The following is a 110,124-nucleotide window of genomic DNA, read 5'->3' as shown; positions in this document are numbered from 1 at the left end:
GTCGACACCGGGTACACCGTGCCCATCGCGCAGGCGCATCGGCTGCCCGCCGCGTATCGCCACGACGAGTCCGGCACCTTGGTGGAGATCGAACCCGCCGCAGGCGGGTTCTCCGTCGCCCCGGCCCCGTTCGACCTCAGCCATTCGGAGCTCGTGTCGACGGCATCCGACTACGCCGCGTTCGCACGGATGCTGGCAGCCGGCGGCATCCACGACGGGAGGATCGTCATCGATGCGGAGCTTCTCGACCTGATGCGCACGGATCAGGTGCCGGCCGCGGCGAAGGCGGAGGACAGCTTCTTCCCCGGGTTCTGGAACGGCACCGGCTGGGGCTTCGGCGTCGCCGTCGTGACAGAGGGCGAGCACGCCGGACGCTACGGCTGGTCCGGCGGCCAGGGCACCGATTTCCACATCGACCCGGACGGCACCTTCCAGATCGTGCTCACCCAGGTCGAGATGGGCGAGGCGATCATGGAGCTGTTCGCAGACACTGTTTGACGAAGACAGGGTGGGCAGGGTCTCCCCCGCCCACCCCGCATCCCGGGTCGCCCTGATTACTTCTTGAAGGCGTCCTTGATGTTCTCGCCGGCCTGCTTCACGTCGGACTTGGCCTGGTCGGCCTTGCCCTCGGCGACGAGCTTGTCGTTGTCGGTCACGTTGCCGATCGCTTCCTTCGCCTTGCCGGCGATGTCCTGAGCGGCGTTCTTGATCTTGTCATCGAGTCCCATGGGGAGCTCCTTTCCTGTGGTGATCATGACGTCGGGATGATCCCCCGACGCCTTATCGACGTGCCGCGCAGCGACCGACGATAAGTCTCTGGGTGGGCGCGAACCTCTCTGTCAGGAGAGTCGACGCTGATCGTGCGCGAGGCGCGCACGCAGTCCGGTGTGGATCGACAAGTAGGTCTCCGTCTCGCGTCCGGTCAGGGCGGCGAGGTTGGTGAGCAGGCGGTCGAGGTGATCGACGACCTCGCGGGGGTCGGTGTTCTGCCGCGGCGTCACGGCCACGTGCAGCACCGGACGCTGACGGATGTCGTTGGCCGTGACCTGCGTCGAGAGGATCTCGTCCCGTGTCGCCAGCGAGTTCTTCACGGCATCCGACACGAAGGACTCGGTGACCGTGACCCGACCGAGGGGATTCTGCGCACCCGACGAACGGAAGACGGTCTTCGAGCGGCGACCCGCGATGCTGGTCAGCGCCAGGATCAGCAGCACGACGACGACGAGGATCGCGGCGACGACGCCGACGGCGACCCATGAGAGGTTGCCGCCCGCGATGGCGGACGCCGCGATCGCCTGGTCGAGCCAGGAGCGCGTGTCCTCTCCCGCCGACGTCCAGATGTCGGTCGCAGTGGGCCAGCTCATGATGGCGATGCCGACCGCCCCGAGCCCGAGGAACAGCAGCCCGATGATCAGGAGCAGCGTGCGGTTGAGAGCGCGATTCGTGGTGTTCACAGCTCGTCCTCCTTGGTGTCAGGGCGGTCGATCCGTACCCGTGTTCGGACGCTCCGGGTCAGTCGGTACGTCTCCAGCTCGAGCTCGGCCGCCGACTGCACCATGCTCTTGTCGAGCGGGATGCCGGCGCCGGGGCGCACGGTGACGTCGACGCTGCGGTGGGCGACCCCGACGGTGATGTTCTCGCGTGCGAGTCCCGTCTCCTCCGACAGGTGCTGCGCCAGGGCGCTGGCGATCACGCCGTTGTCGACGACGACCGCACGGTCGCCCGCGTCGAGGGTGTGCTTCGACAGGCGCCCCGGGGTGACGGCGAGCCACACGAAGATCACGCCGAGGAGAACGAGGACCGCGCTCCCGGCGATCACGAGGCCGGCCGGCTGAGCGGTCGGAAGGCCGATCAGCCATCCTCCTGCGGCGGCGGGCCCCAGGAGGAGCGCGGGCTGGGCGGCGAGACTCAGCACGATCTCCAGCCCGATGTAGACGAGCGCCAGGATCAGCAGGATGACGGCGACGAAGGTCGCGACGGTGCGCGGCGAGTGCGTCTCGCGTCGGACGACGCGGCGCAGGACCGGGGTGCTCATCGCACTCGTCTCCTTTCGGGGATGGCGGCACCGGTGATGGTGAGGTTGATGCGGGTGACCTGACGGCCGAGGATGCCGGAGAGCCGCTGCTGCAGCTGCTCCTGCAGCTGACGTGCCCGGTCGAGGACCGGCGGACTCTGGGAGATCGCGGCGGTGTCGTCGAGATCGGGCACGGGAAGCGGCGTCGCGATGCGGACGGCGATGCCTCCGGGGTGTTCGGCGACATCGACCTTCACGTCACCGCGGGGCACGCCGATCAGGGTTGCGGACGCCTGCTCGGTGACCGTGCGGTACACGCGCTCTCTCACGTCGATGCGGCCCGGGACGGTGTCCCCTCCGGTGGCGACCCCCGCGGGGCCGCCACCGGGGGCGATGTGCTGGTCGACGCGCATCAGGAGGTGCGCCGCCCTGTGAAGGCGTCGGCGAGCCCGCGAACGTCGATCTTGCCGGAGGCGATCCGGCCGACGATCGCGCCGATGCCGGCGAACAGGGCCATGAGGAGGAATCCCCAGAACCCGAACAGCAGCGCCGCGAGAGCGAGGAGGGCGCCGATCAGGGCGCCGGTGACGGTGGGACTCATGAGACGCGCGACTCCTCGTTCTCCTGGTTGTCGGTTCCGGGCACGTGCACGTCGTTGACCTCGACGTTGACCTCGACGACCTCGAGGCCGACCAGTCGACTGATGGCTCCGGCGACGGCGGCGCGCACGTTGCCCGCGACCTCCTGGATGGGGGCGGGGTACTCGACGACGATGGTCAGGTCTGCGGCGGCCTGGGTCTCGCCGACCTCGACCTTGACGCCCTGGGCGAGGTCGGTCGCGTTGATCACGTCGCGGATCGCACCGAAAGCGCGTGCTCCGCCGCCGCCGAGCGCGAACACACCCGGGACCTCACGGGCGGCGATGCCGGCGACCTTGGCGACCACGCCGTCGGCGATGACCGTCTTGCCTGCGGCATCCGAGTCCGCGGGGATCCGGGACGTCGAGAAGCTCGAGGACCGGTCCACGCGGGAGGCGGAAGCGGGCTTCGACGCGGTCGCGGTCTGGGCCAGCTCCTTCTCGGCGGGAGCGGCGGGGGTGTTCTGGTCCTGGTTTGCCATGACGGGTCCTATCTCGATCTGAAGACCGGTCGCCCGCCCCTCTGGGGCTTCGACCGGGAGCGAGATCCTCGCTCACAGGTAAGACGGACACACCTGTCGATTCGTCACGAAATGTTCTGAACCTTTCGACCCCCGTGCCGTTTCCTCGGATGCTGCGCTGGATCGACCCACGACTTGACACTGCACCGAGGTGCAGGCTCGACGATGAGGGCATGACCGAATCGACGACGCTCCGCGTGATCCGCATCTCCGCCCTCTACGACCTGGTGATCACCGCCGGTTTCGCCCTGCCATGGACGGCGGTCCTCGTCTTCGGTGGTCTGGCGCAGGCTCATGAAGCGCTCGGACTCACGGGCATCACGCCCTCGCCGGATGACGTCTTCACCGTCATGTTCGCGAACCTCATGGGTTCGATCGTGGTGGTCTGGGCCGTGTTCCGGATCCTCCGGCCCACGATCGCCGCCGGCGTCGCCGACACCACCGCGCGCCTGCTGTTCTCGGTGGGGATGGCGACCGCCCTCCTGAACGGGGCCACCGCCTTGACCGGAGTCCTGCTCGCCCTCGAACTCGCTTGGGCTGTCGTCCAGGGCGGCGCCGTCCTCGCGCATCGGCGCCGGGCGACGGCATCCGTTTAGAGTGTGCTCGTGATGATCAGCGAGCTCGCAGCGCAAGCGGGCGTGAAGGTATCGACCATCCGATTCTACGAACGCGCAGGCCTGCTGCCGGCGGTGAAGCGCGCGGCGAACGGCTACCGCGAGTACGACCTAGACGACGCGCGCCACGTCCGTTTCCTGCGGCGCGGGCAGGAGCTGGGGTTCGCCCTCACGGAGCTCAGCGCGTTCGCCGCCCTCACCGGTGGAGCGGTCCCGGCATCGATCGTCACCGAGCAGGCGCTGTCGAAGGTCGATGACATCGATCGACGCATCGCCGACCTCCAGCGCACCCGGGCCGCGCTACTGGTGATCGCCGAGCGCCCCGTCATCGATGCGGACGCCGCCTGTCCGGTGGTCGAAGCGCTCGGCGGGTCGCTCCCCGCAGCTCTGCCGTCGACCCGGTCTCTGTGAGACGGGGCCGGAACTCCGCGCTGGCCGCGCCCCATCCGTCCCGCGGTCCGCGACGAACAGGAGGTATGCGCCTCCTCCGATCGTTCGCTTCCGTCGTCGCCGTCGCCCTGGGGCTCACCGCCTGCAGCGCGACGCCCGCGCCGGATGTGTCGCCGACGCCCGGGAGCGGGCCGCTCGTCTCGTTCTACGGAGATTCGTACACGCTCGGGACCGGCGCCAGCGACCCGTCTTTGCGCTGGTCGACGATCATCAGCGAGGGCCGCGGGTGGCGCGAGTTCAACCCGAGCGTGAACGGACTCGGCTTCGTCAACCACCGCTCGGACTTCGACGAAGACGACCTTCCCGAGCAGATCATCGAGTCCGAGCCCGACATCGTCTTCGTCACGATGGGCCTGAACGACAACTTCAGCTATGCCCAGCGCGCCGACCTCATCCGCAAGACGATCACCACCGACCTCACCCGGATCCGCGACGCACTGCCCTCGGCACGGATCATCGTCGTCGAGCCCTTCTGGTACACCGAAAGACGACCGGAATCCGTGGAGACCATCATCGCCTGGGTCCGGGCCGCCGCCGCCGAGATCGACGCGGACTGGATACCGGGCGCGAGTCGCTGGCTCGACGGTCATTACGCCGGCTCGGAGGACAGCTGGATGGCGTCCGACGGCCAGCATCCCTCCAACGTGGGCTACCAGCACATGGCAGAGCAGATGGATGCTGCGCTGACGCAGCTCGATCCGGCGCTGTGATCACGCCGGCTTCGCGGCCAGCGGCTCGAGGCGGGCGATCTCCTCGTCCGACAGCGGAGCACCGTCGAGAGCGCGCAGGGAGTCCTCCAGCTGGCGGACGCTCGACGCACCGATCAGCGCGCTGGTGACCGCCGGGTCGCGCAGCACCCACTGGATCGCCAGCTGAGCGAGGGTCTGGCCGCGCGACGAGGCGATCTCATTCAAGGCCTTCGCCCGATCGAGGTACGCCTCCGAGATGTTCGACTCGGTCATCCATCGTCCGGTCGCCGCACGGGAGTCGCTCGGGATGCCCTTCAGGTAGCGATCCGTGAGCAGTCCCTGATCCAGCGGGGAGAAGGCGATCGCGCCCGTGCCGAGCTCGGTCAGGGTGTCGAGCAGACCCAGCTCCTCGATGCGGCGGTCGAACATGTTGTACCGCGGCTGGTGGATCGTCAGGGGAACACCCTCGACGCGGAGTGCCGCCGCAGCAGCCCGCGTCTCCTCCGGCGTGTAGTAGTTCGAGATGCCGGCGTACAACGCCTTCCCCTGCCGGACGGCGGTGGCGAGCGCACCCATGGTCTCCTCGATGGGCGTCTCGGGGTCGGGCCGGTGGGAGTAGTAGATGTCGACGTACTCGAGACCGAGGCGCTGCAGGGACTGATCGAGCGACGCGACCATGGTCTTGCGCGAGCCCCATTCGCCGAACGGCCCGTCCCACATCTGGTAGCCCGCCTTCGTCGAGATGATGAGCTCATCGCGGTAGGGCTGGAAGTCGAGCTGGTGGATGCGACCGTAGTTCTGCTCGGCGCTGCCGGCCGGCGGACCGTAGTTGTTGGCCAGGTCGAAGTGGAAGACGCCCAGATCGAAGGCGCGGCGCAGGATCGCGCGCTGCGTCTCGAACGTGCGGTCCTCGCCGAAGTTGTTCCACAGGCCCAACGAGACGCGCGGCAGGATCAGTCCGCTCCGCCCGGATCGGGCCGTCGTGATCGAGTCGTACCTGGTCGGCTCAGCGGTGTACGTCATCGTCCTGCTTTCTGGGGGAAGGATTCGAGTCCACTATTCCAGCCTCAGCGCGCGGCGAGCGCGAGGGCCATCCGATCGACGGCCTGCTCGATGATCGGGCGGGGCGTCGCGAAGACGAAGCGCATGAATCCGATGCCGGCCGTGCCGGTGGCGGATCCGTCGGTGAGGGCGACGCCGGCCTTCTCGCGGAAGAACTCGGCCGGCTGCGCGCCGAGGTCGAGCGCTCTCGCGTCGAGCCAGCCGATGTACGTCCCCTCGGGTGCGCGGTAGGAGATCTCCGGGATGCGCGCGGCCAGCGCCTCGCCGAGGAACCGGCGATTGCCGTCGAGGTAGCCCTTGACGTCGGCGAGCCAGGCGCGGTCGTCGCGGTAGGCGGCGGTGTTCGCGATGACGCCGAGGTTGCTCGCGCCGTGCGAGGCCATCATCCCGATCGGCTCCCAGACTGCGCGGTCGGCGTCGTTGCTCAGGATGATCTGCGCCGTCTTCAGGCCCGGGAGGTTCCAGGCCTTGGAGGCAGACGTCGCGGTGACGGTGTGAGCGGCGGCGGCATCCGAGATCGAGGCGTAGGGGATGTGAGACGCCGGGGCGTAGACGAGCGGCGCATGGATCTCGTCGGAGAACACCCGCCCGCCGTGACGCTCGACGACCTCGCTGACGGCGAGCAGCTCCTCGCGCGTGAAGACGCGACCGACCGGGTTGTACGGGTTGCAGAGGATCAGCAGGCCGGCCCCGGCACGGAACGCCGCGTCGATGCCGTCGAGATCGAGCGTGTAGCGCCCATCGGTCACCGTCATCGGCACCTGGATGACCTCGCGCCCTGCCGCGGGCGGCACCGAGAGGAACGGCATGTAGGCGGGCGTCGGAACGATGATCGGAGAGCCGGGGCGCGAGAAGTGCTCCATCGCGAGCTCGAGGCCCTGGATCACGTCGGCGATCGGGTGGACGTCGGATGCCGGCACAGCCCAGCCGTACATGTCACGCAGCCAATCCGACGTGGCCTCCGACATCTCGTCGGAGAGGGCGGTCGGAAGGTATCCGAAGATGCCCTGGTCGACGGCCGTGTGCAGTGCACGGGAGATGCCGGGTGCGACCCCGAAGTCCATCTCGGCGACGAAGGCGCCCACCGCGTCGGGGAACATCGACCACTTCAGCCCGCCGATGCGACGAAGATGCTCGACCTCGATGGCGTCGAAGGCGGAGGCGAGAGACATGGGGCTCCTGTCGTTGCGCTGGCGGGGGTGCGTGCTCCCTCCATCTTCGCCCGGTTCTCAGGGGGTGGGCTCGGCTGCGATCATCTCGTCGTACCCCTCGACGTACGTCGGGTAGTCGAGATCTCCGAGCAGAGACAGCAGCAGCGACCCGTCGTGCACGAGCCCGGTCGCCTCGGCCGACGGGTCGCCCGGCGGCGCGTCGACGCCGAGCCGGAACGCGATGTGCGCGACGACGTCTCCCAATGGCGCCGGCGCCTGATCGACCGCGTGGACCAGGGCGGGCGGCTCCGGCATCCGCAGGAGCAGATCGAGTGCGCGTACCAGATCCACCTCGTGGATGCGGTTCGTACGGCGGCGGTGGTTCACGGGCTTGTGCTCGCGCACCTGACGGAGCAGGAACCCTCGGCCCGGGCCGTAGATCCCGCTCGGCCGCACGACCACCGCCGAGAACAGCTCGATCGCCGCGCGCTCCCCGTCGTACAGACCTCGGGAGCGATCGGATGCCGGCACGGGCTCGTCCTGCTCGGTGATCGGGTGATCGGATGCCGTCGCCTCGAAGACCCCCGTCGACGAGACGAACACGGTGCGATCGGGAAGGGAGGGCAGAGCGTCGCGGAGGTGGGTCAGGGCGATGCGGTACCCGTCGACGCCTCCCGGCGGCGGAAGCGTCACGACCATCGCGTCGACCGCAGGCAGAGGCTCGGTCAGCGGGACCGACAGATCCGCGCGGATGCCGGTGACGCCCTCCGGCAGGTCGTCGTCACTGCGCCGCAGCGCGAACACCTCACTGCCGTCGGCGACGAGCCGGTGAGCGAGACCCCGCCCGAGCTTGCCGAATCCGACGAGGAGCGTGCGGCGGGGAGGCGCGAGGCGGGCGGAGGAGTTCATCGCTTCAATCTGTCACACGATCGCGGACCCCCGACGTCGCCGCCGCGATCGCGCAGGCCATCTCGAGTTCCATCCCGCCGGCGCCCCGGCGCTAGACGAGTTCGCGTGAGTCCGTAGTTCCACCGATGTGCACGCCTCCCGGTCGGAGAAGACTGACGGTCGGACCGCTCCCGCACGCGCGCGGGGTGGGCACGACCGAGAGGAACAGACCATGAAGAACATCAAGAAGCGCGCCGCCGGCGCCGGGGCCGTCGTCGCACTCGCGGCCGCGCTCCTCCTCGTACCCGCTGGAGCCGCCAACGCGGCGAACAGCTACGTGTACCAGGGCTCCTGCGGCGCGGGTTGCTTCAAGTACAGCAACGGCGCCCAGAGCGCCTACATGGACAGGTGGATGGGAATGACCTTCCACCTGACCAGTCAGGTGCCGTACTAGGGGAGTCGCCGCTCCAGCACCTGGCCGGGCCACGCGTTGGGCTCCTCGCCCACGGCGAAGGTCCCCGCCCGGGTGTACCCGCAGGCTTCGTAGAACCGCACGAGGTCGCCGGACCCTCCGGCGTAGCAGTCGACTCGAAGCAGGTCGACGCCCTTCGCGGCCGCGCGCTCGTCCGCGAGGGCGAGCAGCCGGCGTCCGACGCCCTTCGCCCGTGGATCCCGCGAGCCGATCAGCACCCGGACATAGAGCTCCGGCTCGACGGCAGCCGGGACGTAGTCGACGGCGTCGCCGAGCGCGATCAGCCCGCAGACTCCGATCTCCGGATGCTCGACCACCCAGCTGTCGTCGCCGGAGCACCACTCCTCGGCCCGCGCCTCCCAGCGGGGCGTGCCCGAGACCGGCTCGGTGCCCCACTGGCCGGTGTTGCCGATCGAGACGAACCAGGCGATCGCCTCGTCGAACAGACGCAGCACGGCGGCGGCATCCTCCGGCGCAGCCCGGCGGAGCGGCAGATCAGTGACAGCAGAAGTCATCTCTCGATCCTAGGAAGGTCTGCGCGCACCCTGGGCCCGGAGCCTACTGGCTGTGGTCCGCGACGCTCTTGAACCCGCGCAACCGCAGGCTGTTGCCGACGACGAAGACGCTGGAGAGCGCCATCGCCGCGCCCGCGAGCATCGGGTTCAGCATCCCGAGGGCCGCGACGGGGATCGCCGCGACGTTGTAGGCGAAGGCCCAGAACAGGTTGGTCTTGATGGTTCCGAGCGTCTTGCGAGACAACCGGATCGCATCGACCGCGCTGCGCAGATCGCCGCGCACCAGGGTGATGTCGGATGCTTCGATCGCGACATCCGCTCCTGTGCCCATCGCCAGACCGAGGTCGGCCTGCGCGAGCGCCGGGGCGTCGTTGACGCCGTCGCCGATCATCGCGACGACCTTGCCCTCGCTCTGAAGGCGGCGGACGACGTCGACCTTGTCCGCAGGCAGCACCTCGGCGATGACCTCGTCGATCCCGACCTCGGTGGCGATCTGCCGTGCGACCGCCTCGTTGTCTCCGGTGAGCAGGACCGGGGTCAGACCGATCGCCTTGAACTGCGCGATCGCCTCGGCACTCGTCGGCTTGACCGTGTCGGCCACGATGAGGATGCCGCGCGCCTGGCCGTCCCAGCCCACGGCGACGACCGTCTTGCCTTCGCTCTCCGCGCGCGCCTTCGTGGATGCCAGCTCGTGACTCAGCTTCAGCGACCACTCGGCCAACAGGGACTCGCGGCCCACCAGCACCGCGTGCCCGTCCACGACGCCCTGCACGCCCTTGCCCTCGATGTTCGCGAAGTCCTCCGGGGCGGCGAGCGCACCGACTTCCTGCGTCGCGCCCTTGGCGATGGCCTGCGCGATGGGGTGCTCCGAGGCATCCTCCAGCGCGCCGGCCAACCGCAGCAGGTCCGCGCGGTCCACACCCGGCTCGACGACGACATCCACCAGGGTCATCTTCCCGCTGGTGACGGTGCCGGTCTTGTCGAGCACGACCGTGTCGACCATGCGCGTGGATTCCAGCACCTCCGGACCCTTGATGAGGATGCCCATCTGCGCGCCGCGACCGGTGCCGACCAGCAGCGCCGTCGGCGTCGCCAGCCCCAGGGCGCACGGGCACGCGATCACGAGCACGGCGACTGCTGCCGTGAACGCCGCCGTCACCGGGAAGCCGGCTCCCAACCAGCCCCCGAGTGCCGCGACGGCGATAACGATCACGATCGGCACGAAGACCCCGGAGATCCGGTCGGCGAGGCGCTGCACCTCGGCCTTGCCGGTCTGCGCGTCTTCGACGAGCCGGGCCATCTGCGCCAGCTGCGTGTCGGATCCGATCCGCGTCGCCCGCACCACGAGTCGTCCCCCGACGTTCGTGGTGGCACCGGTCACCGCATCCCCCGAGGCGACCTCGACGGGGACGGACTCCCCGGTGAGCATGGAGGCGTCGACCGCCGACGTGCCGGAGACCACGACCCCGTCCGTGGCGATCTTCTCGCCCGGACGCACGATGAACTCATCGCCCACGCGGAGGTCCTCCACGGGGATCTTGCCCTCGATCCCGTCGCGAACGATCGAGACCTCCTTGGCGCCGAGCTCGAGCAGCGCCCGCAGAGCGGCCCCGGCCTGCTTCTTCGAGCGCTTCTCGAAGTAGCGCCCGGCGAGGATGAACATCGTCACGCCCGCGCCGACCTCGAGGTAGATGTTCGCCGCACCGTCGGACGGCGCCAGCGCGAACTCGAACGGATGCGTCATCCCCGGCGTGCCCGCCGTGCCGAAGAACAGCGCATACAGCGACCAGAGGAACGCGGCCGAGGTGCCCATCGAGATGAGCGTGTCCATCGTGGCCGCACCGTGCCGAAGGTTCATCCAGGCCGCCCGGTGGAACGGCCACGCCGCCCAGACGATCACCGGTGCGGCGAGCGCGAGCGACGCCCACTGCCAGTACGTGAACTGCAGAGCGGGGATCATCGCCATCGCGATCACCGGAACGGTGAGGATGATCGATCCGATCAGCCGATTGCGCAGCGAACGCAGCTCCGGGTCCGCCTCGTCGGCGTCACCGGTCTTCTTCTTGTCGCCCTTCGGCGCGGGCAGGACGGCCGTGTACCCGGTCTTCTCCACCTCGGCGATCAGTGCCGCGGGGTCGTACCCCTCCGGCACCGTGACCTTCGCCTTCTCGGTCGCGTAGTTGACCGTCGCCGTGACGCCGTCGAGCTTGTTGAGCTTCTTCTCGATCCGCATCGCGCACGAGGCGCACGTCATCCCGCCGATCTCCAACTCGACGCCGGCGCCGGCGGTCTGGGGGGCTGTCGTGCTCATGAGTGGTCTCCGTGTGCCGCGTCGACGACGAACTCGGCCGTGTGCACCACGCCGTCGACCTGGAAGTCCAAGTACAGCAGGTAGTGTCCGGCGGTCGGGGCTTCGGCGAAGAACACGATCTCCGGTCCCGACGTGTCGCCGGCCTCGGGCTCGTCCCCCTCGGCGTGCACGTGCAGGAAGGCGAGATCGCCCTCGCGCAGAGCCACGAGGTGACCGAAAGCCCCCAGGTAGGGCTCCAACGTCGTGACGGGTTCGCCGTCACGCGAGATGGTGATGGCCAGTTCACTCGCAGACCCTGCCACCACGTCTCCTTCGAGGGAGACGGTGAAGCCGTCGACCTCGGAGGCCACGCTCGGCTGCGTCTCGACCGGAACGAACTCGCCCGCCACCTGCACGGTGCGCGAGAGGGTCAGGTTCGCCGCGTCCGCGCCGCCCGGCGTGAAGTCGGCGAACACGCGGTACGTTCCCGCCGCCTCCCACTCCCACGGCAGCGACCATGTGCCCGTCGCCTCATCGAGCAGCGGGTGCACATGCTGGAAACCGCTCCCGTCCGAGCGCGCGACGATCAGGTGCAGATCCTTGTCGTGAGCCGTCGTGTAGTCGGTCACCGCCTCGCCGGCGGCATCCTGGATCTGGAAGCGGAGCTCACCGGCCTCGCCCACGGTCGTCGGCGCTTCGATCGGCGACAGGACGTACCCGTCGATGCTGAGCGCCAGACCCTTCAGCGCAGTGGCGACGGATGCCGATGCGGATGCCGTCTCCCCGGACTCGTGTCCCTCGTCATGCCCGTTCATTTCGCTTCCCTTCTGCCATCCGGCGACCACGTCGTCGGGAACCACCGCTGCGGCGATGCCGAAGGCTCCGCCGAAAGCGACGATCAGTCCGAGCCCGTACAGGGCGAGACGTGCGCCGGTCTTCATGACGCGCGTACCGCCGAGTAGCCGGCCTCCTTGACCGCCGCGAGAATCTGCGCGTCGTCGATCGCGTCCGAGGCGGTGACCTCCAGCAGCCCGGTCTTCGCACTCACCTGAATGCCTTCGACTCCGGCGACCTGTCCGACCTCTTCGCGCACCGACATCTCGCAGTGCCCGCACGTCATGCCCGTCACCTGGTACTCGTTCGTCGCCATGTCATCCTCTTCTCGTCTTGGGATACCCCTGCTGGGTATTTGTTCCAACCGTATACCCCACCCGGGTATTCCGCTACTCTGAACGTAATACCCCCCTGGGGTATTACCGCATCTCGCCCGGACCGCCGGGCCACCCTTCAGGAGGAATCACCATGTCCCACCCACCCATAACGCCGGCGAAGCGCTGGCTCGGCCTCGTGCTGATCGCCATGGCGCAGTTCGTCGTCATCATGGACACCTCGATCATCGGCGTCGCTCTTCCCGACATCCAACGGGAGCTCGGCTTCACCCCCGAGTCGTTGTCGTGGGTCTTCAACGCCTACGTGGTCGCCTTCGGCGGCCTGCTCCTGCTCGGCGGTCGCCTCGCCGACGTCTTCGGCGCCCGCAAGATCTTCGTGCTCGGCTGGATCGTCCTGATCGCCGGGTCGATCCTCGCCGGCGCCGCCGGCACTGTCGGACTCGAGATCACCGGCCGCGCCATCCAGGGGGCCGGCTCCGCACTCATCGCCCCCGCCGCGCTGACCCTGCTGATGATGCTCTTCGGCGGCACCTCCGACCTGCCGAAGGCGTTCGCGGTGTACGGCGCTGCGGCCCCGATCGGTGGGACGGCCGGGGTCTTCCTCGGCGGCGTGCTCACCGAGTACGTGAGCTGGCCGTGGGTGTTCTACGTCACCGTCCCGATCGCGCTGTTCGTGCTCGCCTTCACGGCCACGTCGCTCCCCCGGACCGTCCGCAAGGCATCGGGATCGATCGACATCGTCGGCGCGATCACCGTCACCGGCGGACTCGCCGCGGTCGTCTACGCGGTGGTCAACGCGCCGGAGGTCGGCTGGCTCACCTGGTCCACCCTGGGCCTGCTGAGCGGAGGCCTCGTCCTGCTGGTGATCTTCTTCCTCGTCCAGGCGCGGAGCCGCAACCCGCTTCTTCGGCTCGGGCTGCTGCGCACTCCGCTGCTCGGAGCGGCCAACGGCGCACAGCTCCTGCTGGGCGCGGCGTGGGTCTCGATGTGGTTCTTCCTGAACCTCTACCTCCAGCAGGTGCTGGGCGCGAGCGCCTTCGCCGCCGGCGCCGCACTCCTCCCGATGACCGGCCTCGTCGTGCTCGTCATGGTCGCTCTCGCACCACGGCTGCAGGGGAGGTTCGGTGCGAAGGCGCTGATCGTCAGCGGTCTTCTCCTCCTGGCGGCGGGGCTCGCCTGGCTCGCCTTCGTCCGACCGGACGGCAACTACGTCGTCGATGTCCTGCCCGCCTCGCTCGTGGCCGCCCTCGGCATGTCGCTGGCCTTCGTCCCCTCGCTCGGCACGGCCATCAACGCCGCACCGCCGGCGGAGACGGGCGTGGCCTCGGGGCTCGTGAGCACCAGCTACCAGATCGGTTCCGCACTCGGCCTCGCCGGCCTCACGGCCGTCGTCTCCGGAATCTCCGGCACGGATCCTTCTCGCGTGGAACTGACCCAGGGATACTCCGCGGCATTCATCGGCGCCGCGATCCTCGCCCTGGTCGGGGCGTTGGTCACCGCGATCGCGATGAGAACGCCGCGGGTGTCCACGCACACGACAGCGCACTCCGTCCCGGCCTGACGGCCGGGACGATCGACGGGCTGGTCCCGCGTCAGATGCGACGCGGGCCCGGCCCGTCGACGCCCAGCGCGTCCTCGGGGTTCAGCAGCCGGCAGGCCTTGAGCGAGAGACAGCCGCAGCCGATGCAGCCGGTGAGCTCGCGTTGCAGATGGTCGAGCTGAGTGCGGCGCACTTCGAGCTGCGCACGCCAGAGCTGGGCGACCCGTCGCCAGTCGCGCTGCGAGGGCGGATCGTCGAGCGGCAGGCTCTGGAAGACCTCCTGCACGTCGCTGAGCGGGATGCCGAGCCGTTTCGCGACCACGATCAGCGAGATCCGCCGCAGCATGTGCCGGCGGTATCGACGCTGATTCCCCGGGGTGCGCGTCGACGCGATCAGGCCGAGCTGCTCGTAGAAGTGGAGAGCGGATGCCGGCACTCCGGTGCGCTGCGTCACCTCGCCGATCGCCAGCAGATCATCGGGTTCCAGAGACATCTCGACCCTCCTCTTGACCTCAAGCTTACTTGAGGTCATAGCGTGACGAAAGGTCGCCGGCAGTCGGCGCCGCGGAGGCCGTCAGCCTCCCCCGATGCCGTGAAGGAACGATCGATGACGCAGACCCCGCAGAAGACCGCAGCCGGCGGCACCTGGCGCGAACTCCTGGGCAGCCGCTACGCCCCCGTCGCCTCCGTGCTCGCCGGAGGCGTGCTGCTCGAAGCCAGCAACGTCTATCTGACGACCAGCCTCCTCCCCACGATCGTCGGCGAGATCGGCGGCGCCGAGTTCTACGCGTGGACCATGATGACCTTTCTGCTGGCCTCGGTGGTCAGCTCGATGCTGGTGAGCAGGATCCTCACGCAGCAGGGCGCCGTGCGGGCCTACCTGCTGGCGTTGGGACTGTTCGCGCTCGGCTCGCTGCTGTGCGCCGCGAGCCCGTGGATGTCGGCATTGCTCTTCGGCCGTGCGGTGCAGGGTCTCGGCGGTGGGCTGCTCGCCGGCCTCGGCTACGCCCTCATCCAGCGGGCACTGCCCGAACGCCTGTGGGCACGAGGCGCCGCCCTGGTCTCGGCCATGTGGGGCGTCGGCAACATCGTCGGCCCCGTGGTCGGCGGTGTCTTCGCCCAGCTGGATGCCTGGCGCGTGACGTTCGTCGGACTCGCGGTGGTGTCCGCACTCATCGGCATCGTCGTGGTCCGCGCGCTTCCGCGCACCGCACGGGGCCGGTCGAGCGAGTCGCTCCCCTGGCTCTCGCTCATCCTCCTGTCCGGCGGTGTCGCCGCCGTCGGGATCGCGAGCGTGGTCCCGGCGGGTCTCGGCACGGCGATCGCGCTGGTCGTCGGCGTGGCGCTGGGCATCTGGTTCCTGCGCCAGGAGAAGCGCGGCAGCCGCGGCATCCTCCCCCGCGTGACGTTCGCGCACGGCTCCTCGCTCGGATGGGTGTACCTCACGGTCGCCGTGCTCGCGTTCGCGATCGGCACCGAGGCGTTCATCCCGCTGTTCGGCCAGGAGATCGGCGGGCTGGCACCGTTCGTGGCCGGACTCCTCGGAGCAGCCCTCTCGCTCGGATGGTCGATCACCCAGGTGTTCACCGCCAATGCCTCCGGCATCCGCTCGCGCCGGGCGCTGATCACCCTGGGCCCGCTCGTCGTCGCCCTCGGCCTCGCCGCGTACGGCCTGCTGCAGCACGAGGGCCCGTCGGTGCTCGTCATCGCGCTGTGGTTCACGACTCTCTTCATCGCCGGAGCGGGCATCGGCTTGGGCTTCCCGCACCTGACGGTCGCGGCGCTCGGCAGCACCTCGGGCGAGGAGGAGGGCGCCAAGGCTGCCGCGGCGGTGAACACCGTGTTCATCATCGCCAGCGCGTTCAGCGCGGCGATGGCCGGAGTGCTCGTCAACCTGGCCATGCCCGACATCGTCGGATCGGCCCGCCTGCTCATGCTGGTGTTCGCCGGCGTCACGGTCATCGGGGTCTTCATCGCGCGCGGCGCCAGCTGGGGCATCGGACTGAGGTCCGACGACGAGCAGCCGACCGACACGACCGCACATTGAAGGGGAAGGACGTCATGACGATGAACAGCCAGGTCACCGTGATCGGCCTCGGGAACATGGGGTCGGCGATCGCACGAACGTTCCTCGACCGCGGATACCGCACGACCGTCTGGAACCGGACGGCGAGCAAGGCCGAGCCCCTGGCGGCGGCGGGAGCCTCGGTGGCGGAGACCGCGGCGGATGCCGTGGCCGCGAGTCCGCTCGTCGTCATCTGCCTGCTCGATAGCCCTGCCGTCGAGGCCGTGCAGGAGACGATCGCGGATGCTGTCGCCGGCCGCGCCCTCGTGAACGTCACCAGCGGCTCGCCCGCTCAGGCGCGGATCAACGCGGACTGGGCGCACGCGCAGGGGGCGACGTACATCGACGGCGGGCTCATGGGAGACCCGCCGTACATGGGGACGCCGACCATGATGCTCTCGTTCAGCGGCGACCCGGACGCCTGGAAGGCACAGCGGTCTACGCTCGAGGCGCTCGGAACCGTCGCATACTACGGCGAGGACCCTGGGCTGGCCGGCGTGGAGTTCCTGGCGCAGGTGGCAGTCGGCTACGAGTTCCTCATCGGGCTCCTGCACGCCTTCGACCTCGTGCGCGCGGAAGGCGTCGACGTCGCGGCCTTCGCGGAGAGAGTCGCCGGCACGATCGGCGGATACGCACCGCTAGTGAACGCCTTCGGCACCGCCGTCGCGAGCGGCGAGTACGGACCCGATCTCGGCTCTCTCGACGTGCAGGCCGCTCTGATGGACGACCTGATCAGCCACCGGGAGACCCTCGGCGTCGACGCGGTCCGCATGCGCGAGGTCAAGAGGCTGATGGACCGGCGCATCGCCGACGGCCACGGCGACCAGGGCTTCTCGAGCCTGTTCGAGGTGCTCGGAGAAGAGAGAGCGGAGTGAATCGCGCCAGCCGTGTCGATGCGCTCAGCGCGTGGCACCGGAGCCGCCGTACCGTGCGACGAGGGCGCTGCCGATGGACGCGAGATGTTCGCGAACACCGGAGGGCTCGATGATGTCGAGCCATTCGACCAGTCCGGCGAGAAGTCCTGCGAGTCCGTATTCGCCGGGCCCGCGGATCACGACGGAGATGCGTCCGTCGGCGTCGGCTCCTCGGATCTCGAGGTTGTCGCCGACGGCGACTCTGAGATAGTCGAGACCCTCGGGCTCGCAGGTCGCGAGGATCTCGACGGGCGACGACCGCCTGACGTCGATGTCGGCCGCGATCTCCTGCCAGCTTCCGGAGAGATCGACGCCGTCGGGGATGATGACGGCTGCTTCGGTCACCACGGCGGACGAGACCCGATCCATCCGGAAGGTGCGCCGACCGGTCTCCGTATACGCGACGAGGTACCAGGATGAGCCCTTGGCGACGATGCCCAGCGGGTGGACGATTCTGTCGGATGCCGCTCCGGAGCTGTCGACGTAGCCGAGTCGCACCTGCACGCCGCGGATCGCGGCATCCTGCAGGTCGTCGAGGAATGGAGGGCGCGGCCGCTCGGTGCGCGGAGACCCCCACGGCTGGGAGTCCAGGATCAATGACGACGCCGCGGCCTCGGCCTCGTCCCGGAACGACTCCGGAAGGGCGCGCACGAGCTTGCGGAGCGCAGACCTCACGGCCGGAGTCGCCGTCGAGGCCGGGCCGGCGACGAGGAACAGGGCGCGGGTCTCGCTCGCGGTGAGCCCGGAGAGATCGGTGCGGCCGCCGCCGAGGAGCCGCCAGCCGCCGGCTCGGCCCTGGATCGAGTAGACCGGAACGCCGCTCTGACCCAGCGCGTCGAGGTCGCGACGCGCGGTGCGCTCCGAGACCTCGAGCTCGGCGGCGACCTCGGCGGCCGTCACCTGCTCGCGCCGCTGGAGCATGAGGAGGATGGCCACGAGTCGGTCACTTCGCATAGGGACGACTTTTCCAGATGAACCGGTCATCAGGTGACCTGTTTACCTCCCTAGCGTGAAGAACATGAACACACTCACTCCCTCCCTCTCCTTCCCTCAACCGACCCTGATCGCCGTCAACGGCGTGACCCTCGAGGTCTTCGAAGCCGGCCGCGAGAACGCCGGCCGACCCATCGTGCTGTGCCACGGCTGGCCGGACCTCGCCTTCACCTGGCGGTACCAGGTGCCCGCGCTGGTCGCCGCGGGCTACCACGTGATCGCTCCGAACCAGCGCGGCTTCGGAAACTCCTCGCGCCCGAGCGAGGTCACCGCCTACGACGTCGCGCAGCTGGCCGGCGATCTCGTGGCCCTGCTCGACCACTACGGCTACGAGGACGCGACCTTCGTCGGTCACGACTGGGGCGCGATGGTCGTGTGGAGCCTCACCGTGCTGCACCCGACCAGGGTGAACAAGGTGATCTGCCTGAGCCTGCCCTACCCCGCGCGCGGTGAGCGGCCGTGGCTCGAATTCATGGAGGAGGTGCTCGGCAGCGACTACTACTTCGTCCACTTCAACCGGCAGCCCGGCGTCGCCGACGCCGTGCTCGACGCGAACACGGAGCGATTCCTCCGCAACCTGTACCGCCGGAACGAGCCGCTCCAGGCTCCACAGCCCGGGAACGCGATGATCGAACTCGCGCTGACCGACTCGCCTCACGGAGAACCCCTGTTGAGCGCAGACGAGCTCGCCGTCTACGTCGCCGCCTTCGAGAAGACCGGGTTCACGGGCGGCATCAACTGGTACCGCAACTTCGACCGCGACTGGCATCTGCTCGGGGACGTCGATCCGATCATCCACCAGCCCGCGCTCATGATCTCCGGCGATCGCGACCCTGTGGCGCCGTCACCGAACCTCGCGGAGTTCGTGCCGAACGTCGAGGAGGTGCACCTCGACAGCGGCCACTGGATTCAGCAGGAGCAGGCGGAGGCGACCAACCGCGTCATCCTCGACTGGCTGTCGCGCGGAGCCTCCTAGGCTGTCCCCATGACCCCCGAACCGACGGATGCCGCATCGCGACGCGTCGTCTTCCGCCGGTTCGGGGGGCCCGAGGTGCTGGAGATCGAGCGCCGTGCGGTGCCTCGCTCCGCACCGGGCGAGGTCCTGGTGCGGGTCGCCGCGGCCGGCGTGAACCCCGTGGACTGGAAGCTGTTCAGCGGCGAGCCGATGCACGACCCGTACGAGCGGAGTCTGCCGTCGGGCAACGGCTACGACTTCTCCGGCACGATCGAAGCGCTCGGCGATGACGTGAGCGGGTGGCGCGTCGGCGAGCGGGTCTTCGGCGGTCTGCGATACGAGGCGCAGGCCGACCACCTGGTGATCGACCCCGACCTGCTCGTCCGCGTGCCCGAGGGACTCTCGCTCCTCGTCGCGGGAGCACTCAACGTCGTCGGGCGCACCGCCGTCGCGAGCGTGGAGTCACAGCGGATCGGCGAGGGCGACGTCGTGCTCGTGAGCGGTGCGACCGGCGGTGTCGGCATCCTCACCGCGCAGCTCTGCGTCCTGCGCGGTGCGCGGGCGCTCGGGACGGCCAGCACCCGCAACCACCCGCTGCTGCAACGGCTCGGCATCCACCCCCTCGCCTACGGCGACGACCTCACCGAGGCGATGCGCGCGGCGGCGCCCGACGGGCTCACCGTGGTGCTCGACACCGTCGGCCACGGGACCGTCGACCTCACCCTCTCGCTGGGCGTCCCCGCGGATCGGATCAACACCATCGCCGACTGCGAGGCGCGATCCCGTCATCCGGTCCGCGGCGTCGGCGGGGCGGAAGCCGGCGGGCCGGAGCTCGCGATGATCGCGCAGCTCCTCGCCGACGGCAGGATCGAGCTTCCGATCGACTCCGTGCATCCGCTCGAAGATGTGCGTGCCGCGTATGCGCGATCGATCGAAGGCCACGCGACCGGCAAGATCGTGATCACGACAGCGCCGGTCGCGGAGGCCGACGAGATCGACTGACCTCTGCCTCAGTCGACCAGCGCCCCGGCGGAGAGGTTGACCACGGTCCCGGTGATGGATCCTGCACGATCCGACGCGAGGAAAGCGGCCATCTCCGCGACCTCCGAGAGAGTGGGCAGGCGCTTCAGAAGCGTCCCCTGCGCGAGCTCTTCGGTGAGGAAGCCCTGGACCGAGCGCCCGCCTGCCGCGGCGAACTGTTCGAACAGGGCTCCGGTGTAGGACCCCGCGGCCGGAGCATCGATGATCGCGTGCGGGCGGATGCCGACGACCCGGATGTTGCTCGCCGCCAGCTCGGCCGCGAGCAGGCGCGAGAACGCCTCCTTGCCGGCCGCGCTGACGCCGTGCCCGAGGATCCCAGGCGCCGTGAGCTTCGCACCCGGCTCGGACAGCGTGAGGATGACGCCAGGGCGTTCATGCCCCATGTGCGGCGCGACGGCCTTGCTGGTGATGAACAGCATCCGCAGGAAGCCGTCGATCGGCTGCAGGAAGGCCTCCACCGAGAGATCAGCCAAGCCCGTGCCCTGATCGTGCGGAACACTCACCGCATTCATGACGATGTCGATGCCCCCTTCGGTCGACGCGACCTGAGCGGCGTGCCGCTCGACCGCCTGCTGATCGTGCACGTCGAGCTGAGCGGTCGCGACCGTACCGCCCTCGGCCGCGATGCCCTGTGCCACGGCGTCGAGCCTCGCCGGCGTCCTCCCGGCGAGGAACACCCGGGCGCCCTCGCGGGCGAACACTCGCGCGGTGGCGGCGCCGATGGCTCCGGCGCCGTAGATCACGGCGGTCCTGTCGGTGAGCAGCTGATCATTCATGGGCGTGCCTTCCTGTCCGGTGTTGTTTCGCTGATTCATGCGCTGGTGGGGAGTCATCGACGGCCGTTGCCGACGATCTCGATGTCGCCCTGTCCTGTGCGTGCGCGGATCGCGCTGTCACTGTCGGGGTCGACGTCCACATCGATCCGCTCGTCTCCGGCGCCCGCCTCCGCGGTCACGTCGTACGATCCGTCGGGCAGACCGATCTCGATGCGACCGGAGCTGACGGTGGCGTCGATGCTGTCGGGAACGCTCGCGAAGTCGAGCGAGACCTCCCCGGAGGCGACATCGACGACAGCCTCCGACAAGCCGCTCACACCGGCCAGTTCGACGTCGCCGCTCGCGATCCGAAGGTTCACCGTCCCGACCTCGATGTCGCGCGCGGTGAGCGAGCCGCCGCCGATCTCGATCTCGAGGTCGAAGCCGTCCGGGATGGTGATGTCGTAGGAGACCTCGCAGCCGGAGTTGAACTGCCCGCTGCAGTCGGCCTCGATGACGATGCCGTCGGCGCCGGAGGTCTCCCGGATGGTCGGCTCGGTGATGCCTCGTCGCGTCGTCCGATCGACGATGATCTCCGTTCCTGTGCCGTGGCGCAGGACCACATCACCGCTGGAGACGTCCAGCCGCAGGTGCTGCTGCTCGATCGGCAGTCGGATCTGGTCGTGCGTCGTGGACACCGCCGGCAGGACGGTGACCAGGGTCAGGCCGGCCGCGACGAGCACGATCGCCCCGAGGGCGCCGAGAAGCACCATCCGACGGCGACGTTTCGGTGCGACGGTGAGACCGATGCGGTCGGTGGCGACCGGGCGGGGTTCTCCGCGCCCGGCCCGCACGGTGAGTGCGAGCCCGACGACGATGATCGCGAGCGCGACGACCTCGGTCGGCCGGGATTCGACGACCCGTGCGACGCCCATGAGCGAGGCGCCGGCGACGAGCATCCACCCCGGGAGTCGCCGGGGGTTCGGGCGGAGGATCAGGAGGACCCCGAAGACGGCGAGTCCGGTGAACAGCAGTGCAGGGCCCACCGTGTAGAAGATCAGATCCATCGGTGCGGCACTCCGGATCGTGTCGAACATGCGGTCGACGGCTTCGGCGTCGCCGCCGCCGAGGTGGACGACGACGAAGTCGATGACGAACTGGCCGGCCAGCGCCAACGCGCCGGCCGAGGTCAGCACGAGCGCTGTCCGGCTCGGCCAGGTCGGATGCCGGTCGACGAACAGACTGTGCAGTGCGACGCCTGTCGGCAGCATCGCGAGGCTTCCGGCGAGGAAGAACAGATGCGACAGGGTCCAGAACCCGGGCAGGATCATGAGCACCACGCCCGCAAGAAGCAGGAACGGACCGATGATCATGGCGGCGGCGCGCACGGCGCCGACCGGCTCACGACGGGGTCGATGTGGTGGTGGGCGAGTGATTCGATGACATGACGACTCCTCTGCTGGATGCGGGACACCGCTCACACTGCTCGCCCACGGAGCCCGGCGGATCGCCGGTGCGACCGATTTCGGATCTCCCTCGCGCGAGTGAGGACGGCCGGCGGCTGCGGGAGTAGCGTCGGTCACAGGCGCGATCCGAGGAGGAGTCGATGTCCGACGTTTCTGCGATACGGCGTGCGCTGCACGGATGGTCGGCGCGCCTGCGCAGCCTTCCCCCCGCCGGAGCGGATGCCGCACTCACGGTGCTGGCATTGGCCGGACAGGTCACCCCGTTCCTGACCACCACCCGCGGGGATGGCAGGCCCTGGACCGCCGCCGAGTTCCTGCCGGTCCTGCTCGTCTCGCTTCCCGTCCTGGGGCGCCGGCATGCGCCGATCACCTGTCTGCTCATCTCCGCGGCGGGGATCGGCGTGTACGCGATCGTCGGCGGTGACGGGCCGGAGCAGCCGATCTGGTACGGCGCGCTCATGCTCATGTACGCGGTGGCCGAGCGGGCACCGCAGCGGCAGCGCCGGCTGACCCTCGTCCTGGCGGCGGCCGGGATCACGATCATCGGCGGCGTCTTCGGATCGCTCGCCGTCGGGATCCGGGAGGCGATCCTGTGGGGAGCGGCGTACGCATTGGGCCGAAGTGCGAAACTCCACCGGGAGAACACGACGATGCTCGAGGAACGGGCGGCACGGGCAGCGCGCGAGCGTGCGGTGGAGGCCGAGCGGGCAGCCGAGCGGGAGCGCGCCAGGATCGCCAGGGATATGCACGACATCCTCGCCCACGCGGTCAGCCTGATGGTCGTGCAGGCGGAGGCCGGAGCGGCAGCCGGAGCTGCTGTTCCCGGGCGCAGCGAGGCCATCTTCGACGCGATCGCCGAGGCGGGCCGCGATGCGATGGGTCAGCTGCGAAGAACGCTGGGCCTGCTCGCGGAGCCCGACCTCGCTCGGACTCCGCAGCCGACTCTCGCCCGGCTCCCCGATCTCGTCGCCGGCGTCGGCCTGCACGGAACCCTCCAGTCCAGCGGCATCCCCCGCGCGCTGCCACCCGACGTGGAGGTCGCGGTCTATCGGATCGTCCAGGAGGCGCTCACCAACGTGATCAAGCACGCCGATGCCGAGAATGTCGCGGTCGCGCTGCGCTGGGACGACTCCGAGCTGATCGTCTCGGTGGTGGACGACGGCAAGCGCGCCACGACCCCCGGCGCGGACAGCGGGAGCGGGGCCGGCCTGATCGGCATCCGGGAACGTGCCGCCGCGTGCGGTGGGTCGGCGCGATCCGGCCCTCGTGTCGGAGCGAGCGGGTTCGAGGTCACGGCTCGGATACCCGCTTCATGAGCATTCGAGTGGTCGTGGCCGATGACCAGGAGCTGGTCAGGACGGGCTTCGTGATGATCCTCGACGCCCAGCCCGACATCGACGTCGTCGGCGAGGCGAGCGACGGGTTGCAGGCGATCGCCGCCGCCCAGGTGCACCGGCCCGACGTGATGCTGATGGATATCCGGATGCCGCAGCTCGACGGGATCGCGGCGACGAAGACCATCTGCGCCGCCACGGCGACCCGGGTGATCATGCTCACCACCTTCGACCAGGACGACTACGTCTTCGACGCACTGCGCTCCGGCGCGAGCGGCTACCTGCTCAAGGATCTGCGCCGCGACGACCTCGTGCAGGCCGTCCGGGTGGTCGCGGCGGGCGACGCCCTGATCGCTCCGGCGGTGACACGACGACTCATCGAGGCGGCAGTGCGCAGGCAGCCTCTTCCCGGCATTCCTGCCCGGTACCGCGAGGTGCTGACCGCTCGAGAGCTCGAGACCCTCGTCCTGTTGGGGCGCGCCCTGTCGAACGCGGAGATGGCCGCCGAACTCGTGGTGAGCGAGCACACGGTCAAGACGCACGTCAGCAACGTCCTGACCAAACTCCATCTGCGCGACCGCGCACAGGCGGCGATCAGTGCGTACGAGATGGGACTGATCGTTCCCGGCGCGCAGGACGATCGGCCGCCGGGCGGGATCAGCCCGTCGTCGTCGTGACGAGCGCCGGAAGCGCGACGCCGTGCAGCGCGTCGACCACCGGAGCGAGCTCCGGCTGGGTGGCCGCCTCGTCCAGCGCGCGGCGGAGCGTGGCGTCGTGGATCGGGTGGGCTCGTTCGTAGAGCTCACGACCGGATGCCGTCAGCTCGGTGTAGATGCCGCGGCGGTCGTCGGCGCACAGCACGCGCGTGAGGAGAGCGCGGTCCTCCAGGCGGTTCACGAGCCGGGTCGTGGCGCTGGGACTCAGCGCGGTCGCCCTGGCGAGCTGCTGCATGCGCATGTGCCAGCCGTCCTGACGCTCCAGCGCGTCGAGCACGGTGTACTCCACGACCGAGAGACCGACGGCGTCACCCAGGGCGCGCTCCAGCTCGGCTTCGATCAGACCGTGCAGAGCGGCCAGTGTCCGCCACCCCTGGGCGCGCACTTCGACGGCGTCGTCCGCGATTCCCATCAGCACTCCTCAAGTAGTTGCTTGCGCTTTATAGTTGCGTGTGCAACGATTGTGCTTCGACGCGCAATATCCGGCGTCTGCAATCAAATCACTTTATCAGGAGAATCGTCATGCCCGCAGGACTGATCGCACTCGCCATCGGGGCGTTCGGCATCGGACTCACCGAGTTCGTCATCATGGGACTGCTGCCGGAGGTCGCCGCCGACTACGGTGTCACCGAATCCGCGGCCGGCTGGCTCATCTCCGGCTATGCGCTGGCCGTCGTCGTGGGCGCTCTGCTTCTGACCGCCGCGACCACGCGCCTGCCCCGCAAGCCCGTGCTGCTGGGGCTGCTCGTTCTCTTCATCCTCGGCAACACCCTCACGGCGCTCGCTCCCGACTACGGCACCGCCATGACCGGCCGGATCATCGCCGCCCTCTGCCACGGCGCGTTCTTCGGCATCGGCTCTGTCGTCGCGGCCGGCCTGGTGGCCCCGGAGAAGAAGGCCGGTGCGATCGCGATCATGTTCACCGGCCTCACCGCGGCGAACGTCTTCGGCGTGCCGTTCGGCACGTTCATCGGGCAGGAGTTCGGCTGGCGTTCGACCTTCTGGGTGATCTCCGCCATCGGCGTGCTGGCGTTCATCGGCATCGCGGCGCTCGTACCGGCCCTGCCGCGGCCCGATCAGAGCATCAGCCTCCGCCAGGAGCTGCGGGCCTTCCGGTCCGGCCAGGTCTGGTTCTCGCTGGTGGTCACGATCCTCGCCTTCGGCGGCATGTTCGGGGCGTTCACCTACATCGCCTACACGCTCACCGAGGTCAGCGGATTCGCGTCCTCCGCCGTGCCCTGGCTGCTGGTGCTCTTCGGCGGCGGCCTCGTGCTCGGCAACTGGCTGGGCGGCCGCCTCGCCGACCGGGCCATCGACCGTACGCTCATCGTCTTCATCGCGGCACTGGTCGTCGTGCTCGCCTTCTTCGCCCTCTTCGCGCAGTCCGGGATCGCGACCGTCTTCGCCCTGTTCCTGATGGGCGGCTTCGGGTTCGGCACGGTGCCCGGTCTGCAGAGCAGGGTCATGCACTACGCCGGCGGTGCGCCGACGCTCGCCTCCGGCGCCAACATCGGCGCGTTCAACGTCGGCAACGCGCTGGGCGCGTGGGCCGGCGGCGTGGGGATCTCCGCCGGGCTCGGCTACACCTCGCCGATCTGGCTCGGCGCGATCATCACCGGCGCCGCGCTGGTGGTCATCGTGATCGCCGCTGCACGCGCGCGCATTCCCGCGACGTCGGACGCGCAGGCCCCGGTCACCGCCGTCGTGCGCTGATCCGAGCGGCGCTCAGCCGGTCGTCGTCGCGACGATGACCGGCGTCATCGCGGCCATCAGCGCCGCAGCGATCGCCGTGTTCACCGCCTTCGTGACGGCGTCGCCCGCTGCCGAGCCCGAGACGAGCTGCTCGATGCGCTTCTTCAGCTGACCCGCTGATGCCCCGGCCGCCTCGTTCTTCAGGATCGGATGCGCCGCGTTCATCCCCTGCAGGATCGCGAGGATCGTGACGTCCGCCTGAGTGGGCGCGGCCGAACCGGACAGCACGGCGGCGAGCCGGGAGCGGATCAGCATCTCGGGCCCGGGATCCGATTCGGGCGTGCGCAGCGAACCCCATCCGAAGAAGCCGCGCTCTCCGCGCACGAGCACACCCTGGACGACGAGCGACTCGATGACGTGGTCGAGCGGGTCGAGCTTCGACCGCATCAGGAGCGACTGCAGGCGCTTGCCGCTCAGCGGCTCGAGACGGACGAGGGTGGCGTCGAGCACCGGATTCCCGGTCGGCTCGGCCGAGACGACCTGCACGGCGGGATTCTTCTCCTCCGTCACCACGACGCGACCCTGCACGGAGAGGTCGACGATGACCGCGGCGATCGCACCGAACAGGCGGTGCACGCTCGCGGCGCTCTCGACGCGTCCGTCCGGCCGGGTCAGCAGCAGGTGGAGTTCCTCGACGATCAGCATGGCTTCACGCTACGGAAGGCGGATGCCGACGGCATCCCCCGCACGACGGATTTCCCTCGGAGGATACGGCCGCACGCAGAAGCGCCGCGCCCTCCGGAGAGGACGCGGCGCTTCGGAGCCGGGAGTTACTCGCCGGCGATCTTCTTGGCGTCATCCGCGTTGAGCACGCGGAACAGGATCGCAGCGATCACCGCACCGACGACCGGAGCGACGATGTAGAGCCACAGCGAGCTCCACGCGAAGTAGCCGCCCACCGAGAGGCCGAGGGCCACGGCCGGGTTGAAGCCGCCGCCCGAGATCGAGCCGACGGTCGCCGCGCCGACGAACACCGTGGCGCCGATCGCGAGACCGTAGAACGAGTTGCCGTCGGTGCCCTTGGCGGTGGCGGTGTTGAGCACGACCCAGACGAGGATCAGCGTGAACAGCGCCTCGACGAGGAAGGCCGGGCCGATCTCGATGACGACCGCCTTGCCGCCGCTCGGCCACACGGCCAGGCTGGCGAGGGCGGCCAGCGCGCCGCCGACGAACTGGGCGATGAGGTAGGCGATGAAGTCGACGACGCTGAGGCCGCCGCGCAGGAAGACACCGACCGAGACGGCCGGGTTCAGGTGCGCGCCCGAGATGTGGCCCGTCGAGTAGACGAGGACCATGAGGGTGAAGCCGATCGCGAGCGGTGTCAGCGGGCTTTCGCTGTTCACCGCGGCGATGATGGCGAGGACGAAGAGGAAGGTCGCGAGGCCTTCGGCGAGCGCCTTCCGTGCGGTACCGGTCATGAGAGAACCCGTTTCTTGTGTCAGGTCGTGAAGCGATCCCCTCGATCGCCCCTGCCGGAGGCCGGCGGACCGTCCTTCGTGCGACGACAATTTATCGGCGATCCTGCAGTGGATCGCCGCGCCGCGCGGCATGTCTGTGAGAATGCTGAGTGCGTGACACCGGCATATCTGTCAACCCCGTCGCGGCGATCCGCCGTCGGCCCTAGCTTTCGAGGATGACCACCGAGACCGCGACCGGCGCCGAGGCTCCCACTCGCCTCCGCAGAGCCATCACCGGACCGCTGCTCTTCGCCTTCATCCTGGGCGACGTCCTCGGAGCGGGGATCTACGCGCTCATGGGCGTGCTCTCCGAGAAGGTGGGTGGGATGCTCTGGGCGCCTCTGCTGCTCGCGCTTCTGCTCGCGCTGCTCACGGCCGGCTCCTACGCGGAGCTCGTGACCAAGTATCCGAGGGCCGGCGGATCGGCGGTCTTCGCCGAGCGGGCCTTCCGCAGTCCGCTCGTCTCCTTCCTCGTGGGGTTCAGCATGCTGGCGGCCGGCGTGACCAGCGCCGCCGGGCTCGCCATCGCGTTCGCCGGCGACTACTTCCGCACGTTCATCGATCTGCCGACGATTCCCGTCGCCATCGCGTTCCTCGCTGTGGTCGCGCTCCTCAACGCCCGCGGCATCCGGGAATCCCTGGGCGCCAACCTCGTCATGACCGCGATCGAGCTCAGCGGACTGGTGATCGTGATCGCCGTCGTCGCGGTCTTCGTCGGCGGGGGCGGCGGCGACGTGTCGCGCATCACCGAGACGCCCGAGGGAACGAGCGTGGGCATGGCCGTCCTCGCCGGCGCCGTGATCGCGTACTACTCCTTCGTCGGGTTCGAGACCTCGGCCAACATGATCGAAGAGGTGAAGAACCCGCGGCGCACGTATCCCCGCGCCCTGTTCGCTGCGCTCTTCACGGCGGGCGGGGTCTACGTGCTGGTGGGGCTGGCGAGCTCGATCGCGCTGCCGGCGGCGGATCTGCAGGAGTCCAGCGGACCGCTCCTCGCCGTGGTCGAGGCGACCGGCGTCAGCATTCCCTCCTGGCTGTTCAGTCTGATCGCGCTCATCGCGGTCGCGAACGGCGCCCTCCTGACGATGATCATGGTCAGCCGCCTGACCTACGGCATGGCCGAGCAGAACCTGCTTCCTGCCGCGCTGGGCCGCGTGCTGCCGAACCGGAAGACCCCGTGGGTCGCCATCCTCACCACAACTCTCGTGGCGATGGGGCTCACCCTGGTCGGCGACCTGGCGACGCTCGCCGAGACCGTCGTGCTGCTGCTCCTGTTCGTCTTCCTCAGCGTGAACGTGTCGGTGCTGGTGCTGAGGCGGGACCGCGTCGAGCAGGACCACTTCCGCGTGTGGACCTTCGTGCCGGTGCTGGGGATCGGCTCCTGCATCCTGCTCCTCACGCAGCAGCGCCCCGTCGTGTGGCTGTTCGGCGCGATCCTGATCGCGGTCGGAGTGGCGCTGTACCTGCTGGCGAGGTGGGGCCGGAAGCGCACCGAGAGCCGGAAGACCGATGACGACCGCAACCCCGAGGAGAGTCATGAGCACGCCTGATCACGCATCCGCAGACGACGAGACCTTCGAGGAGAAGCGCCACGATCAGCTGACGGCGGCACCCGATGCCACCGAAGCCGACACCGCGCCGCGCATCGAGGTGAGCGAGCACGACGGCAACACCCGCATCGACATCGCTCCGGACGCACCGGTCCGCCCCGGGCCCGGGCCGGGCGTGGAGACCGACGACGCGTCTTCGTAAGGGCGCCGCTCAGGCGCTGCTCGCCCCGATCCGCGTCTTCGTGTCGGTGATCGTGGCGAAACCGCGCGCGGAGAGGATGCTCTCGGTGCGGCGCATGATGTCGTCACCCGACACGGCGGCGAGCGCACCGTGGGACGGGATGGCGGAGGTCGTCGTGGCATCCGTGACGAACTCGACCTCGAAGCCGAGGTCGGCGGCGACGCGCGCCGTCGTCTCGCAGCACTGCTCGGTGCGGATGCCGCAGATCACGACCCGGCGGATGCCGGCACCCTGCAGCCGCTCCTGGAGATCGGTCGACGTGAAGGCGTTGATCGTGGTCTTCGTGACGGCCGCTTCGTCGTCTGCCGGGGCGAGCTCACCGATCACGCGCACGAACCCGAGCGCGGGGTCGAACACTCCCCCGGTCCCGGGCTCGGAGTGGGTGATCCACACGACCGGGTCGCCGACCGTCCTGGCGTGATCGACGAGAAGCGCGATGTTGTCGAGCACCGCGGGGTTCGCGGTGGCCGCCCAGTCGTCGGGACGCTGGCGGAAGGACTCCTGCGCGTCGATCACGAGCAGAGCGGTGTCGGAGGATGCGGTCATCCGTTCAGCTTGGGCCCGCCGTCTGCGCCCCCACAAGACGCGGAACGGTCAGCAACGGGAGGGATCCCGCCACTCCCCGCTCACGACCCGGCGTCCGGCTCGCGCCCGAGGCGGGTGATCATGTCGAGGAAGACCCCGCGTTCCTCCGCGGTCAGCGGCGCCAGGAACTCGGTCTGCGCCTGCTCGACGACGGCGTCGAGGCGCAGGAGCTCGTCGCGCCCTCGCGCGGTGAGGGAGACGAGATTCTGCCGCCGGTCGGTCGGGTGCGCAGCGCGCATGATGAGCGCGTCCTTCTCCAGAGCGCTCAGCGCGACCGAGACATCGCTGCGGTCGAGACCCGTCACGCGCCCGAGCTCGGCTTGACTCACGGCACCCGCTTCGTCGAGCGCCGCGAGCAGACGGTAGTGATACGCCCGCGCTCCCGCATCGGCGAACAGCTCCTGCAGAAGGGAGTAGGCACGCAGGTGCGCGCGGCTGACCTGCCACGTCGCCCGGCCGTCGAGACGTTCCATGCCCCCACCCTACTCGTTGGCCTTACCCACGATCTGATATCGTTGGCCAGACCAACTAAAAGGAGAAGACCATGCTCGCTTTCAGCACACAGCTCATCGGACAGACGGAGAAGGCCTTGAATGCGCTCCTGCGCACGGTTCTGCTCGACCGACGGCTCTCCGAGCGTGAATGGGTCGCGCTGCGCCTCACCTCGCAGTTCGAGGGCCCCGGCACTCTCGTCGAGACCATCAGGGACAGCGCGCATTTCACCGACGCTGCCGACCTCCTGTCCGGCCTCGAGGCGCGCGGCCTGGTCGTCGACGAGGCGCTCAGCCCGGCGGGAGCCGACCTGGTCGCCGAGATCAGCCGCGAGATCGGAGCCCTGACCGAGCCCATCTGGGCGAGCATCGCCCCCGCCGACGCCGAGGCCGCGGCACGCGCACTCGACAGCGTGCTCACGCAGACCAGGGCGCTCCTTCGCGGCTAGAGCCAGCCCTTGCGCTTGAAGACCGCGTACAGGCCGACGCCCATGGCGAGCATCAGACCGATCGCCATCGGATAGCCGAGCACCCAGTGCAGCTCGGGCATGTGGTCGAAGTTCATCCCGTAGATGGTGCCGACCAGCGTCGGGGCGAACAGGATCGCGGCCCATCCGGAGATCTTCTTGACCTCATCGTTCTGGCGGATGCTCAGCTCGGTCATCCGCCGCATCTCCTCGTTCTGCCGGCGCGCCACGATGGTCGACTCGACCGTGAGGGCGTTGTCCAGCACCGTGCGGAACGTTGTCGCGCGATCCGTGACGCGCAGCGTGTGGTCGAGGACGTCGCGCAGATACTTCTGCAGCTCCTCGCTCACCCGGTACTTGTCCGACCCGCGCAGCAGGGCCTCCAGCATCCCCGAGAGCGGCTGCGTCGCTCGCTGGAAGTCGATGACCTCGCGGCCGAGGTCGTAGATGCGCTGTGTGGCGTCCACGTCCTCCTCGAACAGCTGACTCTCGATCTCGTCGATGTCGTTCTCGAGCCCGGCCAGCACCGGCGCGTACTCGTCGACCACCTCGTCGAGGATGGCGTAGAGCACCGCCTCCGGCCCGTGGCCGAGCAGCGTCGGATCGTCTTCCAATCGCCGGCGGACCCGCCCGAGATCGGGCGACTCGGCGTGCCGGATGGTCACCACGAAGTCCGGGCCGACGAGGACGTGCACCTCGCCGAACTCGACCTCCTCCGACGCATCGAGGTAGCGCGCCGGTCGCAGGACCATGAACAGCACGTCGCCATAGCGCTCCAGCTTCGACCGCTGGTGTCCGGCGAGCGCGTCCTCGACGACGAGCGCATGGATGCCGAACTCATCGGCGACCGCGCGGAGCTCCGCCTCACTGGGGCGGTACAGCCCGATCCAGCTCATCCCGCCGCGCTCGCGCATGCGCTCGAACGTCTCGCTGAGACTCTGCGGATTCTCGGTGCGGACGCCGTTCACGTAGATCGCGTTGTCGATGATCGCCATCGTCGCCGTCCTCCCTCTGCCGGATCAGCCCCGGATCACTCCACGGGCGGTTCGACGCAGACGAGCGCGGCGTCGAGGATGGCCTGGTGGTACTGCCCGGCCGTGAACGGCAGTCCGAACTCCGGTGCGGTCTCGCCGGAGGCCGCCGGCGCCTTGGAGGCGATCGCTGCGAGCTCCCACGAGAGGTACTGCGCGAACGTCGCGCCCGCCGTGGAGTCGTTCAGCACGACCGCCACCGTGAAGCCGGTCGTCGGGTCCGAGTAGGCGGCCGTCGCGTACCCGGGGGTCCAGCCGTGCTGGCCGACCATCGAGCCGACGAGGTAGGCGCCGCCCGTGGCCTGGTACCAGGACGCGGCGTCGGCAGCGACCGGGAGCGGAGCACCGAAGCGGTTCGGCTTGTCCTTGTCCTTGCGGAGCACCTGCGCCGCCTCGGCCTGCGCGTAGCGGCCGAGGTCGGTGATCGTCGAGACGACGCCGGAGTCCGTGAAACCGGCGCTGGACGAGAGCGCGGTGATGTCGACCGGTGCCGCGCAGGTGTATCCACCCGTGACGCCGTTGATGAAGTGCCCGTTCATCGACGGCGGGTCTGCCTTGACGCCGGGCAGCGACGTGTCAGGAAGGCCGAGGGGCTCGGTGACGTACTCCGCGATCAGCTCGGAGGCGGTCATCCCGGAGGCGCGCTCGAGCGCCATGCCGAGCAGCAGATATCCCGAGTCCGAATCGCGGTAGGTCGTGTGCGCGGCGACGCGGGTGATGCCCAGGCCGTAGCCCGCGAGCTCCAGAGGCGCCCACACGCGCTCGGGGGTGTTCAGCCAGGCGTTCTTCGCGACCGCCTCGGACGACCCGGCGCCGCTGGTGCCGTTGCAGAGGTCGAGGAGAGTGATGTCCTGCATGTCGGCGACGCCCGACACGTACTTCGGGACCTTCGCGTCGAGCTCGACGGTCCCCTCGTCGACGAGGGCGTAGAGCACATCGCAGGTCATCAGACGCGTCACGTCGGCGATGCGGAAGGACATGTCGGTGTCGACGGGCGTCGCGCCGTCACGATCCTGCGTGCCGGTCGCCGTGACCCAGGTGCCGCTCCAGGGGACCCACACCCCGACGATGGCCCCGGAGGCACCGGACGCCGCGACCGCACTGTCGACCGCTTCCTGCATGGCGGCGACCGTGTCGTCCGGCAGTGCGCCGTCGACCTGAGCGGGTGGCGTGTACGTGAAAGTCTCACCGGAGGAACAGCCGGTGAGGACCAGACCGATCACGGCCGCAGTGGCCGCGACGGCGCGCCACCGGCGCGACGAGAGATGCTGCATGGAAAGTACCCCCGAAGACGTGTCTCCCGAGTCTAGAACGCGGATGCTGAATTTCTGCACCGGCACCCGCTGCGCCGAGCGCCTCTAAGGTGTGAATGTGCCCCACGCCTTCGATGCCGATGTGATCTCCGCCGTCCTCCGCCACATGAACGGCGACCACACCGATGACAACCTCCTCATCGCGCGCGCCTTCGCCGCACCGGCCGATGCCCCGATCACGGATGCCGTGATGGTCGGCTTCGACGGCGACGGCGGAGTGTGGGAGATCACGCGGAACGCCACGGTCTCCGAGCTCCGCGTGCCGTGGCCGGGCGGCTCGATCGACGACCGGCCGGCCGTCCGCCGCGAGGTCGTCGCGCTCTACGACGCCGCCTGCGCACGTCTCGGAGTCGAGCCGCGCCCGCACGCCTGAGCCGCATCTCGCACTTCCGCATCAGGTTAGGTAAGCCTTACACTGGTCGCATGCCCGAGATCCTCTCCTTCTCCGCCGCCCTGCGCGAACGCTCCTCCGGGTCGCATTCCCGCAGCGAGGGCGCCGGCTTCATGTCCGACCTGCTGAAGGGCGAGGGCTCGCGCGAGGACTACATCTCGCTGGTCTCGCAGCACTACTTCATCTACGAGGCGCTCGAGGCAGCCGGCGAGCGGATGCGCCAGGACCCCGTGGCATCCGTCTTCCTCAGCGACAAGCTGACCCGCCTGCCCGCTCTCGAGGCCGACCTCGCCTTCCTGCTCGGGGCCGACTGGCTCGCGCGCATCACGCCACTGCCGACCACCCAGCGCTACGTCGAGCGCATCCGTCAGGTCGGCGCGACCTGGGCCGGCGGCTTCGTCGCCCACCACTACACGCGGTACCTCGGCGATCTGTCCGGCGGCATCTTCATCGGCCGTGTGATGGCCCGGCGCTTCGGGTTCGAGACCAACGGCATCGGCTTCTACCTGTTCGACGACATCGCCGACCCGTCTGCCTTCAAGGACGTCTACCGAGAGCAGCTCGACGCCGCCCCGTGGGACCAGGCGGAGCGCGAGCGCGTGATCGACGAGGTCCTCCTCGCCTACCGCTTCAACACCGAGCTCTTCGAAGACCTCGACCGCGCCCGCGTCGCGGCCTGACGATACGCGACCGCTCGGACGCTTCGACAAGCTCAGCGACCCAGGAGGCTGGGTCCCTGAGCTTGTCGAAGGGACGAAACGCCGCGTCACCCCTTCGGCAGCTCCGGCGTCGACTTCGCGAGCCACGCCTCGCGCATGAACCGCCGCACGTCCTCGTCGACGCGGATGTCGGTGGGGCGCAGCGCGCGCGACAGGTACAGACCCTCCAGAGACGTCAGCCGACTGAGGGCGACATACGTCTGGCCGGGGGCGAACGCCCCGGAGCCCAGGTCGATGATCGCGCGCTCGTACGTCTTCCCCTGCGACTTGTGGATCGTCACGGCCCAGGCCAGGCGCAGCGGGAACTGCGTGAACTCGGCCACCACGTCGCGGGAGAGCTTCTTGGTGCTCTGGTCGTAGGCGTAGCGGAAGCGTTCCCAGACCGCCGGCTCGACGTCGACCTCCTCGCCGTCGATGTCGACGCGCACCGCGCTCCCGAGGATGCGGATCACGGTGCCGATCGTGCCGTTCACCCAGCGGGGCGGCTCGCCCGACATCGCGGTGTCGTTGCGCAGGAACATGACCTGCGCGCCGACCTTGAGCTTCAGCTCCGACTCCGCCGGCAGCGACGCCTCGCCCCGCCCGAAGTCGCCGCTGACCTCGGCCCGCGCCGTCTGCTCCTTGCCGGGCAGGGCGTTCAAGTGCTGGCTGTTGATCTTGTTCACGATGTCGTTGCGGGTCGCGAGCGTGATCATCGGCACCTCGCCGGGCTCGGGGTCCGGCGGCGTGCGGGCTCCCTGGGCGTTGAGCACCCCGGCGATCTCGGCCGTCACCCGCCCGTACCGCACCGCGTTCAGCATCGCCTTGAATCCGTCGTCGGACTGCCGGTGGATGTTCACCAGCTCGCGCACGTGCAGCTCGGCCCGCGTGTCGACGGCGAAGAGGCCGTCCTGATCGGAGGAGCCGTAGCCGTGCGACTCGGCCCGCGTGCCGGAACCGGTCCAGGGCCCCGCCCACACCTTCGCATCGAAGAACCAGAACGACCGGTAGTGATCCTGCACGTAGCGGGCCTCGTCGCCGCGCGGCGGCACCGGAGCCAGCTGGTACGGATCGCCGAACATCACCACCTGCACTCCGCCGAAGGGCTCGCCGCGCCGACCGCGCGCCTGCCGCAGCGAGCGGTCGATGGCATCCATCAGATCGGCGTTGACCATGGAGATCTCGTCGATCACCAGGGTCTCGATCGCATTGAGGATGCGACGGGTCGCGTCGTTCTGGTCGATGTCGGCGTCGCCGATGAGCCCGATCGGCAGGCGGAAGAGGGAGTGGATGGTCTGCCCCTCCACGTTCAGCGCCGCGACCCCGGTCGGAGCGCAGATCGCGATCTGCTTCTTCGTGTTCCAGGCGAAGTGCTGCAGGAGCGTCGACTTGCCGGTGCCGGCGCGCCCGGTGATGAAGACGTGCTCGCCGGTGTCCTCGACGAGCCGGAACAGCTCTTGCTGCTCCTCGGACAGGGCGGGAAGGGACACGGTACTCACAGGGGCAGCAGACGGACACGGGGCGCCCACCCATGCTACGTCCCGGCATCCGCCCGCAGTCGCCGACGCTCGGCGTCGTCCCAGGACGCCCTCCTAGACTGACGCCATGCAGCAGGTCGCGACCACGGGGGCCCGGCGCGCCCGTCTCGGTGCCGACCTGGCGATGCTCGCGCTCGTGGGCGTCTTGCTCCTCGCCGCGATCGGCGCCGGCGCCGCCACGCTCTACCAGCAGTTCTACGGACCGTCGGCGTTCGTGACCCGCTATCTCGACCTCCTCGCCGCCGGCCGTGCCGCAGACGCCCTGCGGATCCCCGGCGTGGCCGTCGACCGCGAGACGCTGGACGCGGCAGGCATCGATGCCGCGGCATCCGAGGCCATGCTCCGTCACGCCGCGCTCGCCCCGCTGACCGACGTCGAGATCGAGTCGGAGGAGCCCGCCGACGGCAAGACGGCCGTGACCGTCAGCTACAAGGCCGGCGGCCACGCCGGAACCACCACGTTCCTCGTCGAACAGGACGGCTGGGCCGGAGTCACCCCCGACTGGCGCTTCACCACCAGCCCGCTGGCGGTCGTCGACCTCACGGTGCTCGGGGCCGACCGTTTCGCCGTGAACGGCTTCGAGGTCGATCGCCGCCAGGTGTCAGCCGCCGGGGCGGAGGCTGCCGCGGCCGATCCCCTGCCGCTGCTCGTGTTCACGCCCGGCCTGTACTCCGTCACGGTCGACACCCCCATCGCGCAGGCGTCCGGCACCGGGGTCCTCGCCGACACTCCCCTGGCCATCACGCCGCTCGAGGTGCAGACGACTCCGACCGAGGAGTTCATCGGCGTCGTGCAGCAGCGCGTCGAGGAGTTCCTCACCGAGTGCACGACTCAGGAGGTGCTGATGCCGGCCGCATGCCCGTTCGGCCTCGAGGTCAGGAACCGCATCGCCTCCCCGCCGAAGTGGTCGATCAGCACCCAGCCGCAGGTCACTGTCGCACCCGACGGCGGCAACTGGCAGATCCCGACGACGGATGCCGTCGCCCACGTCGAGGTCGAGATCCAGTCCCTGTTCGACGGCTCCGTCGAGCCGGTGTCCGAAGACGTGCCGTTCCAGGTCAACGGCACGATCACCATCCTGCCGGACGGAACCGCGTCGATCCGGGTCGGATCCCCCGACGACACCGTCCCCGACTGATCCGTCCGTCTAGCGGCGCTCGTGCTCCGCGGCGCGCCGGTCCCGCTCGGCGAGCGCCGCGAGCTTGGCGTTGTACTCCGCCAGCTCGGCGTCGCCGGTGCGATCCGCGTTCCGGTCGGTCCGACGCTGCAGCTTCGTGTCGTTGCGGCTCCACTGGATCGCGACCGTGATCGCCAGGATCAGGGTCGGGATCTCGCCGATCGACCAGGCGATGCCGCCGCCGACGTACTGGTCCGCCATCGGGTCTGCACCCCAGGCGCGGCCCATCGACCCGAACCAGTCGGCGACCATGAGGCCGTCCTGCATCATGATCGCGATGCCGAAGAACGCGTGCATGGCCATGATGGCGATGAGGGTGATGAGGCGTCCGGGGTACGGCAGGCGGTACGGCACGGGGTCGGCGCCGATCAGGCTCATCACGAACAGGTAGCCCGACATCAGGAAGTGGATGACCATCCACTCGTGACCGAGATGCTCGTACATCGACCAGCGCACGAGATCGGTGAAGTAGAACGCCCACAGCGACAGGATGAAGATGGCCGCCGCGACGAACGGATGCGTGAGAACGCGGGCGACGGGCGAATGCACGGCCCACATGATCCACTCGCGGCCGCCGCGGGTGCCGTCGTCGCGCTTGTGGACGGCACGCAGCGCGAGGGTGATCGGGGCCCCGGTCACGAGCAGCAGCGGGATCGCCATCGACAGCATCATGTGCCCGAGCATGTGCACGCTGAACAGGTACTCCTGGTACGCGTTGATCGGCCCGCCGGTCACCCAGACGAGCAGCAGCATCCCGAGGATCCAGAACACGGTGCGGTAGATCGGCCAACGATCGCCGCGACGGTGCAGGCGGATCACGCCGGCGAGGTAGAGGAAGAGTCCGAACCCGGCGGCGACGAGCCAGAGCACGTCGATGTTCCATGCCGTGAACCAGCGCTCGAGGGTGAGCTCCGGCGGGAGCGTCGCGCCGGTCAGGATCTCGGCGGGCGTCTGGGCGAACGCGGCGGTCTCGCCGGTCGGCGGGGGCGTGCGAGCGAGCGCTGCCGCGGCGCCGGAGGCGAGCCCCATCAGGGCGACCTCGCCGAGCACCAGCATCCAGAACCAGCGGGTGGCGCGTTCCCCGGAGAGCTTCGGGATGAGCCGGGTGCGGTACCAGGCACCGAGCAGGCCCATGCCGACGAGCAGGGCGACCTTCGCGAGGACGATCGCGCCGTACGGGGTGGCCCAGAGCGCGTCCCAGCTGCCGACCGCGACGATCGACCGAGTGACGCCCGACACCGCGACGACCGCGAAGGCCGCTATCGCGAGCGACGAGTATCGCGCCACCAGTCGCGGGGTGTCGACGTCGGTGCGTCCGCGCAGGAGCACGAGCAGCAGCAGTCCGCCAAGCCAGACGGCCGCGGCGATCATGTGCAGCAGGATCGAGTTCACCGCGATGTTGTGGCCGGCGAGATCTCCCGCGTGCCCCTGCGTCGCGAGCGGAAGGAAGGATGCCGCGGCGAGGAGAGCCGTGATGAGCGTGGGTGTCCACGTGCGCCAGGCGAACGCGAGGACCGTGATGACGGCGCCGAAGATCGTGGTGATGAGCCAGGACTGGCCGAGGGGCAGGTCGAGCAGGAACCGGCCGAGCTGCGTGCCGAACTCGCGCTCGATGCTGAGCTTCGGGTTGAACGCCGCCATGAACGCGAGGAAACCGGCGAGCCCGGACGCGACCGTGAAGATCGCGGCCCCGACCGATGCGATGTTCAGCGCCGCGTCGAAAGCCTTCTCGCCGGCGCGCAGCGCGAACAGGGCGAGCACGAGGGAGCCGAGCATCGCGGCGCCGGCGATGTTCATGACCAGCCTCGCGATCGGAGTGCCCCACAGCACGAAGGGTCCAGGGTCCTGCAGGAGCGGAGGCTTGGCGCCTCCTCCGAGGGCGAGCGCGATCACGGTCGCGACGACCGCCGCGACGAGGAGGATCGCGATCCCGGCGAGTCGATACGCCGAGGACCGGGTGGTCGTCTCGGCGCGGGAAGTCACCCCACCAGCCTAAGCCGCGGCATCCGTGCCGGCTGACCGTCCGGGAACGCCGAAGGCCGCCATCCCGCGAGGGACGGCGGCCTTCGTGAAGGTGCGTCGAATTACTTGACGGCAGCCTTGAGCTTGGAGCCAGCGGTCACCTTGACGCGCTTGCCGGCCGGGATCTTGATCTCGGCGCCGGTCTGCGGGTTGCGGCCCGTGCGGGCAGCCGTGTCGACCTGCTCGAACGAGATCCAGCCCGGGATCGAGACCTTGCTGCCCTTGGCAACGGCGTCGGAGACCGTGGCGAACAGCGAGTCGAGGACACCGGAGACGGTGGCCTGGCTCTGGCCCGTGGCGCTTGCGATGCTCGCGACGAGCTCGGTCTTGGTGATGGACTTGTCAGCCATGTCACTCCTCCAGCGACGAGATCCCGTCGCATCGTTGTGGGTTCGGAGCGGATGCTCCTGGTCTTGCGACCGCCTCGAATGTATCAACGACCGCCCGCATTTCCGCGTCATTTCGCGGGTTTTGGGCAATTACTGGGCGTGTCGCACCACTTTGGTCACTCCAGTCACAGGTTTCAGGCCGTTTCAGGTCCGGTGGGCGTCGATCACGGAACGCGCGGTGCGCTCGAAAGCCGGCGTCACGCGGTCATCGCCGTCGAGGTATCCGCCCACGAGGGCCGCGTCCCGCAGCAGGACGAGGGATGCCGCGACGTCGGCCGGCCGGTCGAGACCCGCCGCTTCGGCGACGGCCTGCAGGGTCGCACGGAACCACTCGCGGTGCTCGCCGATGAGCTGCCGCACGGCGCCGGCGGCATCCGGATACTCGGCGGCCGCATTGATGAACGGGCAGCCGCGCGTGTGGCGGTGGCGGATGTCGGCGGCGATGCCGTCGATCACCGCGGTCAGCAGGTCGTCGGGGGCAGCGCCGGTTGAGCCGGCAGCAGCGAACAGCTCCCGGAGCATCGTGTCCTCGTTCGCGAGGTACGCGAGCACGAGGTTCTCCTTGCCGCCGAACTGCTTGTAGAGGGTGGCGCGCGTCACCGCGGCCTCCTCGATCACGCGATCCACGCCCACCGCGTGGATGCCCTCCTCGTAGAAGAGCCGGGTGGCGGCGTCGATCAATCGTGCGCGGGCGGGACTGGGGCGCTTCGTGGTGGTGGTCATGATCTCTCTCCTCTCATCGTCGCATCCGATCCCCGCATCCGGTCCTCGTATCCGGTCCTCGAGAAGAAATTCGGAAAAGGAGTTGCGGTAGATAGAACGTTCGGTCTACTATCACTATACGGCAGCCGCACAGGGCGGGGCCCGACAAGGAGAAGGCATCATGAACAGCACCGACATCACCAGCACCGGCAAGGCACCGATCGTCCTGATCCACGGGCTGTGGATGACGCCGAAGAGCTGGGACACCTGGGCCGAGCGCTTCCGGGCGAAGGGGCACGAGGTCGTCGTTCCCGGGTGGCCCGGTATCGACGACCGCACGGTCGAGGACATCCGCCGGAACCCGGAGGCCCTCAAGGGCATCGGCCTGAAGCAGATCGCCGACCACTACGAGCGCATCATCCGCGCCCTCCCGGTCAAGCCGATCATCATGGGCCACTCGTTCGGCGGTGTGATCACCCAGATGCTCGCCGATCGCGGACTCGGTGTCGCCTACGTGGGCGTCGCGCCGGGACAGACGGCCGGCGTCACGGCACTCCCCCTCTCCACCCTCTGGACCGGCACGCCGATCCTCGCGAACCCGTTCGGCCGCAACGGCGCCAAGCCGCTGTCCAAGCGCCACTTCCACTTCACCTTCGGCAACGACCTTCCCCGCGCAGCATCCGATCTGCTCTGGGAGGACTACGCGGTGAACTCCTACAACCGGGTCTTCTTCGAGGGCGTCACCTCCGTGCTGAACGAGAAGGGCGGCGTGACCCGCGTCGACTACGCCCGCACCGACCGTGCACCGCTGCTGCTGATCGCCGGCGAGATCGACCACGTCGTGCCGCCGGCCATCGTCCGCGCGATCGAGAAGAAGTACCGCTCCACCGGCAGCCCTGCGATCGTCGAGCGCAAGGAGTACGCCGGACGGACGCACCGCCTGGTCAGCCAGGACGGCTGGGAAGAGATCGCCGACGAGGCCCTCGCCTGGGCGGTGTCGCACGCGGCCCAGCCGACGGCATCCGTCGCCTGATGCCGGGGCGCTGCGCGTCGGGCAACCCCGCCCGGACGCACGAAAAGGGGCGAGGATCCGAAGATCCTCGCCCCTTTCGAGTACTGGTGCTTACCAGCTGGACTTGGTCACGCCGGGCAGCTCGCCACGGTGTGCCATGTCACGGAAGCGGACACGCGAGATGCCGAACTTCGTGAGGACACCGCGGGGGCGGCCGTCGATGACGTCGCGCGAACGCACGCGAGCCGGCGACGCGTTGCGCGGCAGCTTCTGCAGGCCGACGCGTGCGGCCTCGCGGGCCTCGTCGGTGGCGTTCGGGTCGACCAGGGTCTTCTTCAGCTCGGCGCGACGCTCGGCGTAGCGCTCGACGATGACCTTGCGCTGCTCGTTGCGAGCGATCTTGCTCTTCTTAGCCATTGATCAACGCTCCTCTCGGAATTCGACGTGCTTGCGGACGACCGGGTCGTACTTCTTCAGCACGAGGCGGTCGGGGGTGTTGCGGCGGTTCTTCTTCGTCACGTACGTGTAACCCGTACCTGCCGTCGAACGCAGCTTGATGATCGGACGGACGTCCTGAGCCTTCTTGGCCATTAGAGCTTCACACCCTTCGCCTGGAGGTCCTTGACGACGTTCTCGATGCCGCGGACGTCGATCACCTTGATGCCCTTGGCGGACACGTTGAGCGTGATCTTACGACCGAGCGAGGGGACGAAATACGTCTTCTTCTGCACGTTCGGGTCGAAGCGGCGCTTCGTCCGGCGGTGCGAGTGCGAGACGTTGTGACCGAAACCGGGAACAGCTCCGGTCACCTGGCACACTGCTGCCATGATGGTGACTCCTTCTCTACCGTGAGGCCGACGGCCCCACCCAAGATCCCTTGTCTGCACGCCTCGGGCCCTTCGACTCCTTCGACAAGCTCAGGAACCGAGAAAACCCAGCAGGCACGCGAACTGCGCACAGGAGTGTGCGCAGACAAAGAGTCAGTCTAGCACGCCGGAAGCAGCCGCCTGCGCCCCGCGACCCCAGCGGAACGCCGACACGGTCGGGTCGCCCTCGAGCCAGAAGCGCCAGGGGAAAGCGTCCGTTCCGGCAACGCCGGCGACGCCGACTCGGGGACCGCGCGCGAAGCCGCCCACAGGCTCTCCGAGCCACAGCTCCGCCCTGGCGCCGTGAAGCTCTTCGCCGGTGATCGCATCGATCCCGTCGTGCACCGGATGCCGAAGGCCCACGGCCTGACCGAGTCGACCAGGGCCGCGCGCGAGATCGCGCAGCGCCGTGCGGCCGAGCGGCAGTGTCGCACCACGGCGTCGGGCCGCGGCATCCGTTCCGAAGACGACCTCGCCCGCCCGGAGCAGCACGCCGTCTCCCTGACCCTCGGGGCCGCAGACGACGTTGACGCACGAGTGGATGCCGTGGCTCAGGTACACGTACAGATGTCCGGGCTCTCCCCACATCGTGGCGTTCCGCGCCGTGCGGCCCATGCGCGCGTGCGAGCCGGGGTCGGGCAGCGCCCCCGTTCCCTGCCCGTGGTACGCCTCGACCTCGGTGATGCGCAGGCGCACCTCGACGGGAGCGGCGTCGGTGGCGACGCCCTGAGGGACGACGACCGTGCGCAACTCCGCACCGAGAAGACGAGGTGCGACCTCGACCGCCGAGCCGCTCAGCTCCGCACGCGTGGCGCGACGCCGCCCATCGTGTTCCGCCACCTCAGAACCGAGAGTCCATCTCAGAAGCGAGGGGCCGTCTGGCACCAGGACGCGTCGAAGCCGGTGAGGGCGACGAGCTCCTTGCCCGACTCCATGTCGATCAGGTGCGTCTCGACGTTCTCCGGCAGCGGCAGCAGCATGCCGTCGTAGGGGTTGTTCGCCATGTCGGAGGCGAGGGCCACGGCGGCGTACTGACCGCTCGGAGACGCACAGGCCTGGAGGATCCTGTCGGACGAGCCGACCTCGACCAGCGGCGTCGCCTTTCCGTCCTCGTCCACGCGGATGACCGCCTGCCCCACGGGGATCCCGTTCGCGTCACGCTGGACGACGTGACGGAGAGTACCGCCGGGGAAAGGAGTGATCGAGGTCGCCGTGCCGTAGTCGGGATCGGATGCCGCCAGCGGCGCCTCCGACCCGTCGGCGAGGTTGATCTCCACCACGGATCCGTCGACGCGCTCCACGATCGCGGTGTACGTTCCGCGGGAGATCCCCTGGATCGTGGATGCCAGTCCCAGCGACTGCACTCCCGCGTCGGTCGAGCGGTCGACGAGCGAGAGCGCTCCGTCGAAGTCGATGAACAGGACGGCGGAGCTGTCGGGGACGAACTGCCAGACGAAGACGCTCGCCTCCTCGCCGCCGACCTCGATGATCTGCGGCTCCTCGTCACCGCTCAGCGGCTGCGTGACGAGCACGCTGGCGCGGCCCTCGGTGTCGCTGAGCTCGCGGTCCGAGTAGCTGTAGCCGACGAGTCCGCCCCGCTCGGACACCTGGATCGCCCCGACGTACCCGACGCCGGGGAGCTTCAGCTCGCGCTCGTTCTTTCCATCGCGGTCCATCACCAGCAGCCGAGATCCCTCGTCTTCGGCGACGGAGACGACCAGCTTCGTCGACGTCGCCCGGAAGTCGTTGATCTCGGCGTGCGAGAACACCGGAACCGCGTTCTCGCCGCTGAGGTCGGTACGGAAGATGGTGTCGTCACCGGAGGCGTCGCGCCGGAGCAGGAAGATGTTCGAGGCCGGAGTGGAGAACGTCGTGCTCAGCTCGGTCGACGGCCCTCCTCCCCTCCCCACGACATCGGCGACGCGTACCGTGTACTTCGTCGACTCGTCGAGCGGCACGGTGAAGCGGATGCCGACCCCTCGGCCCGAAGCGTCGACCGTGAAGGGCACCGCGGGCTCGACCGTGACCTGTTCGGGGTCGATGTCGGCGAGCGCCTGGTTCGCCGTGAGGATGACCCGACTGCCCGAGGCCTCGATCGCCTGCGCCGGATCGACCTGCACCTCGGAGATGCGCGGTCCCTGCAGGAGACTGACGATGCCGAAGCCGGTTCCGACCAGCACCAGGACGCCGAGCACGGCGCCGAGTGCGACGAGGAAGCGACGAGGGGACCCCGCGGGCTTCCGGGGGGACGACGTTCCGGTGTCGGACGACACGCCAGATGTCGGACGTTCCGTGGCATCCGGTCCGACATCTGGCGTGTCGGCCCCCAGAACGGGTCGTGGGGCAGCGTCCGGGGCGACCGGCGTCAGACCGGCCAGCACCGACTCAGGGGCGACGGGAACCGCGGAAACCGCATCCGCGTCGACATCTTCCCGAGCAGTCGCCTCGACATCTTCCCGAGCGGCGGCCTCGAAGGCCGCCATCTTCCGGGCAGCGGCTTCCTGCTCCGCAATCTCACGGTCGCCTGCCTGGCGGACAGCAGCCTCACGGGCCGCAGCCTCACGCGCCGCAGCCTCACGCGCCGCAGCCTCACGCGCCGCAGCCTCACGCGCAGCAGCATCGCGGGCAACAGCCTCATCCGGGCCGGCATCCGGCTGGTCAGTGCGCTGCGCGGTCGGATCGGTGGTGGATGCGGCCGCGCGACTGATCCGCTCAGCTTCCGCCGCCTCCGCCGCCTCACGGGCGGCGCGCATCTCGGCGCGCGTGCGCGGGACGGCGGGGATCTCGGGCCGCTCGTCCTCAGTACTCATAAGGATCCCCCGGCTCATCGATCGCGACGACGTCGGTCGGCTCGATGTGGAGGTCGCCGTCGGCATCCGCTCTGACCGTTCCGGTGATCTCGACCCACTGGCCGGTCGGGTACTCGTTCGGGTCGACCGAGACCGGCAGGGTGGCGGTCTGCGCGTCGATCACGCAGTGCGTGATGATCAATCGGGTGAGGTTCACGCCGTCGTCGCCCGAGGATCCAGGCGTGACGAAGCCGGTGAGGGTGACCGCGGCCCCGTCGTAGGCGGTCGTGTTGGTCGCGGTGGCGAAGACGCTCGCCCAGTCGCCGATGCCGAAGGTCGTGGTGTCCGCGACGCCGAGAGCGACGGTGTCGGCGCCGGCGAAGAGCGCGGTCTGCTCCCCCGCGCGCGACATCGCCAGCTCGACCGACAGCGACGCCGGCGGCAGCACGAGGGCGGCGGCGACCACGCCCGTGGCGATCACCCCTCCGGTGACCGCGCCGACGGCGGCGAGGGTTCTGCGCGGGGAAGCGGCCGATGGCGGCGCATCATCCGCAGCATCCGCTCCGTGCCCGTGGTCGTGTCCGTGATCGCCCTCCTCGCCGAGGGGAAGCGCGAACGACCAGATCGCTCCGGCCAGGGTCACGACGGCCGCGGCACACGCGAACCACACCGACTCGGGGCTGATGTAGAGCGTCAGCCGCCCGGTGACGCCGAGACCGAGCGTGACGACGGCGATGACCGCGGCGAGGCCGACGCCGAGCCAGCGACTGCCCAGGGCGCGGGCGCGCGAAGAGGTGTGCTCAGACAAGGACGTTCACCCCGATCCCGATCGCGAAGGCCGCGGCCACCACCACGCCGACGATCCCGGCCAGGGTGCGCCCGGTGAAGGTCGTGCGCATGAGTGCGAGCATCTTGATGTCGACGAGAGGGCCGACCAGGAGGAAGGCGACCAGCGCGCCGGACGAGAAGGTCGACGCGAAGGAGAGAGCGAAGAAGGCATCCACGTTCGAGCAGATGGCGACCGTCATCGCGAGCACCATCATCGCGACGATCGAGAGCACCGGATTCGATCCGATCGCGAGCAGCATGTCGCGCGGGATCAGCACCTGCACGGCTCCGGCGAGCGCGGATCCGATCACGAGGGCGGGCATCACGGCGCGCAGCTCGACGAGGAACTGCGTGAGGCTGCGTCGCACGGGCGTGCCCGGCTCGTGGGTGACGCGGTCGCAGGTGTCGACGAAGCGCTGGGTGAGCAGGGAGTCCGGCGACGGGTGCCGGCTGTAGATCCAGCCGATGAGGTTCGCGATCAGGTAGCCGCCGACGAGGCGGGCGACGAGGATGCCGCCGTCCCAGCCGAATGCCGCATGCGTGGTGAGGATCACGATCGGATTCACGATCGGCGCGGCGATCAGGAAGGTGAGCGCCTCGGCCGGGGCGAGCCCGCGCATCATCAGGCCGCGCGCGAACGGCACGTTGCCGCACTCGCACACCGGGATCAGCATCCCGAGCAGCGACAGCACCGCCCGCCGCGCCCAGGCGCGCTTCGGCAGCCAGCGGTGGATGACGTCGGCCGGAAGCCAGACCTGCACCACGATCGACAGCAGCACGCCGAGGACCACGAACGGCAGCGCCTCGATGAGCACGCTCAGCGCGAGCGTGAGTCCGTCCTGCGCCCTGGTCGGGAGCGACGCGGGGAACAGCGACGGCAGGAAGCGATCCACGAGGAACAGCGCGGCGATGATCGCGACCCCGAGGCCGACGCCGACCCAGGCCGAGCGCGGAGAGCGCGTCGGGCGATGCGCGTGGGTGTGCCCCGGGCGGGTCGCCGTTCCTGCCGAGGGGCTCACGCGTTCGCTGCCCGTTCGGCGTCGCGCTTGTTCGTGCAGGGGGTGCACAGCCCGAAGATGTCGACCACGTGCGCGGCTTCGGTGAACCCGTGGAGCGCCGCGGTGCGATGCGCCCACTGCTCGACGTCCTTCGCCTCGATCTCGACGGTCAGCCCGCAGGAGCGGCAGATCAGATGGTGGTGGTGACCCTGGGTGGTGCAGGCGCGATAGAGCGCTTCCCCCTCGGGGCTCTGCAGCGAGTCGGCGTCTCCGGATGCCGCGAGCCCGGCGAGTGCGCGATACACGGTCGCGAGCCCGATCCCGGTGTTGTCCTCGCGCAGCGAGGCGTGCAGATTCTGCGCGCTCACGAAACCGCGCGCGTCGGCGAGTGCTTCGCGCACGCGTTCGCGCTGCCAGGTGTTCCGCTGAGCCATGCGACAAGTCTAGGCGGCGGGGGTTGACGAGGGCTGGGAGCGCGTGAACGGTCCCGGATGCCCTCCCGAGCCGGCGTGTTACGCCCCCGTCTGGGTGCTGGACCGAGCCGCCGGTATCGTTGCGGCATCCGAGACGAGGGAGTCCCGATGACCGGCTGGCGACTGCGCGAGTTCCACAATGACGATCTGGGCGGCATCCTCCACCTGTGGGAGGAGCTGAAGCGATCGGGGTCAGAGCCTGTGTACGACCTCAGCGAGGTGGTCGCGTCGTGCCAGAAGGACCACGCGATCGTCGCCGTGCACGGCGATGAGGTGATCGCGGCCGTGGTGGGACGTGCAGCGCACGATCAGGGCTGGGTGGTGTTCTTCGCCATCGACGACGCCTGGCGCGATCGCGGCATCGGCTCGGCCCTGCTCGCGGCCCTCGAGAAGAGCATGGCGCCGTACGGCCTCACCAAGCTGTCGGCCCTGATGCCCGAGGTCGAGACGCGTCTGGCCGCTTTCGACGCCCGTGGGTTCGAGCAGAAGCACCACCTGCGCTACTTCGAGCGGCGCATCCCCGTGCAGCGGCAGGAGCTCACGTCGCTCGCCGAGCTGGGCGGCCGCCAGATGCCGCGCGACCTCTGGGAATCCGTGTCGGGCATGCGTCGCGAGAAGGACATCCTCGAGCAGCGGCTGGTGCTGCCGCTCGCCGAGCAGGACCTCGCCGAGAGCTTCGGCGTCGTGCCCCCGCGTGCGGTGGTGCTGTTCGGCCCTCCCGGCACCGGCAAGACCACGTTCGCCAAGGCCATCGCCTCGCGGCTCGAGTGGTCGTTCGTCGAGGTGTTCCCCTCCCGCCTCGCCGCCGATCCGCAGGGACTCGCCGGCGCACTCCGCGAAACCTTCACCAAGATCTCCGAGCTCGAGCACGCCGTGGTCTTCATCGACGAGGTGGAAGAGATCGCGGCGCAGCGCTCCGGCGAGCCGCCCTCCCCGCTGCAGGGCGTGACGAATGAGCTGCTGAAGATCATCCCCGCGTTCCGCGAGCAGCCCGGCCGCCTTCTCGTGTGCGCGACGAACTTCATCCGCGCCCTCGACAGCGCATTCCTGCGTCACGGACGCTTCGACTACGTGATCCCGATCGGCCTGCCCGACCGTGCCGCCCGAGCCTCGATCTGGCGGCGCTACATCCCGGACGTCACCCGGGACGCCGTCGATGTCGAGGCTCTCGTGCAGCGCACCGAGGGATTCTCGCCGGCCGACATCGAGTTCGCCGCGCGCAGCGCCTCCCAGCGTGCGTTCGAAGCCGCCGTCGGCTCGCGGCTGCCGGGGGCCGAGGGCACGGCAGCGGATGCCGCCGGCCCGAGCACCGAGGACTACCTCGAAGCCATCGCCGGCACGCGCACGACGGTCTCCGCGGAGACGGCAGCCCAGTTCCTCGAGGACATCGAGGCGCTCGCGCGGGTGTGAGCGGCGGCATCCGCCGGTGACCCGACGATTCGTTTTCACAACCACCACACGAAGGATGGCTCACTGCTCGACGAAGGCGGCGTCGCCGCAAAGGCGATCAGGGCCAGCCTCAGACCTTCGAGCCCATGCCGGTTCCGAGGGAAGCGCCTGTGGTGGCAGAAGACGACTCCGCTGTGCTCAGGGGTGCGATGCATGGCGAGCGCAAAGGTATTCACATCCTCGGTGATCACGAGCCGATGCTCATCGGTGGCGACCTGGAGGACGGTCGCGTCGGGGACACCGCGAAGATCCTCCCGCTCGACGACCGCTACGGCGTCGATGCCCCCGTCGCGAAGCGCGTCGGCCAACCAGGCCGGGTAGTGCTCGTCGAGGAGGAATCGGACGTCAGGCGGCATCAATCGCGCGGCGCCTCTCCCAGGCCGCGAGCGCCTCGTCCTGGGCAGTGCGATGCCGCTCGATCACGCCGTCGATCTCAGCCCGAAAGTCCGCCCAGTAGCTCAGAGCAGCCTCGATCGACCGCTCCGGCAACCCGAGAACCTCCGCCAACTCCGGAACCCTGCGCCTCTCCGGTTCGTGCGCCAGCCATGCTTCCGCGATGGTCCACACCTCGGGTCCGTCGACGAGTCGCGCGCGCCGCTCACCGGTCTCGATCGTGACGAACCGGATGCCGGTGTGCACCTGCATCCTCAACCACTCTTCGACGGCGCTGTTGATGACCCCGGACTTCGTCTGACCGGTGAGGTGCACGTATCGGGTCAGGGCATCGTGGACAGGCTCACTGAAGCGAACGTTCGTGGGAGCTACCATGCACTACAGTGTAGCAACTCGCCGCACGCATAGCGATATTCTCGCCGCGCGCAGGCCCGCAGCGGTCAGGCCACGCGCCGCACGCGGGCCCTGGCCCGCTGCACGATCCAGCACACGACGTAGATCGTGAACGACAGGGTCGTGATGTACGGACTCACCGGGAGGGTGCCGGCGAGCGCGAGCAGGATGCCGCCGACCGCCGACACGAAGCCGAACAGTGCGGCGAGGAACGGAACGGCCACGGGCCCGGCGGTGATCCGCATCGCCGCGGCGGCGGGCGTCACGAGCAGCGCCATGACGAGCAGGGCGCCGATGATGTGCACGCTCACCGCGACGATGAGTCCGAGCAGCACCATGAAGATCAGGCTCACGGCGCGGGTGGGCACTCCGCGCGCGGCGGCCGACTCGGGGTCGAGCGAGTCGAAGCGCAGCGGGTTCCACATCACGAGCAGCCCAAGCAGCACGACGATGCTGATGCCGATCAGCCAGCCGAGGTCGGGGCTCGAGACCGACACGATCTGCCCGGTCAACAGGCTGAAACGGTTGGCGCTCCGCCCGTCGTACAGGGAGAGGAACAGGATGCCGAGGCCGAGGCCGAACGGCATGAGCACGCCCACGATCGAGTTGCGGTCCCTGGCCTTCGCGCCGAGGACGCCGATGAGGATCGCCGCCACGAGCGCCCCGCCGAGCGACCCTGCGACGACGCTGCCGCCGAAGAGCAGGGCGGCGGCCGCTCCGGCGAACGACAGTTCGCTCACGCCGTGCACGGCGAACGCGAGATCCCGCTGCATCACGAAGACGCCGATCAACCCTCCGACGATGCCGAGCACGGCGCCGGCGATGATCGAGTTCGCGAGCAGGGCCACGAGCTCGCCGTAGTCCTGGAAGGAGAAGACGTCGCTCCAGTCGACCATCGGCACGAGGCCCGCCGATGCGATCATGCGTCTCCTCCGTGCTCGTGGTCGCCGTGGTCGTGGTGCGGCTCGGCATCCGGAACGCCCACGACCACCAGGCGGTCGCCGGCGCGCAGGACGAACACCGGGGTGCCGTAGAGGTCGGTGAGCACGCGCGTCTGCAGCACCTCTTCCGGGGTGCCGAGCAGGAACCGTCCTCCTGCGATGTACAGGATCCGGTCGACGCGGTTGAGGATCGGGTTGATGTCGTGCGTGACGAACAGCACCGCAGCTTTTCGCTCGCGCCGCTGCCGGTCGATGATGTCGGTCACGCCGACCTGGTTCGCGAGGTCGAGGTTCGACAGCGGCTCGTCGCACAGGAGCAGCGACGGCTCATCGGCGAGCGCCTGGCCGACGCGCAGCCGCTGCTGCTCGCCGCCGGAGAGCAGACCGACGCGACGGTCGGCGAAGTGCGCGGCGCCCACGGCCTCGAGCAGGCGATCGACCTTGGCCCGGTCGCCGCGATGCGGGACGGGGAATCCGAAGCGACTCCCCTGCACGCCGAGCGCCACCAGGTCTCGCGCCCGCATGCTCGTGTCGGGCGCGAGGGAACGCTGCTGCGGGATGTACCCGATGCGCGCGTTGCCGCGGTGCACGGGCTCCCCCGCGACGGCGATCGTTCCCGACGACAGAGGCTGCAGACCCAGGATGCTGCGCAGCAGTGTGGTCTTGCCCGAACCGGAGGGGCCGAGCACGGCGATGAACTCCCCGGGCTCCACGGTCAGGTCGAGCCCGGACCACAGCTCACGGTCTCCGCGGTGGAGGGCGGCGCCGGAGATCTCCAGCACCGGGCGGTCGCCCGAGGCGTCGGTTCCCTGTCGACGGGGCGCCGTCACGGCTGGACGGCGGCGGCGAGGCTCTTGATCGCGTCACGCATCCACTCAGAGTACGACGATCCGTCCTCCAGGAGCTCGGTGAAGGCGACAACCGGGATGCCGGCATCCTTCGCGGCCGTCTCCACGCGATCCGTCTCGGCGCCCCCGGTCTGCGCGTTGGTGAGCAGCGCGGTCACCTCGCCGCTGTCGATGACGTTCAGCGCATCGAGCAGGACGGCCGGGGCGACATCCGTACCCTCCTCGACGGACTCGGCGAACCCTTCGGGCGTGACGTCAGTCAGGCCGGCGGCCGCCGCGAGGTAGCCGGGAAGCGGCTCGGTGATGAAGACGTTCGCACCGGCGGCATCCGTCTTGATCGTCTCGAGGTCGGTCTCGAACCCCTCCAGGTCGGCGACGATCTCGTCCGCCGCGGCGGTGAAGTCGGCCTTGCCCTCGGGGTCGAGCTCCGCAAGGTCGGCAGCGATGTCCTCCACGACATGGATCATCGTGTGCGGGTCGAACCACACGTGCTCGTTGAAGCCCTCGATGTGGTTGTGGCCCTCGTGACCCTCTTCGCCCTCGGCGTGGTCGTGGTCGTGCTCCTCCGCGTCGGCCTCGCCCTCTTCATGGCCCTCATTGCCGGGGAAGTCGTGCGAGAACTCGACGGCGGTGAGCACCTCGGCATCCGAGCCGTCGAGCAGATCGTCGATGAAGGCGTCGTAGCCGCCGCCGTTCTCGATCACGAGGTCGGCCTTCTGCACGGTCAGTCGATCGCGCGCGGTGGCCTCGTAGGAATGCGGATCCTGGGTCACGGAGTTGATGATCGAGGAGACCTCGACGCGGTCGCCGCCGATCTGCGCCGCGAGGGAACCGTAGACGTTGGTGCTCGCGACGACCTGGACCTTGCCGTCGTCGCCCTCTCCCGCAGCAGGAGTGGAGCAGCCGGCGAGCCCGAGGGCGGCGACGGATGCGAGGGCGAGAGCGAGCACGGGCTTCTTCATGATCTCACTCTAAACGCTAATGAGAACCATTATCAAATCGGTATCCGGTCGTCGCGAGCTGCGGTTTGCAGGTCCGTTTCACGGATGCAGGTCGAAAGAACAGATTTCGACCTGCATCCGTGAAGACGACCTGCAGATGGCGCGAGCGGCGGTCAGCCGACGAGCCCCGCCGGTGCGATCCAGACCGTGTGCTCCCCCGGCACGGCGCCGTCGACGACGGCACCGAGCACGACGTCCGCGGCATCCGTCCCGAGGTCGAAGGGCTCGGTTCCGAAGTTCGTCACGACCTGCCAGCCGTTGGGGCGGGCGAAGCGCAGCACATCATCGCGTCCGGTCTCGACCCACTCCAGCCGCTCGTCGGCCTGCAGCAGGTGCCGCAGCCGCAGAGCCTCCCGGTAGAGCGAGAGCGTCGACGACGGGTCCGCCGCCTCGACGTCGACCGCGTACTCCGCGAACCATGACGGCTGCGGCAGGTGCGCGTCGCCAGCGCCGAAACCGAAGGAGGAGCCGGATGCCGTCCACGGCAGCGGCACGCGGCATCCGTCCCGCCCGAGCCCGTCGAAGGCCTCCTCCCGCAGGAACGCCGGATCCTGGCGCTGCTCCGGAGTGATCTGGGCAACCTCGTGCAGACCGAGCTCCTCGCCCTGGTACAGGTACGTGCTGCCGGGGAGCCCGAGCAGCAGCAGGGTCGCGGCGTGCGCACGGCGCAGCCCGCCCTCGCGATCGAGCTGGTCGGCCGGACCGCCCGCAGCTACCCACTCGGTGCCCTGCTTCACCGCGCGCCCGCGCAGCGACGGCAGCCCGTAGCGCGTGGCGTGCCGGGTCACGTCGTGGTTCGACAGCACCCAGGTCGTCGACGAACCGCTCGCCTGCGCCTGCTGAAGGTTCTCGGTGATGACCTCGCGGAAGTCCCCTGCAGAGAACTCCGCGACGAGCAGGTCGAAGTTGAACGCCTGCCCCAGGCCCTCGGCCGACGCATACCGCGCGCGGCGCTCGGGAGTCTCCACCCAGGCCTCGGCGACCGCCGTGCGCGGCGGGTCGTACTCGTTGAACACCGCACGCCACTCGGCGTAGATCTCGTGCACCTCGTCGCGATCGAGCAGCGGATGCCGTCCCGACGTGCGGTCCATCGCGTCGAGCTCGGCCTGACTCGGCAGCGGCTCCGTCAGGTCCTTCGTCAGCATGTGGGCGACGTCGATGCGGAACCCGTCGACTCCGCGGTCCGACCAGAACCGCAGCGTCTTCAGGAAGTCAGCGCGCACCTCGGGGTGGTCCCAGTTCAGGTCGGGCTGTTCCACCGCGAAGCTGTGCAGGTACCACTGGCCGTCTGCGACGCGCTCCCACGCGCTGCCGCCGAACGCCGCGCCCCAGTCCGTCGGGGGCTCGGAGCCGTCGGGCCCTGCGCCCTCGCGGAAGATGTAGCGCTCACGGGCGGCCGAACCGCGACCCGCGGCGAGCGCCTCCTGGAACCACTCATGCAGGTCGGAGCTGTGGTTCGGGACGATGTCGACGACGACCCGGATGCCGCGGGCATGCAGCGCCTCGACCATCGCGTCGAAGTCGTCGAGCGTGCCGAGTCGGGGATCGACGTTGCGGTAGTCGGCCACGTCATAGCCGCCGTCGGCAAGCGCCGAGGGGTAGAACGGGCTGAGCCAGACCGCGTCGATGCCGAGCTGTGCGAGGTAGTCGGCGCGGGAGACGATGCCGGGGATGTCGCCCAGCCCGTCGCCGTTCGCGTCGGCGAAGCTCCGCGGATAGATCTGGTACACGGCGGCCTGCCGCCACCAGGCGGCGGTGTCGGCGTCGGTCGTGCGGGTCTCGACGGGAAGCACGTCGGTCATGAAGTGGGACTCCTTCTTTCTTGTTGCGGTCTGGTTGCCCTTCGACAGGCTCAGGGACCCACCGGTCGCTGAGCCTGTCGAAGCGAGACGAAACGCAGTCAGCCCTTGACGGCGCCCTGCGTCACGCCCTCCATGACGAAGCGCTGCGTGAACAGGTACGCCAGGATCGCGGGGGCCATCGCCATCAGGTACGAGGCGAACGAGACGTTGTAGTTGTTGCTGAACTGGGTCTGGAACAGGTTCTGCCGCACCGGCAGAGTCTGCATGGCCGGATCGGAGATGATCAACGATGGCATCATGAAGTCGTTCCAGGCGTAGAGGAAGGCGAAGATGCCGACCGTCGCGCTCATCGGGGCGAGCAGCGGGAAGATCAGCTGCCAGAACGTCTGCCAGGTGGTGGCACCGTCGATGCGCGCGCTCTCCTCCAGCTCGATGGGGATCGAGCGGAGGAACGCCGTGAACAGCAGCACGCTGAAGCTCAGCTGGAACATCGTGGCCAGGATGATCACGCCGAACGGGTTGTCGAGCCCGACCCGGCCGGTGAGCTGGATCTGCGGCAGCGCGACCACCGGGAACGGGATGAACATCGCGGCCAGCAGGTAGAAGAACGACCAGCGGAACAGCTTGCGGTCCCAGTTGCGCACGATCGCATACGAGGCGAACGCCGCGAGGATGATCGTTGCCGCGACCGTCCCGGCGGTGACGAGCAGTGAGATGCCTGCTCCGATCGGGAACTTGGTGAGGTTCCAGGCTTCGACGAACCCGTCGATGCTGAACGGCGCAGGCAGGGAGAAGGCGTTGCCGTCGACCGCCTGCCCCGTCGTCTTGAACGCCATCGAGATGGTGACGTACAGCGGGAGGAGCACGGTGACCGCGCACAGGATCAGGATGATCGTGCCCGACCAGTTGGGTCGCTCCATCCTGATGCGGGGCTTCTTGCCCGCGGTCTGGGTGGTGATGGTCTGCGTCGACATCAGAGTGCGTTCCTTCCGCGCGTCAGCGAGAGCTGGAGGAGCGAGATGAGGACGGCGACGATGAAGAAGATGGTCGCGTTGGCCATCTGGTAGGCGTAGTCGCCGCCGTTGAAGCCCGCGATGATCGTCATCGCGACGCTGCGGGTCGAGGTGCCGGGGCCGCCGTTGGTGAGGCCGACGATGATGTCGTAGGCGTTGAGGAAGCCCTTGAAGCCGAGGATCACGTTGATCACGACGTAGCCGGCGACCAGCGGGAGCGTGATGCGCAGAAGCTGCTGCCGCTTGTTGGCGCCGTCGATGCTCGCCGCCTCGTACACCTCGCCGGGCACCGACAGGAGTCCTGCGATGTAGATGAGGAGCGTCCCCGGCACGGCCTGCCACGCCGTCACGATGACGATCGCGACCCAGGCCAGGTCGGGATTGGCCAGCAGGCTCGTCTCGAGGAAGGGGATGCCGGTGGCAGCACCCGCGGCCGGGAGGGAGTTCGAGAACAGGAAGTTGAAGACGTAGGCGATGATGATGCCCGAGATCACCATCGGGATCACGAAGATCGTGCGCAGCCCGGTCTTGAAGCGGATGCGCGAGGTCAGTCCGACTGCGAGCAGGAAGGCGACCACGTTGACCACGATCACCGTGGCGATCGAGAAGCCGAACGTGAACAGGTAGCTCTGCAGGATGGACGGGTCGCTGAACATCGCGACGTAGTTGGTGAGCCCGTTGAAGCTCCACTCGCCGATGCCGATCGAGTCGGTGAAGCTGAAGAAGATGCCCATCACGGCCGGTACCGTGATCGCGAGCGTGAAGATCACGAGCGTCGGGAGCAGGAACAGGTAGTAGATCGGCTCCACGCGCGCGGTGCGACGGCGCAGGCCGCGAGTGCCTCCCGTGATGACCGACGTGGTGTCCGTCGAAGTGGCGGGCGGTTTCGTGATGCTGGGGACTGCCGGGTTCGGCAGCGCGGTGTTCGTCATGGCGTCGACTCCTCTGTCGTGCCGGATGCGGAATCCTGAGTGGTGGGTATTGGCGCGCGGAACGCGATCCGCGCCCAGTCGGCGTCCATCGTGCGGAGGGTGGACTCGGGCGATGCGCCGAGCACCATGGCCTGCGCGTAGTTGAACATCGGGAGCGTCTTCGGCACGAGAACCGACGGGCCCTGATAGATCTGGCCGTTGTCGTAGTACTCGATCATTCCCTCGACCCGCGGGTCGTCCGGCGCCGGAGCATCCGTCGTCGGGGTGAACCCGAGTTGCGAGGCGTTGTAGGCCTCGATGTTCTCGGGCAGATACAGATACTCCAAGAAGTCGCGCGCGGCATCCTGGTGATTCGATTCGACCGGGATCATCGCGGCGAGGTCCATGTTGACCCGCACGCCGAGATCGGCCGGGTCGTCGGTCATCGGCAGCGGGAAGGTTCCGAGTTCGAGGTCGGGCGCGGTCTTCTCGATCTCGCTGAACGCCCAGGGACCTTGGAGATACATGGCGGCCTCGCCCTTGCCGAAAGCGAGATTGCCGTCGCCGTAGCCGCGGCTCGCGGCATCCGAGTTGGTGTACTCGCTCGCCAGCTGCATCATGCGGTCCATCGGCTCGGCGAAGTCCTGCTGGAACGACACCGGGGCGTCGGGGCCGACCTCCGTGCCCTCCTCCGCCATCGCATCGAAGAAGTCGATGACGTCGACCGAGCCGCCGGCCGTGTAGTCGTACCAGCCCTGGGCGACGGTCCAGTCGTCCTTGAATGTCGCGTAGAACGGGTCGATGCCCGCATTCTTCAGCTGGTCGCAGACGGCGAGCAACTCGTCCCAGGTCTGCGGGACCTCGAGACCCTGCGCGTCGAAGATCTCCTTGTTGTAGATGACGGATGCCGCCATCACGGAGTACGGGAGCGCACTGGTGCGGCCCTCGCAGGAGCCGTACTGGTCCATGAGCGGCTGGAGGTCGTCGCGGATGCCGGCAGCGGCATCCGTCTCGGAGAGATCGGTGAGTGCGCAGCGCTGCACGAATCGCGCGATCTCGTAGTTGTAGTTGGCGAGCATGATGTCGGGCGGGTTGCCCCGCACGAAGCTGGCGGAGACGACGTCGACACCCGAGGTGTCGATCTCGACCTTCACCTCGTCCTGCGAGGAGTTGTACTCCGCGACGAGTTCGGTCATGAACTCGATGGCCTCGCGCTTGCTGAAGGTGAAGCGGATGGTCTCCGCCCCCGAGCCGGCCGCACAGCTCGTGAGTGCGGCTCCGACCAGCGTGAGCCCGAGGGCCCCCGCGATCATCCGCAACGCGCGTGTTCGTTTCTCAGACACCGTCGTCCTTTCGATCCGTAGATACGCTTACTAAATCTAGTGAGCGAATTTACTCTGTCGAGAGGTACTCTCTCATTGGCGCGACAGAAAGGTCAAGGGGCGTGACAGAAGTCTCGGCGGATCTCGGCACCGGGCGCGCAAGCGTCGGGGCGGTGCTCGACTTCGCCTGGGCGGCGGGCGAGTTCACGGCGACCGAGGTCATGGCCGGCACCTCGCTCACACGCTCCACGGCAATCGACGCCATGGACACGCTGCTCGACGCCGCGCTGCTGCGCGAGCTGCCGAACGCCCGCGCCGTCGGCAGCTACCGGTCCGGCCGTCCGGCACGCCGCTTCGCCCTCTCCCCCGATCTCGGCGTCGTCGTCGGCATCGATGCGGGCGACACCCACCTCGCGGTGACGGTCGCCGATCCGCTCGAGACGACGCTCGTGCACCACCGCGTCGAGGTCGACCCGACCCACTCTGCCGAGGAGCGGCGTGCGACGATCATCTCCGCCCTGGGCGCGGCGCTAGCGGAAGCCCGCGTGCCCCGCGAGCATGTTCTGGCCCTGTGCGTGGGAGTCGCCGCCCCGGTGGATCGCAACGGCATCTCGCCGCCGCATCCCGACGGCTTCTGGGAGCGGACCAACCCGGGGCTGGCCGAAGCCCTGCGCGACTGGGCGCCGGTCGTCGAGATCAAGAACGACGCGCAGCTGGCGGCCATCGCCGAGGGTGCCGTCGGAGCGGCGAGCGGATGCCGCGACTACGTCGCCCTGCTCGCGAGCGAGCGCTTCGGCGGCGGGGTGGTCGTGGACGGCCACGTCCTGCACGGTGCACACGGCGGCGTCGGCGAGGGCGTCGTGTTCGATCACATCATCGGCGTCGGTTCGGCGTTCGGGCTCTCCTACTCGGTGCGAAACCACGCGCAGGCCGCAGTCGACGCAGGCGAGATCGCCAGCGACAGCGCCGTCGGGCGCATCGTCGCGGCGGAGCGCATCGACCCCCGGCTCGTGCTGACCCTCGCCGCGTCAGGCGACGAGGACGCGATGCTCGTCACGGATCGCGTCGGCGCCACGGTCGCCCGCGTAGTGGGGGTGCTCGGCAGCATGTACGACCCGGCGCGCGTGATCGTGTGCGGGGCGGTCGCCGAGAGCGTCGAGCCCGTGCTCGCGGCAGCGCGTCGGATGCTCCCCGGAGAGCTGCACCTGCCGGCGCCGGAACTCCTGGCTTCGGAGCTCGGCGCCGAGGTCGTGTCGATCGGCGCCGTCGCCACCGCCCGCCGTGCCGCGCGCGAGCAGGCGGTGCCGAGGCTCGCGGAGCAGCGTCTCCGCGTGCGCGCGTAGCGCGGCATCCGGCCTTGCCGTCAGCGCACCGCGCGGCAGGCGAGATGCAGCGCCAGCCGGACCTCGGGATCGCCCATGTCCACGCCGAGCAGCTCCTGCGCGCGATGCACGCGACTCGCGACGGTGTTGCGGTGGAGGCCGAGAGCGGCCGCGGTCGGGGCGAGAGCCGACTCATGATCCAGGTACGCCGACAGGGTGGTGAGCAGCTCGCCGCGACCCTCCTGCAACGGCGCGAGGAGCGACTGCGCCGCCGGGACGAACGTGTCGTTGCCGGTCCACGCGAGCAGGAGCCGCTCGAGCCCGAGTCCGTCGACACGGACGAACCAGCTCGTGGTCGAGCGGTTCACCGCGATCTTCGACGCGTCTGACGCCTCGCTCAACGACGTCGTGAGTCCCGCGGAGCCGTTCGCCACCGAGCCGACGCCGGTCGCGACGTTGAACGAGCGACGGGCGGCGACATGCAACTCTCGCAACGACGCGACGTGCTGCTCGATCTGGGGCGGTGCCGGCGGATCCGTGAAGGTCAACCATCCCGTCACGCCTCGACCACTCGTGGTCGCGTGCGAGTCGACGGAGATGCGGCCGAGCTCGCCGATGACGAACCGGAGGAGCTGCAGGGTGTCGACGCGGGTGCGCCCGATGATGCGGAACCCGAGGTGGTACCCGCTCGTGCGCCATCCGCGCTCGAGCATGCGGCGCTCCACATCGAGATCCGGGGTGCCGCGCAGATCGACGAAATCGCGGAGGACTCCCGACGACACCGACGCGTCGTTGACCTCGTTGACCTCATCGATCAGGATGCGGGCGGCGACGGCGGGCATCGCCACCTCGGCGGCGACCGCGAGCGCCCCGACCTGCCGCTCGTCGAGCCCCTCGCCGAAGAACGCGAGCCGCAGCCCTTCTCTGCTGGGGCTGTCGACACGCACGGATGCTGCGGAGCCGGCGGGCACGCGCACGATGTCGAGCCACGGAGTGAAGTCGATGGAGGCGTGCACATCGGGAGCCAGCGCACCCCCGGATTCGAGGAGCACGCCCTCGGCATCGAGCAGGGCGACTCCGTGCCGCACGCTCGAGGAGAGATGCCGCAGCAGATCGGTGAGGCTGTCGGCGTGGTACTCGATCGACTGCGCCACCTTCCGCACGTAGTGCAGAGCCAGAGCGTCCCGCGCCTCGACGAGCTGCCAGCAGGCCTTCGCGAGCTGGATGGGGCGATCGACGTGCAGCACCGTGAACCCGAGCCGCTCGGCGAGCGCACGGGTACCGGCACCGAAGGCATCCGCCCGCGGCACGGCGAGCGCTCGGAATCCACGATCACGCGTGCGGCGGATGAGCGCGTCCTGCTGCCAGGAACGATCGGGCGGCGATTCCGTGAGGACCACGAGGCGTCCGGTCCCGTCGGAGGGGAGCCGCGTCTCGTCCGACTCCACGACGACGCCCGTCCACTCGACATCCTCCGGCCCGGCGATCGCACGCACGCCGCCGTTCTCTGGGTGCGCGAGCAGAGCACTCAGCAGGAGCGCGTCGGTCATCTCGGTCCGTCCAGTTCAGCCAGCCCGTACGCGGAGGGGACCACATGGCGGAGGCGCTCGGCGGATTGCGACCACCACTCCGGTCCGTCCAGGTGGGCCACGGCGACGTATCGCCCCATCGACAGGTGCGGAACCTCCAGGATGTCGCGCGAGATCGCGTCGAGCACGACGACCAGATCGGGGGCCGCGGCTTCGAGCCTGCCGTCGGTCATCAGCGCGAGGCTCTCGGACCGGGCGACGAGCCGGTGCACCTCTCCCGCGCTCCCTTCGATGCCGAAGACGGTCACATGCGGGTCCCGCTCGTCGATCTCGATCGCGGTGATGCGCCCCTCCGCGAGCAGGCGTCCACCCAGCGCCCCCGCGAGATCGCCGAGCGGTCCGGTCGCTGCGGAGAGGAAGGCCTGCCCCAGTTTCAGCGCGTGCGCGGCATTGCCGACGACCGAGTGTTCGCGCAGGTCTTCGACGGTGAAGCCCGCGAAGACCATGCCTCCGGCGCCGCCCGCCTGGACCGTCGCCGCTCGCACGATGCGTTCGATGTCGATCGCCCGGTCGGTCTCGACGAGGGCCACGCCGCCGGCGCCCGTGTCGCAGGTGACGATGATGTTCGGCACGCCGTCGACCAGGAGCGACATCTGATCGAGTGCCGGGACCGCGCGGCCGGTCAGATCGGCGTCGACGATCATCCGTTCGCCGGCCAGTGTGAAAGGCGCGAGGCCGTTGAGGCCTCCGCCCTCGAGCGAGCAGACGACCGGCACGTGATGGCCCAGCCAGCGCTCCGCCGCGGCGATCAGCCGTGCGAAGGGATCGGCTCCCGGGAGCCGTTCGCCGAGGAGGATGGTCGAGCCGACGAAGGCTGCCCCGAGGACCGGGAGGTCAGGATCCAGGTCATCGACGTCGTGCAGCGTGATCGGCCAGTCCGGGGAGTCCCTCAGCACGAGCTCGAGCATCGTCGTGCCCCCGCCGCCACCGGAGCCGAGCAGCGCGAACCCGGCTGCCAGCGGGGGGAGGCTGTCGAGCTCGAGGGTGACCGGCATGGCCTCAGCCTAGGCTCGCCGCTCCCCCGCTGTCTCCACCGGGGAGAAGGGCTCGGTCAGCCCGAATGCCGTCGGCCCGAACGCCTGCAGGGCCTCGGGCGTGCGCATCATCTCGGGTGTCGAAATACCGAGCACACGCACCCTCTGCCCGTAGCGCAGACCCTCGGTCGTGATGGGTTCGGCGGACTCGTGGTCGACCACGCAGATGAGGTCGGGCACGATGGCGACGACCTCGCCGTTGCGGCGCGCGATGAGGTTCTCGTTCTGGAACGAGATCTCGAGTCGATCATCGCTCGTGGGATCGGATGCCGAGACGATGGCAGTCCCTCTGGCGAACCCCTCGGTCGTGCGGCGCTCCACGTCGGTGACCTTCCCGACGAACAGCTCGCGCACATGCGGGTAGAGGGTCGTAGAGAGCGTCTCCGCGATGGCTTCGAAAGGCGATCGATGTGCCTCTCTGGCCAGGCGGATCGTCCGCCCCAGCGCGAGCGCCATCGAGATCGTGCGCGGGACCGCCGTGCGCTTCACATCCGCGCCCGACATCGCGTACTCCGCGATGTGCCCGACGCCCCCGAGCCTGATGGTGATCCCCCGCGCCAGCCATTCCATCTGCCGGTCGTCGTCACCGGTGTCGATGATCACGCGCTCGCCCCGCTCGCCGGCGAGGGCGAGAGGGGAGCCGTGCACGCCGTAGACGGCGAAGGTCTCCATCGAGAGCTCGGGGAACGCGCGCCCCATCCCGTCGGCGTCGACGACCGGAAGGCCCGTCTCGGCGGCCACCATGAGCGGGATCATCGAGTTGATGCCCCCGCATTCGATCGGCATCGTCGCATCGGCCGTCCGCCCGAGGTGCTCCTCGAGCGTGCGCAGGGCGAGCGTGGCCTCGAAGCCCGCCGGGATCTTCTCGATCATCACGGTCGGCGCCCCCATCTGCGCCGTTGGGATCACGAACATGTCGTCGGTCAGATCCTCCGGGTCGAGGATCGTGATGGACCGATCGCCGAGGACCTGTTCGACGAGCATCTTGCCGATATACGGATCGCCGCCGCCGCCGGTTCCGAGGAGCGTGGCCCCACGGGCGAGATCGGGCAGGTCCGCGCTGGTCAGCTGCCAGCTCACGCGGCATCCTCTTCGGCGATGGTCTCGACCCGACCGTCGAAGCGGTGGGAAGGGAGGTCGTACCCGAAGTAGCCGGGCCCGACCATGGCCAGCGCGGCAGCCCCGTGCCAGCGCTCGTCGCTCGGCGCGGCGATGACGCGCACCCGCTGGCCGTACCGCAGCCCCTCCGTCGTGATCGGCTCCCCCGAGTCGTGATCGAGCACGATGATGAGGTCCGGTGTCGTCACGAGGGTCTGTCCGTCGAGCGTCGCGATGAGGTGTTCGTTCTGGAACGACAGTTCGAGCGCCGAGTCGACACCCTCGATCCTCGCCCTCCCGCGGGCGAAGCCCGTCGTGGTCGCGCGCTCGACGTCGACGACCTTGCCGTCGAAGAGCTCGCGTCCGCCGAGAAGGGCGACCACCTGCGCGACCGGATCCGTCTTGGCCTCCCGAGCCGAGTCGATGCCCTCACCGATCTCGCGGCACAGCGACAGGGAGTCCGCGACCAGGGCCTCGCGCGCCTGTGCCCCCGACATCCGGAAACCGGAGATCATCACGGAACACCCCATCTCCACGCAGGCGACCCGCGCGATGCGCTCGGTCCAGCTGTTGTCGACGGTGTTCAGCACGCCCACGTTGCCCTTCTCGTCGCTGAACGCGAGAGGCGACGCATCGATGCCGTACAGGGTCGGCAGCACCATCTGGAGCTCGGGGAACGCGCGGCCCATGCCGTCGCCGTCGATGAGCGGCAGACCGAGCGCGGCGGCCGCGGCGATCGGGATCGTCGAGTTGACGCCGCCGACCTCCGCGCACGCGATGTGCGTGACGGCGCGGCCGAGGGCCGCTCCCAGCGCCCGCACGGGGGCTGTGACCTCGTCGAGACTCGGGAGCTTCTCGACCATCACCGTGGGTGCACCCATCATCGCTACTGTCAGGACCAGCGCGTCATCCGGCACCTCGTCGAGCGAGACGACCGTGACGTCGCCGTGGAGGCGCAGCGCCTGCGAGGCGAGCAGGGCTCCGATGTACGGATCGCCGCCGCCGCCGGTGCCGAGCACGGCTGCTCCGCGGGCGAGTCCCGGGATGACGTCGCGGGTGATCGTCCAGCTCATCGCACACCGCCCATGTCGAGGTCGCCGACGGCCTTGACCCGAATGCGGGTGGCGTTGCCGGGGAGATACGGGATCGGGACCTCGTCGAAGTCGACGATCTCGACCGAGGCGGGGAAGGCACCGGCGGCGATGGCCTTGTCGACGGCCTCCGCCCGCACCGCGGCGATCGCCTCCTCCCGGCGACCGGGCTCGATCGCGTAGACCTTGTCGATCTCGCCGCCGACCTGCGCGATGGAGGCGCCGATCGCGTTCGCGACCGCGTAGTTCTCGGGGCGCTGCGCGGCGCCGAAGATCGGGAGCTCCCCCGAGACGAGGATCGAGCCGCCGCCGACGGCCACCACCGGGATCGGTTCGGGCGAGGTGCGCATGCGGTCCACCGCCTCCGCGACCCGCTCGCCGATCCGGTTCAGGACCCGTTCGACGAACGCGTCATCGAGGTGGGCGACCTTCGAGGCGTCGCCGATGTCGGCGCGACCGGCCGCGACGGCGATGTCGGTCGCGGTGAGCGTCGACCCGCCGAACACGAGCGCCTCGGTCGTGAGCCGGTAGCCCACGGATTCGGGCCCGACCTCGCCGGTCTCCTCGTTCACGATGGACCCGCCGCCGATTCCGATCGACAGCACGTCCGGCATCCGGAAGTTGGTGCGGATGCCGGCCACCTTCACCTCGTTCGCCGTCTCGCGGGGGAAGCCGTTGATGAGCAGGCCGATGTCGGTGGTCGTGCCGCCGATGTCGACGACGGCGCACGTCGCGAGACCGCTGGTCAGTGCCGCGCCGCGCATCGAGTTCGTCGGGCCGGACGCGAAGGTCGCGACCGGGTACAGGCGCACGTAGTCCTCGTCCATGAGCGTTCCGTCGTTCTGGCTGAGGAAGATCGGCGCCTGGATGCCCTGCCTGCGCACCGCAGCCGTCAGGCCGTCGACGATCTCGGATGCGAGCTCGCGGAGCGCGGCGTTGATGATCGTGGCGTTCTCCCGCTCGAGCAGTCCGATCCGGCCGATCTCGTGCGAGAGGGAGATCGCCACATCGTCGCCGAGCTCTTCGGCGATGATCCGCGCCGCCTCGACTTCGAGGTCGTGGTTGACGGGGCTGAAGACGGACGAGATCGCGACGGAGCGGATGCCGTTGGCACGCATGTCGGCGGCGTGCTCGCGGAGTTCGTCCGGATCGAGCGGAGAGATCGGCCGCCCGTCGAACTCGTAGCCGCCGTGTGCGAGGTAGCTCCGGCCCTGGATCGCCTCGACGAGACCGGCGGGCCAGTCGACGAGCGGCGGGAGGGCCTTCGTGGCGGGCAGCCCGAGACGCAGCGCCGCGGTTGGTGCGAGACGCTTGGCCTCGACGAGGGCGTTGATGAAGTGGGTCGTGCCGATCATCACGGCGGAGATGTTCTCGCCGTCGAAGTGGTGGCCGGAGCGCAGGGCGTCGATCGCCTGGACGATGCCGGTCGTCACGTCCTCGGTCGTCGCGTGCTTCACCGCCGCCAGCGTGTGCGTGCCGTCCATGAGGACGGCATCGGTGTTGGTTCCGCCGACATCGATTCCGATGTGCATGTGGGTGGTTCTCTTTCTGTCGCTGCTTTTGCTTCTGTTACGTCTGTAGCGGGGAGTCAGTTGGTGGCGCCGAGACCGGGTACCGCGTCGGGGGCGGCATCCGTCTCGAGTTCGGGCTGCGCCGTGCGAGCCGTGCCGACGCCGCGCACCCAGCCGAGCTTGCCCGCGATGACGTACAGGACCATCGAGAGGATCAGCGACAGCACGGGAGGGATGCCCCACGTGATGACGTAGCCGGCGACCGCCGACACGAGCCAGATCACGAGTGTGGCCGGGACGATGCGCGGTGCCGTCTCGGGAAGGCGGCCGGTCTCCCTGCTCGCATCGAGCTCGGGACGCCAGCGGCGCACGATGAAGTACTCGGCGACCATGATGCCCGCGATCGGGGGGAACGCCACTCCGAGGATGATGAGGAAGCCCGCGAACTGACCGAGGATGCCGACGGCGGCGAGCACCGAGCCGACGACACCGAGGACGATCGTCGTGGTGACGCGGTGGAGGTTCTTGTTGAACGCGGTGGAGATGAAGTTGACGAGTCCGAGCGTCGACGAGTAGAGGTTCCAGTCGTTGATCTTCAGGGTTCCTGTGATCACGATGATCAGGCCCACGAAGCCGATCGACGAAGTGACGATCGCGACGATGTTGCCCGAAGCAGCGGCGTGCGCCAGGAGTACGCCGGCGAGGCCGATCACGAACTCGCCCAGAGAGACGCCGACGACGGTCTGCTTGATCACGTCGGCACGGGACCGGTTGAAGCGCGTCATGTCGGCGGTGATGATCGCGCCGACGATGAGACCGCCGGCGACGATGCCGGTCCCCGCCCACACGCTCATGGTCGGGCCGGGAGCGGGTCCGGTGAGCAGCTCGCCCAGGTCGTGATCGACGAGTTCGCTGATCACCGACCACCCGACGAGGACCAGGAACAGCGGCACGGTGATGTTCGCCAGCCACTGCATGCCCTTGAATCCGAAGGCGACGATCGCGGTGACCGCGAGGCCGAAGAGCAGGCTCCACGCCCAGATCGGCAGGGCGCCGGGCATGAGGGCATCGAGCGACTCGGCGGAGATCGCGCTCTGGATGCCGAACCACCCGATCAGGCTGATGCCGATCGCGAGCCCGACGAGGGAGGCGCCGACCTCTCCGAATCCGGTCCATCGGGCCAGGAGGGCCGTGTTGAGCCCTTCCTTCTGACCGATGATGCCGACGATGCACATGATCACTTCGAGGATGATCGAGCCGAGGAGGAGTGCGAGGAAGGCCTCGCCGAACGTCATGCTGTAGCCGAGCGTGGCGCCCAGCAGGAACTGCGAGAGAGCGGAGACCTGACCGAATCGCTGAACCGCGATCCCGAACCAGGGCTTCTGCGCTTCCGGACGGACGCGACTGAGGGCGAAATCGTCGGCGTGTGCCGTGGTGGCCATGGTGTTCTCCAGAGTCATGTGGACGGGTTCCGGCCACGGTATCCGCGCAGCCAGCACACAGGAACATGCAGAGTGCACTGATTCTCATGAGAGATGTGCACACCGCATAAGCGTCACTCTGCGGGGGCGTCACAGAATGGAGGCATGTCAGCGCACACCACGGAATCGTTCGACGCCCGCCTCCACGATCGGACGATCGTCCTCATCGGGGGCGGCTCCGGGATCGGCCTCGAGGTCGCGCGACGATCCCTCACCCTCGGAGCCGAGGTCGTGCTGGGCGGGCGCACGCCGAGCCGGCTCGAGGCCGCGGTCGCCGAACTCGGGCCGCGAGCCCGCTGGAGCACGGTCGACACCTCCGACGAGGAGTCGATCACCCGCTTCTTCGCCGACGTCCCGACCGTCGACGGCATCTTCACCACCGCGGCCGACTATGTCGTCGGGTCGATGCGAGACCTGGATCCGCAGGCGGCCACTTCCCCCTTCGAGTCCAAGTTCTGGGGGCAGTATCGGGTCGTGCACGCCGCCCTGGACCTGCTCTCCCCCGAGGCCTCGATCGTCCTGATGTCCGGAGCGGCGAGCGTGCGCCCGCCCGCCGCCGCGCCCGCGTACGTCGCTGCCAACGCGGCGATCGAAGGCCTCGCGCGCGGCCTGGCCGTCGAACTCGCACCGGTCCGCGTCAACGCGGTGTCGCCCGGGACGATCGACGGCAACCTCTGGGCGAACCGCGACGAGGCGGCCCGCGAGACCGCCTTCGCGCAGTTCAGCGCCGATACCCTGCTCGGTCGCCCCGGCACCGAAGGCGAAGTGGCGGATGCCGTCATCCACCTGTTCGTCAACGGCTACACGACCGGCTCGACGCTCTACGTCGACGGCGGGTATTCGCTGCGCTGAAGGCTGGCGCGGCTGACTCGACGGATCAATCATGGGTCGTCGACTGACGTGATCCGGACCTGCCGCAGCCGGTCCCTGCAAACTCTCGAGCTTCAAATACGCCAGCGCGCACAGGACCGCGAAATCCGCGGAATCCTACGACTCCTGAGGCGCTGCTGACCACTACGCTGGGCGGCATGAAGCATATCGCCACTGGAATCCTCCTCGTTGGCGCATTGGCAACCATCCTCGTCGGGTGCAGCGGCACATCAGGATCCGATGCCGCTGCGGAGAAGTTGCCCAACGTTGCAGCATGCAAAGACTTCGCCGCCCTCACCCTGGACCTGGACAATCGAGTCGCAGAGAATGACGTTCTCCTGGAACCGCTCGCGGACCTGAACGCCGAGTTCGACACGATCGCCCTCTCCGCCGACGGCGACGTGAAGACGCGGATGATGGCAGTCGAGGAGGCCATCCCCGACCCCCCTCACATGGTGGTGTTCGGAGACAACCGTGAGGTCTACAACGACGCAATCGACGCCGTCTCTCGCGCCTGCACTGCCGCAGATGCCGAGGTAACCGTCACGCCTCTTACGCACGGCGTCGGCTGAGTCTCTGGCGCTAACTGTCGCCAAACAGCCAACAAGAAGGGTTGCCATTTCGCGCACACTTCGTCTCTGAGTCTGCTATCTGGCCGCGCACGGAGCGAAGGCGATCTGATGGGGGGGGAGGATCCGCAGGATTCCCTCCTCCAGAGCGCATGTGGCCCTCCGGTTCGGGAGCGCGATGGCGCTGCGAAGTATCAGTTGCGACCCACTTCAAGTGAGTCGAACACTCCCGTCGCCAGCGACGAGCGATTCGGGCGGGCTTCGCCGATCGGAGCCGGGCTGGCGATGCGTACGGCGCCACCGCGCTCAGTCGAAGAGGCTGCGGACTTGACGTCGCAGATCAAATCGCGTGCATTGCCTTGACAACACTCGCGGCGGCATGCCGAAAACTCAGGCAGATGCACCAGTAGATTCCAGAGCGCCGACTCTTTGATTGTCAGGGCAGTGGACGGACGTTGTCGATCCGGTACGCGTCCCCGTCGGGAACAAGTTCAAAGTCGTCTGCGATATACCCCAGATCGATCAGACGCCCCCGAATCTGATCAGTGAACGAGATTTCCCGGGGAAGGGCTCGGTCGTAGGTGAGGTTGGACCGGACCTCCCGCTCGCCGTCGAAGACGGTGAGCGTCCAGCCGTTTCGATTGGCGCCCATCGCGCTGGCGTTCCTCTTAAGCACTGCATGCAGGTTCATGATTGTTCTCGTCTCTCGCCCGTGCGGACGTCACCTACTACTATCGGCCGCGTCGCGATTCGAACGCCACGAGATGGAGTCGGAGACGTGCCTTCACCCCGGAACATAGAGTTGTCCGACTTCGTAGACGTTCACGTCATAGCCGGCATCCACTTGGCCTGATCTGCCGATGGACCGCCCTGAGGCCCATCTTCGAGTCGCAGGTGCGCGACGCCCTCGGCCCGAGGCTTGCACAAGCAATCAGCTCCGATTCTGCGTTGGCATTTCCAGAAACGACTCTGCTGGTCTATTCTTTCACCTGTAGGTGAAGCTCCTAGTCCCCAGCTAGCCGCAGTTTTCGCATACCTGAAAGAAGGAACTGATGGCATCCTCGACGCTACTCACGCGCGGGACGGTACTTGTCGACGAAGAGACCCAGGCGCTTGCGAATGAAGCAGTCAAGGCCGCGGGCGACGACAAGATCGCGCAGCTCACTTTCACCACCGAAACCGGAGTCGTAGTACCGCTGCCTCCCCGAGTGGTGGAGTTGCTCTCCAACGTACTCAACCGGGTCGCGCTCGGCGGCGCGATGAGCGTCCAAACGATGCCCGACTTGCTGACGACATCCGCGGCGGCGGAGCTGCTTGGCGTGTCGCGTCCCACAGTCATGAAGTTGATCCGCGATGGGGTGCTGACGCCGGTTATGGCTGGCTCTCATCACCGGCTTCATCTACGAGAAGTGGCTGCCGTTCGGGCGCATCGGGAACAAGCTCGCCAGGAAGCAATCGAGACTCTCATCAAGCTGGGCGACGACCGGGTGTAGTCAGAGAGCGCGCGGTAGTCTGAGCGTGTGCGCACCCCCGTGGCCTTCGTCGATGCGAACGTCTTACTTTCCAAGACGCTGCGCGAGTGGCTGTTTCTGTTGCGCGCACACACCAACGGCGGGCTGTTCGTGCTGTTCTCGTCCGAGAACGTGTTTGCCGAGGAGCGACTCGCGGTGGATCTGCGGGAGCTACTCAGGGTGAGCATGGACGACATCGTGGCGGACTACCCCGCCGGTCCTGACTTGCCTGGCGCTGACGAGCGCGATTCCGGCATTCATGCCGCAGCCCTCGCGAGCAACGCCATCTACGTGATCGTTGAGGATGGTCGGTACGCCGAGGTAGACACAGACAATCTCGCCTATGAAGTACACACTGCCGACTCGTTCTTCATGCTCGTTGCGGCCAACGCGGCCAGGGCGGTGGACGACGTCATTCTGGAACAGTTCGATCTCTTCCGCGGTATCGAGGGCTCGAAGCGCCCCGACCTCGCTCTCGAAGATGCTGGATGTCCGGAGTTTGCGAAGTGCGTTCTCAAGCACATGCAGAGCATGTTCAAGGGCGAGTCCACGCAGGGGATCGCCGACGCGCTGCTACTCGGCGCCGCGAGGTCCTGAACTCACCCGTCCCGGACAACAGGTTGCAGGAGGCGATACGCCTAGGATGCGCGTCACCCCCGAGCGCTCACACCGACTTGACGGACGATTCAATGAACACCGAATAACAGCGGTGTAGTTCCTAGGGCGTGTCCCTGCTTCATATTCACCCCTCAGAAGCCGCCTACGAACGTCTGGCGAGTGAAGCCGGAGAAGGTGGATCAAAGTTGTCGAGCGCTTGCCTTCTGGGCCGCTGTAAGCCATCTGGGGGAATCCCACCTCTCCCGATGTCGGAGGTAGGGGGTACACTTGTAAGTGAAAGGAATAGGAAGACCCCGACTCGCCAGAGCCGGGGCTCAGGCAGGTCGGGGTCGGATGTCTTTGGTCGGACAGTTCGACCCTAAGCGCAATTCGTTGCGTGATCAAGCCCACTCCCGTGGGTTGGTCAAGCCTGCCTTCCGTGCACCCGGATCCTCCGGGGCAACGACACAGAAGGAGGCCTATCGTGGTCCAGCCGTACCCCACCATCGAGCAGGTGGTAAACACCGCCCGCACCAAGATCCAGGTGACCGAGGAGGAGCTCGCGGAGGCGCGGAAGCGTCGCACCGCCATCGCCAACGCTCTTCGCAAAGAGTTCTCTGGTTCTCGCGTCTACTACAACGGTAGCGTTGCGCACGGCGATGCACTTACGCCGCTGACCGACGTCGACCTCGGCATCGTCATCGCCGACCCGCGCCGGGAGTACGGACCCGGCAAGAAGGGTCCGACCCAGCTGCAGGAGCGCGCCGCCGCTGCAATCCGCCGCGAGCTCGCTGACACGTACGAAGATCTGCGCATCGAGTTCCGCGGCCGCAAGCGTTCGATCCTCATCCGGTTCCGGGACCCGATTCGCCCAGGTCTCCCCGACTTCACCGCGGACGTCATCGTCGCCATCGACAACGCGTCAGGCGAGGGGCTCTACATCCCGCGCTTCACCGGCTGGGATCGCTCCGACCCCGAGGCGCACACTCGCATGATCGCAGAGGCAAACAAGCGCACCGAGGCCATCTTTGCGCGCACGATCCGCCTCCTCAAGCACTGGAATCGGATGAACGGCGACACCCTGTGCACCTGGAACATCAAGGCGCTCGCGCTCAGCGCCGGTATCGCCAGCGGCTCGCTGATCACCGCGATGCGCACCTGGTTCGACTACGCCATCGAATCGTTGAAGCAGGGTGAGACGCAGGATCCTGCTGGCGTCAGCGACAAGCCCATCAAACTCAAAGCCACGCGGACCGAGGTCCTGGGACGGCTCCGTGACGCCTCGGCCCGTCTCGAGAAGGCCGTCGAACTCGACCAGGCTGGCTTCCCGGTTCTGGCGTGCAAGGAGCTTGCCGACATGTTCAACGATCCGAACATGCTGCCCGCACCGGCGCACGCGAACCTGCTCCGCGAGGGGGTGCGCTTCCACGCGAAGCCCTCCTCGACGTTCGGAGCACCGGCGTTGATCACGTCCACACCGACCCCGGCAGCGACACCCGTGCGCTCGTGGGGTGTCCGGTGAGTTGTCCGGGGCTGCCTCAGGTGGCGCTGTCCGAACCTCTGGGTGTCCGTCGGTTTGAGCCGTGGTGGGGCAGTGAGGCTGGATGGCTCTACCCGCTCGAACGGGAGGCGCGCCAGCAGTACAGTTCGCGCCTTCGCCGCATAGAGCGACCGAGCCTGCTCATCTACGTCGCGGATGTCCCGGTTACAGCACGCCCGGCGCCGGTCCGTGTGCGTGTGGAGTTCCATCGCTACCCGACCTACTTGACCTACGATCTGGCGCCATCCAACTATCCTCGGGTGTTCGCTGACCTGGGGGCAGCGTCGCCGCACCGCATGCCGGATGACAGCCTGTGCCTGTTCCACCCGCACGACCCTGTCGAGCGGAGGTGGACGCCGGACAAGGGCCTCAACGAACTGCTGAACCTCGCTGCGCGGCACCTTTTTGCTGAGGACTACTGGCGGAACAGCAACTACCACTGGCCCTTCGATGAGGCACCGCACGGGTTGGAGGAAGCTGCCTGATGGAGTGGGCGAACATCTTCAGCGCCTGTTTCTGGTTGTCCGAAGCCGGTGCCACCATCGTCGCTGCGGTCCTCGCCGCAGGTATCGCGGTCGGCGGCTACATGTGGCAGCAACGGCAGTCTCGCGCGGACAAGCGGGCAGTCATGTACAGCGAGGCCCTGCGCGCCGTGGAAGACTACGCGGAAGCGCCGTTCCTTGTTCGCCGACGGCAGGGAAAGGATGCTCGGGCCACGGTGAGTACGCAGATAAGCGAGATTCAGTCCAGGCTCGCGTTGAGCGCAGCGCTCCTGACGATCTCGGCGAACACTCACATCGCGGAGGCGTACGACAACCTCGTCGCAATGGCCAAGAGCACCGCAGGTCCCGCGATGACAGAAGCATGGAATTCACGCCGACTCCGGCATGACTCTGAAGTCCCGTGTCCCGCGCCGTACGACCGCAGCGCGATCCTGGAAGCGCGGAAGGAGTACCTCGCGGCCATCCGGCAGAGGGATCGCGTGGCATCGCGTCTCGTCAACGGGTAGTCGCGAGCCCTTCGCATCGAGGAGCGCGGGATTCCGGTGTCAGTCGACGAGCAGTGCCGGCTCCTCCAACACGGACGCCACGTCGGCGATGAACCGGCTCATACCGTCGCCGTCGATCACGCGGTGGTCGAAGGAACCCGCGACCGTCGTCACCCAGCGGGGACGCACCTCGCCGTCGACGACCCAGGGCTTCTGGCTGATCGTGCCCATGGCGACGATTCCGGCCTCGCCGGGGTTGATGATCGGGGTGCCGGCATCCATCCCGAACACGCCGATGTTGGTGATCGTGATCGTGCCGCCCTGCTGGTCGGCCGGCGAGGTCTTGCCCTCGCGAGCCGTGAGCGTCAGGCGGTTGAGCGCCCGGGCGAGGTCCTTCATGCCCAGGTCCTGCGCATCCTTGATGTTCGGCACGAGCAGGCCGCGCGGGGTCGCCGCTGCGATGCCGAGGTTCACGTAGTGGCGCACCGAGATCTCGGCTCCGGCATCCGTCTCGATCCACGCCGCGTTGACCATCGGGGTGCGGCGGGCCGCCCAGATCACGGCGCGCGCCATGATGAGCAGCGGCGAGACGCGGATGTCGGCGTAGTCCGGAGACGCCTTCAGGCGCTTGACGAGCTCCATCGTGCGGCTCGCGTCGATCTCCTTCCACACCGTCACGTGCGGCGCCGAGTACGCGCTCTGCACCATCGCCGATGACGTGGCCTTGCGGACGCCCTTGACCGGGATCGACTCCGTGCGTCCGTCATCGCTCGCGCCGGCGGGAGCCGGAGCGGGGGCGAGTCCACGGGCGAGTCCGGCCGGGGCGCTCTGCGGAGCGGGAACCGTCTCCTCGCGCACCTCTCCCCATTCGGGCGTCTCGATGTTGCGGAAGACGCTCGCCTGGGAGGCGTGCTTCACGACGTCGTCGCGCGTGACCTCGCCGTCGGCGCCGGTGGCGGCCACGGCGGTGAGGTCGACACCGAGGTCGCGGGCGAGCTTGCGGATCGGAGGCTTCGCGATCACGCCGACCGACGAGCGCACGGCTCGCTCGGCCGGACGCTTGCGACGCGAGGTCGCACCTCCGCCGGTGCCGTAGCCGACCAGCACGGAACCGCCGCCCTCCTCGGGTGCCGGGGCCACCGCGACCGCGGGCGCTGCAGCGGCATCCGCCGTGGTGAAGGTGATGATCGGCGAGCCGACCTCGACCGTCGCCCCCTCGGCCGCGAGCAGCTCGCCCACGACGCCGGCGTGCGGCGACGGCAGCTCGACGAGCGACTTGGCCGTCTCGATCTCGCAGATCACGTCGTTGATCGCGACCGTGTCGCCCGGGGCCACCTTCCACGACACGATCTCGGCCTCGGTCAGGCCCTCACCGACGTCGGGGAGGTTGAAGTTCTGCGTGCTCATGAGGATGCCTTTCGGAACAGTGTCAGTAGGCCAGGGAGCGGTCGACGGCTTCGAGGATGCGGTCGGCATCCGGGAGGTACAGGCCCTCGAGCTTCGCGGGCGGGAACGGGGTGTCGTACCCGGAGACGCGCAGCACCGGCGCTTCGAGCGCGTAGAAGGCGCGCTCCATGACGGTCGCGGCGATCTCGCTGCCGAGGCTCGTGAAGCCCTGCGCCTCCTGCGCGTAGACCATGTGTCCGGTCTTGCGCACCGAGTCGAGGATCGGCTCGTAGTCGACCGGCGACAGGGACCGCACGTCGACGACCTCGCAGCTGGCGCCTTCGGCTTCGGCGAGCGCCGCGGCCTGCAGGAGCGTCGTGACCATGGCGCCGTGTCCGACCAGGGTCACGTCGGTTCCGGTGCGCACGACCCGCGAGGCGTGCAGCGGAGCGGAGGACGCCTCGAGCTCGACCTCGCCCTTGGGCCAGTAGCGGCTCTTCGGTTCCATGAAGATCACCGGGTCGTTCGACGCGATCGCCTCCTGGATCATCCAGTACGCGTCGTTCGGCGTCGAGGGCGAGACCACGCGCAGACCCGGAGTGTGCGTGAAGTACGCCTCCGGGCTCTCCTGGTGATGCTCGACCGCGCCGATGTGCCCGCCGTAGGGGATGCGGATCACGATCGGCAGCGAGATCCTGCCCTCGTGCCGGTTGGTGAGCTTCGCGAGCTGCGTGGTGATCTGGTCGAACGCCGGGAACACGAACCCGTCGAACTGGATCTCGATGACGGGGCGGAACCCGGTCATCGCGAGTCCGATCGCGGTGCCCACGATCCCCGACTCGGCCAGCGGGGTGTCGAGCACCCGCTTCTCGCCGAAGTCGCGCTGCAGGTGCTCGGTCACGCGGAAGACGCCGCCGAGCTTGCCGATGTCCTCCCCCATGAGGATGACCTTCGGATCGTTCTCCATGGCCTTGCGGAGGCCGGCGTTCATCGCCTTGCTCAGGGGCATCGTCTCGAGAGTCATGCCTGTCCTCCCTCGAACGACGCCTCGTACTTCGCCTGCCAGGCCTTCTGCTCCTCGATCAGCGGATGCGGGTCGCTGTAGACGTGGTCGAACATCCGGCTCACCGGCGGCGGTCCGAGCTCGACGGTGCGGGCACGCAGGTCCTCCGCGGCATCCGCCCCCTCCGCGTCGACGTCGTCGAAGAAGGATGCCGCGGCACCCCGCCCCTCGAGGAACGTGCGCATCCGGACGATCGGGTCGCGCAGCGCCCAGATGTCCTCCTCGTCGGTGTGCCGGTACTTCGTCGGGTCGTCGCTCGTGGTGTGGGCACCGAGGCGATACGTGACGGCCTCGATCGCCCGCGGACCCTGGCCGCTGCGGGCCTCGTCGAGCGCGACACGGGAGACCGCGTAGCTGGCGAGCACGTCGTTGCCGTCGACCCGGATGCTCGGGATGCCGTAACCAGCGCTGCGCTGCACGAGCGGCACGCGCGACTGCGTCGTGACGGGCACCGAGATCGCCCAGTGGTTGTTCTGCAGGAAGAAGACCACGGGGGCCTGGTAGCTCGCAGCGAAGACCATGGCCTCGTGCACGTCGCCCTGACTGGAGGCGCCGTCGCCGTAGTAGACGACGACCGCCTCGTCGCGGTCGGGGTCGCCGATGCCGCTGCGGCCGTCGAACGAGAGCCCCATCGCGTATCCGGCCGCGTGCAGCACCTGCGAACCGAGCACCAGCGTGTAGAGGCGGGTGTTGCCGTTCTTCGGATCCGTCGGGTCCCAGCCGCCGTGCGAGACGCCGCGCATCAGCTTGATGATGTCGACCGGGTCGACGCCGCGGATGCGGGTGACGGCGTGCTCGCGGTAGGACGGGAAGATCGTGTCCTGAGCGCGCGCCGCCCGGCCAGAGCCGACCTGCGCCGCCTCCTGACCGCGGCTCGGCGGCCACAGCGCGAGCTGCCCCTGCCGTTGCAGGTTGGTCGCCTGGGTGTCGATGGCCCGGATGACCACCATGTCGCGGTAGAACTGCTCGAGCTCTGCATCGCTGATCGCCTCGATCAGCGGCAGATACTGCTCGGCAGCAGGGCTGGGCGCGAAGCGGCCGTCCTGATCCAGGACGCGGACGAGTTCAGTCTCTGACGAGGTCACATCCCTCACGGTACCCGCGCCCGCATGCCCGGTCACGCATACCTAGGGCCCCCTCGTATCTCCCGGGAAACCGGAGAATCGGGCGGAACGGCGGGCGACGCGGGCTCAGCGAGCGGCGGCCGCGACCTCGAGGACGCGGGCGATGGAGTCCTCCTCGCCGGCGGAGATGCGGATGCCGTCGCCGGGGAACGGACGGACCACGAGGTCGTTCTCGATGAACGCCGCGGCCACCTCCTCGGTGCGCTCTCCCGTCGGCAGCCAGACGAAGTTCGCCTGGGAATCCGGGACATCCCAGCCCTGGGCACGGAGGCCCTCCACGAGGCGCGTGCGGCGCTCGACGATCACGGCGACCCGCTCGAGGAGCTCGGGCTCGGCGTCGAGGCTCGCGATCGCGGCGTTCTCCGCGGCGGACGTGACCGAGAGCGGGATGCCGGTGGTGCGCGCGGCATCCAGCACCTTCTCGTGCCCGATCGCATAGCCGACCCGGAGTCCCGCCAGACCGTACGCCTTCGAGAAGGTGCGCAGCACCACGACGTTCGGATGCTGCTCGAACACGCGCTCGGCGAGACCGTCGACCGCGTCGGGCGCCGTCACGAACTCGGCGTACGCCTCGTCGAGGATGATGAGGATGTCGGCCGGAACCCGTGCGACGAACGCGGCGAACTCGGCGCTCGTGACGATCGGCCCGGTCGGGTTGTTGGGCGTGCAGACGATGATGGCGCGCGTGCGATCGGTGACGGCATCCGCCATCGCATCGAGGTCGTGCCGGGAGTCGGCCGTCAGGGGCACCTGCACGCCGGTCGCGCCGGCGACGAGCGGGAGGCTCGGGTACGCCTCGAAGGAGCGCCACGCGTAGATCACCTCGTCACCCGTCGACGCCGTCGCGAGGATCACCTGGTGCAGGATCGAGACGCTGCCCGAGGCCACATGCACCTGGCCGGGCTCGACGCCGTAGCGCTCTCCGAGCCGCGCACGCAGGCGACCCGCGGTCGCATCCGGGTAGCGGTTGATCGGCGTCGTGCGCTGCAGTGCCTCGAGCACCGACGGCAGCGGATCGAAGGGGTTCTCGTTGCTGGACAGCTTGAACGCGTCGGGACCCGCCTGCCTGCCCTGCCGATACGGCGCGAGCGCGGCGATGGCGGGGCGGATGCGGGGCAGGATCGGCTCGGTCACATCGCCAGTCTAGAAGTCTCGGGTCCCCGGGCTACGGGAGAAGTGAGTGGTACCATTCTGGTATGGCTATGACCGTGCGGCTCCCGGAAGAACTCGATGCCCAGCTCGAGGCGATCGCCCGCGCCCGGCACACGTCAAAGCACGCGGTGATCATCGAAGCGGCGACGCGATTCGCGAACAGCGAGACGAAGACCGATCGCGTGCTCTCGATCGCCAAGAGCGTGGCGGAACGGTATGCGGACACGCTCAAGCGACTCGAAGACGCCTGACCCGTGGCGACGGAGTACATCGAGCCGGAGCAGGCGCTCGCTCTGATCGAGAGGCTCGGCCTGCATGTGCGGGACGAGGGCCTTCTGTTCTCTGCGCTTGCCCGGCCGTCGGCTGGCATGTTCGGCGTCGACGCGTACCCGACATTCGAGGAGAAGGCTGCGGCGCTCATCAGTTCCGTGGCGCAGAATCACGCCCTCTTCGACGGGATCAAGAGAATCTCGTTGTTTCTCACCTTCATCTTCATCGAGCTCAACGGATATGAGGTGACGTTCACGAACGACGAAGCCTTCGACTTCGTCCTCGACGTCGCCCAGAGCAGGCTCGAGTTGAAGGAGATCGCTGAGGTCATCGCGGCGCACATCCGCTGACGCCACTTCCTGACAAGCGCGGGCGGGCGTGCGACACTGGACGCACTATGCGCTTCATCATCCGCGTCGTCGTCAACGCCTTCGCCCTCTGGGTCGTCACGCTGATCCCTGCCCTGCAGGTCGTGATCACCGCGTTCCCGCCCGGCGAGACGCTCCAGCTCGTGCTGACGCTGCTCGCGGTCGCCGCGATCTTCGCGATCGTGAACACCATCATCGGCACCGTCGTGAAGATCGTCGCGTTCCCGCTCTACATCCTCACGCTCGGCCTCATCGGGCTCATCATCAACGGCTTCCTGCTCTGGCTCACCGCCTGGATCACGAGCGGGTTCGGCTGGGGCCTGACGGTCGGCGACTTCTGGTGGGGCGTGCTCGCCGCGCTCATCATCTCGGTGATCAACGGCATCTTCGGCTTCATCCTCCGCCCGCAGACGAAGAAGCAGCGCCGCCGCGACTGAGACTCCTGTCGCCGAGGGCGCTCATCGAAGGGGCTCCTCGCGTTCGCCGTGGTACTCGGTGCGCTCGACGGAGACGGCCTCGCCGAGACCGACCCAGTACTCGTCGAGGGCCTCGGCACGGGGATCGTTCGACTCGTCGATCATCTTGGCGGTCTCCAGATACGGCTCGAACCTGTGCGGCGCGAGCAGGAGGTCCTGGATCCCCGGGTTCGGGTCGGCGAGACGCGTCGCGGTGAAGCTGTCCGGCGAGCCGGTGCCACCGGGAGAACCCTCGCCCGCCAGGCTCGACACGACGTCGTCGGTGTGCGCGATCTGGACCACGAGCTGGTCGTCGCGGAACGTGCCGCCGGTGGGGCTTCCCGCCGTCGCGATGAAGTCGACGTCGTACTCGCTCTCCATCCCGAGATGGACCGCGATCATGCCCGACTGGGAGTGGGCGACGACGCCCACCGTGTCACCGGGACGCGCCCCCGCCGCCTCCAGCGCATCGAGCGTCGCCTGGTACGACGCCGACTTCTCGCCGGTGTAGAGCTCACCGTTCGACTTCATGTCCCAGGGCTCGGCGCCGCCCGCTTCCCACGGAACGAAGTTCTGCGTGCCCTTGAGGTAGACCATGTACTTCGTCGACCCGTCTGCGAACGTGAGCTTCTCGACGGCGACCTGCGCGCTCGCATCCTTCGGCATCCTCTCGAAGGCACCGCGCAGGGTCGACGGAGGAGCCGCCGGGGTCGATGCCCGCACGGGGGTCACGGTCACCGGTTCGACGCTGCCCTTCAGCGTCATGCCGGGGAGGACGGTTCCGAGGCGGGCGGTCGTGCCGACGAACGCCCCGATGAGCCACAGCGGCGGCAGCAGCCCGCCCATGTCCCACTGCGTGTCCAACCCTTCGAACCGCTCCTCCTTCCAGCCGCTCCGCTCCAGCCGGCCGGCCAGGACGCCGATGCGATCGTCGGTGGCCAGCAGCCGATCTCTCCGCGCGAGGAGGGCGCCGGCGGCTGCGGCGTCCGAGTGAGCCAGCGCCTCCGCCTCTGCGCTCAGTTCGACCACCTCGAAGGCGTCGGCCATCAGCAGCGTGCCGGTCGCCGCGTCCTCCGTCTCGGTGCGCAGCTCGACGATCCGCGTGGCGCATGACGAGAGGGCCGCGGTGTCGACCTGGCCGGCGAGGGAGGAGGAACCGGCGATGTGACACGCGCGCTCGATCGCCGCGCGAGCGTCATCGAAGTGCTCGGTCAGCGCCATCACGCGCGCACCGACGTCGCGCATCTGCTCCGTGTCGACCGCGATCGCACCACCGTGATCGATCTCCAGTTCGCCGCTCACTGCGCCACCGCCCTTTCGAGCTCCCACTCCCGAACGGCGAGCGCACCCCGCTGTTCCCCCGTGCGCTCCGTGAGAAGTCGGAGGAGCTCGTTCAGCGCCCTGACGCCGTCGGATCGCCAGTCCGAGTCGTCGACGAGACCGACCAGAGCCGCTCCTGCGGTGTCGAGGGCGGTCATGGCGGAGCGGACATCCTGGAGGGCGGAGACCTGCGCCCAGAGGGCTTCGGAGACGCCGGCCTCGGCGTGTGTGAAGGAGTGCATGCGCCCAGCATCCGTGATCCACCCCTGTCGCCGGAGCCGCTTTCGCCGCAGCGGTGGAGAGCCGGGATGCGGCCACCGCTGTGCAGGACAGCCGACGCCAGGCAGAATGGACGGGTGACTTCCCCGGATCCCTTTCGCGTGATCTTCGTCTGCACGGGGAACATCTGCCGCTCGCCCATGGCCGAGGTCGTGTTCCGCGACCTCGCCGATCGGCAGGGATTCGGGCCGCGCGTCGTCTCGCGCAGCGCCGGCACCGGCGACTGGCACCTCGGCGAGCGCGCGGATCACCGCACGATCGACTCACTCGCGCGGCGGGGCTACGACGGATCGCAGCATCGTGCCCGGCAGTTCACCGCGGCATCCTTCGCGGACAACGACCTCGTCGTCGCCCTCGACCGCACGCACGAGCGCATCCTCCGCGAGTGGGCCAGGGACGAGGACGAGGAGGGCAAGGTCACTCTCCTGCTCGCCTTCGACCCGAATGCGTCGACGCACGACGTCCCGGATCCGTACTACGCCGGCGCGGAGATGTTCGATTCGGTGCTCGGTATGATTGAGGCGGCGACGCGGGGCCTGTTCCAGCAGCTCGAACCCGCTCTTCGCCTCCCCCGCACGCCCCGAGCCTTCGGGGCCTCATCAGGAGGACTCCCCTGACTTTCCAGCCTTCGCTCCCGCCCCAGCCGCTGAGCCCTCTCGACGGCCGCTACCGCGGTGCCGTCACCGGCCTCGCCGACTTCCTCTCCGAGGCCGGGCTGAACCGCGCACGGGTCGAGGTCGAGGTCGAGTGGCTGATCGCCCTCACCGACCGTTCCCTGTTCGAGACCTCGCCGCTGTCGGATGCCGACAAGGAGCGTCTGCGCGCGCTGTACCGCGACTTCGGTCAGGCCGAGATCGACTGGCTCGCCGAGAAGGAAGCCGTCACGCAGCACGACGTCAAGGCGATCGAGTACCTCGTGCGCGACCGGCTCTCGACCCTCGGACTCGATGCGATCGCCGAGCTCACGCACTTCGCCTGCACGAGTGAGGACATCAACTCGGCCTCCTACGCTCTCACGGTGAAGCGCGCCGTCGAGCAGGTGTGGCTGCCCGCCCTCGACACCGTGATCGCCAAGCTCCGCGAGCTCGCCGTCGAGCACGCGGACGCCCCGATGCTGTCCCGCACGCACGGACAGCCCGCGACGCCCTCGACCATGGGCAAGGAGATCGCCGTCTTCGCGTGGCGTCTCGAGCGCGTGCGCGGGCAGATCGCCGCCTCCGACTACCTGGCGAAGTTCTCGGGTGCGACCGGCACCTGGTCGGCGCATCTCGCCGCCGATCCCGACGCCGACTGGCCGACGATCGCCCGCGAGTACATCGAGGGGCTGGGGCTCGGCTTCAACGTGCTCACGACGCAGATCGAGTCGCACGACTGGCAGGTCGAGCTCTACGACCGCGTGCGTCATGCCGGCGGCATCCTGCACAACCTCGCCACCGACATCTGGACGTACATCTCGCTCGGGTACTTCGCGCAGATCCCGGTGGCCGGCGCCACCGGGTCGTCGACGATGCCCCACAAGATCAACCCGATCCGCTTCGAGAACGCCGAGGCGAACCTCGAGATCTCGGGCGCCCTGTTCGCGTCGCTCGGCCAGACGCTGGTCACCAGCCGCCTGCAGCGCGACCTCACCGACTCGACGACGCAGCGCAACATCGGCGTGGCCTTCGGGCACTCGCAGCTCGCCCTCGACAACCTGCGCCGAGGACTGAACGCGATCTCGCTGTCGCGCGACGTCCTGCTGGCCGACCTCGACGTGAACTGGGAGGTTCTCGCCGAGGCGATCCAGACCGTCATCCGCGCCGAGGTCGTCGCCGGCCGCTCGACGATCACCGACCCCTACGCCCTGCTCAAGGAGCTCACCCGCGGTCACCGCGTCGGCGGAGCCGACCTGGCGACCTTCGTCGAGGGGCTCGAGATCGGCGACGCCGCGAAGCAGCGCCTGCTCGCCCTCACCCCGGCGACCTACACGGGGATCGCGGAGCAGTTGGCGCGCTGACGCCTCGCGCCGACGCGGGATTACGCCCGGTCGCGCGTGCATAACTCAGCAGATCCTTCGGCGGCGGGAGCCTGCTTCCGCGTCTTTCCGGGCCGCCACTCTCGCGCGGCGTGCATTCTTGCTGAATTGTGCACGCAGAGCCTCGCCGCGAGCTAGCCGTCGACCTCGCCCGACCGCTCGACCACCGCATCCTTCGGCATGAAGGCGGCGGCGAGCAGGGTGAGCACGGCGGTCACGGCGACCGCGACGAAGACCCAGAAGGATGCCGCGATGATCGTGTCGGGGTCGCCCGGCCCCGCGCCCTGCGCGATCACCGAGTTCGAGATCGCCCCGAAGACGGCGACGCCGACGGCGCTGCCCGCTGATCGGGCGAACGCGTTCATGCCGGTCACGGCGCCGCGCTCCCCCCAGCCGACCGAGGCCTGCGCCGCGATCAGCGTCGGAGCGGCGCTCCATCCCAGACCGAAGCCGAACAGGAACGCGACCCCCGCGATGACGAACGGGTTCGGCCACGGCGAGACGGCGGCGAGGGCGATGGCGGCGATCGTCGCGATGCTCATCCCGATGAGGGTGGTGCGGCGGAAGCCGATCCTCAGGTACAGGCGCCCGGCGTTCGCCGCCGAGAGCGGCCATCCGAGGGTCAGCGCGGCGACCGCGAGCCCGGAGAGCAGCGGAGCGATGCCGATGGATCCCTCGAGATACGCCGGGGCGAAGCTCGTCACGCCGATCATCAGCGCGCCGACGCCGAGCGAGACGATGGTGGTCGTGAGGATCAGCCGCCGCCGCGCCAGGCGCAGATCGACGATCGGCTCCGCGACCCGTCGTTCGACGAAGACGAACGCCGCGAGCGCGAGGATGCCGACGCCGAAGCAGAGGGCGCTCTGCACCGACAGCCACGCCCAGGCGTTGCCGCCCTCGAGCATGCCGAGGATGATGCCGGTGAGCCCGATCGTGAGAAGCACGGCTCCGGCGTAGTCGATGCGGTGCCGCTGCGTCTGCTTCTTCTCGTGATACGTGCGCAGCAGCATCCACCCGGCGATCAGACAGAGCGGGATGTTGACCCAGAAGATCCACCGCCACGCGTCGAGCTGCGCGAAGATGCCGCCGAGTGCCGGCCCGACGACCGACGAGACCGCCCAGACGCTCGCGACGTAGCCCTGCACCTTGGCGCGTTCGGCGACCGTGTAGATGTCGCCGACGATCGTCATCGACATCGGCGCGACGGCACCGGCGCCGAGGCCCTGGATGACGCGGAACACGATGAGGGCGGGCATGCTCCACGCGAACCCGCAGAGGATCGAGCCGAGCAGGAACAGGGCGATGCCGAGCAGGATGATCGGCTTGCGCCCCACCGTGTCGGCGAAGCGCGAGTAGATCGGCACGCTCACCGCCTGCGCCAGCAGGTAGACGGAGAACAGCCATGGGAACTGCTGGTAGCTGCCGAGCTCCCGGACGATGCTGGGCACGGCGGTCGCCAGGATCGTGGCGTCGATCGCGATGAGTCCGGTGGAGAGCATCAGCGCGCCGAGGATGGGGCCTCGCTCCGACCGCAGTCCGATGGAGGCGCGGTCGACGGAGGCAGTCACTCTAGGCACAAGCCCCGAGTCTCCGGGAGTATTCCTGATCGGCGTGGCGGACACGCAGGGTGCCGGGGCAGGGAGAGCCCGGCCGCCGGCACCCTGCGGTTCAGTCGGCCGGCCCGAGATCGCGCATCGGCTTGCCGTTCTTGGGGTTGCCCGGCTTGACCTTGCGACGCTGTCCGTTGACGACCACGATCACGTTGCGCATGTTCGGCGCCCGATCCGCGACGATGTCGTAGGACACGACCTGCCCGTCACTCCACTCGCAGTCGACGCGATACCCGCCCCGCGCCCGCAGCCCTTCGAACGACCCGGTCGCCGACCAGTCCGCGGGAAGGGCGGGAAGGAGACGGATGACCCCGCCGTGGCTCTGCAGGAGCATCTCGACCATCGTGCCGACGATGCCGTAGTTCCCGTCGAGCTGGAACGGCGGATGGTTCGCCCACAGGTTCTGCAGGATGTTGTAGGTGAGCAGGCCGCGCACCATGATGCCGGCACGTTCGGCGTCGCCGAGGCGGGCGAAGAGGCCTGCTCGCCACGGCCAGGTCCAGGAGCGGCGGCTGTCTCCCGACACGGTCGCGGCGGTGAAGGGCACACCCTCCTTCTCGCCGCACCGCGCCTTCAGGGACACCAGCGCCGCAGCCGAGAGCTCGGGGGTGTCCGGGGTGATCTGGCGCCCGGGATACACCGCGAACAGATGCGACGTGTGCCGGTGGATGTCCTCGGGGTCGTCGCGGTCCGTCTGCCATTCCTGCAGCTGCCCCCAGTGGCCGATCTTGTTCGGCGCGAGCCGCTCCTGCATGTCGGCGACGGCCTTCCGGTACTTCTTGTCGACGTCGAGCGCCTCCGCGCACTCGAGATAGTTCTGGAAGAGGTCCCAGATGATCTGCTGGTCGTGCATGACACCGTCTTCGCGCGGCCCGTGCTCCGGCGACCAGCCCATCGGCGCCACGAGCGTTCCGTCCGGGAGCTCTTTGAGCTGGTCCTCCCAGAACTGGCAGATCTCCTTGATGAGCGGGTAGGCGAGGTCGCGCAGATACTTCTTGTCCTGCGTGAATGCCCAGTGCTCATAGAGGTGCTGGGCGTACCAGGCGCTGGCGATCGTGTTCCACTCCCACGCGTTGCCGCCGAAGATGCTCTGCGAAGTACGAGCGGTCCACCCGCGCACGTCGGCGCCGAACGCGTTGCGCGTCGCGACCCGGCTCGGCACGGCCACCTCGCGGATGAACGCGGCCAGAGCCTCGTGGGACTCGGGGAGGTCGGCGGACTCGGCTCCCCAGTAGTTCATCTGGATGTTGATGTTCGTGTGATAGTCGCTCGCCCAGGCCGGCTGGTTGCTGTTGTTCCACAGACCCTGCAGGTTCGCGGGAAGACCGCCCGGCTGGGAGGAGCTGAGGAGCAGGTAGCGCCCGTAGGCGTACAGGGTCTGCTCGAGCGTCGGATCGGACTCCCCCGCTCCGTAGCGCGCGAGCCGGCGGTCCGTCGGCATGGCCATCACCTCGTCATCGGACTGGCCCCACTGGACTTTCGCCCGCTGCATCAGGCTCGCGACCTGCTCCGTGTGAGCGGCGCGCAGGTCGTCCCAGGACAGCGATGCCGCGGCCGAGAGGGCGTTCTCGATGACAGGCCCGGGAGGCGCACCGCGCCATCCGTGCGCGGCGCTGAGCCGGTAGTCCGTGCGCGCGTCGAGCAGCAGAGTGATCGAGGACGCCCCGGCGACGCGCAGTCCACCGGATTCGGCGGTGACCTCTCCATCCGTGTCGGAGATGCTCACGACGGCCGCGTGCGCGAGCTGATTCGCCATGGTTCCGGAGAAGCTCAGTCGGCGCCCGGCGGCGTCGGCCGTGGTGGGCACGCCCTCCTGCTTCGAGACCATCGTGATGAGGGCGTCGAGCGCAGCGGGCCGATCTGCGGTGAAGCGGACGGCGATGACATCGGCCTCACGGCTCGCGAACGCTTCCCGCAGCACCGTCCCCTGTGCCGTCGCGAAGTGCGTGGTGTGGGTGCCGTCGGCGATGTCGAGCGCGCGGCGGTAGTCGACGACGGCGCGTGCTCCCGCGGTGCTGAAGCCGTCGCCCGTGAACGCGATGCCCCCCAGACGGAACGACGCGGGTGCGGAGAAGACGATCCGGTACATCGAGTAGGCGGTGGAGTTGGCGAACGCGAACGCGCGTCCGGTGCCGCGATCGGGGAACGTCTCACCGGATCGGGTGTCGAGCGCGGTCCAGTCCCGTCCGTCGTCGGACCCGGACACCGTCCAGTTCTGCGGGTCCTTCTCCGGCTCATCGGGAGCGCTCGCGAGAACGTAGCCGCTCAGCGCGCGCTTCGCGCTCAGCTCGACCTGCCAGATCACTCCGGACCCGGAGTCCGGGACATCCCACACGGTCGTGGGATCGGCGTCGACGCTGCCGACCAGCGCGTCCGCGTGACCGCTCGGCGAAGAGACGTACACGGCACTTCCCTGCGCCAGGTCGACGCCGCCCAGGGAGATCTCGGCGACCTGGAAGTGGCTGATGCCGGCCTTCGGCGCGAACACGATCCGGTAGTGGCCGTAGACCTCCGTGTTCGCGAAGGCGAAGCTCTTCGTGAAGAATCGCTGCGCGAACGGGGCTTCGGCCCTCGAGTCGAGCGCGACCCACGTCGCTCCGTCGGCGGAACCCTCGAGCCGCCAGTCCTGGGGGTCGCGGTCCGGCACGTCGTTCGCGCTCGTGAGCGAGTACGAGGACACGGCGATCGGCTCGGCCAGGTCCGCCTGCCAGATCACCTCGGCGGGCGGGGCGATCAGGCACCACTTCGTGCCGGAATCCCCGTCATACGTCTTCTCGACGCTCTCGCCCCCGGACACCTCATAGGGTCCACCGGGGGAGGTCACGGTGTTGCGCGCCCCGAACGCGACCGACACCTCGCCGAAGTCGCGGAAGGATCCGAACCCGGTGACGCTGGTGTCATACGCCCCGTCGGGCTGCCCGGCGAGCGCGTTATCGTAGTCGTTGACGCCGCCCCAGAAGCTCTGTTCGCTGAACTGGATGATCTCGGCGTCCGGGTTTCCGAACAGCTTCGCGCCGAGGCGGGCATTGCCGATCGGAAGCGCCTGAGTCTCCCAGTTCGCCGCGGGCGTGCCGTACCAGAGCGCATGTGGCGACAGCTCCGGTCGGGGAATCGCTCCGGCGGCCACGGCGCGCAGGGAGACTCCTGCGCCGTGCACGCCCGCCGCGGCGGGCCGAGCTGCGAGGAACTGGGGGGCGAACGGGGCGAGAAGGGCGAGACCGCCCACCTGCAGAACCTGTCGACGGGAAAGGGGGACCATCATCGCTGCAACCTCCGGAGCATCATCGTCATCTGGGGCATCGGCAGCTCGCGCAACGGTGCGTCGTGTCCGCCACAAGTCAGTGTGTGATACCAGACCTCGGATGTCTATAGACGAATGGGTACCTCTTTCGACGAAAGTCGGTCGAACACGGAGGCTCGGGGCATCTTTGATCGGATGTTAGGAGCACATCACCCTCTCCGCTCATGCAGTCGCCGACCATGTCCTGGCCGAGTCCCGAGCGCTCGGGAGAGCGCGCTGATGTCGGTGCACGATCGTCGACGACGGGAAGATCGACGTCGTGTCGATCCTCGACCCGGCACGCCTCGCCCGGATGAACCTTCCGGCGCGGTGAGGAATCCGGACGTCAGGAGGAGCGCGACGGTCCGGGCTTCTCGGCGCCGGAGTCCTCGTCGGGCTCCGCGTCGTACAGCACCGGACGGTCGATCGTCTTGGTGACATCGGCCGGATCGACGGCGAGGATCAACATCGCGAGGATCAGCAGCGTCACGATGAAGGCACCGCCGCCGACCACGAGGCCCAGTGCCACCGGCGTCAGGCCGTCGTAGCTTCCCTCGGCGATCGCGGCGTTCACGCGCGCGGTGAAGGCTCCGGTCGAGACCAGGGTGACGATCATCGCGAAGACGCCGCAGCCGAGCGCGATGCCGAGCAGGTGCAGCGGGCGCAGGATGTCCCGGCGGGTCGGCTTCTCGTCGCTCATCGCTCTCCTCCGCGCTCGGCCGAGGCTGCGCTCTGATCGGTATCTGTCGCCGTGGCCGTGTGAGCACCGACGGCGGCGTGCGGCGCGGCGGCAGCGGCGACGGCATCCGCCCGCTTCGGGGTGAGGCCGGCGATGCCGAGGAAGACGGCGACGATCGCGGCGTAGCCGCCGAACATGCCCACGCCGAGGATGATGCCGGAGAGCAGGAACGTGCCAGCCTTGTCGATCGTGTACTCCTGGACGAATCCGGCGGGGATCAGCAGGAGGACGACACCGAGGAGGATGCCGAGCGCACCGATCGTGATCGCGTCCCGAGCGAGCGGGTCGGCCGTGCGGCGCGCGCGGATGCCGGCGAGGAGCTCGACCCCACCGGTGACGATCGCCCAGGCCGAGACGACGACGAAGAACAGATCATCCGAGCGCCAGGCGGGAACGCCGCTCGCCATGCCGGCGATGATGCCGAACGCGGCCAGCAGGACCTGCGGCCAGCGCGACCCCGCGGGCAGCACCAGCCACGCGGCCAGCACCTGGATGAGCGCCGTGACCAGGACGAAGCCGCTGAAAACGGAGAGCCCCACCGGAGCGGAGTGGTCGGAGGAGAACGTGATCATCAGTGCGGCGACGGCGGCGAAGAGCGCGCGCAGCAGTTGCACGTTTCGCATGGTGAATGCGCGAGCAGGGGCAGACATGACGATCCAGAGTCCTCCGGGGTGTTCCTCCCAGTCTACGCGGGGCCGCCGGGCCGCGGAGCCGCGTGCCGGAGGGCGCCGGAGAGGTGTTCGTGAAGCCCGGTGGATCTCCCCAGATCGATCACCGGGCTTCACGACGAACGCAGTAAGGGGGCGTCACTGCGTGAGACTGGTCGTGCGCAAGGTCGGGCACCCTGCCCTTCGACGACACAGCCGAGCGACCCCACTCGCCCACCCGGTCCCCTGAGGTAAGCGTGTGCGGTCGTATGCTCACTCTAAGGTTGTGTCCTTCACATACCGGGGGAGGTCTGTGATGAGTTTGGAATATGACGATCGCGAGTCCTCTTCGGAGGCGTTCGCCGGGGCGCTTCGCGATGCCATCAATGCGAAGGACGTCACGCTGTCCTGGCTGCAGCGGCAGCTCAAGCGTCGTGGGAACCGGGTCTCGATGGCCACGTTGAGCTACTGGCGCTCCGGCGCGCGCCGCCCCGAGGGCGTGCAGTCGCTGGCGGCGCTGGCCGACATCGAGCAGCTGCTCGGCCTCGAGGACGACACCCTCGCCCGCCTGCTCCCCTCCACCAAGAGGACAGGCCCCCTCGGACCGAGCCAGTTCCCGATCGACCAGGAGGACATCGAGCAGGCCGTGAAGGACGCGTACGCGGCGCTCGGAGCCCCGTATCCCGACCACTCGCGCGAGGTCACGACCCACTCCGTGACAGACGTCGACGCCGACGGAAACGTGTCCTACTGCATCACGCGGAGCGTGCTCCAGGCGACGTCGGGCACGATGACGGGGACCCCGTTCCTCGAGCTGACTCCCGGCACCCGCACTCCCGCACCGACCTTCCGGGCCGTGTCAGGAGGACGCATCGCGGAAGCGTATTCGCACGCCGCCGGCGAGGTCCACGGCGTGCTGTTCGAGCTCGACGCTCCACTGTCCGCGCCCGACACGACGATGGTGGAATGGTCGGTCGAGTACCCGCCGGACTACCCGCCGACCCGCGAGACCGGCCACGCGGTGGCGCGGCAGTGCCGCGAGCTGCTGGTCTGGGTGCGGTTCCACCCGGATGCGCGGCCGGACTGGTGCGAGGAGCGCGTGGAGACGGCATCCGGAATCACGACCACGCCGGTGTCACTCAACGGCCAGGGCTCGGTGCACCTGATCCACCGGGCGTTCGGACCGGGCGTCGTGGAGCTGCTGTGGGGGTACGGCCCTCGCCGTGACGCGGCCGATCAGCCGGGCTGATCACCTGTCGCGACCGGCCGACCTGGCGTGTTCGACCACTGGCTCCACGATCCGGGGAACACCTTCGCATCGATGCCCACCTCGCTGAGGATCAGCGCCGTGTGCGCAGCGGTGACGCCGGAGCCGCAGTAGGCGGCGACGGGCGTCCCGGGTGTGACGCCGACACCCGCGAACGTCGCACGGACGGTCTCCGGGTCGAGCAGGCGCCCCTCGGCGTCGAGATGCAGCATCGTGGGGAGGTTGCGCGCGCCGGGGATGTGTCCGGCCTGCGGGTCGAGCGGCTCGGTCTCTCCGCGATAGCGCTCGGGAGCGCGCACGTCGAGCAGGACACCGGATGCCGGGAACGCGGCTGCTTCGTCGATCGAGAGCGCATCGCCGCCGATCTCCTCGAGCACGACGTCGCCGGCTTCGGGGGTCACGTCGTCCGTGGCGACGTCGAACCCGGCGGCCTTCCACGCGCGGAGGCCCCCGTCGAGCACCCGCACGTCGATGCCGGCCTGGCGGAGGAGCCACCATGCCCGCGAAGCAGCCGTGCTCTTCGCGTCGTCGTAAGCGACCACGATGTCGCCGTCGTTCACACCCCAGCGGCGGGCGGCCGCCTGAAGCGTCGCGGTGGACGGGAGCGGATGCCTTCCCTCCGAGGGAGCGCCGTGCGTGGAGAGCTCGGTGTCGAGCGGAGCGAACACCGCGCCGGGGATGTGCCCGGTCAGATAGTCGTCGTGCCCGGCCTCCGGACGGTCGAGCCGCCACCGCACGTCGATCAGGCGCACCGGGGCACCCTGAGAGAGGAGGTCCTTCAACGCGGTCACGCTCACGAAGCTGCTCATCCTCCGAGGCTATCGACTCGATCCGGCCTCGGGCTCCGCCGCGTCTTCGCGCGTCATGGATTGCCGGATAGGCTCGATCCGGCAACGTCGAGAAAGGGCCGCGATGCCCTCTTCCCGTCTTCGCTGGATGCGCTTCCGTCCGCAGGAGGCCGCGCTCATCGCGATCACCGCGGTGTGGGGCAGCACGTTCCTGCTCGTGCACTGGGCGATGCAGCATTCCGGCCCGTGGTTCTTCGTCGGCGTGCGGTTCCTCATCGCCGGACTCATCAGCGTCGTGATCTTCCGTCGCGTCCTGCGCGGCATCCGGTGGCGGGACGTGGGCGCTGGCGTCGCGATCGGCGTGATGATCTACCTCGGCTACGGCCTCCAGACCGTCGGACTGCAGACGATCGACAGCAGCACCTCCGCCTTCATCACCGCGATGTACGTGCCTCTCGTCCCCCTCGCACAGTGGGCGGTGTTCCGCAAGCGCCCTCCGGCGATGGCGTTCATCGGTGCGGGCCTCGCCTTCCTCGGGTTGCTGCTCATCGCCGGCCCCGACGCGTTCACGTTCAGCCTCGGCACGGGCGAGATCGCGACCATGATCAGTACCCTCCCCATCGCGGCCGAGATCATCCTCATCAGCGTGTTCGCCGGGAAGATCGATCTCGGACGCATCACCGTGGTGCAGCTGCTGACCGCGGGCGCGCTCGGGCTGCTGACGATGCCGGTGGTCGGCGAGGGGATCCCCGAGTTCTCCTGGATCTGGGTCGGCTGCGCGGTCGGCCTGGGTGCGGCCAGCTGCCTGATCCAGCTCACCATGAACTGGGCGCAGAAGTCGGTGTCGCCCACCCGGGCGACGATCATCTACGCCGGAGAACCGGTCTGGGCCGGAGTCATCGGGCGCATCGCCGGCGAGCGTCTGCCGGTCACCGCGCTCGTCGGCGGGGCGCTCGTCGTGCTCGGCATCCTCGTCAGCGAGCTGAAGCTGATCCGTCGACGCCGGGAATAGACCACCCGCTGTCGCGTTGCATCTCGCATGATTGAAACTTCAACCGTCGTTCCGGTCGCCACCGAGCGCACGCGGGTACGCGTGCCGATGCGTTTCGCCGACGGTTTCGCCACGACCGCCGATGTGGTCACGTTCGACGGACTCGTCGACGGCCGCGAGCACCTCCTGCTGGGACTCGGAGACTGGCGCGCGGCGATGGAACGAGCGGATGCCGGTGGCGACGCGCCGCTGGTGCGCCCGCACAGCGAATGCCTGACCGGCGACGTCTTCGGCTCGGAGCGCTGCGACTGCGGACCGCAGTTGCGCGAGGCGGTCGAGCGGATCTCCGACGAGGGCGGCTTCCTGCTGTACCTGCGCCAGGAGGGCCGCGGCATCGGCCTCTACGCCAAGCTCGACGCGTACGCCCTGCAGGACTCCGGCCTCGACACCTACGAGGCGAACGTCGCCCTCGGTCACGGTGAGGACGAGCGCGACTACACCGTCGCCGCGCAGATGCTGAAGGCCGCAGGGGTGGACGGCATCCGCCTTCTCAGCAACAACCCCGACAAGGCGGTGCAGCTCGAGGGCCTCGGCATCCGGGTCACGGACCGCGTGCCCACCGGGGTGCACCTCTCGGACGCCAACTCCCGCTACCTGCAGGCCAAGCGCGATCACACCGCGCACACCCTCGATCTGTCCGCAGCCTGATGGACGAGCGCCGGCTCGACGATTCCGAGATGGCGACCTGGCTGCCGACGATCCGCTTCGTGCAGCTGCTTCCGCAGGTGCTGGACCGCACCCTCAAGGCGGAGACCGGGCTCAACCACGCCCACTACGCGATCCTGATCACGCTCGCCGGCCGGGGCGAGAGCACCGTCACGATGACCGAGCTCGCGCAGATCGCCGGCCTCAGCAGGTCACGCCTCAGCCACGCTCTGGATTCTCTCGAGGAGCGCGGCTGGGTGGTGCGGTCGTCCTGCGGCAGCGACAAGCGCACGCTCTCGGCGACGCTCACCCCCGCGGGGCGCGAGCTGCTGCGGTCGGCGGCTCCCGTGCATGTCGCGCAGATCCGCGACCTGGTGCTGGGTCCGCTCACCGACGAGGAGCGTGCTCAGCTCGGCGCGATCCTCACGAAGCTGATCCCCGGGGTGACCGCCGCGCTGTAGCGCCCGTGCTTCATAGCATGCCGCGCGTCAGGGCGACGGTGCAGCTGCTCGCGGAGGCCTCGCCGAGATCGGCGGATGCCGACCAGTCGACGGATGCTCCGGCATCCACCCCCTCGATCTCCTCCCACGCCGACGCGATCACGGATCCGTCGGCGTCGAGCCAGCTCACGTGCACGAGGTAGTCGCCCGCGTCGCCCTGGCTGTTGCGCAGCGAACCGGCCGACGTCAGGCGCCCGCTCCCTGGCGGGCACTCATCGATCGTCAGGTCGTCCACGGCGTTCGTTCCGCCGGTGACCGAGGGCGCCGGCGGAGCGGACGGGCTGCATCCGGCGAGGACCGCCGCCGCGGCGAGCGCCGCGACGACGGTCAGGACGGTGGTCCTCAACCTCAGGCCGAACGTCGACGGATCAGGATCACGATCCCGGCGAGCAGCAGCAGGAGCCCGGCGCCGAGAGCGATCCACGGCACGGCACCACCGGTCGTCGGGAGCGAGGCACCCGCGGCCACCGTCACCGTCACCGTCGCGGTGACCCGCGTGCCGTTCGCATCCGCCACCGAGTAGGTGATCGGTCGGGTCGTGCCGACGAAGCCGGGGGCGGGGGTGAACACGATCTTGCCGTCCGCCACGGTCCAGACGCCCTCACCCGGCACGGTGAGCTCGGTCACGAGTGCGCCGTCGGAGCCGACGATGCGGAGGGTCGAGCGGTCGAGCGGGACTCCGGTGGCTCCCGGGGTGTCGTCGCCGATCACATCGATCACCACCGGGACTCCCGGCGCCGTGGTCGCGGAGTTGTTCCGTGCGACCGGGTCGACGCCTGCCACCGTGATCGTGAGCGTCGAACTGGCGGAGTTGCCCAGCGAATCCGTGACCGCGTAGGTCACTCCCGTCGCCGCACCGCGGAAGGTGGGAACAGGCGTGAAGGTCACCCGGCCGTCCGCTCCGATCTCGTACGTGCCCTCACCGGGGACGTCGAGCGTCTTGCCGCCTCCGCCGACGGTCGCACCGGCCGGCTGACCCGTCGCGGGGAAGACCACGGACGCGGGGTCGAGGACTCCGTCCGTCCCGTCCGCCTGCTGGCCGGGACTGTCGTTGCCGAGGATGTCGACGGTCACCGGCACGTTCTGCGGCGTGCTCTCGACATCGGCGTTCGCGTCGGGCCCGGGTCGCACGGTCACGGTGAGCGCCGCGTTCGCGGCTGAGCCGTTCTCGTCGAGGATCGTGTAGCGGACCGGGGTCGTGGTGCCGCTGAACCCGTCGGCGGGCGTGAACGTCACCGTTCCGTCGGCACGCAGCGTGTAGACGCCCTCGCCCGCGACGTCGAGCGTCTTGCCGCCGTCGCGGATCTCGGCGGTCAGGCCCGCGGGGACGCCGGATGCCTGGAAGACCGCGGAGGCGAGATCGAGAGGTACCGCGGGGTCACCGGGATCGTCGTTCCCGACGAAGTCGAACGTCACGGGGGTCGCGTACGGCGTCACGGCCGCATCGTCCGCCGCGGTCGGAACGACCGGGGTCACCTCGATCGTGATGGTCGAGGTGATGGCGTTGCCGATCGCGTCGGTGCCGGTGTACGACACGACGGAGGCGAGGCCGGCGAAGGCGGGAAGAGGCGTGAACGTGACCGAGCCGTCGGCGGCCGCGGTGTACGTGCCCTCCCCGGGCACGACGAGGCGGGTGCCGCCGTCGAGCACCTGGGCGCCGGCCGGCTGGCCCGCCGTCGGGAATCGCAGCGTCGGGAGATCCCAGGCACCGGCCGAGCCGTCGGCGTTGCGTGAGGGGACGTCGTTGCCGAAGGGCTGCAGCGTCACCGGGACCCCCTGCAGCGTCGAGTCGGAGTCGGGAGTCGCAGACGGGCCCGGGCGGACCGTGACCTGCACGGCGGCATCGGCGGTGGTGCCGTTCGCATCCGCGATCCGGTACGTCACGGGGATCGTGGTTCCGGTGAACCCGGAAGCCGGAGTGAAGACGGCCGCGCCCGTGCTGCCGATCACGTAGCTTCCCTGGCCGTCGATCGTCAGCGTCTTGCCGTCGGGCGAGACCGTGACCCCGCTCGGCTGCCCCGTGGCGGGGAAGACGGTGGCGGAGGGCGTCAGCGGCGCGGTCGCACTGCCGGGCCTGTCGTCGTCGAGCAGGTCGATGGTGACCGGTACGCCGTAGGGGGTGCTCGCGCTGTCGTCCTGCGCCACGGGGGTCACACCGGTGACGGTGACCGTGACGGTCGAGGCGACCGCCGCACCGTGCGTGTCGAGCGCGGCGTAGGCGATGGTCTGCGCCGCACCGGTGAAGGTCGGCAACGGCGTGAACGTGACGGCTCCGGTGGCGGGCGCCACCGTGTAGACGCCCTCGCCGGGGACCGTGATCGTGCGTCCGCCGTTCGACACGACCGCGCCCGCAGGCTGGCCGTCCGCGGGGAACACGACGCTCGCCGGCACCAGCTCACCCGTGTCGCAGCCGACCGGGACGTTCGTCTCGCCCGCATCGCAGGGGTTGCCGAGGTCGCTGGCGAGATCGTTGTCGAGGATGCTGAGGGTGACCGGGGTGTTCTGCGGCGTGGTCGCGGCATCCGGTGCGGCGATCGCACCGCTGCCCACGGTGACCGTGATGTTCGCCGGCGCGAGGGTGCCGTTCGTGTCGGCGACGGTGTAGCCGACCGGAGTGGTCGTCCCGGCGTAGTCCGGCAGCGGAACGAAGCGCACCGTGCCGTCGCTGCGGACGGTCCACGTGCCCTCCCCGGGAACCACGAGGGTCTTCCCCCCGTCTGTGGCGTCGGGCGAGGTGAGCACGACCGAGCCGGGAACGAGCGGCACGGACGCGGAGCCCGGGGCGTCGTTCGCGAGGATGTCGATGACCACCGGCGTGTCACCGGGGGTCTTGGCGACATCGCTGGTCGCGATCGGCGCGACGGACGCGACGGTCACCGTGACCGTCGTCGACGCGGCATTGCCGAACGAGTCCTCGACCGTGTACGTGACCGGGGTCGCCGTTCCGGTGAACTGCGGCTCGGGATCGAAGGTGACGTCACGGGTCGCGGGGTCGAAGGTGTAGACGCCCTCGCCGGGAACCGTGAGCACGCGACCGCCGCCGCTCACGGCACTGCCGACCGGCAGACCGGGGGTGACGCTGAAGCGCAGCGAATCAGGATCGAACGTGCCGGCGCTGCCGTCGGCGGCCGTGCCGGGCACGTCGTTGCCGAGGACCGGGAACGACACGTCGACGTTCTGCGGTGTCGAGGCGTTGTCGGGGTTCGCGGTCGGCCCCGGACGCACGGTCACCGAGACGGTGGCGGTGGCCTGCTGGCCGTTCTCGTCGGTGACCCGGTAGGGCGTCGACGCGGTGCCGGAGAAGCCCGCGGCCGGCGTGAACTCGACCTGCCCCGCCGGGGTCACGCGCCAGGTGCCCTCGGGCGTGACGAGAGCCTTGCCGCCGTCGGTGGCGGTCGGATCGGTGAAGACGGTCGATGTGGGCACGATCGCACCCCCGGGGCCGGGGACGTCGTTGTCGACCACGTCGACGGTCACCGGGGTCGCCTGCGGGGTGGTGGTCGAGTCGTTCACGGCCGTCGGAGTCACGGCCGTGACCGTGACCGTGATGGTCGTCGACGCCGGGTTGCCCAGGCTGTCGGTGAAGCGGTACGCGACGGGCGTGGTCGACGGACCGTCGAAGGTCGGATCCGGCGCGAAGGTCACGACGCCGGTCGTCTGGTCGATCGTGTAGACGCCTTCGCCCGGTACCTCGAGGCGGCGGCCGTCGGGGCTCACGACGGAACCGGCCGGCTGCCCGGTCGGCTCGAAGAGGACGGATGCCGGCGGGATGGTCCCCGGGGTTCCGTCGGCGTTCTGTCCGGGTGCGTCGTTGCCGAGCACGGGGATCTGCACACTCGTCCCCTGCGTCGTCGCGGCGGTGTCGGCGACTGCCGACGGCCCGGGGCGCACCGTGGCGGTCGCCGTGGTGGTGGAGGTCTGCCCGTTGTCGTCGACGATGCGGTACTCGGTGGTGGCGTCGCCGCTGAAGCCCGGGGCCGGGGTGAACGTGATGCCTCCGTCCGGGGCGATCGTCCAGACGCCCTCGGGGGTCTGGAGTCGTTTGCCGCCGTCGGTCGCGGCCGGGTCGGTGAACACGGTCTGGTCGGGCAGGATGGCGCCGGTGCCCGGCTGGTCGTTCTTCGCGCCCGGCAGCGTGACCGGGTCGCCGAACGGAGCGGAGCCGGAATCCGGCACGGCGACGGGCGGCGGGAGCACGTTGACGAAGGCGCAGACGATGTTCGCGCCGTCCGTGCCGGAGGGAGCTGTGAAGGTGGCCGTGTTGCCGGTACCGCTCGCGACGACGGCGCCGGTGGCGTCGGTGCACGACCACGTGGTCGTGTAGTCGTTCAGGTCGGTGGTGCCTTCCGGCACCTGCCGCATCGTGTAGGTCTCGCCGGGAATGATGAGGCCCGGTGTGCTGGGAACGCCTCCGCCGCCGGGACCCGACGATCCCGGTGGGAAGTCCGGTGTCGTGCCGTCCGGACCGTACGAACCGCCCTCGAGCACGACGCGCACCTGATCGGTGGGGGTCGCGCGAGGACCGTCGAACTGCGCGACCGTCTGCGCCGAGGAGGGGTTCGCGCAGGAACCGAGGTCGGAGGATGCGGCCCCCGTCAGGGTGAACGTGGTGCCGGTGGGCGCACCCGTGATCGGGTTCGTCTTCTGCAGCACGGTGCTGCCGCCCAGGTAGAGGAAACCGTCGGACCCGAACGCGATGCCGTTGGTCGGGACGGTGGTCGCACCCCGGGAGAGCTCGCGCGCGGGCAGGGTGGTGCCCGTTCCCGAGGTCGGCACGGTCCCATCGACCACATACAGCGCCGCCTCGGAGGCGCCACCGGCGACGATGTACAGCCGACCGGTCTTGTCGAAGGCGAGGTCGCCGTTGAAGCCGGGAGGGTTGGCGGGCGTGACGGACAGGACCGGTCCGGCCGGCGCGATGTTCGTCGCCGGATCGAAGACGTAGATGTCCACGCTCGAGGTCGCATTGAACGCGCCGTAGTAGTACAGCCCGTTCGCGGGGTTGATCGCGCCCATGGTGCCGTTGGCGACACCGGGAGTCTTCGGCGAGGCGGTGATGGTGCCGTCGGCGCTCGCCGTCGGCTCGTACTCGACGACGCTCGTCGATGTCCCGAGGATCGCGGCGGTGCCGCCTGCACCGATACCCAGCTGGTTCGCGAAGGCACCGTCGGTCGAGGGCACGGTGAAGGTCGGGGTCGTCGATGCGGTGCCGGTGGTCAGGTCGAGCTGCCACACGGTGCCGGCCTGGTTGTTGGCGTAGTAGAGGGTGTTGATGCACGCCAGCGGTTCCGCGGCGGCGGCGGGCGCGGGTGCGCCGGCGGCGGTGAACCCCGCAGCGAGCAGGGCGCCGGCCGCTGCGACGGCGAGGAGGCGGGATGCGACGGGACGAGCCATCAGACGGCCCTGCCCGACTGCGGGAGGTCGATGACATCGCCGAGAAGGATGAGTTCCCTGAGTCCGTTGGTCATTGCTCTGTACCGCTCTCGCTTCGGTCGCCGTGAGGCGTGGGGAGTGAGAGCGACTCCGGCCGCCTCACTCCCCGCCCTACCCCCATGTCCCCCACAGGGCGCCGGGACGACCGTGATTCGTCGCCGTCCCGGCGCGCAGAAAGCTATCAGCCGGCTGTTCACGCTAAGTCGGCCAGATGTGGAAACACGGCGCGGGGGTTCTGCTCTGAGCAGAACCCCTCGAACAGGGCGGATGCCGCGGCATATCGTGAGGCATGGCCGACATCGTCCCGTTCTCCCGCGCCCCTCGTCCCGCCCGCCGCCCCCGGCCGAACGACCCCGAGCCCCTCTGGCGTCAGCTCCTCGGCGATCAGCTGCGCCGCCGCCGGCACGAACGCGACGAGACGCTCACCGAGACCGCCGAGAAGGCCGGCGTCTCGCCGCAGTACCTCTCCGAGGTCGAGCGCGGACTGAAAGAGCCCTCCAGCGAGATGATCGCCGCGATCAGCGGCGCGCTCGAGACCTCGCTCATCGAGCTCACCAGTGCGGTCGCCGACGAGCTGCGGACCGAGACGGCCCCGGCATCCGCCCTGGTCTCGGCCGGGCGCGCGGTGTTCGCGCTGGCCGCCTGAGCCGCGGCATCCGCTCAGCCGGCCGCGACCCGCGCGCCGAGCACCGTGTCGATCAGTCCGTACTCGAGCGCGGCGGATGCCGTGAAGACGCGGTCGCGGTCGGTGTCGGCACGGAGCTCCTCGACCGTGCGGCCGCTGTGCCTGGCGAGGATGGCCTCCATGTCGGAGCGGACGCGCACCACCTCGTCGGCCGCGAGGATGAGGTCCGGGATCGCGCCACGGGACTGCCCGGCGGGTTGATGCAGCACGATGCGCGCGTGCGCCAGGGCGGCCCGCTCCCCCGTGTCGCCGGCGGCGACCAGCAGCGCGGCCGGCCCGATCGCCTGACCCACGCAGGTCGTGGCGATGCGCGGACGGATGTGCTGCATGGTGTCGTAGATCGCCAGCGCGGCGCCCGGGTCTCCGCCCTCGCTGTTGATGTAGAACTGGATGCCGCTCTCCGGGCTGTCGGCGTCGAGATGCAGCAACTGCGCGATCAGCGCGTTCGCGACGCCGGCATCGATGCCGGTGCCGAGGTAGATCACACGCTCCGCGAGCAGGTGCGAGTACACGTCCATGATGCGCTCACCACGAGGATGCTGCGCGATGACGTTCGGGATCGAGTAGGTGCTCATGCGCTCGCCCCCAGCCCGACGCGCGCGCGTCGACGCGGCATGATCTCGGCGAGCGAACCGACGATGTCGTCGATGAAGCCGTAGTCCAACGCCTCGGCGGCGGTGTACCAGCGGTCGTGCAGCGAGTCCTCGAAGATCCGCGTGACCGGCTGGCCCGTGTCGTCGGCGATGAGGCCGAGCACCGTGTCGCGCATGTGCCGCAGATCGTCGGCCTGCGTCTCGAGCTCACCCGCCGAACCGCCGATACCCGCGGATCCCTGGTGCATGAGGATGCGGGCATGCGGCAGGGCGCGGCGCTTGCCCTTCGCGCCGGCCGAGAGGAGGAACTGCCCGGCACTGCACGCCAGGCCGAGCGCGAGCGTGGACACGTCGTTGGGCACGAGCTGCATCAGGTCGCGGATCGCCAGCATCGACGGCACCGAGCCGCCGGGCGAGTGGATCCACAGGGCGATGTCGGTCGTCGCGTCCTCGGCCGAGAGCGCGAGCAGCTGCGTCATGAGCAGCGTGCCGTTGTCGTCGTCGAGGGCGCCGTCGAGCACGAGCACGCGCTCGTGGAACAGGGCGCGTCGGGCTTCGGGTCCGAACTGCGGGATGGGGTTGTCTTCGCTCATGCCCCCAGCATCCGCTCGTCCCCGCGGTCGCAGGGCGGTATCCGCCTCAGGCGGATCCGCCGTGAGCAGAGGCGGTCAGGCCGAGCCGCTCGGCAGCAGAACGAAAGACGCCCGTAACACCGCCGACTCACGACGCTCGTACGCTCACGATCATGGCGAAGCAGACGACACCGGCATGGCAGTGGTCCGAGGACGGGATCAACTTCCGCACCCGCAAGTGGGTGCGCCCCGAGGACCTCAACGCGAACGGCTCGCTGTTCGGCGGGAGCCTGCTGAAGTGGATCGACGAGGAGGCGGCGATCTACGCGATCGTGCAGCTGGGCAACTACCGCGCCGTCACGAAGCACATCTCCGAGATCAACTTCGAGGCGTCGGCGGTGCAGGGCGACCTGGTCGAGATCGGTCTGACGGCGACGCACTTCGGTCGCACTTCGCTCACCATGAAGGCGATGGCGCGCAACATGATCACGCGCAGGCGCCTTCTCACGATCGAGAAGATCGTGTTCGTGAGCCTCGATGAGGACGGCGCTCCCACCCCGCACGGTTACACCGACATCACCTACGATCGCGACCGCATGCCGACCGAGCGCATCGCGACGGGGACCATCCGCCTGCCGAGCTGACGCCGAACCGCCCCCTTATGCCCGAACGGCCCCCGTATGGGCGTCACTCAAGGGGGTGGCTCGCTCAGAGAGGGGCGGCTCGGCGATGCTGGGGGCCGCCGCGAAGGCCTGGGCGAGGTCGGCGATCAGGTCGTCGGCGTTCTCGAGGCCGATCGACAGACGGAGCACGTCGGCGGCGGGGCGCGCCTCGGGCGGCACCGGGCGATGGGTGAGCGCGGCAGGATGCTGGATCAGCGAGTCCACCCCGCCCAGCGAGACGGCGTGGGTGAACAGTGCCGTCGCCGTCGTGATCGTCGACGCGGCCGCGAAGCCTCCCCGCATCCGCATCGCGATCATCGCTCCGGTGCCCCGCATCTGCCGGTCCAGGATGCCGTGCGGATCGCCGTCGAGCCCCGGGTAGAAAACCTCGGCGACCTCCGGCCGGTCGATCAGCCACTGCACGATGCGACGCGCGTTCTCCTGCTGCTGGCGCATCCGCACCGGCAGGGTCGTGAGCCCGCGATGCAGCAGGTACGCGCCGAGCGGATGCAGCAGACCGCCGGTCACGGCCCGCACGCGCCGGAGCGCCTCAGCCGTCGCCTCGCTGCAGGCCACGACGCCGGCGATGACGTCGCCGTGCCCGCCCAGGTACTTGGTGGCGCTGTGCAGCGACATCGCGGCGCCGAGGTCGATCGGGTTCTGCAGCACCGGAGTGGCGAAGGTGTTGTCGACGACGACGGGCACCTCCCCCGCCTGCCGCACGATGTCGGCGATGTCCGCGATGTCGAGCGTCGGGTTCGCCGGCGTCTCGAGGACGACCAGTCCGGTGTCGGGGCGGATGCTGCGGGCCACCTCGTGCGGGTCGCAGTAGCTCACCTCGGCACCCAGGAGCCCGGAGCCGAGCAGGTGGTCGGTGCCGCCGTAGAGCGGGCGCACCGCGACGACGTGCCTCTTGCCGACGGCGTTGGTGTGGGCGAGGATCACGGCCGTCATCGCCGCCATGCCTGAACCGAAGGCGACGGATGCCTCGGCGTGCTCCATCTCGGCGAGCGCGGCCTCGAAGCGCGCGACCGTCGGGTTCCAGAGCCGGGCGTAGACCATGCTGCCGTCCGCGGGCGGGCGTCCGCCGGTCGCCATCGCCTCGTACGAGTCGCCGCCGCGCTCGATGTCGGGGAGCGGATTCGTCGTCGAGAGATCGATGGGCAGCGCGTGGACCCCGAGACCCTCGAGATCGGAGCGGCCGCTGTGGACGGCGACGGTGTCGGGATGCAGCGGTGCAGTCATGCTTCCAGGCTGTCGGAAACACGACGAAGGCGCTGAGATTCGACAGCATCCGCCATTTTTTGCGCCTTTCTCGCTATTCTGAGCAACCGGCAGCATCAGAGACGAGGCGACATTGGCGAGAACACAAGGCGCAGCACTCGACGAGGTCGACCTCGCGCTGCTCGCCGCCCTCCTGGACGACGCGGAGATCACGAACAAGGCGCTCGCGCACCGACTCGGCCTGGCGGAGTCGACCTGCGCGCATCGGGTCAGGGCGCTGCGCGAGCGCGGCGTGATCCGCGACACCCGCATCCGCGTCGACGAGGCAGCACTCGGCTACCCCCTGCAGGCGATCATCAAGGTGCGCCTCGCCAATCACACCGGCCCGAAGGTCACCGCGCTGTTCGAGGCGCTCGCGAGCATCCCTCGCGTGCTGCAGGTGTTCCACGTCGCCGGGGTGGACGACTTCCTCGTGCACGTGGCGGTCGAGGACGCCACGGCGCTCCGCGACATCGTGCTCGAGCACATCACGATCCATCCGGTCGTCCGCGGCACCGAGACGCAGCTCGTGTTCGAGCTGCGCGACGGCAGCGGGATGCTCCCGCGGTGACGCGTCAGGAGACGACGGCGATCGATCCGGTCGATGCGCTCTGCAGCGCGGATGCCGGCTTCACCACGGTCGGCACGGCCTCTTGCTCGCGCGAACGCTGACGCATCGTCCGGCCGAGATCGGTGGCGCTGACGATCCCACGGACGACGCCGCCGATCGTGAGCATGGCGACCAGCGCGGCGCACGCGGCGAGCAGCGGCAGCCACTGGTTCGCGAACGACGCCGTGAAGCTCATCAGCGCGCCGACGATCCACAGCCCCACGGCGCCTCCCGTGAGCCCACCGGCGCCGCGCATGATCGCGATCCCCGCCACGACGGCGCAGATCGCAGCGAATGCCGCCCCCGCGATCCCGATCGGAACCATCACCTCAGCCAGATCGCTGGCCATTCTGAATGTCGTCATGACGACCCCCCGTCAGCGGAATATCCGCTCCTTCGACACTAAGAGAGTGCCAGCGGGAAGCCATCCGTCTCAAGTGCGACCCCGCATCATCCTCCAGAACGATCTTTTTCCTGCGCGTTCCGTGCTTTTCGGTCAGCGGCGGGCGCGCTCGGAGCGGCGTCGGCGCAGCGTGAGCTTCCGCAGACGCGAGGCGCGGACCGTGGCGATGGGCTGCGTCACGACCGCGTCAACGACCATGGAGCCGTCGGTGGGGCCGACGATCGCGATCGCGGAGGTCTCCGTCGCTTCCGCCGGATCGACCGGCAACCGCGCGAGATCCCGGTGCGCGCGGACGTACGCGGGGACCAGCAGCACGATCGCGCCGACCCAGGCGAGCGGGTTGCTGAGGGCGACACCGGCGAAGCCGATCAGCGCGCCGAGCAGGACCGCCGCGCCGACGCGCATCACGAGCTCGATCACACCCGTGACGGTCGGCACGAGCGTGTGGCCGAGCCCCTGAAGGGCGCCGCGGAGCACGAACAGCATGCCGAGGGCCCAGTAGCCGCATCCGTTGATGATGAGCATCTGGTGGGCGAGGTTCACGACGTCGTCGGAGCCGGCGCCGATGAACAGGCGGACCATGGGGGCGCCGAAGGCGATCAGCAGCCCGCCGAGCACGATGCCCGAGACGATCGACATCCAGGTGGCCTCGACGACTCCGCGGCGGATGCGGTCGGGGCGACGACCGCCGTGGTTCTGCGCCGCGTACATCGAGACGGCCAGACCGAGAGAGGACAGCAGCGCCACCGCCAGACTGTCGACGCGCGAGGCGGTGGTGTACGCGGCGACGGCGTCGGAGCCGAGCGTGTTCAGCGCGACCTGCACCGTGAGCGTGCCGATCGCGATGATCGACGCCTGGAAGCCCATCGGGAGTCCGAGTCGCAGGTGCTCCGCGACGTCGGCGCGGGTGACGCGCCAGTCCGTGCGGCGCAGGTGCAGCATCGGGAGACGGCGGCGCACGAACTCGAGGCACAGCAGGACCGAGACCGCCTGGGCGACGACCGTGGCGAGAGCCGCACCGGCGACCCCCCATTCCAGCGGCCCGACCATGAGCACGACGAGCCCCACGTTCAGGGCGCACGACACGGTGAGGAAGACCAGCGGCGTACGCGAGTCCCCGATCGCGCGGATGATCGCGGAGAGGTAGTTGAAGAACATGGTCGCGCCGGCGCCGAGGAAGCTGATCTGCGTGAAGACCGTGGCCTCGGCCATCAGCTCGGGTGGGGTCTGCAGCAGCGCGAGGAGCGGCGCGGCGATGAGAGGGGCGACCACGGTCAGCAGCACACTCGTGATGCCGGACAGGATCACTCCGGTCGCGACCGAGCGACGCACCGCGGCGTCGTCGCGGGCGCCGAAGGCCTGGGCGATGGGGATCGCGAAACCGCTGGTGAGACCCCACGCGAAGCCGAGCAGGAGGAACAGCAGCGGACCGGTCGCCCCCACCGCGGCGAGGGAGTTCACGCCGAGGTGCCGCCCCACGACGATGGCGTCGGCGAAGTGGTACAGCTGCTGCACGACATTGCCGATGAGCAGCGGGATCGAGAAGGCGAGGATGACACGCCACGGGCGACCCGTGGTGAGAGGAGTGGCCATGAAGAAGCGGCTCGCAGAACTGGGGGGTGATCGGGGGAGGCTCCAGTTTATCGAATCGATTCGGCGCAACGGAAGAGCAGCTCACAGGAAGTACGTCGCCGGCGAGAGCCCGTTGCCACGAGGCGCACATCCGGTACCTGCGGGGCGACTCGATCGAGGCGGACTAGGCGCGCGCCAGGGCGGCATCCTCCGGAGCAGCGGTCTTCGCGACGAAGATCCGCTTGCGCAGCGCGAGGAAGAGCAGCACCATGCCGGCGGTGAGCAGCATGTGGCCGACACCCGCGATGCCGGCGATCATCTTCGACGACTCCTGACCGAGCACCGTGAGGGAGCCGTGCCATACGAGCATCGCCGACGTCAGCACGAGGCCGGCGTTGTAGAGCCAGAAGAACCACGCGAAGAGGCGGCTCTCGGAGAGCGTGAACGCCTTCTCCAGGAGGAGGACGATGAGGAGCACGACGAAGCCCAGCACGAGCAGGTGCGTGTGCACGAGGCCGAGCTGGGTCGCCTCCCCCTCCGGGAAGCCGTTGATCTTGGTGAACTCGCGGTAGAAGAGTCCGGAGGCGACGCCTACGAGCATGTAGGCGAACGCGGCGTGGAAGAGTCTGCGCATGGGGGTACCTTTCGGGTCTCTTCCAGCCTCGGCGCAGCATCCGTTCCGGGGATCCATCGAACGGTTGAGATGCGGATGCTGCCGCGTCGCAGCCGAACCGACGTCAGAGCAGACCGGCGTCCCGCGCGATGGCGATCGCGCGGGCGCGGCTGTCGGCGCCGAGCTTCTCGAACACGTGCACCAGGTGCGTCTTCACGGTCGCCTCGGTGACGAAGAGGGTCTTCGCGATCTCGCGGTTGGATGCCCCGGTGTCGAGCAGGGCGAGGACCTCGCGCTCGCGATCGGTGAGTCGCACGCGGGGCGCGCGCATCACCTGCACGACCCGCTCGCTGATCTCCGGGGCGAGCACGAGCCCTCCGGACGCCGCCTGACGGATGGCGCGCACGATGTCGTCGGGCGCGACGTCCTTGAGGAGGTACCCCGCCGCGCCCGCTTCGATCGCACCGAGGATCTCGGCGTCACGATCGAACGTCGTCAGGATGATCACGGCGGGAGCCGGATGCTGTGCGCGCAGGGCGGCGGTCGTCGCCACGCCGTCCATCCCCTCCCCGAGTCGCAGGTCGCAGAGCACGACATCGGGGTGCAGGTGCCGGGCGAGCAGGACAGCCTCCTCGCCGGACGACGCCTCGCCGACCACCTCGACGTCGTCACGGTGGTCGAACAGGGAGCGCACCCCGGCCCGGACGATGGGGTGATCGTCGACGAGCAGCACCCGCACGGCCGTCATCCGTCGCCTCCGGCATCCCGGGCCGGAGACGGGCCACCGAGCGGGACGTGCGCCGACAGCGCCGCTCCGTCGCCCTGGACGCTCTCCACGTCGAGTCCTCCGCCGAGCTCCCGCAATCGCGCGCGCATGGAGCGCAGTCCGTAGCCGCCGCCCCGGCTCCCCACCCCGCCCTGGGCTTCCCACCGGGTCGCGTCGAATCCGATCCCGTCGTCGACGATGTCGAGCCGGACCGCATCGCCCGCGTCGGCCAGCGTGACCACCACCCGGGAGGCGGCCGCGTGCGAGCGCACGTTCGCGAGGGCGGACTGCGCCGTGCGCAGCAGCGCGACCTCGACGTCGAGGCCGAGCGCGGGCAAGTCGTCGTCGACATGGAGCGTCGCGGCGATGCCGGTCTCCTCGGCGAGACGCTCGAGCATGCGCGCGAGGGCGTCGCCCAGCGCACTGGACTCGAGCTCGGCGGGCATCAGCGCGTTCACGATGCGCCGCGCGTCGGCCAGCCCCTCGGCCGCGAGCGTGCCGATCTGGCGGAGGGCGCGGGTGCTCTGTGCGGCGTCGTCGGCCTCCAGAGCCGAGCGCGCCAACATCCCGATCGAGGAGACGCTCTGGGCGACGGTGTCGTGGATGTCGCGAGAGACCCTGGTGCGCTCGGCGCTCGCGCCCGACTCGCGCTGCATACGGGCGAGCTCGTCCTGCAGTGCCGCCATCTCCTCCTGCGTGGCGACGAGCGAGGCGATCAGCCGTCGCCGTTCGCGACCGTCGCGCACGAGTTCGAGGTAGCCGCGGGAGATGCCCAACGCGAAGACGCCCCCGACGAGCGGCCCGATCACGTTCGCGTAGCTCGTCGCGCCGGTGTGCAGCAGCGGGGCGGCGACCACGACCGCGAGGATGACGACGCTGAGCAGCAGCGCCCAGCGCAGGCGCATCACGAACCCGGCGAGCAGCCAGAGCGGGAACGCGAGCCACACGAACTCGGGCGACACGGCGACCGTGCCGAGCCAGATCAGCGTCAGCCCGAGCAGCCACCAGGTCGCCAGACGCCGATCCGCGGTGCGTTCGCCGAGCAGGAGACCACCGCCGTACCAGCCGAGGAAGACGAGCGACAGCGCCAGGACCCAGGGCAGCGGGATGCCGTCGGCCGACGCGCGAACGGCCCCGATCACGAGCAGCACGACCGTGATGACCGCCTGGCCGATGCGGATCGACCCGATCAGGCTCGCCCAGGTGTGGGCGGGCTCCCGCGGCGACGGGTCGATGGACGGCATCCTCACATTCTCGCCCCGGACCGCCGCCGGCGCCTCCATCGTTCGATCGATCCGTCGGACAGAGGGGTACCGACAGGCCCTCCCTCGACAGAAGGGCCGCGCGTAACGTCGGTGGCACGGCCGCGCAGGCGGCCCCGATGCTCGGGAAAGGACCACTCATGCACACACGCACAATCGGACAGGGACTCGAGGTCTCGGCGGTCGGACTCGGCTGCATGGGGATGTCGCAGAGCTACGGGCCGAACCCCGGCGACCGCGGCGAGATGATCGCGGTGCTGCGCTCGGCCCTCGATCACGGCGTGACGTTCTTCGACACGGCCGAGGTCTACGGCCCCTACGTGAACGAAGAACTGGCCGGAGAGGCACTGGAGCCCATCCGCGATCAGGTCGTCGTCGCCACGAAGTTCGGCTGGCGGATCGAAGACGGACGCAGCGTCGGACTCGACAGTCGTCCGGAGCAGATCCGCCGGGTCGCCGAGGAGTCGCTCCGGCGGCTCCGCACCGACGTGATCGACCTGTTCTACCAGCACCGCGTCGACCCCGAGGTGCCGATCGAAGACGTCGCCGGCACGGTCTCCGAGCTGATCGCCGAAGGCAAGGTCCGGCACTTCGGGCTGTCCGAGGCGTCGGCATCCACCATCCGCCGCGCCCATGCGGTGCAGCCGGTCACGGCCTTGCAGAGCGAGTACTCGCTCTGGACGCGCGACCCCGAACGCGATGTCCTCCCGGTGCTCGGCGAGCTGGGGATCGGCTTCGTGCCGTTCAGCCCGCTCGGGAAGGGATTCCTCACCGGCACGGTCGATCAGAACACGACTTTCGCGGACGGCGACATCCGCGGGACGATCCCGCGCTTCAGCGAGGAGAACCGCGCGGCCAACCAGGCGCTCGTGCGCCAGGTCGGCGACCTCGCCGCCGCGAAGGACGCCACGCCCGGCCAGATCGCCCTCGCCTGGCTGCTCGCTCGCGCCCCGTGGATCGTGCCGATTCCCGGAACCCGTCGCACGGCGCGGATCGCCGAGAACGCGGGAGCGACCGCCGTCGCCCTGTCGGCCGACGAGGTCTCCGATCTCGACCGGCTGGCCGACCGGGTGGGCGTCGCCGGCGACCGGTACAACTCCCAGCAGATGAGCTTCGTCGACCGCTGAGCCGGGTCGGCGGTCCGGTTCGTCGGGTTCCGGTCGCAATTGCTGCCGCCGGGCGTCCGGTCGCAGTTCCTGCCGTCCGAGCGTTCTCGAAGCGGCACGAACTGCGACCGGAGCAGCGCCGCGAACGCAATAACCTGGATGCTGCGGCGACGGAGGGAGCGCGATGTTCGACAGTCCGCTCTCGGCCTCGGCCTACGAAGTGCTCGGCGTCGCGTCGACGTCAGGCGACGACGACCTGCGGCGCGCGTATCGGCTGCGGCTGCGGCAGACGCATCCCGACACCGGCGGTGACGCGGCCGTGTTCATCCGGGTGCAGCGTGCCTGGGAGCTGGTCGGCACCCCGGAGGGCCGTGCGGCCTACGACCGCAGCCACGGCATCGGCGTCGAGACGGAGTGGGGCGGATGGCGGGCCCCCGACACTCGCAGGGACACGCGACCGCGCCCGAAGTCGTACGGCGAGCCCGGTGCGTGGCGGCGTGCCCGATACGTGGCCCTGCTGCAGGAGTGGGCCGGCGAAGAGGTCGCCGACCCGTACGCCCCGGCGCTGGTGCGCGCGGCACCGCGCGAGCTCAAGCGCCTGCTCGCCGACGCGCTGGCCGAGGAGGGCACCGCCCAGACCGTCGCCGGTCTGGGCATGGGCTTCACCCTGTGGCACGGCGTGGCCGTTGCGGCATCCGCCGATGCGGAGACGACGGATGCCGCGGACCGGCTCGACCACATCGTGCTCGGCCCCTCCGGCCTGTACGGCGTGATGTCGGCCGACTTCGGCGGCGTGGTCGGATTCCGTCGCGGCGAGATCACCGGTCCGAGCCTGGGTCACCGGGCGCCGGTCACGACGCTCCTCGCCCAGATCAACACTGTCGCCCGCACCGCGCGCGTGCGCTTCAGCGGCGCGATCGTCGCCCTGCCCGACGACGACCTGTCGCAGGCGGTCACGCCGCTCGGCAGCATCCGCGGACTCCCGGTGGTGGTCGTCCGCCGCAGTGCCCTGCCGCTGCTGCTGCGGAAGGGGATGCCGGGCGCCCGGGTCATCGGAGGCAACGAGCTGTTCGACATCCGCACCCGCCTGATCCAGCGGTCCCGCCTGGCCTGAGCGAGGGTTTCGCCGGTCGCGGGTCAGGAGTAGCGTGCGCGCATGGCGATCTCGACGGCACTCCGTGATTGGCTGCTCGATTCCGACCCCTCCCTGCGCTGGCAGGTCGAGCGCGACCTGACGGATGCTCCGCCCGAGTTCTGGGAGGCGACCAGGGCACGGGTGACGACCGAGGGGTTCGGCGCCGCGCTGCTCTCCCGACAGGATGCCGACGGGAAGTGGGCTGGAGGCGCGCACTTCCCTGGAGGCTTCTTCGACAGTGCCGAGGCGCAGACGCCGGGACAGCCCTGGGTCGCGACCAGCTGGTCACTCAAAGACCTCCGCGAGTGGGGCGTGGATGCCGCAGCCCTCGAGGGGACAGTTGAGAAGCTCGCGGCGAACTGCCGCTGGGAGTACGAGGATCTCCCGTTCTGGGGCGGCGAGGTCGACGTGTGCATCAACGCGTTCACCCTCGCCAGCGGCGCCTGGCTCGGGGTGGACATGAGCGAGCTCGCGCGCTGGTTCGTGACGCACCGCCTCGCCGACGGCGGCTGGAACTGCGAGGCGGAGGAGGGACGGTCGACGCGCTCCTCGTTCCACTCGACGCTGAACGCGGTGGTCGGACTGCTGGCCTACGAGCGCCGCACGGGCGACACGTCCGCCCGCGATGCCCGCCATGGGGGCGAGGAGTATCTCCTTCGGCGCCGGCTCCTCTACCGGGAGTCGACCGGAGAGGTCGTCGACGGCTTCGTGTCGCAGTTCACGTACCCGCACCGGTACCGGTACAGCGCACTGACCGCGCTCGACCACTTCCGCGATGCCGCGCTCCTGGAGGGCACGCGTCCCGACCGTCGGCTCGCCGATGCGGTGGAGGTGGTCCGCGCCGCACGTCGGCCCGACGGCACCTGGCTGCAGGGAACGCCACTCGCCGGCCGCACCTGGTTCGCCGTCGATGCCCCGGAGGGCGAGCCGTCGCGCTGGCTCACCCTGTTCGGCACGCGCGTCCTCGATTGGTGGGATGCCGCGGCCTGACCCGGCGTTTCGGATCGAAACAGGAGAGGTCCGTTGACAGTCGCAATCAAACCGGTTTACACTCATCAAACCGGTTCAACGCCTGCAGCGGCGTGCTCCGGCGTGAATCCACGAGGAGGTGGGCATGAGCCGCACGACGATCGCCGACGTGGCCCGCGAGGCCGGCGTGACCAAGGCGACGGTCTCCCACGCCCTCAGCGGCAATC

Annotated in this window: 118 protein-coding genes (2 of these 118 only partly in view); 45 read left to right on the top strand and 73 right to left on the bottom strand. The window is 69.2% G+C overall.

All coding sequences use genetic code 11. From position 1 onward, the window contains the following. Positions 1-498, top strand: partial view of a serine hydrolase domain-containing protein gene (locus tag ABD648_RS13950; protein ID WP_282215552.1) — the final stretch only. The gene continues 603 nt to the left of window position 1, outside the view; 498 of the gene's 1,101 nt are visible here — the last part of the coding sequence; its start codon lies beyond the left edge, outside the window; the stop codon is at positions 496-498. A gap of 56 nt (positions 499-554) precedes the next feature. Here ABD648_RS13950 and ABD648_RS13945 read toward each other — a convergent pair whose 3' ends face one another. From ABD648_RS13945 to ABD648_RS13920, 6 genes are all read right to left on the bottom strand, one after another. Further along, a complete protein-coding gene (locus ABD648_RS13945) occupies positions 555-728 on the bottom strand; it encodes a CsbD family protein (protein WP_282215551.1) in 174 nt (57 codons plus the stop codon). 111 nt (positions 729-839) lie between these two features. Then, positions 840-1,454 (bottom strand): hypothetical protein, encoded by a 615-nt coding sequence (locus tag ABD648_RS13940; RefSeq protein ID WP_282215550.1) that lies wholly within the window; start codon positions 1,452-1,454, stop codon positions 840-842. Continuing rightward, the gene (locus ABD648_RS13935; protein ID WP_282215549.1) at positions 1,451-2,035 is read right to left on the bottom strand and encodes an Asp23/Gls24 family envelope stress response protein; all 585 of its coding nucleotides are present in this window, start codon (positions 2,033-2,035) and stop codon (positions 1,451-1,453) included. The genes ABD648_RS13940 and ABD648_RS13935 overlap by 4 nt, the downstream gene beginning before the upstream one ends. Further along, positions 2,032-2,427: a hypothetical protein gene (locus tag ABD648_RS13930; protein WP_282215548.1), complete on the bottom strand. Its 396-nt coding sequence runs from the start codon at positions 2,425-2,427 to the stop codon at positions 2,032-2,034. Before ABD648_RS13930 ends, ABD648_RS13935 begins: the two co-directional genes overlap by 4 nt. Beyond that, a complete protein-coding gene (locus tag ABD648_RS13925; protein ID WP_116633630.1) occupies positions 2,427-2,615 on the bottom strand; it encodes a DUF2273 domain-containing protein in 189 nt (62 codons plus the stop codon). The genes ABD648_RS13930 and ABD648_RS13925 overlap by 1 nt, the downstream gene beginning before the upstream one ends. Beyond that, on the bottom strand, positions 2,612-3,133 hold the full coding sequence (locus ABD648_RS13920; protein WP_282215547.1) for an Asp23/Gls24 family envelope stress response protein: 522 nt from the start codon (positions 3,131-3,133) through the stop codon (positions 2,612-2,614). Before ABD648_RS13920 ends, ABD648_RS13925 begins: the two co-directional genes overlap by 4 nt. A gap of 212 nt (positions 3,134-3,345) precedes the next feature. Here ABD648_RS13920 and ABD648_RS13915 point away from each other — a divergent pair, with 212 nt between their 5' ends. The 3 genes from ABD648_RS13915 (at position 3,346) to ABD648_RS13905 (ending at position 4,946) form a co-directional block, all read left to right on the top strand. Next, the gene (locus ABD648_RS13915; RefSeq protein WP_282215546.1) at positions 3,346-3,768 is read left to right on the top strand and encodes a hypothetical protein; all 423 of its coding nucleotides are present in this window, start codon (positions 3,346-3,348) and stop codon (positions 3,766-3,768) included. A 12-nt stretch (positions 3,769-3,780) separates the two neighbouring features. After that, positions 3,781-4,197 carry a MerR family DNA-binding transcriptional regulator gene (locus ABD648_RS13910; RefSeq protein ID WP_282217551.1) on the top strand — a complete coding sequence of 139 codons (417 nt, stop codon included), beginning with the start codon at positions 3,781-3,783 and terminating at the stop codon, positions 4,195-4,197. 65 nt (positions 4,198-4,262) lie between these two features. Further along, entirely contained in the window at positions 4,263-4,946 is a 684-nt protein-coding gene (locus ABD648_RS13905) for an SGNH/GDSL hydrolase family protein (RefSeq protein WP_282215545.1), read from the top strand. Here ABD648_RS13905 and ABD648_RS13900 read toward each other — a convergent pair whose 3' ends face one another. From ABD648_RS13900 to ABD648_RS13890, 3 genes are read right to left on the bottom strand one after another with little or no spacing between them, the layout of a single operon-like run. Further along, entirely contained in the window at positions 4,947-5,948 is a 1,002-nt protein-coding gene (locus tag ABD648_RS13900) for an aldo/keto reductase (protein WP_282215544.1), read from the bottom strand. Between the two features lie 44 nt (positions 5,949-5,992). After that, the gene (locus ABD648_RS13895; protein WP_282215543.1) at positions 5,993-7,159 is read right to left on the bottom strand and encodes a MalY/PatB family protein; all 1,167 of its coding nucleotides are present in this window, start codon (positions 7,157-7,159) and stop codon (positions 5,993-5,995) included. A 57-nt stretch (positions 7,160-7,216) separates the two neighbouring features. Then, on the bottom strand, positions 7,217-8,047 hold the full coding sequence (locus tag ABD648_RS13890; RefSeq protein ID WP_282215542.1) for a Rossmann-fold NAD(P)-binding domain-containing protein: 831 nt from the start codon (positions 8,045-8,047) through the stop codon (positions 7,217-7,219). Between the two features lie 211 nt (positions 8,048-8,258). On the opposite strand from ABD648_RS13890, the gene ABD648_RS13885 reads away from it, so the two are divergent. Further along, entirely contained in the window at positions 8,259-8,480 is a 222-nt protein-coding gene (locus ABD648_RS13885; protein WP_282215541.1) for a hypothetical protein, read from the top strand. On the opposite strand, the gene ABD648_RS13880 is transcribed toward ABD648_RS13885, so the two are convergent. Genes ABD648_RS13880 through ABD648_RS13865 form a run of 4 tightly spaced genes read right to left on the bottom strand, consistent with a single transcriptional unit; the run spans position 8,477 to position 12,453 of the window. Then, positions 8,477-9,013, bottom strand: a complete 537-nt coding sequence (locus ABD648_RS13880) for a GNAT family N-acetyltransferase (protein WP_282215540.1) — start codon at positions 9,011-9,013, stop codon at positions 8,477-8,479. The genes ABD648_RS13885 and ABD648_RS13880 overlap by 4 nt on opposite strands. Before the next feature lie 43 nt (positions 9,014-9,056). Next, complete coding sequence (locus ABD648_RS13875; protein WP_282215539.1) at positions 9,057-11,324, bottom strand: heavy metal translocating P-type ATPase; 2,268 nt, start codon at positions 11,322-11,324, stop codon at positions 9,057-9,059. Further along, positions 11,321-12,244, bottom strand: a complete 924-nt coding sequence (locus tag ABD648_RS13870) for a heavy-metal-associated domain-containing protein (RefSeq protein ID WP_282215538.1) — start codon at positions 12,242-12,244, stop codon at positions 11,321-11,323. Before ABD648_RS13870 ends, ABD648_RS13875 begins: the two co-directional genes overlap by 4 nt. After that, on the bottom strand, positions 12,241-12,453 hold the full coding sequence (locus ABD648_RS13865; RefSeq protein ID WP_282215537.1) for a heavy-metal-associated domain-containing protein: 213 nt from the start codon (positions 12,451-12,453) through the stop codon (positions 12,241-12,243). Before ABD648_RS13865 ends, ABD648_RS13870 begins: the two co-directional genes overlap by 4 nt. A 152-nt stretch (positions 12,454-12,605) precedes the next feature. On the opposite strand from ABD648_RS13865, the gene ABD648_RS13860 reads away from it, so the two are divergent. Further along, positions 12,606-14,033 carry an MFS transporter gene (locus ABD648_RS13860; protein WP_282215536.1) on the top strand — a complete coding sequence of 476 codons (1,428 nt, stop codon included), beginning with the start codon at positions 12,606-12,608 and terminating at the stop codon, positions 14,031-14,033. 31 nt (positions 14,034-14,064) lie between these two features. On the opposite strand, the gene soxR is transcribed toward ABD648_RS13860, so the two are convergent. Then, positions 14,065-14,505 (bottom strand): redox-sensitive transcriptional activator SoxR, encoded by a 441-nt coding sequence (gene soxR / locus ABD648_RS13855; protein ID WP_282215535.1) that lies wholly within the window; start codon positions 14,503-14,505, stop codon positions 14,065-14,067. A gap of 114 nt (positions 14,506-14,619) precedes the next feature. Between soxR and ABD648_RS13850 the strand changes: the two genes are divergently transcribed. Both ABD648_RS13850 and ABD648_RS13845 read left to right on the top strand, forming a co-directional pair. Further along, a complete protein-coding gene (locus tag ABD648_RS13850; RefSeq protein ID WP_282215534.1) occupies positions 14,620-16,059 on the top strand; it encodes an MFS transporter in 1,440 nt (479 codons plus the stop codon). After that, on the top strand, positions 16,002-16,952 hold the full coding sequence (locus tag ABD648_RS13845) for an NAD(P)-dependent oxidoreductase (RefSeq protein WP_344709779.1): 951 nt from the start codon (positions 16,002-16,004) through the stop codon (positions 16,950-16,952). The genes ABD648_RS13850 and ABD648_RS13845 overlap by 58 nt, the downstream gene beginning before the upstream one ends. Before the next feature lie 24 nt (positions 16,953-16,976). Here the strand turns inward: ABD648_RS13845 and ABD648_RS13840 are convergent, their stop codons facing one another. Beyond that, positions 16,977-17,945, bottom strand: a complete 969-nt coding sequence (locus ABD648_RS13840; protein ID WP_282215532.1) for a helix-turn-helix transcriptional regulator — start codon at positions 17,943-17,945, stop codon at positions 16,977-16,979. A gap of 64 nt (positions 17,946-18,009) precedes the next feature. On the opposite strand from ABD648_RS13840, the gene ABD648_RS13835 reads away from it, so the two are divergent. Both ABD648_RS13835 and ABD648_RS13830 read left to right on the top strand, forming a co-directional pair. Continuing rightward, complete coding sequence (locus ABD648_RS13835; RefSeq protein ID WP_282215531.1) at positions 18,010-18,960, top strand: alpha/beta fold hydrolase; 951 nt, start codon at positions 18,010-18,012, stop codon at positions 18,958-18,960. A gap of 9 nt (positions 18,961-18,969) precedes the next feature. Then, positions 18,970-19,941, top strand: coding sequence for an NADP-dependent oxidoreductase (locus ABD648_RS13830; RefSeq protein ID WP_282215530.1), 972 nt, complete (start codon positions 18,970-18,972; stop codon positions 19,939-19,941). An 8-nt stretch (positions 19,942-19,949) separates the two neighbouring features. Here ABD648_RS13830 and ABD648_RS13825 read toward each other — a convergent pair whose 3' ends face one another. Continuing rightward, positions 19,950-20,756 (bottom strand): SDR family NAD(P)-dependent oxidoreductase, encoded by an 807-nt coding sequence (locus tag ABD648_RS13825; protein ID WP_282215529.1) that lies wholly within the window; start codon positions 20,754-20,756, stop codon positions 19,950-19,952. Positions 20,757-20,809: 53 nt separating this feature from the next. Continuing rightward, on the bottom strand, positions 20,810-22,123 hold the full coding sequence (locus tag ABD648_RS13820; protein WP_282215528.1) for a DUF4097 family beta strand repeat-containing protein: 1,314 nt from the start codon (positions 22,121-22,123) through the stop codon (positions 20,810-20,812). 218 nt (positions 22,124-22,341) lie between these two features. Here ABD648_RS13820 and ABD648_RS13815 point away from each other — a divergent pair, with 218 nt between their 5' ends. Together ABD648_RS13815 and ABD648_RS13810 are read left to right on the top strand one after the other, a co-directional pair. Then, the gene (locus ABD648_RS13815; RefSeq protein WP_282215527.1) at positions 22,342-23,517 is read left to right on the top strand and encodes a sensor histidine kinase; all 1,176 of its coding nucleotides are present in this window, start codon (positions 22,342-22,344) and stop codon (positions 23,515-23,517) included. Further along, positions 23,514-24,212 carry a response regulator gene (locus ABD648_RS13810; protein WP_282215526.1) on the top strand — a complete coding sequence of 233 codons (699 nt, stop codon included), beginning with the start codon at positions 23,514-23,516 and terminating at the stop codon, positions 24,210-24,212. Before ABD648_RS13815 ends, ABD648_RS13810 begins: the two co-directional genes overlap by 4 nt. Here ABD648_RS13810 and ABD648_RS13805 read toward each other — a convergent pair. After that, positions 24,193-24,663 (bottom strand): MarR family winged helix-turn-helix transcriptional regulator, encoded by a 471-nt coding sequence (locus ABD648_RS13805; RefSeq protein WP_282215525.1) that lies wholly within the window; start codon positions 24,661-24,663, stop codon positions 24,193-24,195. The genes ABD648_RS13810 and ABD648_RS13805 overlap by 20 nt on opposite strands. 110 nt (positions 24,664-24,773) lie before the next feature. Here ABD648_RS13805 and ABD648_RS13800 point away from each other — a divergent pair, with 110 nt between their 5' ends. Beyond that, positions 24,774-25,964: an MFS transporter gene (locus ABD648_RS13800; RefSeq protein ID WP_282215524.1), complete on the top strand. Its 1,191-nt coding sequence runs from the start codon at positions 24,774-24,776 to the stop codon at positions 25,962-25,964. A gap of 12 nt (positions 25,965-25,976) precedes the next feature. Here ABD648_RS13800 and ABD648_RS13795 read toward each other — a convergent pair whose 3' ends face one another. Beyond that, positions 25,977-26,648: a GOLPH3/VPS74 family protein gene (locus ABD648_RS13795; protein ID WP_282215523.1), complete on the bottom strand. Its 672-nt coding sequence runs from the start codon at positions 26,646-26,648 to the stop codon at positions 25,977-25,979. 125 nt (positions 26,649-26,773) lie between these two features. After that, positions 26,774-27,421 (bottom strand): MIP/aquaporin family protein, encoded by a 648-nt coding sequence (locus tag ABD648_RS13790; RefSeq protein WP_282215522.1) that lies wholly within the window; start codon positions 27,419-27,421, stop codon positions 26,774-26,776. A gap of 215 nt (positions 27,422-27,636) precedes the next feature. Between ABD648_RS13790 and ABD648_RS13785 the strand changes: the two genes are divergently transcribed. Together ABD648_RS13785 and ABD648_RS13780 are read left to right on the top strand one after the other, a co-directional pair. Next, positions 27,637-29,010, top strand: a complete 1,374-nt coding sequence (locus ABD648_RS13785; RefSeq protein WP_282215521.1) for an APC family permease — start codon at positions 27,637-27,639, stop codon at positions 29,008-29,010. Continuing rightward, positions 28,997-29,212: a multidrug transporter gene (locus ABD648_RS13780; RefSeq protein WP_282215520.1), complete on the top strand. Its 216-nt coding sequence runs from the start codon at positions 28,997-28,999 to the stop codon at positions 29,210-29,212. Before ABD648_RS13785 ends, ABD648_RS13780 begins: the two co-directional genes overlap by 14 nt. A gap of 9 nt (positions 29,213-29,221) precedes the next feature. On the opposite strand, the gene ABD648_RS13775 is transcribed toward ABD648_RS13780, so the two are convergent. Beyond that, positions 29,222-29,797: a cysteine hydrolase family protein gene (locus ABD648_RS13775; protein ID WP_282215519.1), complete on the bottom strand. Its 576-nt coding sequence runs from the start codon at positions 29,795-29,797 to the stop codon at positions 29,222-29,224. An 80-nt stretch (positions 29,798-29,877) separates the two neighbouring features. Continuing rightward, positions 29,878-30,309, bottom strand: coding sequence for a MarR family winged helix-turn-helix transcriptional regulator (locus ABD648_RS13770; protein WP_282215518.1), 432 nt, complete (start codon positions 30,307-30,309; stop codon positions 29,878-29,880). 71 nt (positions 30,310-30,380) lie between these two features. On the opposite strand from ABD648_RS13770, the gene ABD648_RS13765 reads away from it, so the two are divergent. Then, positions 30,381-30,776: a hypothetical protein gene (locus ABD648_RS13765; RefSeq protein ID WP_282215517.1), complete on the top strand. Its 396-nt coding sequence runs from the start codon at positions 30,381-30,383 to the stop codon at positions 30,774-30,776. On the opposite strand, the gene corA is transcribed toward ABD648_RS13765, so the two are convergent. Together corA and ABD648_RS13755 are read right to left on the bottom strand one after the other, a co-directional pair. Next, complete coding sequence (gene corA, locus ABD648_RS13760) at positions 30,773-31,789, bottom strand: magnesium/cobalt transporter CorA (RefSeq protein WP_282215516.1); 1,017 nt, start codon at positions 31,787-31,789, stop codon at positions 30,773-30,775. The two genes, ABD648_RS13765 and corA, sit on opposite strands and share 4 nt — an antisense overlap. Before the next feature lie 35 nt (positions 31,790-31,824). Continuing rightward, entirely contained in the window at positions 31,825-33,099 is a 1,275-nt protein-coding gene (locus ABD648_RS13755; protein ID WP_282215515.1) for a serine hydrolase domain-containing protein, read from the bottom strand. Between the two features lie 97 nt (positions 33,100-33,196). On the opposite strand from ABD648_RS13755, the gene ABD648_RS13750 reads away from it, so the two are divergent. Continuing rightward, complete coding sequence (locus ABD648_RS13750) at positions 33,197-33,511, top strand: DUF2470 domain-containing protein (protein WP_282215514.1); 315 nt, start codon at positions 33,197-33,199, stop codon at positions 33,509-33,511. A 50-nt stretch (positions 33,512-33,561) separates the two neighbouring features. Then, a complete protein-coding gene (locus ABD648_RS13745; RefSeq protein WP_282215513.1) occupies positions 33,562-34,209 on the top strand; it encodes a biliverdin-producing heme oxygenase in 648 nt (215 codons plus the stop codon). 86 nt (positions 34,210-34,295) lie between these two features. Here ABD648_RS13745 and ABD648_RS13740 read toward each other — a convergent pair whose 3' ends face one another. Next, on the bottom strand, positions 34,296-35,717 hold the full coding sequence (locus ABD648_RS13740) for an ATP-dependent DNA helicase (RefSeq protein WP_282217550.1): 1,422 nt from the start codon (positions 35,715-35,717) through the stop codon (positions 34,296-34,298). A gap of 115 nt (positions 35,718-35,832) precedes the next feature. Between ABD648_RS13740 and ABD648_RS13735 the strand changes: the two genes are divergently transcribed. After that, positions 35,833-36,903 (top strand): hypothetical protein, encoded by a 1,071-nt coding sequence (locus ABD648_RS13735; RefSeq protein WP_282215512.1) that lies wholly within the window; start codon positions 35,833-35,835, stop codon positions 36,901-36,903. A gap of 9 nt (positions 36,904-36,912) precedes the next feature. Here the strand turns inward: ABD648_RS13735 and ABD648_RS13730 are convergent, their stop codons facing one another. The 3 genes from ABD648_RS13730 to ABD648_RS13720 form a co-directional block, all read right to left on the bottom strand. Continuing rightward, positions 36,913-38,925, bottom strand: a complete 2,013-nt coding sequence (locus ABD648_RS13730; RefSeq protein ID WP_282215511.1) for a bifunctional copper resistance protein CopD/cytochrome c oxidase assembly protein — start codon at positions 38,923-38,925, stop codon at positions 36,913-36,915. A 101-nt stretch (positions 38,926-39,026) separates the two neighbouring features. Beyond that, positions 39,027-39,314, bottom strand: a complete 288-nt coding sequence (locus ABD648_RS13725; RefSeq protein WP_017203554.1) for an HU family DNA-binding protein — start codon at positions 39,312-39,314, stop codon at positions 39,027-39,029. A gap of 183 nt (positions 39,315-39,497) precedes the next feature. Further along, on the bottom strand, positions 39,498-40,076 hold the full coding sequence (locus tag ABD648_RS13720) for a TetR/AcrR family transcriptional regulator (protein WP_282215510.1): 579 nt from the start codon (positions 40,074-40,076) through the stop codon (positions 39,498-39,500). A gap of 160 nt (positions 40,077-40,236) precedes the next feature. On the opposite strand from ABD648_RS13720, the gene ABD648_RS13715 reads away from it, so the two are divergent. Next, the gene (locus tag ABD648_RS13715; RefSeq protein WP_282215509.1) at positions 40,237-41,088 is read left to right on the top strand and encodes an alpha/beta hydrolase; all 852 of its coding nucleotides are present in this window, start codon (positions 40,237-40,239) and stop codon (positions 41,086-41,088) included. A gap of 90 nt (positions 41,089-41,178) precedes the next feature. Here the strand turns inward: ABD648_RS13715 and rpsN are convergent, their stop codons facing one another. The 8 genes from rpsN to ABD648_RS13675 all read right to left on the bottom strand — a co-directional run bounded on the left by rpsN (position 41,179) and on the right by ABD648_RS13675 (position 46,982). Then, positions 41,179-41,484: a 30S ribosomal protein S14 gene (gene rpsN / locus ABD648_RS13710; RefSeq protein ID WP_017829734.1), complete on the bottom strand. Its 306-nt coding sequence runs from the start codon at positions 41,482-41,484 to the stop codon at positions 41,179-41,181. A gap of 3 nt (positions 41,485-41,487) precedes the next feature. Continuing rightward, positions 41,488-41,658 carry a 50S ribosomal protein L33 gene (gene rpmG, locus ABD648_RS13705; protein WP_046014935.1) on the bottom strand — a complete coding sequence of 57 codons (171 nt, stop codon included), beginning with the start codon at positions 41,656-41,658 and terminating at the stop codon, positions 41,488-41,490. Further along, positions 41,658-41,894, bottom strand: a complete 237-nt coding sequence (gene rpmB / locus ABD648_RS13700; RefSeq protein ID WP_017203559.1) for a 50S ribosomal protein L28 — start codon at positions 41,892-41,894, stop codon at positions 41,658-41,660. The genes rpmG and rpmB overlap by 1 nt, the downstream gene beginning before the upstream one ends. A gap of 153 nt (positions 41,895-42,047) precedes the next feature. Then, positions 42,048-42,773, bottom strand: a complete 726-nt coding sequence (locus ABD648_RS13695) for a DNA-3-methyladenine glycosylase (protein ID WP_282215508.1) — start codon at positions 42,771-42,773, stop codon at positions 42,048-42,050. 20 nt (positions 42,774-42,793) lie between these two features. After that, positions 42,794-44,743: a hypothetical protein gene (locus tag ABD648_RS13690; protein WP_282215507.1), complete on the bottom strand. Its 1,950-nt coding sequence runs from the start codon at positions 44,741-44,743 to the stop codon at positions 42,794-42,796. Next, positions 44,733-45,530 (bottom strand): TIGR03943 family putative permease subunit, encoded by a 798-nt coding sequence (locus ABD648_RS13685; protein WP_282215506.1) that lies wholly within the window; start codon positions 45,528-45,530, stop codon positions 44,733-44,735. The genes ABD648_RS13690 and ABD648_RS13685 overlap by 11 nt, the downstream gene beginning before the upstream one ends. Continuing rightward, entirely contained in the window at positions 45,523-46,569 is a 1,047-nt protein-coding gene (locus tag ABD648_RS13680) for a permease (protein WP_282215505.1), read from the bottom strand. The genes ABD648_RS13685 and ABD648_RS13680 overlap by 8 nt, the downstream gene beginning before the upstream one ends. Further along, on the bottom strand, positions 46,566-46,982 hold the full coding sequence (locus tag ABD648_RS13675) for a Fur family transcriptional regulator (RefSeq protein ID WP_223622963.1): 417 nt from the start codon (positions 46,980-46,982) through the stop codon (positions 46,566-46,568). The genes ABD648_RS13680 and ABD648_RS13675 overlap by 4 nt, the downstream gene beginning before the upstream one ends. Positions 46,983-47,129: 147 nt before the next feature. Here ABD648_RS13675 and ABD648_RS13670 point away from each other — a divergent pair, with 147 nt between their 5' ends. Next, positions 47,130-48,431, top strand: a complete 1,302-nt coding sequence (locus ABD648_RS13670) for an ATP-binding protein (RefSeq protein ID WP_282215504.1) — start codon at positions 47,130-47,132, stop codon at positions 48,429-48,431. Between the two features lie 35 nt (positions 48,432-48,466). Here ABD648_RS13670 and ABD648_RS13665 read toward each other — a convergent pair whose 3' ends face one another. The 9 genes from ABD648_RS13665 to ABD648_RS13625 form a co-directional block, all read right to left on the bottom strand. Next, on the bottom strand, positions 48,467-48,826 hold the full coding sequence (locus ABD648_RS13665) for a DUF5615 family PIN-like protein (RefSeq protein WP_282215503.1): 360 nt from the start codon (positions 48,824-48,826) through the stop codon (positions 48,467-48,469). Next, positions 48,816-49,238: a hypothetical protein gene (locus ABD648_RS13660; protein ID WP_282215502.1), complete on the bottom strand. Its 423-nt coding sequence runs from the start codon at positions 49,236-49,238 to the stop codon at positions 48,816-48,818. The genes ABD648_RS13665 and ABD648_RS13660 overlap by 11 nt, the downstream gene beginning before the upstream one ends. Positions 49,239-49,303: 65 nt before the next feature. Further along, positions 49,304-50,152, bottom strand: coding sequence for a metal ABC transporter permease (locus ABD648_RS13655; RefSeq protein ID WP_282217549.1), 849 nt, complete (start codon positions 50,150-50,152; stop codon positions 49,304-49,306). A 23-nt stretch (positions 50,153-50,175) separates the two neighbouring features. Beyond that, on the bottom strand, positions 50,176-51,027 hold the full coding sequence (locus tag ABD648_RS13650) for a metal ABC transporter ATP-binding protein (protein WP_282215501.1): 852 nt from the start codon (positions 51,025-51,027) through the stop codon (positions 50,176-50,178). Further along, on the bottom strand, positions 51,024-52,007 hold the full coding sequence (locus ABD648_RS13645; RefSeq protein ID WP_282215500.1) for a metal ABC transporter solute-binding protein, Zn/Mn family: 984 nt from the start codon (positions 52,005-52,007) through the stop codon (positions 51,024-51,026). Before ABD648_RS13645 ends, ABD648_RS13650 begins: the two co-directional genes overlap by 4 nt. Positions 52,008-52,159: 152 nt before the next feature. Continuing rightward, complete coding sequence (locus tag ABD648_RS13640) at positions 52,160-53,848, bottom strand: glycoside hydrolase family 13 protein (protein WP_282215499.1); 1,689 nt, start codon at positions 53,846-53,848, stop codon at positions 52,160-52,162. A gap of 98 nt (positions 53,849-53,946) precedes the next feature. Next, a complete protein-coding gene (locus tag ABD648_RS13635; protein ID WP_282215498.1) occupies positions 53,947-54,822 on the bottom strand; it encodes a carbohydrate ABC transporter permease in 876 nt (291 codons plus the stop codon). Then, on the bottom strand, positions 54,822-55,793 hold the full coding sequence (locus ABD648_RS13630; protein WP_282215497.1) for a carbohydrate ABC transporter permease: 972 nt from the start codon (positions 55,791-55,793) through the stop codon (positions 54,822-54,824). The genes ABD648_RS13635 and ABD648_RS13630 overlap by 1 nt, the downstream gene beginning before the upstream one ends. Next, positions 55,790-57,115, bottom strand: coding sequence for an ABC transporter substrate-binding protein (locus ABD648_RS13625; protein ID WP_282215496.1), 1,326 nt, complete (start codon positions 57,113-57,115; stop codon positions 55,790-55,792). The genes ABD648_RS13630 and ABD648_RS13625 overlap by 4 nt, the downstream gene beginning before the upstream one ends. Positions 57,116-57,216: 101 nt before the next feature. On the opposite strand from ABD648_RS13625, the gene ABD648_RS13620 reads away from it, so the two are divergent. Then, a complete protein-coding gene (locus tag ABD648_RS13620) occupies positions 57,217-58,437 on the top strand; it encodes an ROK family protein (protein ID WP_282215495.1) in 1,221 nt (406 codons plus the stop codon). A gap of 20 nt (positions 58,438-58,457) precedes the next feature. Here ABD648_RS13620 and ABD648_RS13615 read toward each other — a convergent pair whose 3' ends face one another. From ABD648_RS13615 to ABD648_RS13590, 6 genes are read right to left on the bottom strand one after another with little or no spacing between them, the layout of a single operon-like run. Then, positions 58,458-59,966, bottom strand: coding sequence for a PucR family transcriptional regulator (locus ABD648_RS13615; protein WP_282215494.1), 1,509 nt, complete (start codon positions 59,964-59,966; stop codon positions 58,458-58,460). Beyond that, entirely contained in the window at positions 59,963-61,000 is a 1,038-nt protein-coding gene (locus ABD648_RS13610; RefSeq protein WP_282215493.1) for an S-methyl thiohydantoin desulfurase domain-containing protein, read from the bottom strand. The genes ABD648_RS13615 and ABD648_RS13610 overlap by 4 nt, the downstream gene beginning before the upstream one ends. 9 nt (positions 61,001-61,009) lie before the next feature. Beyond that, the gene (locus tag ABD648_RS13605; protein WP_282215492.1) at positions 61,010-62,119 is read right to left on the bottom strand and encodes an S-methyl thiohydantoin desulfurase family protein; all 1,110 of its coding nucleotides are present in this window, start codon (positions 62,117-62,119) and stop codon (positions 61,010-61,012) included. Beyond that, positions 62,116-63,210: an S-methyl thiohydantoin desulfurase family protein gene (locus tag ABD648_RS13600; protein WP_282215491.1), complete on the bottom strand. Its 1,095-nt coding sequence runs from the start codon at positions 63,208-63,210 to the stop codon at positions 62,116-62,118. Before ABD648_RS13600 ends, ABD648_RS13605 begins: the two co-directional genes overlap by 4 nt. Then, a complete protein-coding gene (locus tag ABD648_RS13595; RefSeq protein WP_282215490.1) occupies positions 63,207-64,760 on the bottom strand; it encodes a hydantoinase/oxoprolinase family protein in 1,554 nt (517 codons plus the stop codon). Before ABD648_RS13595 ends, ABD648_RS13600 begins: the two co-directional genes overlap by 4 nt. Before the next feature lie 56 nt (positions 64,761-64,816). Further along, complete coding sequence (locus ABD648_RS13590; protein WP_282217548.1) at positions 64,817-66,181, bottom strand: purine-cytosine permease family protein; 1,365 nt, start codon at positions 66,179-66,181, stop codon at positions 64,817-64,819. Between the two features lie 144 nt (positions 66,182-66,325). Between ABD648_RS13590 and ABD648_RS13585 the strand changes: the two genes are divergently transcribed. Together ABD648_RS13585 and ABD648_RS13580 are read left to right on the top strand one after the other, a co-directional pair. Continuing rightward, the gene (locus tag ABD648_RS13585; RefSeq protein WP_282215489.1) at positions 66,326-67,072 is read left to right on the top strand and encodes an SDR family oxidoreductase; all 747 of its coding nucleotides are present in this window, start codon (positions 66,326-66,328) and stop codon (positions 67,070-67,072) included. 176 nt (positions 67,073-67,248) lie between these two features. Beyond that, positions 67,249-67,662 carry a hypothetical protein gene (locus tag ABD648_RS13580; RefSeq protein WP_282215488.1) on the top strand — a complete coding sequence of 138 codons (414 nt, stop codon included), beginning with the start codon at positions 67,249-67,251 and terminating at the stop codon, positions 67,660-67,662. A 433-nt stretch (positions 67,663-68,095) separates the two neighbouring features. Here ABD648_RS13580 and ABD648_RS13575 read toward each other — a convergent pair whose 3' ends face one another. After that, a complete protein-coding gene (locus ABD648_RS13575) occupies positions 68,096-68,350 on the bottom strand; it encodes a hypothetical protein (RefSeq protein WP_282215487.1) in 255 nt (84 codons plus the stop codon). Positions 68,351-68,711: 361 nt separating this feature from the next. On the opposite strand from ABD648_RS13575, the gene ABD648_RS13570 reads away from it, so the two are divergent. The 5 genes from ABD648_RS13570 (at position 68,712) to ABD648_RS13550 (ending at position 72,316) form a co-directional block, all read left to right on the top strand. Continuing rightward, complete coding sequence (locus ABD648_RS13570; protein WP_282215486.1) at positions 68,712-69,152, top strand: helix-turn-helix domain-containing protein; 441 nt, start codon at positions 68,712-68,714, stop codon at positions 69,150-69,152. Positions 69,153-69,179: 27 nt separating this feature from the next. Continuing rightward, positions 69,180-69,767, top strand: coding sequence for a hypothetical protein (locus ABD648_RS13565; RefSeq protein ID WP_282215485.1), 588 nt, complete (start codon positions 69,180-69,182; stop codon positions 69,765-69,767). A gap of 484 nt (positions 69,768-70,251) precedes the next feature. Next, positions 70,252-71,289: a nucleotidyltransferase family protein gene (locus ABD648_RS13560; RefSeq protein ID WP_282215484.1), complete on the top strand. Its 1,038-nt coding sequence runs from the start codon at positions 70,252-70,254 to the stop codon at positions 71,287-71,289. A 20-nt stretch (positions 71,290-71,309) separates the two neighbouring features. Beyond that, positions 71,310-71,792, top strand: a complete 483-nt coding sequence (locus tag ABD648_RS13555; protein WP_282215483.1) for a hypothetical protein — start codon at positions 71,310-71,312, stop codon at positions 71,790-71,792. Then, positions 71,792-72,316, top strand: coding sequence for a hypothetical protein (locus ABD648_RS13550; RefSeq protein ID WP_282215482.1), 525 nt, complete (start codon positions 71,792-71,794; stop codon positions 72,314-72,316). The genes ABD648_RS13555 and ABD648_RS13550 overlap by 1 nt, the downstream gene beginning before the upstream one ends. Positions 72,317-72,355: 39 nt before the next feature. Here ABD648_RS13550 and ABD648_RS13545 read toward each other — a convergent pair whose 3' ends face one another. The 4 genes from ABD648_RS13545 to ABD648_RS13530 form a co-directional block, all read right to left on the bottom strand. Further along, positions 72,356-73,702, bottom strand: a complete 1,347-nt coding sequence (locus ABD648_RS13545) for a dihydrolipoamide acetyltransferase family protein (RefSeq protein ID WP_282215481.1) — start codon at positions 73,700-73,702, stop codon at positions 72,356-72,358. Between the two features lie 22 nt (positions 73,703-73,724). Continuing rightward, positions 73,725-74,705 carry an alpha-ketoacid dehydrogenase subunit beta gene (locus ABD648_RS13540; protein WP_282215480.1) on the bottom strand — a complete coding sequence of 327 codons (981 nt, stop codon included), beginning with the start codon at positions 74,703-74,705 and terminating at the stop codon, positions 73,725-73,727. After that, complete coding sequence (locus ABD648_RS13535) at positions 74,702-75,829, bottom strand: thiamine pyrophosphate-dependent dehydrogenase E1 component subunit alpha (RefSeq protein WP_282215479.1); 1,128 nt, start codon at positions 75,827-75,829, stop codon at positions 74,702-74,704. The genes ABD648_RS13540 and ABD648_RS13535 overlap by 4 nt, the downstream gene beginning before the upstream one ends. A 105-nt stretch (positions 75,830-75,934) precedes the next feature. Continuing rightward, a complete protein-coding gene (locus tag ABD648_RS13530; protein ID WP_282215478.1) occupies positions 75,935-77,002 on the bottom strand; it encodes a histidinol-phosphate transaminase in 1,068 nt (355 codons plus the stop codon). Positions 77,003-77,064: 62 nt separating this feature from the next. On the opposite strand from ABD648_RS13530, the gene ABD648_RS13525 reads away from it, so the two are divergent. From ABD648_RS13525 to ABD648_RS13515, 3 genes are read left to right on the top strand one after another with little or no spacing between them, the layout of a single operon-like run. Beyond that, positions 77,065-77,271, top strand: a complete 207-nt coding sequence (locus tag ABD648_RS13525) for a ribbon-helix-helix protein, CopG family (RefSeq protein ID WP_282215477.1) — start codon at positions 77,065-77,067, stop codon at positions 77,269-77,271. Positions 77,272-77,274: 3 nt separating this feature from the next. Continuing rightward, entirely contained in the window at positions 77,275-77,640 is a 366-nt protein-coding gene (locus tag ABD648_RS13520) for a type II toxin-antitoxin system death-on-curing family toxin (RefSeq protein WP_282215476.1), read from the top strand. Between the two features lie 47 nt (positions 77,641-77,687). Further along, a complete protein-coding gene (locus ABD648_RS13515; RefSeq protein ID WP_282215475.1) occupies positions 77,688-78,095 on the top strand; it encodes a phage holin family protein in 408 nt (135 codons plus the stop codon). Between the two features lie 21 nt (positions 78,096-78,116). On the opposite strand, the gene ABD648_RS13510 is transcribed toward ABD648_RS13515, so the two are convergent. Together ABD648_RS13510 and ABD648_RS13505 are read right to left on the bottom strand one after the other, a co-directional pair. Further along, the gene (locus ABD648_RS13510) at positions 78,117-79,415 is read right to left on the bottom strand and encodes a hypothetical protein (protein WP_282215474.1); all 1,299 of its coding nucleotides are present in this window, start codon (positions 79,413-79,415) and stop codon (positions 78,117-78,119) included. After that, positions 79,412-79,675: a hypothetical protein gene (locus ABD648_RS13505; protein WP_282215473.1), complete on the bottom strand. Its 264-nt coding sequence runs from the start codon at positions 79,673-79,675 to the stop codon at positions 79,412-79,414. The genes ABD648_RS13510 and ABD648_RS13505 overlap by 4 nt, the downstream gene beginning before the upstream one ends. 114 nt (positions 79,676-79,789) lie before the next feature. On the opposite strand from ABD648_RS13505, the gene ABD648_RS13500 reads away from it, so the two are divergent. Continuing rightward, a complete protein-coding gene (locus ABD648_RS13500; protein WP_282215472.1) occupies positions 79,790-80,329 on the top strand; it encodes a low molecular weight protein-tyrosine-phosphatase in 540 nt (179 codons plus the stop codon). Next, the gene (purB, locus tag ABD648_RS13495; RefSeq protein WP_282217547.1) at positions 80,326-81,708 is read left to right on the top strand and encodes an adenylosuccinate lyase; all 1,383 of its coding nucleotides are present in this window, start codon (positions 80,326-80,328) and stop codon (positions 81,706-81,708) included. Before ABD648_RS13500 ends, purB begins: the two co-directional genes overlap by 4 nt. Positions 81,709-81,860: 152 nt before the next feature. Here purB and ABD648_RS13490 read toward each other — a convergent pair whose 3' ends face one another. The 4 genes from ABD648_RS13490 to ABD648_RS13475 all read right to left on the bottom strand — a co-directional run bounded on the left by ABD648_RS13490 (position 81,861) and on the right by ABD648_RS13475 (position 87,978). Beyond that, positions 81,861-83,294, bottom strand: coding sequence for an MFS transporter (locus tag ABD648_RS13490; RefSeq protein ID WP_282215471.1), 1,434 nt, complete (start codon positions 83,292-83,294; stop codon positions 81,861-81,863). A gap of 100 nt (positions 83,295-83,394) precedes the next feature. Beyond that, the gene (locus tag ABD648_RS13485) at positions 83,395-86,598 is read right to left on the bottom strand and encodes a glycosyl hydrolase family 95 catalytic domain-containing protein (RefSeq protein ID WP_282215470.1); all 3,204 of its coding nucleotides are present in this window, start codon (positions 86,596-86,598) and stop codon (positions 83,395-83,397) included. A gap of 364 nt (positions 86,599-86,962) precedes the next feature. Further along, positions 86,963-87,316: a hypothetical protein gene (locus ABD648_RS13480; protein WP_282215469.1), complete on the bottom strand. Its 354-nt coding sequence runs from the start codon at positions 87,314-87,316 to the stop codon at positions 86,963-86,965. After that, positions 87,313-87,978, bottom strand: a complete 666-nt coding sequence (locus ABD648_RS13475; protein WP_282215468.1) for an acyl-CoA synthetase — start codon at positions 87,976-87,978, stop codon at positions 87,313-87,315. The genes ABD648_RS13480 and ABD648_RS13475 overlap by 4 nt, the downstream gene beginning before the upstream one ends. A 340-nt stretch (positions 87,979-88,318) precedes the next feature. On the opposite strand from ABD648_RS13475, the gene ABD648_RS13470 reads away from it, so the two are divergent. Then, entirely contained in the window at positions 88,319-89,251 is a 933-nt protein-coding gene (locus tag ABD648_RS13470) for a hypothetical protein (RefSeq protein WP_282215467.1), read from the top strand. Here the strand turns inward: ABD648_RS13470 and ABD648_RS13465 are convergent. Continuing rightward, positions 89,239-90,078: a sulfurtransferase gene (locus ABD648_RS13465; protein WP_282215466.1), complete on the bottom strand. Its 840-nt coding sequence runs from the start codon at positions 90,076-90,078 to the stop codon at positions 89,239-89,241. The genes ABD648_RS13470 and ABD648_RS13465 overlap by 13 nt on opposite strands. A 103-nt stretch (positions 90,079-90,181) precedes the next feature. Here ABD648_RS13465 and ABD648_RS13460 point away from each other — a divergent pair, with 103 nt between their 5' ends. The 3 genes from ABD648_RS13460 to ABD648_RS13450 are packed head-to-tail and all read left to right on the top strand — an operon-like array spanning position 90,182 to position 92,214. Next, positions 90,182-91,069, top strand: coding sequence for a DMT family transporter (locus ABD648_RS13460; RefSeq protein ID WP_282215465.1), 888 nt, complete (start codon positions 90,182-90,184; stop codon positions 91,067-91,069). 27 nt (positions 91,070-91,096) lie between these two features. Beyond that, positions 91,097-91,756, top strand: a complete 660-nt coding sequence (locus ABD648_RS13455) for a GTP cyclohydrolase II (protein ID WP_282215464.1) — start codon at positions 91,097-91,099, stop codon at positions 91,754-91,756. A 29-nt stretch (positions 91,757-91,785) separates the two neighbouring features. Next, complete coding sequence (locus ABD648_RS13450) at positions 91,786-92,214, top strand: MarR family winged helix-turn-helix transcriptional regulator (RefSeq protein ID WP_282215463.1); 429 nt, start codon at positions 91,786-91,788, stop codon at positions 92,212-92,214. 10 nt (positions 92,215-92,224) lie between these two features. Here the strand turns inward: ABD648_RS13450 and ABD648_RS13445 are convergent, their stop codons facing one another. Both ABD648_RS13445 and ABD648_RS13440 read right to left on the bottom strand, forming a co-directional pair. Further along, positions 92,225-92,599 carry a hypothetical protein gene (locus tag ABD648_RS13445; protein ID WP_282215462.1) on the bottom strand — a complete coding sequence of 125 codons (375 nt, stop codon included), beginning with the start codon at positions 92,597-92,599 and terminating at the stop codon, positions 92,225-92,227. A gap of 2 nt (positions 92,600-92,601) precedes the next feature. Then, positions 92,602-97,647, bottom strand: coding sequence for an Ig-like domain-containing protein (locus ABD648_RS13440; RefSeq protein WP_282215461.1), 5,046 nt, complete (start codon positions 97,645-97,647; stop codon positions 92,602-92,604). A 328-nt stretch (positions 97,648-97,975) separates the two neighbouring features. On the opposite strand from ABD648_RS13440, the gene ABD648_RS13435 reads away from it, so the two are divergent. Beyond that, entirely contained in the window at positions 97,976-98,332 is a 357-nt protein-coding gene (locus tag ABD648_RS13435; protein ID WP_282215460.1) for a helix-turn-helix domain-containing protein, read from the top strand. A 14-nt stretch (positions 98,333-98,346) separates the two neighbouring features. Here ABD648_RS13435 and ABD648_RS13430 read toward each other — a convergent pair whose 3' ends face one another. Further along, positions 98,347-98,946: a ClpP family protease gene (locus ABD648_RS13430; protein WP_282215459.1), complete on the bottom strand. Its 600-nt coding sequence runs from the start codon at positions 98,944-98,946 to the stop codon at positions 98,347-98,349. Then, complete coding sequence (locus ABD648_RS13425) at positions 98,943-99,557, bottom strand: ClpP family protease (protein ID WP_282215458.1); 615 nt, start codon at positions 99,555-99,557, stop codon at positions 98,943-98,945. Before ABD648_RS13425 ends, ABD648_RS13430 begins: the two co-directional genes overlap by 4 nt. A gap of 152 nt (positions 99,558-99,709) precedes the next feature. Here ABD648_RS13425 and ABD648_RS13420 point away from each other — a divergent pair, with 152 nt between their 5' ends. After that, on the top strand, positions 99,710-100,180 hold the full coding sequence (locus ABD648_RS13420) for an acyl-CoA thioesterase (RefSeq protein WP_282215457.1): 471 nt from the start codon (positions 99,710-99,712) through the stop codon (positions 100,178-100,180). 15 nt (positions 100,181-100,195) lie between these two features. On the opposite strand, the gene ABD648_RS13415 is transcribed toward ABD648_RS13420, so the two are convergent. After that, entirely contained in the window at positions 100,196-101,443 is a 1,248-nt protein-coding gene (locus ABD648_RS13415; protein ID WP_282215456.1) for a trans-sulfuration enzyme family protein, read from the bottom strand. A gap of 112 nt (positions 101,444-101,555) precedes the next feature. On the opposite strand from ABD648_RS13415, the gene ABD648_RS13410 reads away from it, so the two are divergent. Continuing rightward, on the top strand, positions 101,556-102,032 hold the full coding sequence (locus ABD648_RS13410; protein ID WP_282215455.1) for an Lrp/AsnC family transcriptional regulator: 477 nt from the start codon (positions 101,556-101,558) through the stop codon (positions 102,030-102,032). A gap of 4 nt (positions 102,033-102,036) precedes the next feature. Here the strand turns inward: ABD648_RS13410 and ABD648_RS13405 are convergent, their stop codons facing one another. From ABD648_RS13405 to ABD648_RS13385, 5 genes are all read right to left on the bottom strand, one after another. Then, positions 102,037-102,435 carry a hypothetical protein gene (locus tag ABD648_RS13405; protein WP_282215454.1) on the bottom strand — a complete coding sequence of 133 codons (399 nt, stop codon included), beginning with the start codon at positions 102,433-102,435 and terminating at the stop codon, positions 102,037-102,039. Positions 102,436-102,567: 132 nt separating this feature from the next. Then, positions 102,568-104,067 (bottom strand): MATE family efflux transporter, encoded by a 1,500-nt coding sequence (locus ABD648_RS13400; protein ID WP_282215453.1) that lies wholly within the window; start codon positions 104,065-104,067, stop codon positions 102,568-102,570. Positions 104,068-104,230: 163 nt separating this feature from the next. Continuing rightward, complete coding sequence (locus ABD648_RS13395; protein WP_282215452.1) at positions 104,231-104,680, bottom strand: DUF2871 domain-containing protein; 450 nt, start codon at positions 104,678-104,680, stop codon at positions 104,231-104,233. A 103-nt stretch (positions 104,681-104,783) separates the two neighbouring features. Continuing rightward, positions 104,784-105,407: a response regulator gene (locus ABD648_RS13390; protein ID WP_282215451.1), complete on the bottom strand. Its 624-nt coding sequence runs from the start codon at positions 105,405-105,407 to the stop codon at positions 104,784-104,786. Further along, a complete protein-coding gene (locus ABD648_RS13385; RefSeq protein WP_282215450.1) occupies positions 105,404-106,669 on the bottom strand; it encodes a sensor histidine kinase in 1,266 nt (421 codons plus the stop codon). Before ABD648_RS13385 ends, ABD648_RS13390 begins: the two co-directional genes overlap by 4 nt. A gap of 158 nt (positions 106,670-106,827) precedes the next feature. On the opposite strand from ABD648_RS13385, the gene ABD648_RS13380 reads away from it, so the two are divergent. From ABD648_RS13380 to ABD648_RS13365, 4 genes are all read left to right on the top strand, one after another. Then, positions 106,828-107,814: an aldo/keto reductase gene (locus tag ABD648_RS13380; RefSeq protein ID WP_282215449.1), complete on the top strand. Its 987-nt coding sequence runs from the start codon at positions 106,828-106,830 to the stop codon at positions 107,812-107,814. Positions 107,815-107,977: 163 nt separating this feature from the next. Next, positions 107,978-108,907: a DnaJ domain-containing protein gene (locus ABD648_RS13375; protein ID WP_282215448.1), complete on the top strand. Its 930-nt coding sequence runs from the start codon at positions 107,978-107,980 to the stop codon at positions 108,905-108,907. A gap of 42 nt (positions 108,908-108,949) precedes the next feature. Next, positions 108,950-109,918 carry a squalene cyclase gene (locus tag ABD648_RS13370; RefSeq protein WP_282215447.1) on the top strand — a complete coding sequence of 323 codons (969 nt, stop codon included), beginning with the start codon at positions 108,950-108,952 and terminating at the stop codon, positions 109,916-109,918. Between the two features lie 124 nt (positions 109,919-110,042). Beyond that, positions 110,043-110,124, top strand: the beginning of a protein-coding gene (locus tag ABD648_RS13365; protein ID WP_282215446.1) for a LacI family DNA-binding transcriptional regulator. Its footprint extends 908 nt past the window's final position; only the first 82 of its 990 coding nucleotides appear in the window; its start codon is at positions 110,043-110,045; the stop codon falls past the right edge of the window.

The sequence above is a fragment of the Microbacterium luteolum genome (assembly GCF_039533965.1).
Classification (GTDB): domain Bacteria; phylum Actinomycetota; class Actinomycetes; order Actinomycetales; family Microbacteriaceae; genus Microbacterium; species Microbacterium luteolum.
Note: the sequence above shows the minus strand (reverse complement) of the source record. Positions and strands in the feature narration are given on the sequence as shown.

Coding starts and splice junctions, on each gene's coding strand:
- ABD648_RS13945 (WP_282215551.1), bottom strand. CDS start 728: ATGGGACTCGATGACAAGATCAAGAACGCCGCTCAGGACATCGCCGGC.
- ABD648_RS13890 (WP_282215542.1), bottom strand. CDS start 8,047: ATGAACTCCTCCGCCCGCCTCGCGCCTCCCCGCCGCACGCTCCTCGTC.
- ABD648_RS13895 (WP_282215543.1), bottom strand. CDS start 7,159: ATGTCTCTCGCCTCCGCCTTCGACGCCATCGAGGTCGAGCATCTTCGT.
- ABD648_RS13840 (WP_282215532.1), bottom strand. CDS start 17,945: ATGCGAAGTGACCGACTCGTGGCCATCCTCCTCATGCTCCAGCGGCGC.
- ABD648_RS13800 (WP_282215524.1), top strand. CDS start 24,774: ATGCCCGCAGGACTGATCGCACTCGCCATCGGGGCGTTCGGCATCGGA.
- ABD648_RS13905 (WP_282215545.1), top strand. CDS start 4,263: ATGCGCCTCCTCCGATCGTTCGCTTCCGTCGTCGCCGTCGCCCTGGGG.
- ABD648_RS13425 (WP_282215458.1), bottom strand. CDS start 99,557: ATGAGCGAAGACAACCCCATCCCGCAGTTCGGACCCGAAGCCCGACGC.
- ABD648_RS13690 (WP_282215507.1), bottom strand. CDS start 44,743: ATGAGTACTGAGGACGAGCGGCCCGAGATCCCCGCCGTCCCGCGCACG.
- ABD648_RS13630 (WP_282215497.1), bottom strand. CDS start 55,793: ATGACGAACACCGCGCTGCCGAACCCGGCAGTCCCCAGCATCACGAAA.
- ABD648_RS13375 (WP_282215448.1), top strand. CDS start 107,978: ATGTTCGACAGTCCGCTCTCGGCCTCGGCCTACGAAGTGCTCGGCGTC.
- ABD648_RS13830 (WP_282215530.1), top strand. CDS start 18,970: ATGACCCCCGAACCGACGGATGCCGCATCGCGACGCGTCGTCTTCCGC.
- ABD648_RS13640 (WP_282215499.1), bottom strand. CDS start 53,848: ATGACCGACGTGCTTCCCGTCGAGACCCGCACGACCGACGCCGACACC.
- ABD648_RS13925 (WP_116633630.1), bottom strand. CDS start 2,615: ATGAGTCCCACCGTCACCGGCGCCCTGATCGGCGCCCTCCTCGCTCTC.
- ABD648_RS13930 (WP_282215548.1), bottom strand. CDS start 2,427: ATGCGCGTCGACCAGCACATCGCCCCCGGTGGCGGCCCCGCGGGGGTC.
- ABD648_RS13675 (WP_223622963.1), bottom strand. CDS start 46,982: ATGGCTCAGCGGAACACCTGGCAGCGCGAACGCGTGCGCGAAGCACTC.
- corA (WP_282215516.1), bottom strand. CDS start 31,789: ATGGCGATCATCGACAACGCGATCTACGTGAACGGCGTCCGCACCGAG.
- ABD648_RS13785 (WP_282215521.1), top strand. CDS start 27,637: ATGACCACCGAGACCGCGACCGGCGCCGAGGCTCCCACTCGCCTCCGC.
- ABD648_RS13870 (WP_282215538.1), bottom strand. CDS start 12,244: ATGAAGACCGGCGCACGTCTCGCCCTGTACGGGCTCGGACTGATCGTC.
- ABD648_RS13415 (WP_282215456.1), bottom strand. CDS start 101,443: ATGACTGCACCGCTGCATCCCGACACCGTCGCCGTCCACAGCGGCCGC.
- rpmB (WP_017203559.1), bottom strand. CDS start 41,894: ATGGCAGCAGTGTGCCAGGTGACCGGAGCTGTTCCCGGTTTCGGTCAC.
- ABD648_RS13380 (WP_282215449.1), top strand. CDS start 106,828: ATGCACACACGCACAATCGGACAGGGACTCGAGGTCTCGGCGGTCGGA.
- ABD648_RS13725 (WP_017203554.1), bottom strand. CDS start 39,314: ATGGCTGACAAGTCCATCACCAAGACCGAGCTCGTCGCGAGCATCGCA.
- ABD648_RS13810 (WP_282215526.1), top strand. CDS start 23,514: ATGAGCATTCGAGTGGTCGTGGCCGATGACCAGGAGCTGGTCAGGACG.
- ABD648_RS13385 (WP_282215450.1), bottom strand. CDS start 106,669: ATGCCGTCCATCGACCCGTCGCCGCGGGAGCCCGCCCACACCTGGGCG.
- ABD648_RS13610 (WP_282215493.1), bottom strand. CDS start 61,000: ATGCCGGTCACCCTCGAGCTCGACAGCCTCCCCCCGCTGGCAGCCGGG.
- ABD648_RS13430 (WP_282215459.1), bottom strand. CDS start 98,946: ATGAGCACCTACTCGATCCCGAACGTCATCGCGCAGCATCCTCGTGGT.
- ABD648_RS13660 (WP_282215502.1), bottom strand. CDS start 49,238: ATGGTAGCTCCCACGAACGTTCGCTTCAGTGAGCCTGTCCACGATGCC.
- ABD648_RS13765 (WP_282215517.1), top strand. CDS start 30,381: ATGCTCGCTTTCAGCACACAGCTCATCGGACAGACGGAGAAGGCCTTG.
- ABD648_RS13825 (WP_282215529.1), bottom strand. CDS start 20,756: ATGAATGATCAGCTGCTCACCGACAGGACCGCCGTGATCTACGGCGCC.
- ABD648_RS13735 (WP_282215512.1), top strand. CDS start 35,833: ATGCAGCAGGTCGCGACCACGGGGGCCCGGCGCGCCCGTCTCGGTGCC.
- ABD648_RS13935 (WP_282215549.1), bottom strand. CDS start 2,035: ATGAGCACCCCGGTCCTGCGCCGCGTCGTCCGACGCGAGACGCACTCG.
- ABD648_RS13390 (WP_282215451.1), bottom strand. CDS start 105,407: ATGACGGCCGTGCGGGTGCTGCTCGTCGACGATCACCCCATCGTCCGG.
- ABD648_RS13775 (WP_282215519.1), bottom strand. CDS start 29,797: ATGACCGCATCCTCCGACACCGCTCTGCTCGTGATCGACGCGCAGGAG.
- ABD648_RS13670 (WP_282215504.1), top strand. CDS start 47,130: ATGACCGGCTGGCGACTGCGCGAGTTCCACAATGACGATCTGGGCGGC.
- ABD648_RS13850 (WP_282215534.1), top strand. CDS start 14,620: ATGACGCAGACCCCGCAGAAGACCGCAGCCGGCGGCACCTGGCGCGAA.
- ABD648_RS13545 (WP_282215481.1), bottom strand. CDS start 73,702: ATGAGCACGCAGAACTTCAACCTCCCCGACGTCGGTGAGGGCCTGACC.
- ABD648_RS13920 (WP_282215547.1), bottom strand. CDS start 3,133: ATGGCAAACCAGGACCAGAACACCCCCGCCGCTCCCGCCGAGAAGGAG.
- ABD648_RS13635 (WP_282215498.1), bottom strand. CDS start 54,822: ATGTCGACGCAGACCATCACCACCCAGACCGCGGGCAAGAAGCCCCGC.
- ABD648_RS13460 (WP_282215465.1), top strand. CDS start 90,182: ATGCCCTCTTCCCGTCTTCGCTGGATGCGCTTCCGTCCGCAGGAGGCC.
- ABD648_RS13790 (WP_282215522.1), bottom strand. CDS start 27,421: ATGACCGGTACCGCACGGAAGGCGCTCGCCGAAGGCCTCGCGACCTTC.
- ABD648_RS13370 (WP_282215447.1), top strand. CDS start 108,950: ATGGCGATCTCGACGGCACTCCGTGATTGGCTGCTCGATTCCGACCCC.
- ABD648_RS13515 (WP_282215475.1), top strand. CDS start 77,688: ATGCGCTTCATCATCCGCGTCGTCGTCAACGCCTTCGCCCTCTGGGTC.
- ABD648_RS13745 (WP_282215513.1), top strand. CDS start 33,562: ATGCCCGAGATCCTCTCCTTCTCCGCCGCCCTGCGCGAACGCTCCTCC.
- ABD648_RS13465 (WP_282215466.1), bottom strand. CDS start 90,078: ATGAGCAGCTTCGTGAGCGTGACCGCGTTGAAGGACCTCCTCTCTCAG.
- ABD648_RS13450 (WP_282215463.1), top strand. CDS start 91,786: ATGGCGACCTGGCTGCCGACGATCCGCTTCGTGCAGCTGCTTCCGCAG.
- ABD648_RS13485 (WP_282215470.1), bottom strand. CDS start 86,598: ATGATGGTCCCCCTTTCCCGTCGACAGGTTCTGCAGGTGGGCGGTCTC.
- ABD648_RS13505 (WP_282215473.1), bottom strand. CDS start 79,675: ATGCACTCCTTCACACACGCCGAGGCCGGCGTCTCCGAAGCCCTCTGG.
- ABD648_RS13580 (WP_282215488.1), top strand. CDS start 67,249: ATGAAGCATATCGCCACTGGAATCCTCCTCGTTGGCGCATTGGCAACC.
- ABD648_RS13455 (WP_282215464.1), top strand. CDS start 91,097: ATGATTGAAACTTCAACCGTCGTTCCGGTCGCCACCGAGCGCACGCGG.
- ABD648_RS13420 (WP_282215457.1), top strand. CDS start 99,710: ATGGCGAAGCAGACGACACCGGCATGGCAGTGGTCCGAGGACGGGATC.
- ABD648_RS13720 (WP_282215510.1), bottom strand. CDS start 40,076: ATGACCACCACCACGAAGCGCCCCAGTCCCGCCCGCGCACGATTGATC.
- ABD648_RS13615 (WP_282215494.1), bottom strand. CDS start 59,966: ATGACCGACGCGCTCCTGCTGAGTGCTCTGCTCGCGCACCCAGAGAAC.
- ABD648_RS13400 (WP_282215453.1), bottom strand. CDS start 104,067: ATGGCCACTCCTCTCACCACGGGTCGCCCGTGGCGTGTCATCCTCGCC.
- ABD648_RS13475 (WP_282215468.1), bottom strand. CDS start 87,978: ATGCGAAACGTGCAACTGCTGCGCGCGCTCTTCGCCGCCGTCGCCGCA.
- ABD648_RS13440 (WP_282215461.1), bottom strand. CDS start 97,647: ATGGCTCGTCCCGTCGCATCCCGCCTCCTCGCCGTCGCAGCGGCCGGC.
- ABD648_RS13435 (WP_282215460.1), top strand. CDS start 97,976: ATGGCCGACATCGTCCCGTTCTCCCGCGCCCCTCGTCCCGCCCGCCGC.
- ABD648_RS13865 (WP_282215537.1), bottom strand. CDS start 12,453: ATGGCGACGAACGAGTACCAGGTGACGGGCATGACGTGCGGGCACTGC.
- ABD648_RS13645 (WP_282215500.1), bottom strand. CDS start 52,007: ATGAAGAAGCCCGTGCTCGCTCTCGCCCTCGCATCCGTCGCCGCCCTC.
- ABD648_RS13470 (WP_282215467.1), top strand. CDS start 88,319: ATGAGTTTGGAATATGACGATCGCGAGTCCTCTTCGGAGGCGTTCGCC.
- ABD648_RS13770 (WP_282215518.1), bottom strand. CDS start 30,309: ATGGAACGTCTCGACGGCCGGGCGACGTGGCAGGTCAGCCGCGCGCAC.
- ABD648_RS13715 (WP_282215509.1), top strand. CDS start 40,237: ATGAACAGCACCGACATCACCAGCACCGGCAAGGCACCGATCGTCCTG.
- ABD648_RS13880 (WP_282215540.1), bottom strand. CDS start 9,013: ATGACTTCTGCTGTCACTGATCTGCCGCTCCGCCGGGCTGCGCCGGAG.
- ABD648_RS13885 (WP_282215541.1), top strand. CDS start 8,259: ATGAAGAACATCAAGAAGCGCGCCGCCGGCGCCGGGGCCGTCGTCGCA.
- soxR (WP_282215535.1), bottom strand. CDS start 14,505: ATGTCTCTGGAACCCGATGATCTGCTGGCGATCGGCGAGGTGACGCAG.
- ABD648_RS13915 (WP_282215546.1), top strand. CDS start 3,346: ATGACCGAATCGACGACGCTCCGCGTGATCCGCATCTCCGCCCTCTAC.
- ABD648_RS13815 (WP_282215527.1), top strand. CDS start 22,342: ATGTCCGACGTTTCTGCGATACGGCGTGCGCTGCACGGATGGTCGGCG.
- ABD648_RS13595 (WP_282215490.1), bottom strand. CDS start 64,760: ATGCACATCGGAATCGATGTCGGCGGAACCAACACCGATGCCGTCCTC.
- rpsN (WP_017829734.1), bottom strand. CDS start 41,484: ATGGCTAAGAAGAGCAAGATCGCTCGCAACGAGCAGCGCAAGGTCATC.
- rpmG (WP_046014935.1), bottom strand. CDS start 41,658: ATGGCCAAGAAGGCTCAGGACGTCCGTCCGATCATCAAGCTGCGTTCG.
- ABD648_RS13585 (WP_282215489.1), top strand. CDS start 66,326: ATGTCAGCGCACACCACGGAATCGTTCGACGCCCGCCTCCACGATCGG.
- ABD648_RS13755 (WP_282215515.1), bottom strand. CDS start 33,099: ATGCAGCATCTCTCGTCGCGCCGGTGGCGCGCCGTCGCGGCCACTGCG.
- ABD648_RS13550 (WP_282215482.1), top strand. CDS start 71,792: ATGGAGTGGGCGAACATCTTCAGCGCCTGTTTCTGGTTGTCCGAAGCC.
- ABD648_RS13540 (WP_282215480.1), bottom strand. CDS start 74,705: ATGACTCTCGAGACGATGCCCCTGAGCAAGGCGATGAACGCCGGCCTC.
- ABD648_RS13875 (WP_282215539.1), bottom strand. CDS start 11,324: ATGAGCACGACAGCCCCCCAGACCGCCGGCGCCGGCGTCGAGTTGGAG.
- ABD648_RS13835 (WP_282215531.1), top strand. CDS start 18,010: ATGAACACACTCACTCCCTCCCTCTCCTTCCCTCAACCGACCCTGATC.
- ABD648_RS13590 (WP_282217548.1), bottom strand. CDS start 66,181: ATGGCCACCACGGCACACGCCGACGATTTCGCCCTCAGTCGCGTCCGT.
- ABD648_RS13860 (WP_282215536.1), top strand. CDS start 12,606: ATGTCCCACCCACCCATAACGCCGGCGAAGCGCTGGCTCGGCCTCGTG.
- ABD648_RS13795 (WP_282215523.1), bottom strand. CDS start 26,648: ATGCTGATCGTCGAGGAACTCCACCTGCTGCTGACCCGGCCGGACGGA.
- ABD648_RS13570 (WP_282215486.1), top strand. CDS start 68,712: ATGGCATCCTCGACGCTACTCACGCGCGGGACGGTACTTGTCGACGAA.
- ABD648_RS13575 (WP_282215487.1), bottom strand. CDS start 68,350: ATGAACCTGCATGCAGTGCTTAAGAGGAACGCCAGCGCGATGGGCGCC.
- ABD648_RS13525 (WP_282215477.1), top strand. CDS start 77,065: ATGGCTATGACCGTGCGGCTCCCGGAAGAACTCGATGCCCAGCTCGAG.
- ABD648_RS13405 (WP_282215454.1), bottom strand. CDS start 102,435: ATGACGACATTCAGAATGGCCAGCGATCTGGCTGAGGTGATGGTTCCG.
- ABD648_RS13480 (WP_282215469.1), bottom strand. CDS start 87,316: ATGAGCGACGAGAAGCCGACCCGCCGGGACATCCTGCGCCCGCTGCAC.
- ABD648_RS13395 (WP_282215452.1), bottom strand. CDS start 104,680: ATGCGCAGACTCTTCCACGCCGCGTTCGCCTACATGCTCGTAGGCGTC.
- ABD648_RS13655 (WP_282217549.1), bottom strand. CDS start 50,152: ATGGTCGACTGGAGCGACGTCTTCTCCTTCCAGGACTACGGCGAGCTC.
- ABD648_RS13900 (WP_282215544.1), bottom strand. CDS start 5,948: ATGACGTACACCGCTGAGCCGACCAGGTACGACTCGATCACGACGGCC.
- ABD648_RS13780 (WP_282215520.1), top strand. CDS start 28,997: ATGAGCACGCCTGATCACGCATCCGCAGACGACGAGACCTTCGAGGAG.
- ABD648_RS13805 (WP_282215525.1), bottom strand. CDS start 24,663: ATGGGAATCGCGGACGACGCCGTCGAAGTGCGCGCCCAGGGGTGGCGG.
- ABD648_RS13600 (WP_282215491.1), bottom strand. CDS start 63,210: ATGAGCTGGACGATCACCCGCGACGTCATCCCGGGACTCGCCCGCGGA.
- ABD648_RS13910 (WP_282217551.1), top strand. CDS start 3,781: ATGATCAGCGAGCTCGCAGCGCAAGCGGGCGTGAAGGTATCGACCATC.
- ABD648_RS13665 (WP_282215503.1), bottom strand. CDS start 48,826: ATGCCGCCTGACGTCCGATTCCTCCTCGACGAGCACTACCCGGCCTGG.